We start from the raw sequence: 80,880 nt of genomic DNA, 5'->3' as shown, positions 1-80,880 counted from the left end.
CGCCCCACCCCCCCCCCCCCCCCGTGGGGGGGGGGGGGGGGCGGGGGTGGGGCCCCCCCCACCCCCCCCCCCCCCCCCACCCCCGCTCCCACAGTCCCTCGACCCTGGCGCAGGCGAAAAAAAAGCCGGCTTGCGCCGGCTTTTTCTTAGTGGTGTCCCGAGAACGGGATGGCCTTGCGCCAGATCGACGGGTGGTGCGGCCAGTTCGGGTCCGTGAGGTACGGGTGGTCCGGGTAATTCAGGGCCAGCACCGAGCGGGACTGGTCGGCCAGCGGCTTGCGGTCCAGGGCCAGGTAGCTGCGGGTCAGGATCGCCAGGGCGTCGGCCGTTTCCGGCGACTGCTGGTAGTGCTCGACCACGTACTGGGCGCGGTCGGCCGAGGCGATGTACGACTTGGTCCGCAGGTAGTACTCGGCGACGTTGATTTCGAAGCGGGCCAGCTGGTTACGTAGGTAAATCATGCGCTGGCGGGCATCCGTGGCGTAGGCGCTGTTCGGGTAACGACGGGTCAGCTGGCTGAAATCGTCGAACGCCGTCAGGTTGAAGCCCTGGTCGCGGCGGGTGGCCCCGGTGTTGTCGCCCTTCTGGAAATAACGCTCCAGGAAGCCGCCGGTGCGATCAAAATTGATCAGACCGCGCAGGTAATAGGCATAATCTGCATGCTTGTGGGTCGGAAACGTCTTGATGAAGCGGTTGATCGTCGAGTACGCGTCATCCGGCTTGTTGTCCTTGTACTGCGCGTAGGCCAGCTCGATCTGGCTCTGTTCGTTGATATCGCCGGACGGGAAGCGCGCGATGAGGCGCTGGTAGGCCTTCTCCGCCGCGGCATAGTCGGCATGCTCCAGCGAGTCGTGTGCGTTCGCGTAGAGGCGGTCGATCGGCATGGTGTCGATCGTCTCCTTCTTGCTGCGGAACATCGAGCAGGCGCTCATCGACATGACGAGGACGAGCAGAATGGTGATCTTGGTTGCACGCATTGAGAGAGTTCGGATGCTTGAGCGAATGGGCATGATAGCTGAAACCGGCCCCGGGCCGGGCGGAGCGGTATGACGACGTTACGACACGAGGCCACTGTGCCGCTGACGGCCGCAGGACGGCGTTTCGACCAGTCTTTGGCCGAGATGTTCCCCGATTACTCCCGATCCCGCCTCACGGCGTGGGTCAAGGAGGGCAAGGTGTTGCTGGACGGGGCCCCCGCGGCGCCGCGCACCCTGCTGAAGGGCGGCGAGACGGTGGTCCTGGAGGCCGAGCTGGCTGTCGAGGTGGGCGATGCCCAGCCCGAGGACATCGCCCTGAACGTCGTCTATGAAGACGACGACCTCATGGTGATCGACAAGCCGGTGGGCCTGGTGGTGCACCCTGGCGCCGGCAATCCGGCTGGGACGATGCTCAACGCGCTGCTGCACAGGCTGCCCGCGCTGGCCCAGCTGCCCCGCGCCGGTATCGTCCACCGCCTGGACAAGGACACCTCGGGCCTGATGGTCGTGGCCAAGACCATCGCCGCCCAGACGGCGCTGGTGGCCATGCTTTCCCGGCACGACGTGCACCGCCAGTACGAGGCCGTGGTGCTGGGCACCATGGTGGCGGGCGGCACGGTGGACGAGGCCATTGGCCGCCACCAGCATGACCGGCTGAAGCAGGGCATCCGCGACGAGGAACAGGGTGGCAAGGCCGCGATCACGCATTACCGCGTCCGCGAGCGTTTCCGCGCCCATAGCGTGCTGCAGTGCCAGCTCGAGACGGGGCGCACCCACCAGATCCGCGTGCACATGGCCCATATCGGCCATCCGCTGGTCGGCGACCAGCTTTATGGCAACGGCCTGCGCCTGCCGCGCGGCGCCAGCCAGGAGCTGATCGATGCGCTGCGCGGCTTCCGCCGCCAGGCCCTGCACGCCGAGAAGCTGGCGTTCGAGCACCCGATCACGGGTGAATACCTCGCCTTCGAATCGCCGCGCCCACCCGATCAGGATGCACTGATCGAGGCCCTGCGCGCCGATACGGCGATCAACCCGATCGAGGACTGAGCGGGATGGATGACGCCTGGATCCGCCCGGACTGGGCCGCGCCGGACGGCATCGGGGCCGCGGTATCGACCCGGCAGGGCCCCGGCGTGTCTGCCGGGCCCTATGGCCGGTTGAACCTGGGCCTGCGCTCGGGGGATGACCTCGGCGCCGTGGCCGCCAACCGCGCCTCGCTGGTGACGGCCCTGGGCCTGCCGGCGGCGCCGCTGTGGCTACGCCAGGTGCACGGCACCGACGTGGCGGAAGGGGACGCGGCCGAAGGTGAGGAGCCGGTGGCGGATGCCGCCGTGGCCCGCGGTCCGGGCCAGGTGCTGGCCATCCTCACCGCCGATTGCCTGCCGGTGCTGTTCGTCTCGGCCGATGGGCAGACCATTGGAGCAGCCCATGCCGGCTGGCGTGGGCTGGCGGCCGGCGTGCTCGAGAACACCGTGAAAGCCATGGGTGCCGAAGGCGTCCAGGCCTGGCTGGGGCCCGCCATCGGTGGCGGGTCGTATGAAGTGGGCGATGAGGTCCGCGAGGCGTTTGTCAGCCATGACGCAGGAGCGGCTGAAGCCTTCACCGCTACGCGGCCTGGCCATTGGCTCTGCGACCTGTACGTCCTGGCCCGGCGCCGCCTGGCGGCCGCCGGGGTCACCCGGGTCAGTGGCGGCGGCTTCGACACCTTCACCGACCACCGGCTGTATTCCTACCGGCGGGATGGGGCGCAGAGCGGGCGGTTTGCCAGTCTGATCTGGACCAGGTAGCTGCGCCCGCGCTTCGCAGGCATCGCGCGCAAGCGCGCTCCCACAAGCTCGCGGAATACGACGCTAAGGGCTGATGCCCTTGTGGGAGCGAGCTTGCGAGCGATCGCTCCGCGAAAGGGCGGGGCCCTGTATCAGGGAGCCGTCATCGGCGAGGGCACGTAAATCTCCGGCTTCACCCTTGGCGGCTCCATCAGCGCGTGGAGGAACAGGTTCCGCCAGTGGGTGATGTCGTTGCGTTCGAGCACGTCCATCATCGATTGCCAGCGCATCCGCCGTTCCTTCAGCGGCATCTCCAGCGCCCGCTTCAGCGCCTCGGAGACCTCGTCCAGGTCCGACGGGTTCACCAGCAGCGCCGCATCCAGCTCCTGCGCGGCGCCGGCAAAGCGCGACAGCACCAGCACACCCGGGTCCTGCGGGTCCTGGCAGGCCACGTATTCCTTGGCCACCAGGTTCATGCCATCGCGGAGTGGCGTCACCAGGCCCACCTTCGCCACGCGGAAATAGCCCGCCAGCACCTTGTGGCCGAAGGATTTGTTCACGTAGCGGATCGGCGCCCAGTCCGGCTCGGCGTACTGGCCGTTGATATGGCCCGCACTGCGCTCGAGCTCGCGTCGGAGTGAGCGATATTCCGGCACGTCCGAACGCGAGGGCGGGGCGATCTGCAGCAGCGAAACCCGCCCGCGCATGTCCTTGTGATCGCGGAGCAGGCGCGCGAAGCCCTCGAAGCGCTCCGGCAGGCCCTTGGAATAGTCGAGACGGTCCACGCCGATGATCAGTGCGCGGTCGTCGATGGATGCCTTCAGCTTGGATACCGCGCCGCTGTCTTCGGCGCGGTGGGCGAGCTCTACCGCCTCGGCCGTATCGATGCTGATCGGGAACACGCCGGCGCGGAAGATCCGGCCGTTGGCCGCGCGGATGCGACCACCGGTGCGCATGGCGGCGCCCAGCTCATGGAGGAAATAGTCCTCCAGCGCACGCAGGTCGCGCTGCGTATGCAGGCCGACCAGGTCGTAGGACGCCAGCGATTCCAGCAGCTCCCGGTGGCGGGGCAGGGTAATGAGCAGGCCCGCGGCCGGCAGTGGGGTGTGCAGGAAGAAGCCGATGCGATTTTCCACGCCCAGCTCGCGCAGCATCGCCGCCAGCGGGATCAGGTGGTAATCGTGCACCCAGACGATATCGTCCTTCTTCAGCAGCTTCGCCACGCGCTTCGCGAAGATGCGGTTCACCCGGAGGTAGCCGTCCAGGTGGTCGCGGCGGTAATCCACGAGGTCGCCGCGGTAATGGAACAGCGGCCAGAGCGCGCGGTTGGCGAATCCACTGTAGTAATCGTCGTGGTCGGCCTTGGACATATCGATGGTGGCGTAGGCGATGTTGCCTTCTTCCACCTCGTGCAGCTCCTTGCCGGTCTCGGCCGCGATATTTCCGCTCCAGCCGAACCACAACCCTCCCATCTCCTGCAGCGCCGCGTTCATGGCTGACGCGAGGCCGCCGGTTTGCGTCTGCTTGGGCAGCGCCACGCGGTTCGAAATGACGACCAGTCGGCTCATCGTCTGCTTGCGGCTCCGTTTGTCAAAGTGGATTTCACTTTATCCAGCCAAGCATGGACATCCGCCGGGCTAGACAATGTGAACGCCGCTTGTGACGGTGTTCTTGCACCAACGCGTACCGACATGCCGCCCCGTGCGTTCACGACCGCGAAGGCGTGCTCATCCGTGAGGTCGTCGCCGAGGTATACGGGCGACCGGCCCTGGAACGGGGCTTCGCCAAGGAAGGCTTCGACCGCCACGCCCTTATCCATGCCGCGCGGCTTGAACTCGCAGACATGGTTGCCCGGCTGCAGTTCGAACGAGGGGAAGGCGGCGGCGATGGCTGGGGCCAGCCGCTCCACCGCCGGCCCGTGCTCCGGCCGCTCGCGCCAGTGCAGCGCCACCGACCAGCTCTTGTCCTCGACCCGCAGCCCGGGCAGGGCCTTCGCCGCGGTGTGCACCGCCTCGCGAAGGTGCAGGAGCTCGCCGGCATCGACCGGGAGGATGACCAGCGTGCCGTCGGCGCGGCGCCGCTCCAGGCCGTGCTGGCCGGCGGCGGCCCAGCCGGGGCGCCCGAAAATCCGGTCCAGGCCGTCGATGGGCCGCCCGCTGACCAGCGCCAGCGCGCCGCCGAGGGCTTCGTGCAGCGCATCGAGCGTCTCAAGGAGGCCCGGGGCGAGCGCCACGGCCTCCGGGTCGTCGGCAAAGGCCAGCAGGGTGCCGTCGGCATCGAGGAACAGCGCCGAGCGGTCATCGACGCGCTCGGCCGGTGGCGGGGGCAGGGGGCTGTGGCGTTCGGTCACGGCGGCTCCATTCGGGCTGGGGTCGCCCGAGCATGCCCGCGATTAAGTAAAAAAACGGCGACGAACACGGCCAGTGAACTGTTGAAGGCGCATGATCTCACCCGCATCTGTGACACCAGAGGCGGCTGCGGGGAGGGCCCGGGGCACGCCAGAACCTTTGGGAGAAACCATCGATGCGAATGGACAAACTCACGTCGCGTTTCCAGCAGGCGCTGGCCGACGCGCAGTCGCTGGCCGTCGGCCGCGACAACAATATCCTTGAACCCGCCCACGTCATGCTGGCGCTGCTCGACCAGCAGGGTGGCTCGACCGGGCCGCTGCTCACGCAGGCGCAGGTGAACGTGCCCGCGCTGCGCCAGCGCGTGGCTGAAATGGTCGACCGCCTGCCGCGCGTCAGCGGCCAGGAAGGCAACATCAGCGCCGGCAACGACCTGACCCGCGTGCTGAACCTCACCGACAAGCTGGCCCAGCAGCGCGGCGACCAGTTCATCGCCAGCGAACTGTTCGTGCTGGCGGCGCTGGACGATCGCGGCGAACTGGGCGGCGCCCTGAAGGGCGCTGGCGCCACGAAGGAACGGCTCGAAGCCGCCATCGACAAGCTGCGCGGCGGCGAGAAAGTGCAGTCGGAAAACGCCGAGGAGCAGCGCCAGGCGCTGGAAAAGTACACGATCGACCTCACCGAGCGTGCCGAAAGCGGCAAGCTCGATCCGGTGATCGGCCGCGACGAGGAAATCCGCCGCACGATCCAGGTCCTGCAGCGTCGCACCAAGAACAACCCGGTGCTGATCGGCGAGCCTGGCGTGGGCAAGACCGCCATCGTCGAAGGCCTGGCCCAGCGCATCGTGAACGGCGAAGTGCCCGAGGGTCTGCGCGACAAGCGCGTGCTGTCGCTCGACATGGGCGCGCTGATCGCGGGCGCCAAGTTCCGTGGCGAATTCGAAGAGCGCCTGAAGGGCGTGCTCAACGACCTTTCCAAGCAGGAAGGCCGGGTCATCCTGTTCATCGACGAGCTGCACACGATGGTCGGTGCCGGCAAGGCCGATGGCGCGATGGATGCAGGCAACATGCTCAAGCCCGCGCTCGCACGCGGCGAGCTGCACTGCATCGGTGCCACCACGCTCGATGAGTACCGCAAGTACGTCGAGAAGGATGCCGCGCTCGAGCGCCGCTTCCAGAAGGTGTTCGTGGGTGAGCCGAGTGTCGAAGACACGATCGCGATCCTGCGTGGCCTGAAGGAGCGCTATGCCGTGCACCACGGCGTGGAGATCACCGACCCGGCGATCGTCGCCGCGGCCACGCTGTCGTCGCGCTACATCCCGGATCGCCAGTTGCCCGACAAGGCCATCGACCTTATGGACGAGGCGGCATCGCGCATCCGCATGGAGATCGATTCCAAGCCGGAAGAACTCGACCGCCTGGAGCGTCGCCTCATCCAGCTCAAGATCCAGCGCGAGATGCTGAAGAAAGAGCAGGACGACGAATCGAAGCAGCGCCTGGCCACGCTCGAGGCCGATATCGAGAAGCTCGACCGTGAGTTCTCCGACCTCAACGAAGTGTGGAAGTCGGAGAAGGCCACCCTGCAGGGCGCCACGAAGATCAAGGAACAGATCGAGGCTGCGCGCCTGGAACTGGAAGCCGCACAGCGCCGCCAGGATTTCGCGAAGATGAGCGAGATCCAGTACGGACGCCTGCCCGCGCTGGAGACGCAGCTGGCCGATGCGCAGAAGGCCGAGCGGCAGGATTTCACGCTGTTGCAGGATCGCGTCACCGCCGAGGAGATCGCCGAAGTCGTCGCGCGCTGGACCGGCATCCCGGTGTCGAAAATGCTGGAAGGCGAGCGCGAGAAGCTGCTGCACATGGAAGACGCGCTGCATGCGCGGGTGGTCGGCCAGGATGAGGCGGTGCGCGCCGTGTCGGATGCGATCCGCCGCGCGCGTGCGGGCCTGTCGGATCCGAACCGTCCGTATGGTTCGTTCCTGTTCCTCGGCCCGACGGGCGTGGGCAAGACGGAGCTGTGCAAGGCGCTGGCGGATTTCCTGTTCGATACGCAGGACGCCATGGTTCGCATCGACATGAGCGAGTTCATGGAGAAGCATTCCGTGAGCCGCCTGGTCGGCGCGCCCCCGGGTTATGTCGGTTACGAAGAGGGCGGTTACCTCACGGAAGCGGTCCGCCGCCGGCCGTACAGCGTGATCCTGCTCGATGAAGTGGAGAAGGCGCATCCGGATGTGTTCAACATCCTGCTGCAGGTGCTCGACGACGGCCGCCTGACCGATGGCCAGGGCCGCACCGTCGATTTCCGCAACACCGTCATCGTCATGACCTCGAACCTGGGCTCGAACCTCATCCAGGAACAAGCGGGCGATAGCGAAGCGGATTACCTGCAGATGAAGGCCTCGGTGCTGGGCGTGGTGCAGGCGCACTTCCGTCCGGAGTTCATCAACCGCCTCGACGACCTCGTGGTGTTCCGCCCGCTCGACAAGAAGCAGATCCGCTCCATCGCGCGTATCCAGCTGAACTACCTGTCGAAGCGCCTGGCCGAACGCCAGCTCGGCTTCGAACTGAGCGACGCGGCGCTGGACCTGCTCGGCAGCGCCGGTTTCGATCCGGTGTATGGCGCGCGGCCGCTGAAGCGGGCGATCCAGCAGCAGCTCGAGAACCCGCTGGCCCAGGCGATCCTGCGCGGCGAGTTCTCGCCTGGGCAGACCGTCCGGGTCGATTCGGACGGCAACCACCTGCGGTTCTCTGCTGGGTGAAAAAACATCGCGCGCAAGCGCGCTCCCACAGGGGGTGTGACATGCCCCTTGTGGGAGCGCGCTTGCGCGCGATAGCCCCAACTCCTTGATAATGACCGGCTAGAACACCCCGGACCCCGCTATGCCCATCTACGAATTCCAGTGCCAGGCCTGTGGCCACCGCTTCGACCGCCTGCAGAAGATGTCGGATCCCGATCCGGAGACCTGCCCGAACTGCGGCGAGCCGCGGGTGGGCCGCATGCTGAGCGCGCCGCAGTTCCGCCTGGCGGGCGGCGGCTGGTACGAGACCGACTTCAAGAAAGACGGTGACAAGAAGAAGAACCTGGTGGAGGGCTCGTCGGGTGGGCCTGCTGCCACGCCGGCGGCTGCTGCGCCTGCTCCAGCGCCTGCACCGGCAGCGGCGCCGGCTTCGAGTGGTAAGGCTGGCGACTGATTGACGGAGATCGCGCGGGGCGTCGCCCCAAGGCGTGCTTCAGCGGGTGAAATCGCGCGCAAGCGCGCTCCCACACGCGCCCTCCCATAAGGGCTTGGCGGGATGGCAACGATTTCCTGCGATCCGTTCAATCAGCGTTGCGGATCCTTCCGATAGTTTTTGCGACACCTCGATCGAAAGGACATACCGGCCGTGAAACGCCTGCTTGGAATGGTTGCGATGCTCGTGCTTGGCGCGGGCTTTTTCATGGCTCCGGCGCCCGCCCACGCTCAGCGTGGCGGCGATACGGTCAATTGCTACAGCGATAACGGCAAGCGCTCGTACTGCCGGGTGCCCTGGCGGGATGCACGGCTGATCCGCCAGGACTCGAAGACGGCCTGCATCCGCGGCCGTACCTGGGACATGGATCGCGGCGGCCTCTGGGTCGATGATGGATGCCGCGGCATCTTCCAGGAAGCCGGTGGCTGGGGTGGCGGTGGCCGCCCGGGCTGGGGTGATGGCCGGCCGGGTTATGGCGATGGCCGGCCGGGCTACGGCGGTGGTGGCCAGCTCTTCGACTGCGAGTCCAAGGACAATAAGCGGGTGTTCTGCCGCTTGCCGATCGGCCGGGGCGCGCGCCTGGTCGAACAGCTCTCGAAGACCGATTGCCGCGAGGGCTACAGCTACGGCTTTACCCGGGATGGCATCTGGGCCGACCGGGGTTGCCGCGGCAAGTTCGATATCGGGCGGTAAGGGTTGATAGGCCTAAAGAAGACCTCGGGTCGTGGTACGATCCGGGGTCTTTTCTTTTGCATTGCACCGCGGAGCCCCAAGCGCATGCGCACCCATTTTTGCGGCCTCATCGACGAGTCCCTGGTCGGCCAGGAAGTCACCCTGTGTGGCTGGGTCAACACCCTGCGCCTGCAGAGCCACGTGGCCTTCGTCGACCTGCGCGACCATGAGGGCATCGCCCAGGTCGTGATCGAGCGCGAAAACGCCGATGCCTTCGCCGTGGCCGGCGAGCTGGGCTACGAGTACGTGGTCAAAGTCACGGGCCAGGTCCGCAAGCGCCTGTCGGTGAACGACAAGCTGAAGACCGGCACGGTCGAACTGCTGGCCGACAAGGTCGTGATCCTCAATGCCGCGCGCGACCTGCCGTTCGCGCTGCACGAGAATCCGAACGAGGACATGCGGATGACCTACCGCTACCTCGACCTGCGCCGCCCCGAGATGCAGAAGATGATGCGTACGCGCACCGCGCTGGTCCGCGAGCTGCGCCGCTACCTGGATACCGCCGGTTTCCAGGACATCGAAACCCCGATCCTGACCAAGGCCACGCCGGAAGGCGCGCGTGACTACCTGGTGCCCAGCCGCGTGCACCCGGGCCAGTTCTACGCGCTGCCGCAGTCGCCGCAGCTGTTCAAGCAGATCCTGATGATGGCGGGCTTCGACCGCTACTACCAGATCGCCCGCTGCTTCCGCGATGAAGACCTGCGCGCGGACCGCCAGCCGGAATTCACCCAGCTCGACCTGGAGTTCGCGTTCGTCGAAGAGCGTGACGTGCAGGGCTTCGTCGAGAACATGATCCGCCACGTGTTCCGCCAGGTGCGCGGCGTCGAGCTCGATGCCACGTTCCCACGCATGACCTACGCCGAAGCCATGCGCCGCTTCGGTTCGGACAAGCCCGACCTGCGCATCGCCCTCGAACTCACCGACATCGCCGAGGCGGTGAAGCACGTCGAGTTCAAGGTGTTCGCCGACCCCGCCAACGACCCGAACGGCCGCGTGGCCGCGCTGCGTGTCCCGGGCGCCGCCGACCTGTCGCGCAAGGACATCGATGGCCTGACCGAGTACGCCAGCCGTTACGGCGCGAAGGGCCTGGCCTGGCTGAAGGTCGATGACCTGGCCAAGGGCCGCGAAGGCATCAACTCGCCGGTGGCCAAGTTCCTCGACGACGCCGCGCTCAACAAGGTGCTCGAGCTGACCGGTGCCGCCAACGGCGACATCGTGTTCTTCGGCGCCGGCGGCTGGAAGGTCGTGACCGATTTCATGGGCGCCCTGCGCCTGAAGCTGGGCCGCGACCGCGGCCTGGTCGAGGACAGCTGGAAGCCGCTGTGGGTCACCGACTTCCCGATGTTCGAGTACGACGAGGAAGAGAAGCGCTTCGTCGCGCTGCACCACCCGTTCACCGCGCCGAACATCGATGACATCGCCGACCTGCGTGCCAACGCGGCCGTGGCGCTGAGCCGTGGCTACGACATGGTCCTCAACGGCAGCGAGATCGGTGGCGGCTCCATCCGTATCCACCGCCCGGAAATGCAGAGCGCCGTGTTCGAGCTGCTCGGCATTGGCGCGGAAGAAGCCGAGGCCAAGTTCGGCTTCCTGCTCAAGGCGCTGCGCATGGGCGCGCCGCCCCACGGTGGCCTGGCCTTCGGCATCGACCGCATCGCGGCCATCATGGCCGGCACCGAGTCGATCCGCGACGTCATCGCGTTCCCCAAGACCACCAGCGCGCAGGACCTGATGACCGACGCCCCGTCGCTGGTCTCGGCCCCGCAGCTGAAGGAACTGCACGTCCGCGTCGATGCCGCGGAGCCGTTGAAGTCCTGACCCGAAGCCGTGGCTAGCCGATGAATGCCGTGCCCACCGACGTCATCCTGCTCCACGGCCTGTGGATGAAGGGATTCGCCATGGCCATGCTCAACCGGCGGCTGCGCGAGGAAGGCTTCCGGGTCCACCAGTTCGAGTACATGAGCGTGGTGGCCCCGCCGGAGCAGGCGATCGCCCGGTTGCGCAAGCGCATCCGCGGCCTCGCGCCGGGGCCGGTCCACGTGGTGGGACATAGCCTGGGCGGCATCCTTGCCCTGCTGGCCTGCCGTGACCTCGACGAGCCGGGCGGCCGCATCGTCTGCCTGGGCTCACCCCTCAATGGCAGCGGCGCCGCGCGCGGTCTCACCCACCACTGGGGCGGGGATGTCCTGCTCGGCCGCTCGCGCGAACTATTGGCGCACGGCCTCGACCACTGGGATGGCCAGCGTGAGGTCGGCATGATCGCCGGCCGCCAGCAGGTGGGCCTCGGCTCGCTGGTGGGCGACGTGGGCGACCAGCACGATGGATCCGTCGGCGTGGAGGAGACCCGACTTCCGGGCCTGACCGCCCACTGCATCCTCGAGACCAGCCACACGGGCATGCTCATTTCCGCCGATGTAGCCCGCCAGGCCGCCTTTTTCCTGCGCGAAGGCCGCTTCGATACACCGCTCGTGTAGAATCGCGCCCCTGTCCATCCGGTAGCGCCAGGAAATACACATGGGTAGAGGCCCGTCCATCGAAGGTCGCAAGAACGCCGAAGACGCCAAGCGCGCCAAGGTGTTCACCAAGCTGATCCGCGAAATCACCATCGCCACCCGTGGCGGCGTGCCTGACCCCAACGGCAACCCGCGCCTGCGCGCGGCTGTCGACAAGGCCCTGGCTGCCAACATGACCAAGGACACCATCGAGCGCGCGATCAAGCGCGGCTCGGGTGCCGATGGCGGCGCCGACATGCACGAGATCCGCTACGAAGGCTACGGCCCGGCGGGTACGGCACTGATCATCGACTGCGTCACCGACAACCAGACACGTACCGTGGCCGACGTGCGCGCGGCGCTGACCAAGCTCGGCGGCAACATGGGCACCAGCAACTCGGTGGCGTTCCAGTTCACCCGCGTGGGCCAGGTCGTCATCCACACCGGCGGCGACGCCGACGTGGAAGCGAAGCTGGAAGAGGCCGCGATCGAAAACAACGCCGAAGACATCGTGATCGCCGATGGCGTGGGCACCGTGCTGCTCGCCGCCGACCCGATCGCCGTGGAAGCCATGCGCAAGGCGCTCGCCGCCGCGGGCTTCGAGGTCGATGGTTCGGACGTGGTCATGCGCCCCAACGGCCCGCTGGTCACGCCGACCGGCGAGGCGCTGGAGCAGTTCCAGAAGCTGCTCGCGCGCCTGGATAGCCTTGACGACGTGGATGAGGTCTACCACAACGCGGTGCTGCCGCAGGAAGCGGACGACGAGTAAGGCCCACGGGCCTTGCGCGCACCGCACCGCATCGTTTCGTCGCCATGACACGCATCCTCGGCATCGACCCGGGCAGCCAGCGCACGGGCGTCGGGATCATCGACGTGGCCGACAATGGCGCGCTGGCCCACGTATGGCATGGCGCCCTGGTCATCGGCGGGGAGGCGACCTTCCCGCTGCGCCTGAAACGCATCTTTGACGAACTTTGCGTCATCATCGGCGCGCACGGTCCGGCGGAAGCCGCGATCGAGCGTGTCTTCATGGCGCGCAACGCCGATTCGGCCCTGAAGCTGGGCCAGGCGCGTGGCGCGGCCGTGTGTGCCGTGGTCAGCCAGGGAATCGTCGTGCACGAATATGCAGCGACCGAGGTCAAGCAGGCGGTGGTCGGCACCGGCCGCGCCGACAAGGCCCAGGTACAGCACATGATCGGGATGATCCTCGGCCTGAAAGGTCCGCTGCAGGCGGACGCGGCCGACGCGCTGGCGATCGCGATTGCCCATGCGCACACCCGTTCCAGTATTGAACGCGTGGGTATCCCGCGCACGGCTTGGAGACGTCGGCGATGATCGGCCGCCTTCGCGGAATCCTGGTGAGCAAGCAGCCGCCGTCGCTCCTCGTCGAGGTTGGCGGGGGCGTGGGCTATGACGTCGATGCACCCATGTCGACCATCTACGACCTGCCGGCGACCGGCAAGGAAGTGACCCTGCTCATCCACTACGCCGTGCGCGAGGATGGCGTGTCGCTCTACGGTTTCCTCCGCGAGACCGAGCGGGCCATGTTCCGCAACCTGCTGAAGGTCAGCGGCATCGGCGCGAAGATCGCGCTGGCCGTGCTCTCCGGCGTCTCGACGGAAGAACTTTCCCGCCTGGTCCATGCGGGCGACGTGGTCGCGCTTACCAAGATCCCGGGCATCGGCAAGAAGACCGCCGAGCGGATGGTGGTGGAGCTGCGCGACCGCGTTGACGCCACCGGCGTGCGCCTGCCCGCGGCCAACGGCGGCGTCGCCGCACCGGTCGATCCGGTGGGCGAGGCCACGGTGGCCCTGCAACAACTCGGCTACAAGCCGCCCGAGGCCACGCGCCTCGTCAGCAAGGTGGCCGCCGAAGGCGATACCGCCGAAGCCATCATCCGCAAGGCGCTGCGCGCCGCGCTGGGAAGCTGATCATGGGCCTGTCCCACGCAGAAGAATTACGCAACGCCCACGGCAAGAAGCTGGCGAAGCTGGCACTTGGCGCCATCGGCGTCGTGTTCGGCGACATCGGTACGAGCCCGCTGTACACCATGAAGGAAACCCTGGGCACGCACGGGATGACCCCGCAGCCCCTGGCGGTGCTGGGCGTGCTCTCGCTCATCTTCTGGTCGCTGCTGATGGTGATCTCGCTCAAGTACGTCACCTTCGTGATGCGTGCGGACAACAAGGGCGAGGGCGGCATCATGGCGCTCATGGCCCTGGCCCAGCGCAGTGTCGCGGGATCGCCGCGCGCCCGCTGGGTGCTCGCGGCGATCGGTATCTTCGGTGCATCGCTGTTTTACGGCGATGGCGTGATCACGCCGGCCATGTCCGTACTCTCGGCGGTCGAAGGCCTGGAAGTGGCCGCGCCCGAACTGGACACCTACGTCCTGCCGATCTGCCTGGTCATCCTGTTCGTGCTCTTCGCGATCCAGCGCCACGGTACCGACCTGGTCGGCAAGGCCTTCGCGCCGGTGATGGTGGCGTGGTTCATCGTGCTCGCGATCCTCGGCATGCACCAGATCCTGCAGCACCCGCAGGTGCTCTGGGCGCTGAACCCGAAGTACGCCGTGTCGTTCTTCATGGAGCACGGCAAGCAGGCCTTCATCGCATTGGGCGGCGTGGTGCTGGCGCTTACCGGTGGTGAGGCGCTGTACGCGGACATGGGCCACTTCGGCAAGAAGCCGATCCGTTTCGCCTGGTTCTTCTTCGTCCTGCCGGCGCTGCTCATCAACTACTTCGGCCAGGGCGCGCTGCTGCTGCACGACCAGACCGCGATCGAAAACCCGTTCTACAAGCTGGTGCCGGAGAACCTCCTGTACCCGATGGTCGCCCTGTCGACCGCGGCCGCGGTGATCGCCTCGCAGGCGGTGATCTCGGGTGCCTTCTCGATGACCCGCGAGGCGATGTCGCTGGGTTACTCGCCGCGCATGGCCGTGGTGCACACCTCGCGCGAGATGTCCGGGCAGATCTTCGTGCCCTGGATCAACCGCCTGCTGCTGGTGCTGGTGTTCCTGGCGGTGCTCGGCTTCCGCTCCTCGAACAACCTGGGCGCCGCCTACGGCATCGCCGTGACCGGCACCATGACGATGACCACGCTACTGGCGCTGGTCGTGGCCAAGCGCCGCTGGAACTGGCACTGGTCGGCGGTCATCACCGTCGGCGTCATCTTCCTGATCACCGATCTCTCCTTCTTCGGCGCCAACGCGCTGAAGATCGCCCACGGTGGCTGGTTCCCGCTGGTCCTCGGCGTCGTGATCTTCACCATGATGACGACCTGGCGGCGGGGCAGGGACCTGGTGGTGCGCGAGATCAAGCAAAGCGGCCTGGCGCTCGAGCCCTTCGTGGCCAATATCGCCGACCACCCGCCGCTGATCGTGCCGGGCACGGCCGTGTTCCTTACCGCCAACCAGAACAGCGTGCCGCACGCCATGCTGCATAACCTCAAGCACAACAAGGTGCTGCACGAACGCAACGTGCTGCTCACCGTGGAAATGCTTGAGACGCCGGTCGCGGATTACGAAGAGCGGATGGAGGTCATCGAGTACGGCAACGGCTTCTATGGCCTGCAGCTGCGCTATGGCTTCGCCGAGGATCCGAACATCCCGCAATCGCTATCCCGCGCCAGTACGCAGGGCCTCGATTTCGACATGATGGATACGACGTTCTTCCTGTCGCGCGAAACCATCGTCGCCGACGTGCGCCGGCCGGGCATGGCGTTGTGGCGCGACAAGTTGTTCGCGTTCCTCGCCAGGAATGCGCTCCCGGCCACGGCGTTCTTCCAGATCCCGGGCAACCGGCTCATCGAACTGGGTGCGCAGGTCGAGATCTAGCCGGCCCGCCGCCCATGCCATAATGCGGGCATGTCCGAGCACCGCATCATCTCTTCCGCCGCCGCCATGGATGACGAGGCGCTGGAGGCCAGCATCCGTCCCAAGCGCCTTGCCGAGTACCTCGGCCAGCAGACGGTGCGTGAGCAGATGGCCATCTATATCGAGGCGGCCCGCCGCCGCGGTGGTGCGCTCGACCACGTTCTGATCTTCGGGCCGCCCGGCCTGGGCAAGACCACGCTTTCGCACGTCATCGCCAACGAGCTGGGCGTGAATGTCCGCTCCACCTCGGGACCCGTGCTGGAACGCGCCGGCGACCTCGCCGCGCTGCTGACCAACCTCGAGGCGAACGATGTCCTGTTCGTCGACGAGATCCACCGCCTCTCGCCGGTGGTCGAGGAAGTGCTCTACCCGGCGATGGAAGACTTCCAGATCGACATCATGATCGGCGAAGGCCCCGCGGCCCGCTCGATCAAGCTCGACCTGCCACCCTTCACCCTGATCGGGGCGACCACGCGCGCCGGCCTGCTCACCGGCCCGCTGCGCGATCGTTTCGGCATCATCCAGCGCCTGGAGTTCTACAGCGTCGATGAGCTGACCGCGATCGTCCGCCGCGCGGCGAAGATCTTTGGCATCGATTGCGACGTGGAAGGCGCGACGGAGATCGCCCGGCGCTCGCGCGGCACCCCGCGTATCGCCAACCGCCTCCTGCGCCGCGTCCGCGATTTCGCCGAGGTGCGTGGCGACGGCCGGATCACCCACGCGCTTGCCCGCGCCGCGACCGACATGCTCAAGGTGGACGCCGAGGGCTTCGATGACCTCGATCGCCGCCTGCTGGGCACGATCATCGAGAGTTTCGATGGTGGCCCGGTCGGCGTCGAATCGCTCGCCGCCGCCCTCAGCGAGGACCGCGGCACGCTCGAGGACGTGGTCGAGCCCTACCTGATCCAGCAGGGCTACCTGATCCGCACGGCCCGCGGCCGCATGGCTTCGGCCAAGGCCTGGCGCCACCTGGGCCTGAACCCGCCGCCCCGGCAGTCCGGCACCCCGGACCTGTTCCAGGACGCCCCATGAGCCAGTTTTCGTGGCCTGTCCGCATCTACTGGGAGGACACGGACGCGGGCGGGGTGGTCTACCACGCCAACTACGTCCGCTTCATGGAGCGTTGCCGCTCCGAGTGGCTGCGGGCCCAGGGGATCGACCAGGTCGGCCTGCGCGAGGCGACCGGCCTGGGCTTCGTCGTCCGCGACATGACCCTGGATTTCCTGCGCCCGGCCCGTCTGGATGATGAACTCCTGGTGACCCTGGCCGTCAAAGAACGGCGTTCAGCAAGTATGCTGTTCGGTCAGGAGATCGTGCGGGGGGATACCACGCTGTTGCGCGCGCAGGTGCGCGTGGCCTGCGTGAACCTCGACGCGATGCGCCCGGCCCAGATCCCCGCGGATCTGTTCCGCCCAGAATTCCTTTAATACCAAGCCTATAGATACCCGGCGGAGAGCCTTCAAGCGATGAACGGTGGACTCAATATTTTCAAGCTGGTGACGGAAGCCAGCCTGCCCGTGCAGCTGGTCATGCTGCTGTTGCTGGTCTTCTCGTTCCTGTCGTGGGTGATCATCATCCGCAAGTACACGCAGCTGAAAGAAGCCCATACCAACGCCGAGACGTTCGAGGATCGCTTCTGGTCCGGCGCCGACCTGGCCGCCCTGTTCCGCGAAGTGGGTAACCGCGACGGCAAGCACGGCATCGAGAACATCTTCGAAGCGGGCTTCCGCGAGTTCGCCCGCCAGCGCCAGCGCCGGGTGAGCGATGCCGACCGCATCATGGAAGGCACCGAGCGCGCCATGCGCGTGGCCGGCACCCGCGAGATCGGCAAGCTCGAGCAGAACCTGGAATTCCTGGCCAACGTCGGTTCGATCAGCCCGTACATCGGCCTGTTCGGTACGGTGTGGGGCATCATGGGCGCCTTCCAGGGCCTGGGCGAAATGAAGGACGTGACCATTTCGGTGGTCGCGCCGCACATCTCCGAAGCCCTGATCGCCACGGCCATGGGCCTGTTCGCCGCGATCCCGGCCGTGTGGGCGTACAACCGCTTCGCCACCCGCGTCGAGCGCGTCGCATCGCGTTACGAGGTTTTCCAGGAGGAATTCTCCTCGGTGCTGCAGCGCCAGATCCACGCCGACGACGTCGCCTGAGCCCGCCGCCATGGCCACGCGCAACGTCTACCGCCGGCACAAGCGGAAGCTGAAATCCGAGATCAACGTCGTCCCGTACATCGACGTGATGCTCGTGCTGCTGATCATCTTCATGGTCACCACGCCCATGATGAACCTCGGCGTGGATATCCAGCTCCCGCAGACCAACGCCAAGTCGCTCCAGGACAAGAAAGACCCGATCGTCGTCTCCGTCGACGAGCAGGGCCAGATTTACCTGACCGCCAACGGCACCAAGCGCGAGCCGGTCAGCGTCGAGGAGTTCACGAAGAAGGTCACCGCCTTCCACGATGCCAATCCGGAGATCCAGGTGCTCCTGGCCGGTGACGAGCGCGTGGGCTACGGCAAGGTCTACCAGATCCTCCCGATCCTGCAGACCGCCGGTATTTCCAAGATCGGCCTGATGAGCCAGCCGCAGTCGGCCCAGAATGGAAAACCATAACGGTACGCCTCGCGCGGTCATCCTGGCCGCGCTCCTCCACCTGGGCATCGTGGCCTTCCTGGCCATCGCGGTGATCCCCTGCACGGACTACGAAAAGTGGGCCGATGCCATTGGCGTGCCCCGCGAATGGAACCCGATGAGCTGCCCGGCGCCGATCCAGCTGCCGGGCCAGATCATCGAGGCCACCATCATCGGGCCGACCGGCTCGCCGCCGCCGAAGGCCACCAAGGTCAAGCCGACCCCGGATACGACCCCGCCGCCGCCGGTGACGCCCGCGCCCACTCCTCCCCAGGAGAAGGTGCCGGTGCCGACGCTCCCGCCGCCGCCCAAGCAACCTGACATCAAGGATCAGCAGAAGATCGTCGACGACGCCCTGCAGAAGGCCGAGGACGAGAAGAAGCTGCAGGAAGAGAAGCAGCGGCAGCGCCAGGCCGAGCTCGATGCGCAGCAGGAAGAAAAGAAGAAAGAGCAGCAGAAGAAGATCGACGACATCTTCAAGCAGCTCGATGCGGCCAAGGCCCAGACGAAGAAGGCTGACTCCAGCAAGAAGCAGGCGGAGCAGCAGCTGAAGGACCTGGCGAACGCCAAGGACGACGGCCTGCCGGACCTGCCGCCGGCGGATCAGCGCCAGACCGGCCAGAACGGCAAGGACGACAGCAAGCAGGCGTTGTACATCGCGGCGATCCAGAACACGGTGACCCCGAACTGGCTGCGCCCGGACAACACGCCGGCCGCCCCCTGCACGGTGCACATCGTGCAGATTCCGGGTGGCCAGGTCCTGAGCGCGAAGGCGGATGCCAGCTGTCCGTACGACGCGGCGGGCAAGGCTTCGATCGAAAACGCCGTGCTGCGCTCGCAGCCGCTGCCCTACCAGGGCTTCGAAGACGTGTTCCAGCGAAACCTCACCTTCACGTTCAGGCCGCAATGATGTAGCGCGCCTCGCCCGGTCGCCGGGCGGGGCGGTTCAGAAACGGGTCACGCAACTTGCGACCCACGCGTTAAGATTCCGTCGACGTCCCCAGCCCAGGCCATGACCCCACCCATGCGCAGAATGCTTCCCCGCTTTGTCCTTCTCCTGGTGGCTCTTGCCGCCCTCGTGGCTGGCCCGGCCTCGGCCCAGTCCCTCAACGTCGATATCGTCGGCGGCCTGAAGACGGCCACCCCGATCGCGGTCGTGCCGTTCGCCCAGGCGGGCGGGGCACCCCTGCCTACCGACGTGGCCGACGTGATCCGCGCCGATTTCAACCGCTCGGGCAAGTTCCGCTCGCTCGACAAGGCCGATATCGTCGAGACCCCGTCGCAGGGCTCGGACATCAAGTTCGCCACCTGGCGCCTGCTCAAGCAGGATTTCATCACCGTGGGCCGCATCAGCGATGCGGGCGGCGGCATGGTCAAGGTGGATTACGAGTTGTGGGACGTGAACCGCCAGCAGAACCTGCTCTCGCAGTCGTTCACGGCGCCTACCGGCGACCTGCGCGGCGTGGCCCACCAGATCGCCGACCAGATCTATGAAAAGATCACCGGCGTGCGTGGCGCCTTCTGGACCCGCATCGCCTACGTGACGGCGGTGGGTACCGGCAACAACACCACGTATTCGCTGATCGTGGCCGATTCCGACGGTTTCAACCCGCAGACCGTGGCCCGCTCGCGCGAGTCGCTGCTCTCGCCGGCGTGGTCGCCGGACGGCAACAAGCTGGCCTACGTTTCGTTCGAAAGCGGCAATTCGGCCGTGTATGTGCAGAACATCTCCACCGGTTCGCGTAGCCTCATCGCTTCGCACCCCAAGGGCATCAACTCCGCCCCGGCCTGGTCGCCGGACGGCAGCAAGCTCGCGGTGAGCCTGTCCTACGTGGGTAACCCGGAGATCTTTATCATCGACGTCGCCAGCCACGCCGAAACGCGGGTCACCAACAACTTCGCGATCGATACCGAGCCGACCTTCACCCCGGACGGCCAGAGCCTGATCTTCACCTCCGATCGCTCGGGCAAGCCCCAGCTATACCAGACCTCGATCTCGGGCGGCAACGCCCAGCGCATCACTTTCCAGGGCGGCTTCAACGCCAGCGCCTCGGTCAGCTTCGATGGCAAGCAGATTGCGATGGTGCAGGGCAACGGGAACGTGTATCGTATCGCCATCATGGACCGCAGTCTGGGCGGGCAGGTGCGCTTCGTTTCCCCGGGTAACGTGGACGATTCGCCCAGCTTCGCACCCAACGCCAGCATGCTGCTCTATGCCGCATCGCAGGGTACGCGTGGCGTCCTGTATGCGGTTTCGGCGGACGGCCTTGTGCGCCAGCGTCTCGTCCTTGCGGATGGTGACGTGCGCGAGCCGTCCTGGGGACCGTACCGACAGCGTTGATGGCGCGCCCGTCAGGGCTGCGACATCGACAACGTCCCGGGAGGGCGCGGCTAGTTCCGCGCCTTTCCTGCGGGCGACAGAATGAAGGAACACCCGGCGATCGCCCATAAAGCGGCCGACGGAGCGAAGGCGTAGGGTGCGGGACAGCGCCCCGTCTACGTGGATGCAAGTAGAAAAACAGCCGGACAACCGGCGGTGTCTGTCCCGAAACCGTAAAAATACTGTCGGAACTCAACTGTTGAAGGAACGTCCCATGAATAAGACCGTTACCGTCACCCTGGCTGCCCTGCTCTGCGTGGGCGCTGCCGCGTGCTCGAAGAAGAACACCAAGCCCGTCCAGCAGCCGGCCGAAGCGCCGGTCGCCACCGCGCCGGCCCCGACCAACGATGGCAAGTACCAGCCGTCGGATCTCGATACCGATGCCTGCCTGCGTCAGCGCGTTGTGTACTTCGATTTCGACAAGAACGATGTGAAGCCGGAATTCCAGCAGATCATCGCTTGCCACGCCAAGTACCTGCAGGATCGTCCGCAGTCGGCCATGACCCTCGAGGGTAACACCGACGAGCGCGGCACCCGCGAGTACAACCTGGGCCTCGGCGAGCGCCGTGGCAATGCCGTCTCCAGCGCCCTCCAGGCTGCTGGTGGTTCGGCTGGCCAGGTCAACGTGACCTCGTACGGCAAGGAAAAGCCGGTGTGCAAGGAGCACAACGAAGATTGCTGGGCCAAGAACCGTCGCGTTGAGATCGTCTACACCGCGAAGTAATGAAGAAGTCTCTGGCTAAAAGTTTCACGGCCAGGCTTGGCGTGGCGGGCGCAATCGCGTCCGCCACGCTTTTTGCGTCTGTGGCCCCGGCTCAGGATCGCCTCAGCCTCGCCGACCGCGTCGCGCGGCTCGAGCAGCAGAACCAGGCCAATTCGGGCACGACGCAGCTGGTGAACCAGGTCAACGACCTGCAGCAACAGGTGGCCCAGCTCCAGGGGCAGATCGAAGAGCTGCAGCACCAGAACCAGCAACTCCAGGATTCCCAGAAGGCGCAGTACGCGGATGTCGATTCGCGGCTGGGTCGTCTCGAAAAGGGTGGGGCACCCGCCGGCCAGCCGGCCGCAGCTGCCGGCCCTGCACCGCAGCAGCCCGCGCCCGCCGCAGGCGCGCAGCCGCAGGCCGCCGCACCGGCGCCGGCTGCCAGCACCGGTGGCAACAACCCGGGCGCCGCATCGCCGGCCGAGCAGGCCGCCTACGATGCCGCGTTCAAATCCTTGCGTGGTGGCGACTACGTCACCGCCTCGCGCGGCTTCCGCGACTTCCTCGTGAAGTACCCGGAGAGCCCGCTTGCACCCAACGCCTATTACTGGCTGGGTGAGTCGTACTACGTGACCATGAACTACCAGGTCGCGATCGAGGCGTTCCAGCGCCTGGTGAAGAATTACCCGCAGAGCGACAAGGTCTCCGATGGCCTGCTCAAGGTGGGCTACTGCCAGATCGAACTGAAGCAGCAGGACGCGGCCATCGCGACCCTGAAGCAGGTCTCGGCGAAGTATCCCGGTACCAAGGCCGCAGGCCTCGCACAGGAACGACTGCGCCGCCTGCAGCGCCAGACGGCCAACTAATCCCATGAACGGCAGCACCGCAATTCCGGCGGATGTTTCGCCGGCCGCTCCCGTCCGGGAACGCCTGCGGATCACCGAGATATTCCACTCCGTGCAGGGCGAGGCCGATGCGATCGGCTGGCCCACGGTGTTCGTGCGCCTGACCGGCTGCCCGCTGCGCTGCGTTTGGTGCGATACCGAATACTCCTTCCACGGCGGCCAGTGGCACGACATCGACGCGATCGTCGCCGAGGTCGCCAGCCATGGCGCGAAGCACGTCTGTGTCACGGGCGGTGAGCCGCTCTCGCAGAAGCGCTGCCACATCCTGCTGCGCAAGCTGTGCGATGCCGGCCACGAGGTGTCCCTGGAAACCTCGGGCGCGCTCGATGTCTCCCAGGTCGACCCGCGGGTCCGCAAGGTCATGGACCTCAAGGCGCCGGATTCCGGCGAGAGCGCCCGCAACCTGTGGTCGAACCTCGAGCACCTGCTCCCGCACGACCAGGTCAAGTTCGTGATCGCAAGCCGTGGCGATTTCGAATGGTCGCGCGATGTCGTCCGCGAGCATGGCCTCGATAGCAAGGCCATGGTCCTGTTCTCTCCGGTGTGGGGCAAGGTCGAGCCGCGCGAGCTCGCCGAATGGATCCTCGCCGACCGCTTGCCCGTGCGCTTCCAGCTCCAGCTGCACAAGCTGCTGTGGAACGACGCCCAGGGCCACTGATTCCCGATCAAGGTACCCGCATGAACGCTTCGAACTCCCCCCGCAAGGCCGTCATCCTCGTTTCGGGCGGCATGGATTCCGCCGTCACGATCGCGATGGCCCGCGAACAGGGCTTCGACGTGTATGCGCTTAGCGTGGCTTATGGCCAGCGGCATAGCTCTGAACTGGAAGCGTCGGAGCGCGTCTCGAAGATGCTCGGTGCCGTGGCGCACAAGACCGTTCACGTCGACCTCCGCACCATCGGCGGCTCGGCCCTCACGGCTGATATCGAGGTGCCGGAAGAGGGTGGCGAAGGCATCCCGGTGACCTACGTGCCGGCGCGCAACACCATCATGCTTTCCATCGCGCTGGGCTGGGCCGAAGTGCTCGGTTCCAACGACATCTTCTGCGGCGTGAACGCCGTGGATTACTCCGGCTACCCCGATTGCCGCCCGGCGTTCATCGAAGCCTTCGAAACGCTCGCCAACGTGGCGACCAAGGCAGGCGTCGAAGGCGCCGGCATCCGCATCCACGCCCCGCTCATGCAGATGGGCAAGGGCGACATCGTGACCGAGGGCGTCCGCCTCGGCGTCGACTTCTCGGAAACGGTCAGCTGCTACCAGGCGGATGCCCAGGGCCGGGCGTGCGGCCATTGCGATGCCTGCCGCCTGCGCGCGGAAGGTTTTGCCAAGGCTGGCGTGCCGGATACGACAAAGTACGTCTGAATCGCGTTCGCCAGGTAAAGGTGCGAAACGAAAGGGCCCTCAAGGGCCCTTTCTCGCGTTGACGCCGCCCGATGTCACGCACCTGCGATCGGAGTCGTTTGCAGCAGGCGAGCCACATATGGTTGAACCGTTGACCACATCGTGGTGATCGTGCCGACCAGAAAAATAACTATCCCGTTGAGCACCCACGACCGCGGCGCACATTGCGAAACCCTTTCCTCAAGCCGTGCAAGCGATTCGACCACGGTGGTGAGCGTTGCATCGATGCGGACAAATCGTGCATCAATACGATCCGACATGGTGTCGACACGTTGCGATACGTCGTCTACGCGCTTCGAGACGTCATCAATCCGGTTTGATAGGTGCTCGACATCGGCGCGGGTCGCATAACCCAGGCCAGTGCACGCAGGATGGTGGGGTGAGCGGGACGAGTGGCGGCGTTTCATTCTGGTCTCCTTGACTCGGAAGTTCAGCCTAGCCGATCGCAAAGTGATGTTGTATGAGACATACGCGCGTCCGTCGTAAGCACACACCAATACCTCATGTAGGGTCGACCCTATGCACTGGCGCACACGGGCGCAGCGTGGCGAACTGCGCGGATAATTAGCACGATCCAGGCGAAGATCCCCGTCACCATGAGTGTTGTGATTACGACGATGGCGATGGCGCAGAGCATTTCGCCGATCAGGTTGAGGCAGGATTTAGCGGTCGAGCAGAACGTCATCTGTGAACTCCAGCATCGCGCGGGAGTTCACAGTAAGGCGTAGGCATGCAGGCGGTCCGTAAGCCACCGTCGCGACCGCCTGTGGGTATCTACCCTCGCGTCTGTAGGTCAATCGCCAGATTTTGTGTTCGGTCGGTTCGCTGAATACGAGACCGGCAAGAACACGTACGCGTTGCCGCTCTTTGCCTTCGCGATATGCCCCAGCGCGGGGAATGGCAGGTGCGATCCGCCGACAAGGTAACCCTGTTTCGCCGCATCGGCGAGCACCTTAGCGCGCATGCCCTCAGCGGCACGGTCATCGCTATCCCATGCGATACGCACGGTGGGGTCGGTGAACTGGACGTCAGCGGAATGCACCGTATCCCCCCAAAGCAGAAGCTTCTCGCCCTTGCTTTCGACGACATAGAAACTGTGGCCCGGCGTGTGTCCAGGCGCGGGCACGGCGCGCACGCCGGTAACGATGGAAGTCTCACCTGCGAACGGCTTGAGCTTCCCCGCCGAGATATACGGCGATATCGCCTTCTGCGCGACCATGAAACTCGCACGGACACCTTCCGGTGCCTTCGCCTCGTTGGCGGGATTCATCCAGTAATCGACGTCGGCCTTCGCGATACGTAGTTCCGCATTCGGAAACGTACGCGCGCCGTCGTGCACGAGCCCGCCAGTGTGGTCCGCGTGCATGTGTGTGATCACGACTTCATCGACCTGTTCCGGCGTGTAACCGGCGGCACGCAGATTCGCCAGTGTGTGGCCAAGCGTCGGCCCGAAGAACACGCCAGCACCTGTGTCGACGAGTACCAGCTTCTGGCCGGTGTTGATCAGGAACTGGTTCATTGAGGTTTCGGCGGGAAGCTTGTCGAACGAGCTTTTGTACGCAGCCCTGATCTGGCCCGGCGCTTCACCGACCAGTAGCGTATCCATGGGGAAATCGATCGTCCCGTCACTCAGCGCGGTGACTTCGATATCTCCTACCATGACGCGGTAGTAACCCGGCGCCTGGCCACCGATCATCGGGGCTGCAGCACGTGCTTCCGGCAGGGTGACGCAGAGCGCGGCACCGACGGCCAGGACGGCGAGGAGCATGGCGCGGGCGCGCAGCGGGTAGGATCGGTTCGAGGCGCAAAGGCTCCGTGTTACACGCGGTAGGGTCACGCGAGACGCAGCGGTGTTGCTTCGGATGGACATGGCAATCTCCTGACTCACATGGCGGATGCCAGTGGAGGAACAGAAGATTAGGTAGCAGCCCGCAGCGTCGGAAGCCGGGACACGCACATCACGGTGGTGCGCCCGCGGAACCAGTGAGAGCAAACGCCGCCAATCAAGACGGCATCAATGCGTGATCGCGGCGACGGGAACGAGGCGCGATGGTGGGTCGTGACGGATTCGAACCGTCGACCTACGGATTAAAAGTCCGCTGCTCTACCGACTGAGCTAACGACCCATGCGCAAGGAGCCGGCTAGTTTAGTGCCCGGGCCGGGGTGGCACAACCCAAGGGGCGTTCAGGTAGCCAGCACGATGGCTTCGACATCCCGCCCGGCGTCGCGCCAGGCGGTGATTCCACCCGTGAGCGGCCGGACATTGGCGAAACCCAGCTTGGTCAGGCGCTCGGCCACCTTGGCCGCGGAAACCTCGTTCGGGCATGAGCAATAAATGATCACGTTCGTGTCGCGGGGCAGGGTCGCCAGGTCGGCGCTGGCCGTGCCCAGGTCGAACAGGCGCGAGCCCGGGATCACGAAGGGGTCGTCGCGGCGGTTAGAGGTGCTGCGCACGTCGACGATCAGGGCACCCGGGTCGTTGGCGAGCAGCACGGCCAGTTCGTCCACCGAAATACGGCTCTTGCGCAGGCGTGCGATCAGCAGCGTGCGGCGGATGTAGCGGAAGGTGATCCACACCACCAGCCCGATCGCCGCGAGGGTGACCAGGCCCACCCCGAATTGCTTCAGCAAGGCGAGTACGGCATCGATCTGCCGGTAGAACAGCATGCCGGCGGAAAGGCCCACCGATATCCACAAGGCCGCGCCCGCCAGGTCATAGAGGGTGAACCGGCTGAACCGGGTGTCGCCCGCGCCCGCGATGGGGATGGCGACCAGCGACAGCCCGGGGATGAAACGCGACACGAGCAGCAGCTTCACCCCGCGCTTCTCGAAGAACCCGCTGGCACGCCGGACACAGGTGTCGGGCGACAGCGAGATGCGGCAGAGGCTATCCAGCACGCGGTAGCCGAAGCGGCGGCCCGTCAGGAACCACGCGGTGTCGCCGGCGAACGCCCCGGCGAGGGCGCCGAGGAAGGTGGCCAGGATAAGCATGGGGCTCTGCGCCAGCACCAGCGTGCTGCCGACCACGATGAGCGTGGGCATGGCCGGTACGGGCAGGCCGATCGCGCCGGCGAATACGCCAAGGAACGCCACTACCGGCGCGGTGTCCGACCAGTTGACGCTCGCCACGACCGTATCCCCGGATGCTCGGTTTCAGTGGCGCAAGGGTACGCCGGTCCGCGCTCCGCGCACAGGGGCGCAACCCGCGATTTTCACAATGCGGCGTGGTGGCTCAGCACGCTGGCGGGACGGGCTACGGTCCCGCTCGCCGCGCCCTCCAGCTGGACCCAGAACAAGGTGCCGCGACCGGGACTGGAACGCACGCCGATGCTGCCCCCGAGCAGCTCGGCGATCCGGCGCGCCACGGCCAGGCCGAGACCGTAGCCGGGGTGTCCCGGGAGCCGGGTGAAGTCGTCGAACAGCCGCTCCTGCTGGCGTGGCTCGAGGCCCATGCCGTTGTCGCGCACCTCCAGCCGTACGGCATCGCCTCGGCGGCGCATGGCGACCAGCACACGCCCATGCGGCGTGCTGATCACGGCGTTCGCCACCAGCCGGTGGATGAGCTCGGAAAGCAGGTTGGGGTCGCTGCGGACGGGAAGCCGACCGCCACGCCAGTGGATGTCCACGCTGAGCCGTCCCGCATCGTTGGCGATGGCATCGCGCTCGCGGACGAACAGGTCGGCCGCGATGACCTCATGGGGCGTGGGTTCGACCGCGCCGGCATCGAAGCGGGCGAGGTCCAGCAGGCCTTCCAGCAATTCGTTCAGGCGGGTCACATTGGTACGCATCTGGCCCTGCACGGCACGCTGGCGCAGGTCGTCGCCGGGCTGCATGCCGCCGACGAACAGCGACAGCGCCTGCAGCGGCTGGCGGAAGTGGTCGCCCAGCTGTTCAATGAAGCGCGTCTGCCGCGCCATCTCCTGCATCCGCTGGCGGAACGCATCGGCCAGCGCGGCATCATGCCGGGCCCGCAATTCGCGCATGTCGCCGATGAGCCTGCCGACGGCCAGGTCCAGCGATTCCGTATCGCCCAGGCCGCGGTCCTTGCGTGAGCGCAATTCGCCATCGATTCGCGCCATGACCACGTCGACTTCGTCGAGCGTATCGGCCAGTTCGCGCGCAACGAGGCGCCGGCTGGCGACGTACACCGCGCCGATGCCGACGGCGAGCAACAGCATCATCAGCATGGCGGCGAGCCGGCGTTCGCGGAGGGCGGAGGTATCGGTGACGGTTTCCAGTTCGCCCAGCGGCGTGGCGACGGAGACGCGCAACTGATGGTTCGCACTCAGCGGACGGCCGCTGTCCAGCGACAGGTCATAACCTTCATTGCGGTGGAGGATCACCCGCGCCGTTGGCGAGCTGCGCGATAGCGTGCGCGAAAGGGCGTCACGTGTCGCATCGTCTCCCATGTTGGCTGTCACCACGCCGGCGAGTCGCACGGCCTGGATGCGCGCCACGTTGCGTGCTTCCTGCGTAATCCCGCGCAGGTGCATCACGCCGAGCATCCCCGTCAGCGCGAGCGCGACCGCCACCATCGGCAGCAGGCCCTTGCGGGCTCGCCGCTCGCTGGTCGGCAACGACCGACCGGGCGATGGAATGGACGCGATCATGCTACGGCCTTGGGCTGGGTCTCATGACGAATCTATGAAACAGCCGCGCGTGGCGCGATAGACAAGGGGAGCTAAGCCTTGCGGCGTATGCCTTCCGGCCGATGGCCTATTTGCCACGTAGCCGCGCGACGAGGCCATCGTGGTCGGACTGGATCTTCCTGAACCGCGCCTCGCGCGCGTTTTCACTGACCCACTGCGCGGTGGTCGCGCGGCGCTTCTCCAGCGTGTATTCGATATCGGCGAAGGGTACGAGGCACGCGTTCGTGGCGGGCGCGAAGCCACTGATGTCGTGGATCAGCTTCAGGTTGGCTTCTTCACGCGCGCCGTCCTTGCCCTTGCCGTAGCCCGTAATGAATGCCGCCACTTTTTCCCGCAGCGAGGCGGGCAGGTCGTTGCGGATCACGATCACCGCATGGGGGATCAGCGACGACTTCCAGAGGACGCGAAGGCGCGCGTACTGGTCGGGAAAGTGCTGCTGGAACCGTTCCAGGTCGGCGGTGTTGTTGGTCGCGACATCGGCCTCGCCGTTGGCGACGGCCAGCGCATTGTTCTGGTGGTTGTCGACGTGGACCTTGGCGAAGAAGGTGTCGGAGTCCACCCCGCGGGCGGCGAACAGCTGCGTCTCCGGTACGAGGTAGCCCGAGACCGACAGTGCCTCGCCGCGCGCGAAGCGCCACGTGCCCGGTTTGGCGAACAGCTGGTCGAGGCTGGTGATGTGCGAATCGGTGGCCGTCAGCAGGACGGCGTAGTACCCCTTCGACCCATCGCCGCGGGTGAGCTGGCCGATCACCTGCATGTTCTGGCCCATCACGGCGTCCAGGGCGAGACGGCCGGAAAGGAAGGCGATATCGACCCGCTGCTCGCTGATCGCCTGCGCGATGCCTTCGTAGGTCGTGACCGACACGGCCCGCACGGGGCGGCCGAGCGCGGTATGGAGGTCATCCAGCATGGGGCGCCAGGCTTCGAGCGACTCCGCAGGCCCCCCGATGGGGAGGATGCCGAAGGTCAAAGGGGCGTTGGGATCGATGTCGGTACCGGCGGCGCTGGCCATGCCGGGCAGCAGCGTCGCGAAAGCCAGCGTAACGACGGCCAGCCAGCCATGGAGGAGCCGTTTCGTCGTGCTCACCCTGCCTGCCCGCATGCGCCTGCCTCGCGTCGTGTGACGTGCTGTCCCCCCCGGCGCTCCCTGCCCACCCGGGCGCCAGCTTACGCCGCGCCCGTGGCAAAAACGTGTCCTGTGTTTCAGTCCCCGAGATGCTGGGCGGCCACGAGGGCCTCGAGGCGGTTGCGCACGTGCAGGGCGCGGAAAATCGCGGCCAGGTGGATCTTCACCGTGCCCTCGCTGATGCCGAGCTCGCGGGCGATCAGCTTGTTCGGCCTGCCCTTGGCGAGCAGCTTGAGCACGTCGATCTGGCGATCGGTCAGGACCGTGGCCAGGCGCTCCTTGGTGGTCAGGCCATCGCCCCCCGCCGTCGCGAACGCCGGGACCATCGGGGTCGCCGATGCCGCCTTCATCGCCTCGGGCGGCACGTAGATGCCGCCGCCCACGACCAGGCGCACCGCGTTCAGGATGACATCGGGCGGTGAGGATTTCGGGATGTAGCCCTGGACGCCGAGGTCCAGCACGTGCCGGATGGCGGCGGGATCTTCGGTGCCGGAGAGGACAATGACCGGGCGCGCGCGATCGGTAGGATCCTCGCCGGGCTCCTTCAGCGCGGCCACGGCATCCTTGATGTGCTCGACGCCGTCGGCACCGGGCATGGCCATGTCGATCAACGCGATATCCGGCAGGGGAGCCCTGCCAAGGTGCGCCTTGAGCTGCGCCACCGTTTCAGCCTCGACGAACTCGACCGCATCACCCAGCTCGCGAAGCTTCAGCTTCACGCCCTCGATGATCAGCCGATGATCGTCCGCGATCAGAACTCGCATGCCACTCCTCCGCCCGCACTGCCACGAGCATCCCCGTTCGAAGGACCATAGCCCTCCCGGATGTCGGCGGCAAGCAGGCCATTCGCCTCAGACGGCCGCATGATGGACAGACCATGCGGAAACCATTACATCGTGGAGCCGTTCGGGGGAGACCGGCTTGTACAGGACCTGCGTGGTGGTTGTATCCACGTTTGCCAGGAAGTCGCTGCGGGTCTCCCCGGTGATCAGGACGCGGGCAAACGGCGGGGGATCCCCCGGCCGGCGGCGGTAGTAGCGGTCGAGCAGGGCCAGCACGTCCAGGCCCGTCCCCTCGCGCAGGCGCAGGTCGGAAATGACCAGGTCGGGCGGCTGCATCCACAGGTGCACCGCTTCCATGGCCTGCTGGGCATCCTCGGCGGTCATCACCTCGCAACCCCAGCTGCCGAGCAGGTAGCTGATGCCGGCCAGGATGCTCGGCTCATCGTCGATCACCAGCACGCGCATGCCAGCCACGTCGCGGGGCATGCCCGGCTCGGGTGCCGCGGCGGGCGGCGCCTCCGGGATCGGGTTGGCGGCCACCTCGGGCAGGGTGATCGAGAACACGCTGCCCTTGCCGGGCTTCGAGATCACCGTGGCCCGGGTGCCAAGCAGCCCGGCCAGGCGCTGCACGGTCGACAGGCCCAGGCCCAGGCCACGGCGCGTGCCTTCGGGCCTGCCCGCCTCGGGGCCACTTTCCACGCGGTAGAACTCATCGAAGATGTGCTCGACGTGCTCCCGGGGAATACCCAGGCCGGTATCCCAGACATCGATGCGGATCTTTCCGTCATCCCGCCGGCGGGCGCCGACCAGCACGCCGCCGCAGCGGGTATAACGCAGCGCGTTGCTCACCAGGTTGTTCAGGATCCGCGCGAGCATCGTGCGGTCGGTCCGCACCCATGCACCCGTGGTGCGCACCACGAGGCGCAGGTCGTGCTGCTCGGCCACCATGCGGAAGTTCACGCTGACTTCCTCGAACACCTCGTCCAGCGCGATATCCCGCGGTGCGGCCTTCATCGCGCCGGTGTCCAGCCGCGAGAGGTCCAGCAGTTCGCTGAACAGGTGGTCGAGCGACTCCACGCATTCCTGGATGTGCGCGATGCGATTCAGCCGGACCGGATCGAATTCATCCACGGCCAGGCCGGAGGAAAACAGGGTCAGCGCATACAGCGGCTGGCGAAGATCATGCGACGCGGCGGCAAGGAAACGCGCCTTCGCGACGCTGGCGGCTTCCAGCGCTGCGTTCTTGCGCGCAAGTTCGTCCGTGGCCGTGGCGATCTCGCGTTCCATGCCGATCTGCGCGTGCAGCAGCTTCGATGCCGCGCCGTTGAAGCCCCGTTGCAGGTCGCCGATCTCGGTGTCGTCGGTTACCGGCACCACGACCGTGCGGTCGCCCAGGCCGAGCTGGCGCACGGCAATGGCCAGGTTGCGCAACGGCGCGCTCATCCAGCGGGCCGCGGACCAGCCGATCATGATGGCGATCAGCAGGCTCAGCGAGAGCCAGATCAGCGCGTTGTGCACGCTGGCGCGCTGCGCCGCGACGGCATCTTCCACGCTGACATCCACGGTGACCGAGCCCACCACGCGGTGGCTGACCGGGTCGAGCACATCACGTGAAACGGTCAGGTTGTCATCATCCTCGACCGTACCGTTCACCCGGTCGGCGAGGATCTCGCCGTCGCGATCGGCGATGCGTACCCGCGACACCTGCGGCAGCTGCACGATGGATTGCGCGATGCGGCCGAGTTCGCGGCGCTGCTCGCTACGCAGCGCCTCGCCGGAAACGGTCGCGGCCTGCTGGGCGATGGCGTCCGCCGTCGAGCGGCCCATCTCGTGCAGCGTATCCATCTGGTGGCGGGTCAGCAGGGTGACGAGCAGTACCGCGCTGATCGCGGTCGGGGCGAGGGCGACGCAGGTCAGGCGCTGCACGAGGGACGTGCGCCGCCACACCTTTTCCAGCCAAGAAGCCGATCCATCCCGCATGCCTGTCCCCTGGCGCCGCCCGGGCCGGCGCGAGGCTTTAGCCTAGCGCAAGTTGCCGGGACGGGCCCTAGTCCCTATGGCGGTCTTGCCAGGCCTTCACGAGCGAGGGCAGGGTCGCGATGACGACGAACACCGCCAAGGGAACGAGCAGCCGCGCGTTGGCGAGGGTGGAGGCGGTGACCGGTCCCTGCCCAAGCGTATCGGCGAGTCCCGCGCCGATAGCGCTTTCGACCGCTATCGATACGGTGCCGCCAAGCCACGTGGCGGCGATGAACAGCAGGGGCGGGCAGCCCAGCCAGGCGAGGGCGAGGGTCATCGCGCCCAACGGCACGATCGGCACGAAGCGCAAGGCGAACGTATGCCGAACGGGATGCCGCCTGTACCGGTCGCGCAGGCGTTCGGCGAAGGCCGGTGGCTGGCGGGTGCCTGCCGAAAAGGCGTGCCGCCCCGCGCCATACAGCACGAGCGACCCGGCGACCAGCGCGACCGAGCCGAACAACGTGCCTTCGACTGTGCCGAACAACAGGCCGCCGGCCAGTACGAGGACGATGGTGCCCGGGACGCCGGTGGCGATGGCCACCGCGAGGGCCACGGTGAAAGCCAGGCGGGACAGGATGGGGTGGCTATCCACGAAGGCGAGCAACGAGCCCTCGCCCTTGACCAGGTGCGAGGCATCCACGTTCTCGAGGACACCGCTGGCGATCACCGCGATACCCAGCACGATCAGGAGTACGAGCGGCAGCATGGCGCGCCATGCGCGCCAGCCCTGGCGCGGTGGCTCAGTACGCGGCGCCGATCTCGCCATAGTGGCGCAGCACGTCACGCGCTTCATCACGGAGGATGTCGGTACGCACCGCGATCCCGCGGCGCGTGAGTTCGCCAACCCAGTCGGCGGGCAGCGGGCCTTCATCGAACGTGGTCAGCTCTTCGACATCGCTGGCGCGCGCGCCGATGAGCAGCGCATCGACGCCCGCCCACACGGTGGCGCCGTAGCACTGGCAGCACGGCTGTGAACTCGTGGCGAGCGTGACGTGGCTGCCATCCTCGTTGAGGCGGAAGCGCTGCGTGCGCTGCTGCGCGAGCATGTACGCCATCATCTCGGCGTGGGCCACGGAGCAACTCTGCGGCACGACGCGGTTCACGCCGACCGCGATGATGCGGTCGTTGCCATCGAACACCGCCGCGCCGAACGGGCCGCCGGAGGTGGCTTCGACATTGCGCGCGGAAAGCTCGATCGCGAGCTTCACCTTGGCGTCGTCGCCTTCATAGGCCTTCGAGGTATCGACGAAGTCGTGGACCCAGGCGGGCAGGGTGAGGTGGACCTGTGCGTACAGCATGCTCAGCCCTGCTTCGCCCACGAATCACGCAGCGTCACCACGCGGTTGAACACCGGCGCATCGTGCGTGTGGTCATGCATGTCGGCGACGAAGAAGCCCAGGCGCTCGAACTGCACGCGATCCTCGCGCTCTGCGCCGGCCGCGGCGGGTTCCACGTAGCCGTGCACGATGCGGCGCGATTCCGGGTTCAGGTGATCCTTGTAGGTCTTGCCGTCGGTGTCGTCATCCGGGTCGTTCACGTCGAACAGGCGATCGTAGAGACGCACCACGGCCGGCACGGCATCGCGTGCGCTCACCCAGTGGATCGTGCCCTTCACCTTGCGATCGGCGCCCGGCATGCCCGAGCGCGACTCGAGGTCGAGCGTGCAACGGAGCTCGACGACATCGCCGGCGTCGTTTTTCACGACCTCGTCGCAGCGGACGATGCCGACGCCGCGCAGGCGTACTTCACCTTCCGGCTTGAGGCGGTGGAAGCCCTTCGGCGGCACTTCGGCGAAATCCTCGCGCTCGATCCACAGCGAGGGCGAGAACGGCACGCTACGCGTACCGAAGCTCTCATTCTTCGGGTGGTTGGAGAAGGTGAGTGTTTCGGCGTGGTCGGCCGGGAGGTTGGTGATGGTGAGCTTGACCGGATCGATGACCGCGAGGCGGCGGGGCGCCTTCGCGTCCAGGTCTTCGCGGATGCAGCCCTCGAGCACGCTCATGTCGATCGTGCTGTTCTGCTTGCTCACGCCGATGCGCTCCCAGAACAGGCGGATGCCGGCCGGGGTGAAGCCGCGTCGGCGCACGCCGGCGACCGTCGGCATGCGCGGATCATCCCAGCCATCGACCAGGTTTTCCGACACCAACGTGATCAGCTTGCGCTTGCTCATCACCGTGTAGTTGAGGTTGCCACGCGAGAATTCGATCTGGCGCGGCTTGCTCGGCACGGTGGGCAGGCCGGCGGCGACCAGGGTTTCCCACAGCGACGGGTCGTTGGCGAGATCGACCTTGTCGACGCACCAGTCGTACAGCGGGCGGTGGTCTTCGAACTCCAGCGTGCACAGCGAATGGGTGATGCCTTCCACCGCATCGGAGAGCGAATGCGCGAAGTCATACATCGGGTAGATCGGCCACGCATCGCCGGTGTTCTGGTGGTGCACCTTGCGCACGCGGTACAGCGCGGGGTCGCGCAGGTTGATGTTGCCCGAGGCCATGTCGAGCTTCGCGCGCAGGGTCTTGCTGCCGTCGGCGAACTCGCCGGCGCGCATGCGCTGGAACAGGTCGAGGTTCTCCTCGACCGAGCGGTCGCGGTACGGCGAGTTGCGGCCCGGCTCGGTCAGGGTGCCGCGGTATTCGCGCACTTCATCGGCCGAGAGGTCGTCCACGTAGGCCAGGCCCAGGCGGATCAGCTTAAGCGCCGAGCGGTAGAACACCTCGAAATAGTCCGACGCGTGGCGCAGTTCGGCCCACTCGAAGCCGAGCCACTTCACGTCGCGCTGGATCGCCTCGACGTACTCCACGTCCTCCTTCGAGGGGTTGGTGTCGTCGAAACGCAGGTTGCAGGTGCCCGCGAACTCGCCGGCCAGGCCGAAGTTCAGGCAGATGGACTTGGCGTGGCCCAGGTGCAGGTAGCCGTTCGGCTCCGGCGGGAAGCGGGTGTGGATCACCTGGTGCTTGCCGGAGGCCAGGTCGTCGCGGACGATCTGGCGGATGAAATGCTGCTGCAGGACGGGCGTTTCGGTCGACATCGGGGAGTGGCTCTGCGGTGGGTGCGGCACAAACGTCCGAGTTTACCTTTCCTGCGCGCCCGATGCTTGCCGTGGCGCCGTGGGCCGGGTAGCTTGCCCAGCATGCGGATCGTCTACCACGCCCAGAGCCTCATCGATGCCCATCTCGTCCGGGATGCGCTGGCGCAGGCGGAGATCCCCGCGTTCATTTCCGGCGAATACCTCACCGGCGCCATTGGCGAACTGCCCGCCCTGGGCCTGGTCGCCGTCATGGTGCCCGACGCCGCCGCCGAAGCCGCCGACGGCATCGTCCGCGCGGTCGACGCCCGGCTGGCCGAAGCCCGTGCGGCGGCGGCCGAGGGCGATTTCGACGCCGGCATCCTGCCCGCCTGAAAGCCGGCAACCCCATAGGAAAACCCCATGCAGGCCATCTTCGACCTTGTCCGTGACGTGCCGGATTTCCCGCGCCCGGGCATCATGTTCAAGGACATCACGCCCTTGCTCGCCGACGCCGCCGCCTTCGCCCAGTGCATCGATGCGCTTTGCGCCCCGTGGCGCGGGCAGGGCATCGGTGCGGTCTGCGGCATTGAATCGCGCGGTTTCATCTTTGGCGCCGCCATGGCGCAGGCGCTGAATGCGGGTTTCGTGCCGCTGCGCAAGGCCGGCAAGCTGCCGCCGCCGGTCGTGGGCATGGATTACGGCCTGGAGTACGGGCTGGATCGCCTGGAGATCGGTACCGAGGCGATCGCACCGGGCGAGCGGGTCATCATCGTGGATGACGTCCTGGCCACGGGCGGCACGCTCGACGCCGGCCGTCGCCTGGTGGAAAGGCTGGGTGCCGAAGTGATGGGCGCAAGCGTGGCGATCGAACTGGGCGGCCTGAACGGCCGCGCGCGCTGGGGCGGCACGGCCCCGCTGCACGCGCTGGTTACTTACTGACGCCGGCGGCCGGTTCTTCGCGGATACTTTCCACCAGCACGATCTCGCAGCCGCCCGCGCCGGTGTCCTCGCGGGTGAGCGAGGTATCCCAGTGCCAGCCGTCGTCGCGCTTCACGTCGACGAGAAAGCCTTCGAAGTGGATCACCTCGCCGGGGCGCACGTCGCGCAGCTCGCGGGCCGCGGTGTCGTTCGCCGGGATCATGTGCATGTTGGCGCTCGAATCCTCGATCTCGTGCCGCGGGATCGGGAACGAATCCGTGTACCAGAAGTAGAAACGGTTCGACTGCGAAATGCGGATCTTGTCCAGTACGGATGAGTCCGACATCCGCCCCCAGCCCATGGCCAGGTCGGTCGGCGCGATCGGGGCAAGGTCGTCCAGCTGGTAATCCTCACGCGAAAGCACGCGCCCGGACATGGCGAACTTCGCCCGCGGCTCGAGCTTGAAACGGCCGTGGGAGAGTTCGGTGCCGCGCCGGATGTCTTCCTGGTCCGGGACGTCGCCCGCGACGATGCCTGGCGCGTCGTGCACCGGCCGGTGGCGCCACCAGTTGTAGCCGCCCCAGCCGCAAAGCACGACCAGCAGGACGACGAGCCAAGAACGCATCAGCAAAAACCGTCAGGGATTCGGATGGGCAACGTCCGAAGGCTTCGCCGGTTGACCGGTGGCGCAGCCCCGCGCGTTGAACAGGTCGGCAGGGACGTCGCGCACGACCTCCGCAAGCGACTCGAAGAAGGGGGTCATGGCCGAGCTCTTCCGCCACAGCATCGCGATGCGGCGGCTGGGCGCCGGCTCCTCGAACTCGATGAGCTGGACGTTGGTCGACTGGGCCACGGGCGGCTTCACGGCCAGGGTGGGCAGCAGGGTGATGCCGACGTTGGCCGAGACCATCTGGCGCAGCGTTTCCAGGCTGGTCGCGCGAAAGCCGGATTTCTCGCCGGCGCCCGCCATGTGGCAGACCTCGAGGGCCTGGTCACGCAGGCAGTGGCCGTCTTCCAGCAGGAGCAGGTTCTGCTCGGCCAGGTCATCCATGCGCAGGCGGCCATGCCCGGCCAGCTCGTGACCACTGGGGACCGCCAGCACGAAGGGTTCCTCGAACAGGAACTCGGTATGCAGGGAATCGTCGTGCACGGGCAGGGCGAGGATGCCCGCATCCAGGGTGCCTTCGCGCAGCATGTGCAGCACCTGCTCGGTCTTTTCCTCGCGCAGCAGCAGTTCCAGGCGCGGGAACCGCTCGCGCAGGCGCGGGATCACGTGCGGCAGCAGGTAGGGGCCGAGGGTAGGGAAGATGCCCAGGCGGATCGTGCCGGATTCCGGATCGCGCGTGCGCTGGGCGATCGCCTTGATCTCGTCGACCTGGGAAAGCACGCCACGCGCCCGGCGGGCGATTTCGCGGCCGGTTTCCGTCAAAAGGACTTTGCGTGGCGTTCGCTCGACAAGGGCGACGCCCAGCTCATCCTCAAGCTTGCGGATCTGGGTTGAAAGCGTGGGCTGGCTCACGAAGCTGGCTTCCGCCGCGCGGCCAAAATGGCGGTGCTCGGCGAGCGCCACCAGATAAGACAGATCTCGAAGGTTCATGGGACGATCTCGAGAGGCATTGCGATAGTCATAGGCTATCACATTCATGCCTACAATCGATTTGAGATATGTGTCCCCCTTCGCTAACCTAGCTCCATCGCTCGCTTCCCCAGGCGGGCAAGCCTTGTACACCAACCCTCACTCTGGAGAGTCGATCCATGCTGACCATTGGCGATAAGTTCCCCGAATTCAATCTGCTGGCCGTCGACGGCGGCCCGCTGGCCAACAAGATCGAAGACGCCTTCACCACCATTTCCGACAAGTCCTACGAGGGCAAGTGGAAGCTGGTGTTCTTCTACCCGAAGGACTTCACCTTCGTGTGCCCGACGGAAATCAAGGGCTTCAGCGACCTGAACGAGCAGTTCGCCGACCGTGACTGCCAGATCCTGGCCGCCTCGACCGACAGCGAATTCGTCCACCGCGCCTGGCGCATGGACCACGCCGACCTGAAGGACCTCAAGTTCCCGATGCTGGCGGACATCAAGAAGGAGCTGACCTCGGCTCTCGGCATCCTGACCAACGATGGCGTCGCCCAGCGCGCGACCTTCCTGGTCGATCCGAACGGCGAGATCCAGTTCGCCTACGTCACCGCTGGTTCGGTCGGCCGTAACCCGGACGAAGTGCTGCGCGTCCTCGACGCCCTGCAGACCGACGAGCTGTGCGCCTGCAACTGGAAGGCCGGCGAAGAGACCCTCAAGGTCGCCTAAGCCTTCAACGCTCGAAGTCCCGCGCCGCATCCCTCCCTCCCCCGCGCGGCGCGGGCACCCTGTGGGAGCGCGCTTGCGCGCGATGCCCGGTGCGGCAAGCGCCCATCGCGTGCAAGCACGCTCCCACGACCCTTTGCGACACCCCTGAATTCCTTCCCGGCTTGCCTCTTAGGCGGCCGCCGCGTGAACCGGTGCCCTCGCTCCGAGCCATTCCGCGATCCATTCCTTCAGTCCTTAAATAAACGATCAGGAGCACACCGATGAGCATCGCCGACCTGCGCAGCCAGCTGCCCGAATACGCCAAGGACCTCAAGCTCAACCTCGATTCCGTGCTGAGCGAAGCCGGTGCCCCGGGCCTCAACAAGGCGCAGATCGCCATGATCGCGCTGGGCTCGGCCTACGCCGCCCGCTTCAAGCCGCTCACCGAAGCCGTCGCCGCGTTCGCCGCCGAGCACGCTTCGGCCGAACAGCTGACCGCCGCCAAGGGTTCGGCCGCGATCATGGGCATGAACAACATCTATTACCGCTTCCAGCACCTGGTCTCGCACCCCGAGTACGAAACCATGCCGGCCAAGCTGCGCATGAACGTGATCGGCGCCTACAAGGGCGAAGCCAAGAATGACTTCGAGCTCGTCTCGCTCGCCGTCTCGGCCGTCAACGGCTGCGGCATGTGCATCGACTCGCACGACAAGGTGCTGCGCGATGGCGGCGTGAGCGTGCAGGGCATTCAGAGCGCGGTGCGCATCGCTTCGGTGATCCACGCCGTGGCCGTGGTGCTCGAGCAGGCTGAAGCTGCTGGCTGAGTAATTTCGTAGCGATACGGCTGCACCCATCGCGCGCAAGCGCGCTCCCACAAAAGCACGGTAGCTCCCAGGAGCTCGGCAGCTGTCGTGGGAGCGCGCTTGCGCGCGATGCCCTTTAACGCAGCCTTTCCATTAGCAGGCACATCCTCCGCCCACCAACAGCGGAGGGTGTGCCATGAGCTACGTCGATGGTTTCGTTCTGCCGGTTCCCGAGGCCAACTTGGCCGAATACAAGAAGATGGCCAGGCTCGGTGCCAAGGTCTGGATGGACCATGGGGCACTCTCGTACACCGAATGCGTCGCCGATGACGTCCAGGCCGGCAAGGTCACGTCCTTCCCGCAGGCGGTGAAGCTCAAGCCCGGGGAAACCGTGGTGTTCGCCTGGGTGGTCTATAAAAGCCGCCGCGACCGCGACAAGATCATGAAGAAAGTCATGGAAGATCCGCGACTTGCGAAGTACATGGATCCCAAGGCCATGCCCTTCGACGGCAAGCGGATGTTCTGGGGCGGGTTCAAGCCCATCGTTGAGATGTGACGCAATGCGGTAGGAAGGGGGTGCCTTCCGGCACTGTGTCGAAGGTCACCCCTCTACGCACGATGGGCGGGATTATCCACAGGGAGTCCCACCCACCATGCGTCGTATCGTCCGTCCCCTCCTTCTCACCGCGCTGGCCGCCTGCTGTGGCGCCGCGTTCGCCGCCGGCACGGACGCCGCCCCGCCGCTTGGCCACCTTCCCGAGTGGGCCCAGCCGGAGAGCTACAAGCTCGCCTTCAAGGTGGACCCGAAGCAGGAGGATTACTCCGGCTCGACCATCATCAAGCTCAAGCTCACCCAGCCGTCCGACTTCGTCTGGATCCACGGCAAGGAGCTGAAGGTTTCCAAGGTCGTCGTCACCGACGCCGCCGGCAAGAAGCACACCGGCAAGTACACCGTCGCGGCTGAGAAGGAAGGCGTCGCACGCCTCGACCTCGGCGGCAAGCTCGAAGGCGAGATCACCGTCGCCATCGATTTCACCGCGCCGCTGAACAAGCAGCTGCAGGGCCTGTACAAGGTCTCGCACGAGGGCGTGCCGTATGCCATGACGCAGATGGAGCCGGTATCGGCCCGTTACGCGTTCCCGGGCTTCGACGAGCCGCGCTTCAAGACCCCGTACGACATCAGCCTGACCATCCCGGCCGATGACCAGGGCGTGGCGAACACCGCGCAGGTCAAGGAAGAGAAGGCCGGCGCCGGCTGGAAGACCCTGACCTTCTCGACCACCAAGCCGCTGCCGACCTACCTGGTCGCGTTCGCCGTCGGTCCGTGGGATGTGGTCAAGGGTCCGGACATCACCCCGACCCAGTACCGCAGCACCGCCACGCCGCTGCGCGGCATCGCCGCCAAGGGCGAAGGCCACCGCATGCAGCACGTGCTGGGGGAGACCAACTCGATCATCCACACGCTCGAGGATTACTACGGCTTCGGTTATCCGTTCGACAAGCTCGACCTGCTCGCCGCGCCGGACTTCAGCGCGGGCGCGATGGAGAACGCGGGCCTCGTCACCTTCCGCGACTGGCTGCTGCTGATCGATCCGGATTCGGCCGCCAACTACGTGCGCGGCTCGTTCAACGTCAATGCGCATGAGCTGGCCCACCAGTGGACCGGCGATACCGTGACCATGGCGTGGTGGAACGACCTCTGGCTCAACGAAGCCTTCGCCACCTGGATGCAGCAGAAGGTGACGCAGAAGGTGCACCCGGAATACCGCGCCGACCTGGACCGCGTCCGCGGCGCCCAGGGCGCGATGAACAACGACAGCCTGGTCAGCGCACGCAAGATCCGCCAGGAAATCACCGGCAACGGCGACATCGAAACCGCGTTCGACGGCATCACCTACCAGAAGGGTGCGGCCGTGCTGGGCATGTTCGAAGGCTACGTGTCCGAGCCGACCTTCCAGAAGGGCATGCGCGCGTACATCCAGAAGCACAAGTTCGCCAACGCCACGGCCGATGACCTCGTCGATTCGATCGCCGAAGCCGCGGGCCAGGGCGAGCAGTTCAAGAAGGCGTTCAACAGCTTCCTCGACCAGTCCGGCGTGCCGTACGTGGCGACCGAGGTGAAGACCGAGGGCGGCAAGACCGTGCTGCACGTGAAGCAGAGCCGTTACCTGCCGCTCGGCAGCACGGGTGATGCGAACCGCGTGTGGGGCGTGCCGATGTGCGTGCGCTATGCCGTCGCCGGTGGCGACAAGGTCAAGTGCGAAATCTTCGACACGGCCGAAGGCAGCATCGTGCTCGACGGCGCCGCGAAGAACGCGTGGGTCATGCCGAACGCCGAAGGCCGCGGTTACTACCGCTTCGCCGAGAGCAAGGCCGACCTCGCCAACCTGGCCAAGGTCGTCAGCAAGCTGAGCGACGCCGAGCAGCTGGCTTACGCCGATGCGGTCCGCGCTGGTTTCCAGCATGGCGACCTCAATGCGGGTGATGTCCTTGCCGCGCTGAAGCCGATCACGGCCTCGAAGACCCGCGAAGTGTTCACCGCGCCGATCCCGACCTTCAGCTGGATCATGGACCACGAAGCCACCACGGATGCCCAGCGCGCCGTGCTGCGCCAGTGGGCCATCGATGCCTACAAGCCGAAGCTGGCTTCGCTGGGCTACCGCAAGAAGGCAGGCGAGCAGGACAACGACACGCTGACCCGTAACGCCCTTGTTGGCTTCCTCGCCGACAAGGACATCGCCGACAAGGACGTGCGCGCCGAAATGCTGAAGCAGGGCGATGCCGCGCTGAAGCTGAAGGATGGCCGCCTCGATCTCGATGCCGCGGATCCGGATCTGCTCGCCACCGCCCTCGGCGTGTCGGTGCAGGAGCACGGCGCACCGGCGGTCGACGCGATCATCGCCGAAGTCCCGAAGACCTCCGACCCGGCCAAGCGCAACGCCATGCTCGTGGCGCTGGGCGATGCCAGCGACGCCGCGGTGGCCAACAAGGCCCGTGACTTCGCCCTCAGCAAGGACGTGAAGGTCGGCGAGATGGCGATGGTGCTGGCCGGCGGCCGCGACAGCGAGAAGTCGCGCGACGAACTGTGGCAGTGGTTCACCACGAACTACGACAAGATCGTGGCCCGCACCGGCAGCTTCGCCGGCGGCAAGCTCCCGGCGCTCGCCGCGAAGGGTGGCTGCTCCAAGGCCGAAGCCGACCGTCTCAGCGCGTTCTTCAAGCCGCGCATGGGCCAGGTCAGCGGCGCCGAACGCGGCCTCGCGCAGACCAGCGAGGAAATCCTCCTGTGCTCCGCACTGAAGGACAAGCAGGACCCCAAGTCCATCAAGTAAGCCAAAGCAACAGGTAATAAAAAGGGCCGGGAATTCCCCGGCCCTTTTTATTTGCAAGCTCTTGTGGGAGCGCGCTTGCGCGCGATTGCCGTCACAAAACCTGAAACACCACCCGCTGCGCACTCCCACTCCCCGCCGGGTAAACAACAAATTCAAAGTTACCGCCCTGGTGCCCGCTGGCATCCCAGGTACGGCGGTAGCCGACGATGGTGTCGCCGCGGCGGCATTTGCCGAGCCCGGCTCCCGTCCTGCACAGGGGCTCCTTGCCGATCTCACGAAGCGAGTTGCTGAGGAGTCGCGCCTGGGCATTACTACCGTAGCCAATCTCGTCGGTAAGAATGCGCATCCACGCGCCGCCGTGGTCTTTCATCGTGCTGCTTCGTCCGGCGACTTGCTCATTTCCAGCGGTAGCGGAGCTCACCTCGTACACGTAGGCGCGTGTTAGCGCGTTTGATTGAGCGAGTGCCGGCGTCGATGCGGTCACTACGGCCGCGATAAGAGCGATGGGAAAAATGTGCATGGGTGTGTCCTGTCAGCGACCTCATGGCCGCGACACATCGTTATCCACGCGCAACACGGGGCACAGGCGATGGTGCCCGCGCGATTATGTAGGCGTTCGCCGCATTGCGACGATCTGCGAGAACACGCAGCGGCAGCGCGTAGGATTTTTGCGCGAATTCGTGACAGCGAATGCCGACAGATGATGTCCCGCGTCTTCCTTGCCTTGAGGTGACATGCTCATATCTCCTCACGCCACCGAGGAGAGTTCCCGTGCACGTATCCATCTCATCAGCCGTACCTACATCCCTAGCGCAGAAGTTCGACAAGCCCACCCAGGGTGTCACCCGCGCGAGCGAGCCGGAAAGTCCACTGCTCGATAAGCGCGTCGACTTTTCGCATATCACTCCTCGGCAGCTCCAGAATTACATCAACGAGCGCATCTTCTCGAACACCATCGATCCCGATGAAGCAACGTCGATCATGTCTCAGTTGTCAACGTATCAGATGCAAGATGCGCCGGACGTCCCCTTCGACCTTCGTGCCCAGATGACCGGCACGATGGAGTTCCACCAGGACCGTGGCGACCCCCTGGCTGCGTGGTATGCCCACCTGATCAAGCGCCTCGACGAAATGGAAGCCCAGTCGCTCCGCGTGGACGCTTTCGCCTAGCCAGGGTGCCCCGGCCTTGGGTTACGCTTAGCCCATGCACAGCCGGACCACTACCGCCCGTGATGTCGCCGAACTTGCCGGGGTTTCGATCTCGGCGGTTTCGCGCACGTTTACGCCCGGGGCCAGCGTGTCGGCGAAGACGAAGGACAAGGTGCTGGCGGCGGCGGAGTCGCTGGGTTACCGGCCCAACCAGCTCGCCCGGAGCCTGATGACCGGGCGTACGGCGCTCATCGGCCTGGTCTCCAACCACTTCGCGAACCCGACCTTCATGGAGGTGTTCGACCTGTTCACCCGGGAGCTGCAGGCGCGCGGGCTGCGTCCGCTGCTGGCTAACCTGGGTGAGGACGAGGATGGCAGCCAGGCGCTGGACATGATGCGTCAGTACAGCGTGGATGCCGTGCTCATCGCGACCTCGGCACCGCCGGCCGGCTTCGCCGCCTCGTGCCGCGCGGCCGGCATGCCGGTGATCCATGTGTTCGGCCGGGCAGGGCGCGGCTCGCCCGTGCCGGTAGCGACGGTCGATAACGTGGCCGGCGGGCGGTTGGTCGGGGAGGCTATGCGCCAGCGCGGTCTCAAGAAACTCGTCTTCCTCGGCGGCTCGCCCCACGATGCGTCGTCGATCGACCGTGCCAACGGCTTCGCCGAAGCGGCGGGCAAGTGCCTGCGCCGGACGGTGTTCGCCGGCAACTACACGCACGACCACGGGCGCGATGCCATGCTGGCGCTGCTGGAAGACGATGCCTCGATCGACGGGGTTTTCTGCGGCGACGACGTGCTGGCGATGGGCGCCATCGATGCCTGCCGCGAACGCGGGGTGGATGTGCCCGGCCAGGTCAGCATCGTCGGCTTCGATGACATGCCGCTCGCCGCATGGGCCGCGTACTCGCTGACCACGGTTCGCCAGCCGATCCGCGCCATGATCCTGCACGCCATCGAGCGCATCGCGAACTGGGTCGAAGACGCCAACGCGGTACCACGCAGCAAGCTATTCCCCTGCGAGTTGATCGAGCGCACGAGCCTGCGGTAACGCAAAGGGCACCCCGTGGGAGCGCGCTTGCGCGCGATGGGTGCTTGCGGCAAGCCCCCTCGCGCGCAAGCGCGCTCCCACAAAAAAGGGCGAACAACTACAGGCTGACCCAGCGGCGCTCCTTCGCCGATACCAGCGCCGCCTCGACCAACCGGTCCACCTCATACCCATCGCGAAACGTCGGCCACACGGCTTCACCCGTCTCCACCGCACGAAGGAAATCCCGCATCTCGATGACGATCTGGTCGTTGTAGCCGGTGCCATGGCCGAAGCCCATGTTGAAGGCGAGGTAGTCCGGGTGGGGTGGCCCCATCAGCAGCTTCTGGAAGCCGCGGCGGGCTGGCTCGCGTGATGCGTCGTACAGCCACAGCGCGTTCTGGTCTTCCTGGTCGAAATACAAAGCGCCCTTCGTGCCGGTGATGCGGTACGTGTAGCCCATCTTCCGCCCGGCGGCCACGCGGCTGAAGCTGAGGCTGCCGCTGGCGCCGTTGGCAAAGCGCAGCAGCATCTGGCCCTGGTCGTCGTTCTCGACCGCCTCTGGCCCGCTCCTGCCAGGCCGCGTGCCGTGCACGATCTGCGTATCCGCTACCAGGCTGCTGATCGGCCCCACCAGACGCAGGCACGCGTTGAGGATGTGCGGCGCCACATCGGCCAGTGCTCCCGCCGCGGTCCCCGTGCTGACGCGCGTACGCCATGAAGCGGCCAGGGTAGGGTCATGCAGGTAGTCCTCGACATGTTCCGCGGTGACCTGGATCACGTCGCCGATCTCACCCGAGGCGATGATCTGCTTCGCCAGCTGGCTCGCTGGGGTACGGATGTAGTTGAACCCCACCATGTTGGCGAGTCCGGCATGTTCAACGGCCTCGACCATGCGCAACGATTCAGCCGCGTCGCAACCAAGCGGCTTCTCGCAAAGCACGGGCTTCCCTGCGGCCACGCACGCCAGCACCATCTCCAGGTGCGTCCGCGGAGGCGTGGCGATGATCACTGCGTCCACCGCCGGATCGTCCACGAGTGCGCGCCAATCGCCCGTCGAACGTTTCCAGCCCCAGCGCGCGGCGTTCTCAGCGGCGCCCTCCGCCGTGGAGGTGGCGATCATCTCGCAGGAGGGCCGTAGCCCCGTCTCGAAGATGGCCCCCACGGACTGCAAGGCAATGGAATGCGCCTTGCCCATATACCCCGCGCCGATCAATCCAATCCGAAATCCGGTCATCAAAGCAGCCTTCTCGTAGGAGCGCCCCCATCCTGCCGATGTTGCACCGCAGGTTGCAAGCGCTTGCAAAACGGCCTAACTTAGATCCTGCCAACACCGCACTGCCGACCCGTGCCGCCGGAGACCCCGCCCATGAACGCCGTCCGCCAGCCCGCCATCGTCCCGCCGGTCTTCACCGAGGCGGACCTCGATACCGACGCCATCGTGCGCGAACTACTGGAGGGGACTGGCGCGGTCACCTTGCGCGGCCTGTTCACGAAGGAAGAAATCGCCGAGGCGCGCGAGATCGTCATGCGCGAATCCAACGGCGACGACCGCGGTGCCAAGGTCACGCACTTTCAGGGCGATGCGGAAAAAGCGGGGCGGATCAACCTGCAGCGCCGCGTGTGGAACCTGCTCGCCAAGGGCGACATCTTTTCGCGCATGGCCGCGCACCCGGCGATCATGCAAGTGATGCGCGCTTTCCTGGGCAGCGAATTCATCATGGGCTCGATCGCAGCCAACCGCATCCTGCCGGGCGGGCCGGGCCAGGAGCCACATATCGATTACCCCTACTGGGATTTCCATTCACCGGAAACACACCCGGTGCGGATCAACTCGTCATTCCCGTTGAACGGCCAGGTCACGATCATGCTGGATCCCTTCACCGAGGAAACCGGCGCTACGGCTTACGTGCCCGGCAGCCAGCGTGAGCTGCGCTATCCCGATGAAGACGATCGCTTCTTCGACCGCTGCGAACGCATGCTGGGTGAAGCGGGCGATACGGTCGTGTTCTTCGGCGCGGTGTGGCATTGCGCCATGCCCAACCGCAGCAGCATCGACCGCTCTGCGATCATCACCCAGTACCTGCCGAAGTTCATCAAGCCGATGGAGGACCTGCCGGCGGCGTTGCCCGAGGCGTTCGTGAAAAGCGCGAGCCCCGACATCAGGCAGCTGCTCGGCCTGAATTATCCGTACCCGGAAGTGCTGGACGCCGCGCGTGGCGGCAATGCTGAAGGCCGCAAGCGCTATTAGCACTGCGCTGTGGGAGCGCGCTTGCGCGCGATTGGGTGCTCGCGGCAAGACCCATCGCGTGCAAGCACGCTCCCACAGCACGCTCCCCACAGCATGCTCCTACAAGGGCTTTGCATTGACGAAGTGAGCGATGTCTTCGAGCACTGGCGCCTTGTCTTTCGATGGCCCCAGCGCAAACAGGATGCTCATGTGGGTGACGCCCGGGTAGAGCTTGAGGGTCACCTTCTCGCCCTGCGCCTCGTAACGCTTCGCCAGCGATTCCGCATTGGCCGGCTTCACGGTGCTATCGGCTTCGCCCTGCAACAGCAACGCGGGTGGCTCGTCGCCGTCCACGAAATTCACCGGCTGTGACCGCGCCTGCGCTTCCGGCGTGCTGCCGAACATGTCGATGAACTTCGCCCGTTTCAGCGGCAGGAAATCATACGGACCGGCCAGGCCGATAAATCCGGCCAGGTCCCGCGGCTGCATGCCCACCGGTTTCAGCCAGCGGCTGTCGGTGGCGAGCAGCGAAGCGATATGCGCGCCGGCGGAGTGGCCCATGACGAAAAGCCGGGATGGGTCGCCGCCATAGCGGGCCACGTTGGCCTTCGTCCAGCCGACGGCGTGTGCGGCATCGTCCATGAAGCCATCGAGCTTCGCTTTCGGCCAGGTCCGGTAGTCGGGGATCACGACGACCATGCCGCGAGCGGCCAGCGATTCACCCACCCAGCGGTACCACCCGCGCTTGCCGCTGCTCCAGCTACCGCCGTAGAAGAACACGACGACAGGAGCGTTCGTCGCGCTCTTCGGTGTGTAGACATCGAGCGAAAGCCCGCCGTCGAAGGGTATGCCGTTGTGGACGACGGCATCACCGGCAGGCTGGCGGGCATTGACGGCCCCGAACAGGACGGACTGGCAGCCGGCCAGGAGCAGGGCGGCAAGGGCGGCGAGCAGGAGTCGGGTCATGCCCAACGGTTACCTATCCGGCGTGAAGACGAATGCAGCGTTCAGTGCCCGGGATGGCGGCGAATGAAATCCAGCGTGTCGGCCAGCTCAGGCGCGCGGTGTTTCATCGGGCCGAAGGCCAGCAACAGGCCTTCGTGGCCTACGCCGGGGTAGAGGCGCAACTCGGCCGGCTCGCCGGCGTCTTCATAACGGGCCGTCATCGATAGCGCTTCGGAGGGATACACCTCGGTGTCCTTCTCACCCTGGAGGAGCAGGGCGGGTGGCTCGTCGCCATCCACGAAGTTCACCGGCTGGGACGCCGCTTGCTCCGCGGCCGATGTGCCGAACATGCCCAGGTAATCCGCGTCGTCGTCGATGGGCAGGAAGTCGTATGCGCCGGCCACGCCGATCCAGCCGGCGAGGTCGCGCGGCTTCATGCCGACCTTGGCTAGCCACTGGGCATCGGTGGCCAGCATCGCGGCGACGTGCCCCCCGGAGGAGTGGCCCATGAGGAACAGATCGCCAGGGGAACCCCCGAACTCCCCGATGTGTTCGTGCACCCAGCCCACCACATTGGCGGCGTCGGTCAGGAACCCGGCCATGGGTACGGCCGGCCACAACCGGTAGTCCGGGATGACGGCGACGACACCGTTCTTCGCCAGCGCCTCGCCCATCCAGCGATCCCACTGGCGCTTGCCTTGCTGCCAGTCGCCACCGAAGAAGTAGATGACCACTGGGGCGTGGTCGGCCTTCGGCGGGGCGTACACGTCCAGGGCCAGGCGATGCGCAGGGTCGTACACCAGCCCCTCGTGCGCCACGACGCCCGCGCCGGACTCGGTGGCATTGATGCCCGCGAAGAACGTGGCATGGCAGGCCGTCAGGCAGAGCAGGGCGGTGGCGAGGAGGAAGGCGCGCATCGCGGCATTGTAGGTGCGCCCGCCCGCTAGAATGCGCCCATGACCGATATCCGCACGATCCTGCGCTCCGCCAGCCACGCCCTGGGCGATCGCCTCGAGGCAGAGCTGCTCCTGGCGCATACCCTTGGCGTGAACCGGGCCTGGTTCTTCGCCCACGCGGATGACGCTCTCCCGGCTGGTGAGGAAACGCGCTTCGCGGAATTCGTCGCGCGCCGGGTGAAAGGGGAGCCGGTCGCCTACATCACCGGCCGCCGCGACTTCTGGTCGCTTCCGCTGGAAGTGACGCCCGCGACGCTTATTCCGCGGCCGGAAACCGAACTGCTGGTCGAACTGGCCCTGGCGCGGCTACCTGAAGGTGGGCGCCTGCTCGACCTTGGCACGGGCAGCGGCGCCATCGCCCTCGCCATCGCGAAGGAACGCCCGGATGCCACGGTGCATGCGCTGGACGCCAGCGAAGCGGCACTCGTGGTGGCGCAGCGCAACGCACGCTCGCTTGGCCTGCGCGTCAGCTTCTTCCATGGTGACTGGTACGCGCCCGTGGCCGGCGAGCGCTACGACATCGTCGTGAGCAATCCGCCGTACATCGAAGAGGCCGACGAACACCTGGAAAAAGGCGACCTGCGTTTCGAGCCACGCTCGGCCTTGTCATCGGGTACTGACGGCCTCGACGACATCCGTCGCATCGTCACGGGCGCGCCAGCACATCTCACGAACGCAGGCTGGCTGCTTTTCGAGCACGGATACAACCAGGGCGCGGTTTCCCGCGCCCTGTTCGATGCTTCGCCATGGAAGGAGTCTTTCACCGCGCGCGATCTCGAAGATCGCGATCGCGTGACCGGCGCGCAGCTCAGCCCGCGCTAGCCACCGGCGTCGCCACATACTGCGGGAACCGCCCACGAATCGCCGCGCGGATCTGCGGCAGGTCCAGACCTGCCATCGTCAGCACTTCCTCGCGGCTGCCGTGCTCCAGGTACTCGTCGGGCAGGCCGAGGTGGAAGATGGGCACGGTGACGCCCTTCGATGCGAGGAACTCGGCGACACCCGCGCCCGCGCCACCGGCGACCGCGTTGTCTTCGATCGTCACCAGCGCTTCGTGCGTGCGTGCCATCTCGAGGATGAGTTCTTCATCCAGCGGCTTCACGAAACGCATGTTCACCAGCGTCGCGTCGACTTCCGCGGCGATAACCGCGGCCGGTGCGAGCATCGTGCCGAACGAAAGGATCGCGAGGCCATGGTGGCCGCGGCGGCGCACTTCACCCTTGCCGATCGGCAGGGTTTCCAGGCCTTCGGAGATCTTCGCGCCCGGGCCAGTGCCACGCGGATAGCGGATGGCAGCCGGGCCGTTGTAGGCGTAGCCCGTGCTGAGCATCATCCGGCATTCGTTTTCATCGGCCGGCGCCATCACCACCATGTTCGGCAGGATGCGCAGGAACGACATGTCGAAGCTGCCGCAATGCGTGGCGCCATCCGGGCCGACGACACCCGCGCGATCGATCGCGTAGGTGACGTCGAGGTTCTGCAGGGCCACGTCGTGGATGGCCTGGTCGTAGGCTCGTTGCAGGAAGGTCGAGTAAATCGCGACGACCGGCTTTGCCCCTTCGACCGCCATGCCGGCGGCAAGCGTCACCGCGTGCTGCTCGGCGATCGCCACGTCGAAATAGCGCTGCGGGTATTCCTTCGAGAAGCGCACCAGGCCCGAGCCCTCGCGCATGGCGGGGGTGATGCCGAGCAGGCGCTCGTCGGCGGCGGCCTGGTCGCAGAGCCAGTCGCTGAAGATGTCGGTATAGGTCGGCTTGGCCGGCGCACCCTTCTTCACGAGGCCGGCGACCGGATCGAACGGACCCACCGCGTGGTATTCGATCTGCGCCTTTTCGGCAGGTTCGTAGCCCTTGCCCTTCGTCGTCATGACATGGAGCAGCTGCGGACCTGGCAGGTCCTTCACCAGTTCCAGGGCCTGCACGAGCTGGCCGATGTTGTGGCCATCGATCGGGCCGGTGTAGTGGAAGCCCAGTTCCTCGAACAGGGTGGACGGCACGAACATGCCCTTGGCGTGTTCCTCCCAGCGCTTGAAGAAGCGGCCGAAGAAGGATTCGCGCGGCATGGCCTTCTTGGCCCGCTCGCGCCACGCGTTGAGCGTGCGGCTGGACATGGCGCGGGCCGCCATCTTGGTCATGGCGCCCACGTTCTCGCTGATCGACATGCCGTTGTCGTTGAGGATCACCAGCATGTTCGGCTCGACGTCGCCGCCGTGGTTCATGGCCTCGAAGGCCATGCCGGCGGTGAAGGCGCCATCGCCGATCACGGCGACGACCTTGCGGTTATCGCCACGGCGCTGCAGGGCAATAGCCATGCCGAGCGCAGCCGAGATCGAGGTGGAGGAGTGGCCGACGCCGAAGGTGTCGTACTCGCTCTCATCGCGGCGCGGGAAGGGGGCCAGGCCGTCCTTCTTCTTGATCGTGGTGATCCGGTCGCGGCGGCCGGTGAGAATCTTGTGCGGGTAGCACTGGTGGCCGACATCCCAGACCAGGCGGTCCTTCGGGGTCTCGAACACGTGGTGCAGGGCCACGGTGAGCTCCAGTACGCCCAGGCCCGAGCTGAAATGGCCGCCCGACGAGGCCACGGCCTCGATCAGGTAACGGCGCAGCTCGTCGGCGATGGCCGGCAGCTCCTCCGCCGGGAAGCGGCGAAGATCCTCCGGCGATTCGATCTGCGCCAGATAGGGGTAACGGGAGAGGTCGTTCATACCCCGTATTGTTCGCCCAAGGCGGGGCTGGGGCAAGGGACGGGGTGTGAATCCTTGCGGGCAAAAGCCGGGCAGGGTTCAGCCCGGCCGGCGATCCCGCGGCAGGTGGCTCACCAGGAACTCCATCTGGTCGGCCAGGATATTGCGGTTGGAGAGGATCAGGTGCTCGACCCAGCTGGGCCGGTAGGGCACCGCGAGCAGCGGCATGTTGGCCTGCTGGGGCGTCCGGTTGCTCTTGCGCAGGTTGCAGGCCAGGCAGGCGCTGACCACGTTCTCCCATTCATCCGCACCCCGCTTGGAGAGGGGGACGACGTGGTCACGGGTGAGTTCGTGGCGGGTGTACTGGTGGCCGCAATACAGGCAGATGTGCCGGTCGCGGGCGAACAGGGCGGTGTTGGTCAGGGCCGGGGCCGGGTCGATCGCGTGGTCCCGGCAGTGCCCGGTACTGGCCACGATGGGGTGCAGTTCCAGGCTGCTGCGCAGGCCGGAGGCCCGGCTGATGCCGCCGCGGACGGTGACGCAGGGATCACCAAGGGTCCAGGCGACCACGCCGCGGACATAGAGGCAGACCGCGTCCTGCCAGCTGATCCAGTCCAGGATGCGCCCTGAAGCGTCGAGCGAAAGGACCCGGGTGGCGTGCAATGCCGCCACCTTCGGGAGGTCCTCTTGGAGCACTTCCATCGTCATCTAGTCTCGTCCTTCACGTGCGCGAAAGAGCGTTCCAGCAAGCCGAACTCCGTGCGGGCCGGTCTCCGGCCCCGCCCCACAAGGGGCGTTGGCCCGAGCATACCCCACAATTACGACAGAAAAGCATCGCCCCGGTACGCTTCTTGCGGGGGTTTTCCTGCCACGCGCCGCTGATATAGTGGGCGTTCGATACGAGCCCGCGGGGTTTGGAAGGGGGGCCGGGGTGGCTTCCCAGGCCAGGCGGGTCCTAGAGGGAATGAAAGTGGCAGAAGTGCTTTTCTACGAGCGTCCGGTTGCGCTCAACCGTACCGCCCACCGCGACCTTCGCCTGAAGGCCGTGAACAACATCAACTTCGCCGCCAAGGCCCACTCCGTGCCGCTCACCGGCGTCGAGTTCGCCCCGGCCGCGCGCGATTTCCCGATCCTCTTCGCTGGCAACAGCATCGAAGACGCGGGCCCGATGGCGCTGCTCGGCCTGCGCCAGGGTGAAAACCTGCTGGTCGGCGAGAACGGCTTCTGGGAAACCGGCATCTACATCCCGGCTTTCGTGCGCCGCTACCCGTTCGTGCTGGCCGAGAAGCCGGCCGGCACCGAGGGCGACGACTTCACCGTGTTCCTCGATGAGGCCTACGAAGGCTTCAACCAGACCGAAGGCGAGCGCCTCTTCAACGAAGACGGCACCGACGCCCCGGCCCTGACCAACGCCGTGAACTTCCTCGGCGAGTTCCAGGACCACGTCGCCCGTACCCAGTGGTTCATGGGCAAGCTGCGCGAGCACGACCTGCTCGAGCCGCGCACCATCACCCTGCAGAAGGAAGGCCGCGGCATCAACCTCAACGGCCTGTTCGTGATCAACGAAGAGAAGCTGCGCAACCTCAGCGCCGAAGTGGCGCACGAGTTCCTGCGCGAAGGCGCCTTCGGCTGGATCTACGCGCACCTGGTGTCGCTGTCGAACATCGACCGCATGGCCGCACGCCTCGACAAGCGCGAGACCGTGGAAGACGGCGCGAAGGCCAACGCCTGATACGTCGCGTTCTTCAGTGCGAAACAAAAAGGCCGCCCCATGGGCGGCCTTTTTTTTACGCCAACCGTTGTGGGAGCGCGCTTGCGCGCGATGGGTCTTGCGGCAGACCCATCTCGCGCAAGCGCGCTCCCACAGGTCCTATCAGCGGACGGGACGGGCCATGCGCACGAGGTCCGTATCGAACCCGTGCTTCACGTACAGGTCGCGGGCGCGCTCGTTGCCGGGGAACACCGCCAGGGTGACGAACTGGCAGCGGTGCTCCTTCGCCCAGCGATACGCATGGTCGAGCAGCTCCTTGCCGACGCCGGAGCCTTCGTATCGCTCATCGACCGCGATATCCGAGATATGGCAGTTGTCGCGGTGGGTGAAGAAATCCTTCGTCTTCTGCAGGTGGATGAAGCCCACCTGGTCGCCCTCGTCGTTCTCGGCGATGAAGATGTAGCTGTTCGAGGGCTGCTCATCCAGGTGCCTCACCAGGTCGGTCTCGATGCCCTTGAGGCAATCGGACTTGGTGCGGCCGTTGGGCAGCGGGAAGTGGATGAACCGGTGGACCAAACCGAGGATGAAATCATCATCGTCGCTCTCGGCGAGACGAATCAGGAACGCTGGGTCGCTCATCGTTTCGGGAACCGTGGTTGGCTTGGGAGGTCCGGGCCCAGCCAGTTCTACACCTGAACCGGGGCCGGGAAAAGCCCCGGCCCCGGGTTTTCTTACAGGACCTCTGGCAGGGTCGCCACGCCTGCGTCGATCGCCGCCTTGTGCAGGTGGATGCGCGGCAGGATGCGGGCGAAGTAGAAGTTCGCCGTATCGCGCTTGGCCTGCTTGCCGTCGGCGTTGAGCAGGCTCGACCCTTCGGCCGCCAGTACGCTGCGGGCCAGGAAGTACGCCAGGGTGATGTAACCGGAGTAGTAGAGGTAATCGACCGCGGCGGCACCCAGCTCCTCGGGGTTCGCCTGGGCCTTGCCCGCGATCTCGAGGGTCAGGTCGCCCCAGGCCTTCGCGGCGGTGGCGAGCGGCGCGATGTACGCCTTCACCACATCGTTGCCGGCGTTGGCGTGGCAGAACGCGGAGATCTCGCCCAGGAAATGCTTCAGGCCGGCGCCCTGCAGCTGCACGATCTTGCGGCCGAGCAGGTCCAGCGCCTGGATCTGCGTAGTGCCCTCGTACAGCGTGATGATGCGCGCATCGCGGACGAACTGCTCCATGCCGTGCTCGGCGATGAAGCCGTGGCCGCCGAAGATCTGCAGCGCTTCCTTGGTGCACTCCTGCGCCGCCTCGGTGAGCAGGCCCTTGGCGATCGGGATGAGGAAGGACAGCAGTTCACCGGCCTTCTTGCGTTCCGCTTCGTCGCTGGCGCGGGATTCGATATCGCTCTGCAGGGCGGAGTAGGCGGCGAGCACGCGGCCGCCTTCGACAAAGGCGCGCTGGGTGAGCAGCATGCGCCGCACATCCGGATGCACGGTAAGCGGGTCGGCCGGCTTTTCCGGCAGCTTCGGGCCCGAGAGCGCGCGCATCTGCAGGCGTTCGCGCGCGTAGTTCAGGCTGTTCTGCAAAGCGCGCTCGGACACCGCGAGACCCTGGATGCCCACCGCGAGGCGCGCGGCGTTCATCATGGTGAACATCGCCATGAGGCCCTTGTGCGCGGGGCCGATCAGCCAGCCCTGCGCCGCGTCGAAGTTCATCACGCAGGTGGCGGAACCCTTGATGCCCATCTTGTGTTCGATGGCGCCGGCCGCCGCGTGATTGCGCTCGCCCAGCGAGCCATCGGCATTCACCTTGAACTTCGGCACCACCAGCATCGAGATGCCGCGGCTGCCGGCCGGTGCATCGGGCAGGCGGGCCAGCACGAGGTGCACGATGTTCTCGGCGAAGTCATGCTCGCCCGCGCTGATGAAGATCTTGGTGCCGGTGACGCTGTAGCTGCCGTCGCCATTGGGTTCGGCGCGGGTCTTCAGCAGGCCGAGATCGGAACCGGCCTGCGGTTCGGTCAGGCACATCGTGCCGGTCCAGCGGCCTTCCACCAGCGGCTTGAGGAAGGTGTCCTGCTGCCAGGCATCGCCGTGGTGCTCGAGCGCATCGGTCGCGCCGTGCGAGAGCAGCGGATAGATGCCCCAGGCCAGGTTCGCCGAATCGATCATTTCCTTGGTGAGCGCGCCGAGCACCGCGGGCAGCGCCTGGCCGCCCCACTTTTCATCGGCGGTCAGGCCGGCCCAGCCGCCCTCGGCGTACTGCTTGTACGCCTCCTTGAAGCCCTTCGGCGTCGTCACCGCGCCGGTGGCCTTGTCGAAGTGGCAGCCTTCCGCGTCGCCGGAGGCGTTGAGCGGGGCGAGCACCTGTTCGTTGAAGCGGGCGGCTTCGTCGAGCACGGCATCGAGCAGCTCGCGGTTATGCGCTTCGCCGCCCTGCAGGCGGGCGAGGACGGCTTCGGCGCCGAGCACGTCGTAAAGCGCGAAGCGCATGTCATTGAGCGGGGCTTTGTAGATCGTCATGGAGATCCTGGCGGAATGGCTAGGGAAAGGGGTCAGGGCGAGCGGTAGGTATCGGGGATGCCAGGCACCGGCGACAGCCAGCTCTTGCCATGCACCGGGAAGGTGCGTGGCTTGTCTTCTTTTTCAGGCGTGGCGGTCACGCTGCCTTCGATCGCATAGGGCAGGGCGCCGGAGCTGCCCTTGCCGGCGAGCTCGGCGAGCGCCTTCGCCATTTCGGGCGTGGGCAGGATGTCGACGCGGGTCACGTCCGCGGCGAACGAGGGGATGTCCTGGTCGATCTTCGCATCGAGCAGCACGCCGCCGAGCTGGCCTACCTGCAAGGTGCCCTGGAAGCGGTCGAAGGACATGCCCGCATAGCTGTTGTTGCGCACGCGCAGCGTCAGGTGCCAGGGGCTGCCGGGCTTCGCGGCCACCTCCTGCAGCGTGACGGCGGGCGGAAACACGCTCTTCTTCTCCGGCCCGCAGCCGGCGAGGAGGGCAAGGCTGGCAACCGCGGCTACGCGCAGGATCGGAAAGCGTCGCATCAAGGTCATTCCATGGATTCCGGGCGTCGAACACTCGTTTGATGGTAGCGCCGTGCGGGCGTCCAGCGCGAGGACGCGTTTGAAACGCGGTTCCCAAGCGCGGGCCGAGCAGGCATCATCCGGGTTTGCCTTCCATGACGACTATTCCGCTATGACCCGACGCATCGTCGCGCGCCGCTCCCCCATCCATGGCAACGGTGTGTTCGCCGTCGCCCCCATCAAGGCTGGCGAGGACGTCGTCGAGTACAAGGGCGATCGCATCACCCACGCCCAGGCCGACAAGAAGTACGGTGATGGCGGCGAGACCGGCCACACCTTCCTGTTCACGCTCAATGACAGCTGGATCGTCGACGGCAACAGCCACGGCAACACGGCCCGCTGGATCAACCACGGCTGCGACCCGAACTGCCAGGCGGTGATCGTCGAGGACGTGCCGGGCAAGGACTCGAAGACCGACAAGGTGATGATCGAGGCGATCCGCGATATCGCCCCGGGCGAGGAGCTGGTCTACGACTACGGCATCACGCTGGACATGCCGCACACCGCCCGCCTGAAGAAGATCTGGGCCTGCCGCTGCGGCTCGCCCAACTGCATCGGCACCATGCTGAAGCCGAAGCGCAAGGCCGCCTGACCGCGCCCTTGTGTTGGCTGAGCGCGCTCCCACAGTCTCACTGCGAGCCCTTCACGTTTGCACACGGGGCGCCGACACCTGCGCGACGCCCCGCAGATCCCCCACCGCCGATCCTGCATGGACTTTCCCCCGCAGGAGAACCGCATGGCCGCCAAACGACTGGATGGACGCCGCATCGCCGTCCTCGCCACCGATGGCTTCGAGCAATCCGAACTGACCGAACCGAAGCGCCTGCTGGAAGAAGCCGGTGCGAAGGTCGACGTGATCGCGCCCGGTGACGCGAAGCAGATCAAGGGCTGGGACAAGAAGGACTGGGGCGCATCGGTGCCCGTTGACGTGGCACTGGACAAGGCCGATGCCGGCCAGTATGACGCGCTGGTCCTGCCGGGAGGGGTGATCAACCCCGATCACCTGCGCATGGACGAGAAGGCCGTCGGCCTCGTGAAGGCGTTCGGTGAGGCAGGCAAGCCGCTGGCGGCGATCTGCCACGGCCCATGGACGTTGATCAACGCCGGCTTGGTGAAGGGAAAGAAGGTCACCTCGTGGCCGTCGCTGAAAACCGACCTTGGGAACGCCGGCGCGAACTGGGAAGACAGCCAGGTGGTGCAGGACGGCAACCTCATCACCAGCCGCAAGCCCGACGACATCCCTGCATTCACCGAAACGCTGATCAAGGCCCTCGCCGCATAACACCGACGAGCCCGTCGTTGTGGGAGCGCGCTTGCGCGCGATGGGAGTTATCGCAAGCACCCATCGCGCGCGAGCACGCTCCCACAGTCAGTCTTCTCCACAGTCAGTCTTCTCCACCGTCAGTCTTCGTCGGCCTTCGGCTTCCAGGCCTCCACCAACTTCTTCTGCACCCCTGGCGGCACCGTGTCGTAGTGGCTGAAGTCCATGGCGTAGCGGCCTTGCCCACCGGTCATCGCCTTCAGCTGCGTCGGGAAGTCCGCGAGTTCCGCCAGCGGCACGCGTGCCTTGATCAGGGTCTCGCCGCCACGCAGCGAGTCGGTGCCCATGATCTGCGCACGCCGCGAGGCGAGGCCGCCCGTGACATCGCCGACGGCGGGATCGGGAATCGAAACCTCCAGGTCCACCACGGGCTCCAGCACGACGGGCCGCGCGCGTGACACGGCATCCAGGAACGCCTTGCGTCCCGCACTGATGAACGCGACTTCCTTGGAATCCACCGGGTGGTGCTTCCCGTCGTACACGCTGACCCGCACATCCTGCATCGGATAGCCGGCCACCGCGCCTGCCTGCATCGCCTGGCGGATGCCTTTCTCGATCGCCGGCATGAACTGGTTCGGGATCACGCCACCCTTGGTTTCATCGACGAAGGTGAAACCCGCGCCACGATCCAGCGGTTCGACGCGCAGGAACACCTCACCGAATTGCCCGGCGCCACCTGTCTGCTTCTTGTGCCGGTGGTGCCCCTCGGATGAACCACCGATGGTTTCGCGGTACGCGATCCTCGGTGGGTGGGTCACGACGTCCACGTCGTAACGGTTCTTCATCCGTTCGAGCATCAGCTTCAGGTGCAGGTCGGACAGGCCGCGGACCACGGTCTGGTTCACCTCCGCGTGGTGTTCGACGACAAAGCACGGATCTTCCTCGGCGAGCCTGGCCAGCGCCTGCGCCAGCTTCTGCTCCTGGCCCTTGTGCGCCGGCTCGACGGCCAGGCCGAACATGGGCGACGGGAACGGGCACGGTTGCAGGTGGATCCGGCCTTCATCAGCCGCGTCATGCAGCACGGCGTCGAAATGGATGTCATCCACTTTCGCCACCGCGACGATATCGCCCGGCAGCGCTTCATCGATCTCCACGTGTTCCTTGCCCTTCAGGCGGAACAGGTGCGCCACCTTGAACGGCTTGCGCCCGTCATCCACGAGCAACTGCGAGTCCTTGCGCACCGTGCCCTGCCAGACGCGGAATACGCCCAGCTTGCCTACGAACGGGTCGTTGACGATCTTGAAGACATCGGCGACCACGTGCTTGCCCGCATCGGCGGCCACGTCGAAGTGGATGCCCTTGTCGTCATGGAACGGCGGCGGGTTGGTTTCGCTGGGGCAGGGCAGGATGCGTTCGATCAACTCGAGCAACTCGTTGACACCCACGCCGTCGCGGGCGCTGGTGAAGACGATGGGGACGAGGTGTCCATCGCGCAGGCAGTGCTCCAGCGCATCGTGCAGTTCGGCCGGGGTAAGCGCGTCTTCGCCCTTGTCGAGGTAGTGCTCCATGACCCCGTCATCGATCTCCACGACCTGGTCGATGAGCTGCTGGTGCGCTTCACCGGGCGACGAGAAGTCACTGTCGCCAGCCTTCTTGAAGAACGCGTCGCTCACGGCGTGGCCGTGCGCGGCGGGCAGGTTCACCGGCAGGCATTCGCTGCCGAACTCCGCACGGAGGTCCTCGATCAGTGCGGGGAGATCCACGCCTTCCGCATCGATGCGGTTCACGATGATCAGCCGCGCGAGGCCGCGTTCCTTTGCGTGCGCCATCATGCTGCGCGTGCCGTGTTCGATGCCGTTGGCGGCATTCACGACGATGGCCACGGTATCGGCCGCGGCAAGTGCCGCCAGCGCGGGACCACGGAAATCCGCGTATCCCGGTGTGTCGATCAGGTGTATTCGGTAGCCGTTGCGCTCGATCGAGGCGATCGACGCATCGATGGAATGGCCCCGGGCGCGTTCCATGGGGTCGTTATCTGAGACGGTACTGCCCTTTTCCACGCTGCCCATGCTGTTGAGCGCGCCGCCGGCGTGGAGCATGGCTTCGAACAAGGTGGTCTTGCCGGCCCCGGCATGGCCGGCAAGTGACAGGCTGCGGATGCGTTCCGTGGATGGCGACACGATGCGACCCTCCGTAAGGATGGCGGTCCCCCTGTCCTTCCAAGCCTTCTCCGATCGGGGCGCGGAATCAAGTGCGCCGGGAATCTTCTTTCGAAGGCGGTGTCTGTAGGCGCAGGCTTAAGGCGCGGTCAGGCTGCCGCGTTAAGCTGTATGGCTCCCCCTCGTCCCGGCCGGATCCCCCGTTAGCGTGCAATACCCAGGCAAGGCGCCCCCGCCATTCGTCGACCCGCACCGGCTCCCGCCGGAGGCGACGCGCCGCCATGGGCTGCACCCGATCGATCCGGCCACGATCACCGCCCTGCGCGCCATCCGTTACCGCAAGGCGCCGCGCGACCACGTGCGCGCCACGCTGGCGATCGCCGGCACCCTGGTCCTGCACATCCTCATCATCCTGCTGGTGCGCTACGAGCTGCAGCCACGCCCCCTGCTGGGCTACGCGCCGCCCAACGACAGGGATGAGGTGCTCGAGGTGCGCTTCATCGAACCCACCGCCGCGCCGCCACCGCAGGCCAACGTGCCACCCCCTCCGCCTGTGAGCGAGCCGCCGCCGAAGGTGCGCTCGCCCGAGGCGACCCGACCGGAGCCGCCGAAGCCCAAGGAACCGCCGAAGGAGACGGCGCCTGCCGAAAACGAGGCACCGCCACCGCCGGCTCCGGCGCCATCGCAGCTGTTCGGCCGCGATGGCCAGGTGCATCTCGCGCCGCCGACGGGCCAGGCTCCGGCGACCCAGGCCGACTTCGTGTCGCGCAAGCCCACGGACGATGCGGGCGTCATGACGCACAAGGGCCCGGTCACGTACAAGGAAACCCGCTTCGCGAAGGATTGGACGCCGGAGAACGAAAACGTCCTCAACGGCGGCATCCGCAAGGCGATGGAAGCCACCACGCTGAAGAAGCAGGTAAACGTGGGTGGCACCCGGATCAACTGCGCCACGGTGTTCTTCGTGCTGCCCGTCGGCTGCCGTGGCGAGGACCCGCCCAAGCCGCCACCGAAGTCCGCGGACGGCCGCCTGAGCATGGCGCCGGCCCATGCACTCGCCGATGGACCGGACGTGGTGAAGCCGCCGACCGAGGCCGAATGCATCGCCGCGTTCCGCGCCGACAAGCCCCTGCCGCAAGGTTGCCCGACCGACGTCCCGCAAAAAGCGATCGACCTGGACAAGGCCGAACAGGAACGCCGCACGGGAAAGTAGGAGCCCACCCTGTGGGCGACATCTTTCGCGACGGCCCCCATCCATCGGCCTTCTTCACACCCGCGATTGTGCAGCGCACGCGCAGCATGGACACTAGCGCCCGATGCCTACCCATTACACACCGGACAGCGAGCGCGAGACCGGAGAGCCCGCCTTGCCCATGTCGCCGCGCGACGCGGCCATGCAGGCGCTCGTCTATCGCCGCCAGCTGCGCCAGAAGCCGAGCCCGAGCCTGCGGCGGATCGTCGGCTGGGTGGGTACGCTCATCATCCACATGGTGTTCCTCTTCGGGATGATCCTGGGGCCGGCTTACAACACCCTGCCGCCCCCGCCGGAACCGGAAAACCCGGACGCACTCCAGGTGCGCCTGATCGACAAGCCACCGCCGCCGGTCCCGCCGGTGCGCGGTACGCCGTCGAAAGCGCCCGTCGCGAAGGCGAAGAAGGCCAGCAGCAAGGCCGTCGCCAGCCGTGCTTCGCGCGGATCGCACGCGGCCGCCGTCGCGTCCGCGAACAAGGCGTTGCCCGCCATCGCCGTGCCCGCCGCGCCGCCCCCGCAGGTGAAGCCCGATGTGAAACTCACCGCGCCGCCGCCCAGCATCCAGGCTGTCGCGGAGAAGCCGCTGGTGCAGCCGACCGCACCGCCGCCGCAGCCGGACCTGGAAAAGGTGCCGCTGCCGACGCCGGCCCCGCCGGACCTCGCGATAGAGACGCCCAAGCCTGAGGTCGTGCCGCCACGCTTCCAGCCCGAACCCGTGCGCAAGGCGCAGGCCGAGGGCACGACGGCGATGCCGCCACCGGCGTCGTTGTCGTTGCCGCCGGTCCCGACGTCGCAGCCGGCGGTGACGCCGACGCCCCCGCAGATCACCGCGGAAAAGACGACGCCGGTGCCGACCACCGCGCTGACCCTTGCCACGGTCCCGCGTCCCGAGGTGCAGGAGTCGTCCGCGCCGCCGACGCCACAGGACACGCCGTTGCCGGCGATCGCCCAGGAGCCGACGGCACCGCCCGCACCCCAGGTCACCGCCGACGTGCCGCGCCCGGTACCGCCGAAGGTCGCGGTCGAAGCCGTGCGCGCACCCGCGGTCGAAGCGGAGGCGGAACTCGAAGCGATACCGCTGCCGGACGCTACCGCGCGGCCGAATGTCTCGGCACCGGTGGCCGATGTGTCGCGCCCGGCGTTGCAGGCACCCGCCGTGACGCCCGGGGCGATCCAGGTGCCGGTCGCCGGCATCGACACCGAGCCCGCACCGCCCGGCCAGGCACCTGGTGACATCGCTTCGGGCGAAGCCTCGGCGCAGGCGCAGAACGAACAGGGCAAGGCGAACAACGATACGAGCGCATCGGCGAACGAAGGCGCGCCGGGTGCACCTTCCGCCGCCGGTGACGCGACGGCGGCGAACGCGGGCACCAACACGCCGGGCGCCAGTGCGGAAACGGGCAAGCCGGGCGCCGCGAAGGGCACCGACGAAGGCGAGCGGCTCACCGGCGCGAACGGTACCTCGCAGCGCTCCGACGGTGTCGAAGGCGGGCAGGGCGACAAGACGGGCCAGGTTGGCGCGTATGTCGAGCTGAAGCCGCGCGGCAATGTCGTGCCGCAGAACGGCGCGCGCGTGCATATCGATTACAAGGCGACGCGCTTCGACGACGCATGGACACCGAAGGGCGAGAGCTCGGTCGATACGGCGTTGCGCCACGGTGTGGAGGCGACGACGGTGAAGTTTGCCGTGCCGCTTCCCCGCGGCGTACGCCTGAACTGCACCGCCGGTCCCGGCGTATCGGGCGGCGCCATGAAGCAGGCGATTTCCCTGTTCACGTTTGGCTGCGGCGGCGATCCGCCGCCGAAGCCGTCCGAGCCAGACAAGCTGGTGAAGAACCAGACGCTGACATCGAAGCCGCTGGCGGAGAACCTGCCGCCCGCGAACGCGTCCACGGTCGCGGCCGTCGGCCAGCCCATCGACAACACGGCCTTCTGCACCACCGCGCGCGTCGCGGGCGGCCCGCTCCCGCCGGGTTGCGAGGCGTCGATCAAGATCAACGTGCAGGCCGCGCCGCAAGCCAGCGGCTCATGGGTCCCCGCAAGCGACCAGTTCAAGTAAGAGCATCGTTCGCAAGCTCACTCCCACAAAGCTTGCCGCAGCCTTGTGGGAGCGCGCTTGCGCGCGATAGCCCCAGCAAGCCTCAGGGTATCGTTCGCAAGCTCACTCCCACAAAGCTTGCCGCAGCGTTGTGGGAGCGCGCTTGCGCGCGATAGCCCTACCGAACCTCAGTCCCCGCAGCCATGTCATGCAACCCACGCCGACGCGCATCAAACAGCGCCGGCAAGAGGATCACGGCCCAACCCACCAACGGTGCAAGCAACGCCACCTGCAGCGACGTCACGCGATAAAGCATCAACAGCAGCACCGGCAGCCCCGCGACCACGACGCGCACTAGCCCACGCTTCACATCCACGGCGCCGCCCTCACGCGACACCACGCGAATCTTCCACGGCCGCATGCCCAGCGTCTGCCCGCCGCGCGTCCACGAGAAAAAGAAATACGCGCCGACCACGAGACCCTGCAGCGGCTGGTACCACCACGCCACGATATGGCCCTTGCCGTCGGCCACCTGGCCGCCCGTGGCGATCTGCGCGATAAGCCCGACGACCATGACGATGGCCACCACGGCAAGCACGTCGTAAACGATCGCCGCAAAGCGGCGCCAGGCTGGGGCGGGCAGGGGCATCGTGTTCATGCGGTCTCGCAGTGGTGTCCTCCGGCCATTATGGGTTTTCCCGGTGCGCTCGTGCGACCATCGGCGCATGACGGAACCGAGCACCGAACCCTCCGCCGCCGATGCGCGCCTCATCGATCGCTTCATCGAGCGGGTGTGGTCGGAAGACGGCCTCGCCGATCGCACGCTCGAGGCCTATCGCCGTGATCTCGCGCAACTGTCGCGCTGGCTGGAGACGCGCGGCCATGGCCTGGCCAACGCGACCCGCGAAGACCTTTCCGCCTACCACGGCAGCCAGCCGGTATCGGTGCGCAGCATGGCGCGGCGGCAATCGGCGTTCCGGCGCTTCTACGCCCAGCTCGCCCGCGATGAAGGCAAGAAGGAAGACCCGACCCTGCTGATGCAGCGGCCGAAGATGCCGCGCGGTTTGCCCAAGGCCCTGGCCGAGCGCGAGATCGAGGCGCTCATCGTCGCGCCGGACCTCGCGACGCCACTCGGCCTGCGCGATCGCGCGATGCTCGAATTGATGTACTCCTCCGGGCTGCGCGTATCGGAACTGGTCGACCTGCCGCTCTCGGGCCTCAACACCCGCCAGGGCGTGCTGCGCGTGACCGGCAAGGGCGGCAAGGACCGGCTGGTGCCGGTGGGTGAGGAAGCCCTGAACCATGTGGAGCGCTACATGGCGGAAGCGCGGCCCGGGCTGGCGAAAGGCCACGGCCAGCCGCTGGCGCTGTTCCTCACGAACCGCGGTGCCGCCATGACCCGCCAGCAGTTCTGGACCCTCGTCAAACGCTACGCCATGCAGGTGGGCATCCCGGCCAAACGTGTCTCACCGCACGTTTTGCGTCATTCGTTCGCTACGCATCTTCTCAACCATGGCGCCGACCTGCGCGCCCTGCAGATGCTGCTGGGCCACAGCGCGCTTAGCACCACGCAGATCTATACGCTGGTGGCGAAGGAAGGCCTGAAGCGTCTTCACGCCCAGCATCACCCCCGCGGCTAACCTGCCCGTGCCACAATCGGGGGAACCGATCGCGCGCCACGCGTTCCAAGCTGGGCTCGCGGAATCCCCCGGTACCCCATGGAGCCGTACCCGATGTTGAAGAAAATTTTCCCGGCGATCCTGGCTGGCGCGTTTGCCATGAGCGCGGCCGCCGCCGATGACACCAAGGCCGTGCGCGCCGCCATCGAGGGCCTCGGCCCCGGTATCAAGGTCGATAGCATCCAGCCCTCGCCGATGCCCGGTTTCTACCAGGTGGTCGCCTCGGGGCGCATGGTCTACGTCACCGCCGATGGCCGCTACATGCTCAACGGCAACCTGATCGACCTGAAGAACCAGACCGACCTGTCCGCCGCCAGCTGGGCCGCGACGCGCAAGGCCGAGCTGGCCAAGGTGCCCGCTTCGCAGCGCCTGATCTACGCGGCGACGAATCCCAAGCACACGGTTACCGTGTTCACCGACGTCGATTGCGGCTTCTGCCGCCAGCTGCACTCGCAGATCGACGAGTTCAACAAGAAGGGCATCACGGTCGAATACGTGTTCTGGCCGCGCGAAGGCGTCAAGACCACGGGCGGCAACGACACCCCGTCGTACACCAAGGCCGTGTCGGTCTGGTGCGCATCCGACCGCAAGAACGCCTTCAACGAGGCGATGAAGGGCGGCTCGGTGAAGGCGGCCTCGTGCGCCAACCCGGTCAAGGATGAGTTCGAGCTGGGCGAGCGCCTGGGCGTGAACGGCACCCCCACCGTCGTGACCGAGAATGGCGACGTGGTGGGCGGCTACCTGAGCCCGGCCCAGCTGCTGAAAGCCGTGGAAGCCCCGGCCGGCACCGCTGGCAAGGGCGGCTGAGGCCCACGCTAGACCGATCGCGCGCAAGCGCGCTCCCACAACCGCCGCATCGGCCGGTCGTCCCGGGGCGCGGCAGCTCTTGTGGGAGCGCGCTTGCGCGCGATAGCGCCGCCCTCGGCGCCAGCCCGGATGCTGTCCCGCAACATCATGTAGAATAGGCGTTTTCCTCCAGCGCCTTTTCCCCCCGCATGATCGCACTCGACGGGCAGAGCGCCCTCTCGCCGTTTCGCCTCGAACGCCTGAACGCCCACCTGGAGTCCCTGTACCACGGGGCCCGCGTGCAGGCGGCCTGGTTCGTGTATTTCGTGGATGCCGCCACGCCGCCGGAAGGTGACGCGCGCAACCGCCTGCTGGCCGTGCTGGAAGCAAAGCCGGGTAACCCCGAGCCGGCCACCTTCTGGGTCGTGCCGCGCTTGGGCACCATCTCGCCCTGGTCGAGCAAGGCCACCGATATCCTGCATGGCGCCGGCTTCGCGGTGAACCGCGTGGAGCGTGGCGTGGCCTGGCAGGTCACTGGCCTGCCGCCGGCCACCGACCCCGCCTACGCCCAGGTCATGACGGCCTTCTGCGACCCCATGGTGCAGTCGCCGCTGGCACACCTGGCCGATGCGTCGGGCCTGTTCCTGGCCGGCACCCCGGGCGACCTGGGCCGCGTGGAACTCGGCGCCGATGCGCAGGCGGCCCTGGCCGACGCGAACAAGGCGCTGGGCCTGGCCCTGGCGGACGACGAGATCGACTACCTTGCCGATCGCTACGGCGAGATGGGCCGCGCGCCCACCGACGCCGAGCTGATGATGTTCGCCCAGGCGAACTCCGAGCACTGCCGGCACAAGGTGTTCAACGCCACGTGGACCCTGGACGGCAAGGAGCAGGAAGCTTCGCTGTTCGGCATGATCAAGAACACGCACAAGCACTCGCCGAAGTTCACCCTGTCCGCCTACAAGGACAACGCGGCGGTGGTCGAGGGTTACGAAGGCAGCCGCCTGTTCGTGAACCCCGACGACGGCGTGTTCCGCACGGTGAAGGAAAGCGCGCCGTACGCGATCAAGGTGGAGACGCATAACCACCCCACGGCCATCGCGCCGTGGCCGGGTGCCGCCACCGGCTCCGGTGGTGAAATCCGCGATGAAGGCGCCACGGGCCGCGGCGGCAAGCCGAAGGCCGGCCTCACCGGTTTCTCGGTGTCGCACCTGCGCATCCCGGGCACGCCGCGGCCGTGGGAAACCCCGCGCCCGCTCCCGCCGCGCATGGCCAGCGCCTTTGAAATCATGCGCGATGGCCCGCTCGGCGCCGCCGCGTTCAACAACGAATTCGGCCGCCCGGCCCTCGGCGGTTACTTCCGCACCTTCGAACAGGAAACCGGCGAGAAGGGCATTCGCCGCGGCTACGACAAGCCGATCATGATTGCTGGCGGCCTGGCTGCCATCCGCGAGCAGCACGTGCAGAAGCGCGACGTGCGCCCGGGCGACAAGGTCATCGTGCTCGGTGGCCCGGCCATGCTCATCGGCCTCGGCGGTGGTGCCGCCTCCTCGGTGTCGTCCGGCACCTCGAGCGCGGAACTCGATTTCGCCTCCGTGCAGCGCGACAACCCGGAAATGGAACGCCGCTGCCAGCAGGTGATCGACGCGTGCTGGGCGCGTGGCGAGAAGAACCCGATCGTCAGCATCCACGACGTGGGCGCGGGCGGTCTTTCCAACGCCATTCCCGAGATCCTCAACGACGCCGGCGTCGGCGGCATCATCGACCTGTCGAAGGTGCCCTCCGACGATCCCACGCTCTCGCCCATGCAGGTGTGGAGCAACGAATCGCAGGAGCGCTACGTCCTCGCGATCGGCCCGGAAGACATCGCCGAATTCGAAGCATACTGCGCGCGCGAGCGCTGCCCGTTCGCCGTGGTCGGCGAAGCGACGGCGGATGCCCGCCTCATCGTCAGGGATCCGCGCCGCGACCTCACCGTGATCGACCTCGGCATGGATGTGCTGTTCGGCAAGCCGCCGCGCATGCACCGCGATGCGCAGCGCGTGAAGCCGCGCGTCGACCTGGTCGCCGACCTCACCGGCATGGGCATGGATGAAGCGCTGATGCGCGTCCTGCGCCTGCCGGCGGTGGGCAGCAAGAACTTCCTGATCACCATCGGCGATCGCACCGTCGGCGGCCTCAACGCACGCGACCAGATGATCGGCCCGTGGCAGGTGCCCGTCGCGGACGTCGCCGTGACCATGACCGACTTCGACGGCTACACCGGTGAAGCGATGGCCATGGCCGAGCGTGCGCCGGTCGCGCTGCTCTCCAGCGCCGACGCCGCGCGCATGGCGGTGGGCGAAGCGATCCTCAACATGGCCGCGGCGCCGATCAAGCTGGAGGAGATCCGTCTCTCCGCCAACTGGATGGCCGCCGTGAACCATCCGGGTGAGGACGCCGCGCTGTTCGATGCGGTGCGCACCGTCGGCATGGAGCTCTGCCCCGAGCTGGATATCGCTATCCCGGTGGGCAAGGACTCGCTGCACATGCAGACCGTGTGGCAGGACGAGAACGGCAAGAAGCAGAAGACCGTTTCGCCGGTATCGCTCGTCATCACCGGGTTCGCCCGCGTCGATGACGTCCGCCGCGTACTCACCCCGCAGCTCAAGCTGGATCGCGGTGACACCGACCTGTGGCTGATCGACCTCGGTGCGGGCCGTGATCGCCTTGGTGGCTCGGCGCTCACCCAGGTGTTCAACCGCGCGGGCGGCGTGCCGCCGGACCTCGATGACGCGAAGCGCCTGCGCTCGATGTTCGACCTGATCCAGGAAGCGAACCGCGCCGGCCTGCTGCTCGCCTACCACGACCGTTCCGACGGCGGCGCGATCGTCACGCTGCTGGAAATGGCCTTCGCGGGACGCTGTGGCCTCGAGATCAAGCTCGATGGCTGGGCCGACGCCACGCTGCGCGCGCTCTTCAACGAAGAGCTCGGCGGCGTCGTGCAGGTGGCCAGCGCGAACCGCGAGGCCTTCGAACAGCTGCTGGTGAAGCACAACCTCGCCGGCATGACCCACAACGTGGGCCGCCCGAAGGAAAAGCTCGGCATCAAGCTGCACCTGAACGGCGAAACTCCGTTCAAGTGGAACTGGACGGAGCTGTTCCGCGCGTGGAACGAAACCAGCCACGCCATGCAGCGCCTGCGTGACAACCCGCTCAGCGCGGACCAGGAAAGCGAGTGGCGCCTCGACGACGCCGATCCGGGCCTGTCGCCGAAGCTGACCTTCGACCCCGCCGAAGACATCGCCGCACCGTACATCGCGACCGGCGTGCGCCCGCGCGTCGCGATCCTGCGCGAGCAGGGCGTCAATGGCCAGGTCGAAATGGCGGCCGCGTTCACGCGCGCCGGCTTCGACGCCGTCGACGTGCACATGACCGACCTCGCCACCGGCCGCTACCACCTGAAGGACTTCCGCGGCCTCGCCGCCTGCGGTGGCTTCTCGTACGGCGACGTGCTCGGCGCGGGTCGTGGCTGGGCCACCTCGATCCTCTACAACGATGCGCTGCGCGAGCAGTTCGCCCGCTTCTTCGAAGACGGCTCGAAGTTCGCGCTGGGCGTGTGTAACGGCTGCCAGATGATGTCGCAGCTGAAGGACATCATCCCGGACGCGAAGCACTGGCCGCAGTTCCTGCGCAACCAGTCGGAGCAGTACGAAGCGCGCCTTGCCACGGTCGAGATCCTCGACTCCGGCAGCCTGTTCTTCCGCGGCATGGTGGGCTCGCGCCTGCCGGTGGCGGTGGCGCACGGCGAAGGCCGCGTCAGCTTCCCGAATGTGTGCAGCCCGTCGAAGAGCCACGGCGCCGCACGTTTCGTGGACAACCGTGGCAAGCCGACCGAGCACTACCCGCTGAACCCGAACGGTTCGCCGGGTGGCCTCACGGCGTTTACCGCCGCGGATGGCCGCGTGCTGATCATGATGCCGCACCCCGAGCGCGTGTTCCGCAGTGCCCAGCTCAGCTGGCACCCGGAGCAGTGGGGTGAGGATTCGCCCTGGATGCGCATGTTCCGCAATGCGCGTGCCTGGGTGGGTTGAACAGGGCGGGATGGGAAACCGTGGCATCGGCTGACCTCACCAGCATCGTCATCGTCCTGGCCGATAGCGGCCCGTTGACTCGCGATTGCGTCGAACACGCGCTCGCGAGCGACCGGCCCGTCGAGGTCATCCTGGTCGACAACGGCTCGGATGACGGCGTGCCGGAGGCGCTGGACCGCGCGTATGCCGCGGACGATCGCGTGCGCGTGATCTACAACCGGGCGAACCTCGGTTTCGGCCCGGCGGTGAATCGCGGCGCCGCCGCCGCGCACGGCAAGTTGCTGCTCGTGCTCAACCCCGATTGCCTGATCGATTCCGACACGATCTCGCGGATGGCCGCGCACGTCGGGCCGCACACCGGCATCGTGGGTGCGCTGGTCCAGGATGCCGCGGGCCACATCGACCCGGCCTCGCGGCGGCGCGATCCGCTGCTCGGCCGCGCCCTTGCCACGAAGCTTGGGCGCGCAGGCATCGACATCGGCGGGCCGTTGCCCACTGGCGCGGAGCCGGTGGAAGTCGTCTCGGGAGCCATCCTTCTGATGCCTCGGAGCGCCTTCGAAACCCTGGGTGGCTTCGACGAGTCGTTCTTCCTGCATTGCGAGGACATGGACCTGTGCCGCCGCGCGCGTGACATGGGCTACCAGGTGCTGCTCGCCGGCGACGTCCGGGTCATGCACGGCAAGGGCGGTTCCAGCCGCCACCGCCCGGTGTTCGTGAGCCGGCACAAGCACCGCAGCATGTTCCTCTGGTTCCGCCGGCATGATCCCGCGGCGAAGAACCCGCTGGTGCGCGCGGTCGTCTGGCTCGGCATCTGGGCTCATTTCCTGCTGAAGATTCCCGGCCAGCTTCTCCGGAAACGCCGATGAGCGCGGCGTCGAAGGGGAGCGGCCTGGCCACGCTGGGCCTGCTGGCGGTGACCGCCATCTGGGGCTCGACCTTCGTGATGATCAAGGACGTCGTCGGGCGCATGTTGCCGATCGATTTCCTCGCCGTGCGCTTCGCGATCGCCGCCGTAGCGATGCTGCTGCTGTTCGCGGTGCCCGTGCGCCGGCTCGGCCGCGAGCAGACGCTGCGCGGTCTTGCGCTGGGCGTGCTCTACGGCGTAGCGCAGTGGCTGCAGACCGAGGGTCTGGCGCTGACCTCGCCGAGCGTCAGCGGCTTCGTCACGGGCATGTACGTGGTGTTTACCCCGTTCCTGGCCCTGGCGATCTTTCGCCAGCGTTTTCCCGCGAGTACGTGGGTCGCGGTCGTGCTGGCCATGGTCGGGCTCGGGATCCTCGCGCTCAACGGATTTGCCGTCGACCTGGGCGTGCTGCTGACACTCGCCTCCGCCGCGCTGTATGCGCTGCATATCGTGGGCCTCGGCCACTGGTCCCGCCCGGGCGATGCCTTCGGCATGTCGGCTATCCAGATGCTGGGCATCGCCGCGGTCTGCGTGCTGGCGACGCTGCCGCACCACGGCCCCTCGCTCCCGCCGGACGGGAAGGCGTGGGTCTCGATCATTTACATGGCGCTGGTCGCCGGCGCCCTGGCGATGCTTGTGCAGACATGGGCGCAGGCACACATGCCCGCGACGCGCGCGGCGATCGTCATGACCACCGAACCCGTCTTCGCGGCCGGCTTTGCCGTGGCATTGGGCGTGGATACGCTGACGACGCGCATGGTGCTCGGCGGCGCGCTGGTGCTGGCCGCGATGTACATGGTGGAACTGGCGCCGCGCTTCCGCCGCAAGAAACCCGCCGAAGCCCTGCACCACGAAGCCGGCTGACAGCCACTTCTTCTACTTCTGTGGGAGCGCGCTTGCGCGCGATGGGTGCTTGCCGCCAGCCCTATCGCGCGCAAGCGTGCTCCCACAACCCCCAGGAAAGTTACTTCGCGCCCTTGTCAGTCGTGAACTTGTACGTCATCACGTTCTTGTACGTCTGCCCGGGCTCGAGCCGTGCCGAGCCGAAGTCCGGCTGGTTCGGCGTATCGGGGAAGATCTGCGGTTCCAGCGCGAACGCATCGCCCTCGCGGTAGATGCCGCCTGCCTTGCCCGAGGTGGTGCCGTCGAGGAAGTTGCCGGAGTAAAACTGCAGGCCCGGTTGTGCGGACCACAGCGACATCACGCGACCGCTCTTCGGATCGGTGACACGCGCGACTTCGCGCGGGGCAGGGGCTTCCTTACGCGAGATCACCCAGTTGTGGTCGAACCCGCGGCCGTAGACCAACTGCTGCTCGCTCGCCTTGCGCACGTCGCGGCCGATCGGCTTGGCCTTGCGGAAGTCGAAGTAGGTGCCGGCCACGCTGCGGACTTCGCCGGTGGGAATCGCGGTCGCGTCCGTCGGCAGGTACGCATCGCCGGCGATCATCAGCTTCTGGTCCTCGACGCTGCCGGAGCCCTCGCCCGCGAGGTTCCAGTAGGTATGGTTGGTGATGTTGACGATGGTCGGCTTGTCGGTCGTCGCGGTGTATTCGATGGTCAGCTCGTTCTTGTCGTTGATCGAATACTTCGCCGTGGCGGTGAGCTGGCCGGGATAGCCCTGGTCGCCATCGGGGCTGACATAGGTCATCGTCACGCTCGGGTTCGCCCCGGACTCGACCTTGTCGACGGTCCATACCACCTTATCGAAGCCAAGCTTGCCGCCGTGCAGGGAGTTCGGGCCGTCGTTGACCGGGACGGTGTACTCCTTCCCATCCAGCTTGAACTTGCCCTTGGCGATACGGTTCGCGTAGCGGCCCACGGTGTCACCGAAGTACTGCGGCTTCTCGAACGTGCCCTTCAGGTCCGGGTAGCCGAGCACGATATCGCCCGGCTTGCCGTTGCGGTCCGGGACATCCAGCGCATAGAGCGCGGCACCCAGCGAGATGACCTTCGCGGTCATGCCCTTGCCGTTGGTCAGCGTGATAACCGTGACGTCCTTGCCGTCGGGCGTCGTCCCGAACGAGGCCTTGGTCGCGTCGCCGGCCGAGGCCGCCGATGCGGCGCCCAGCAGGATTGCCGTGGTCGTCACGGCCAGAAGCTTGCCCATCATCCACTCCCATTGTGGTCACCCCCGGGACGAGAGCATATTTGTCCGACAATTGACAAGCTGCGCTGCGTCAACGTCGCATGCGCAAACGTCGTTAGGATGGGCTAGCTGTTCAGGCGGGAAGGGGGCGCAATGGCACCGAAGATGGCGAATTCACGAAGCCTGCACGGGCAGGTTGTCGAGGAGATCGGCGAATCGATCGTCAGTGGCGCGCTGCGCCCGGGCGATCCGCTCCCCGGCGAAGCGCAGCTGGCCGCGCAGATGCAGGTCAGTCGCACCATCCTCCGCGAGGCGCTGAAAGTACTGGCGGCGAAAGGCCTGATCGAGACGCGCCAGAAGACCGGCATGCGGGTGCGTGATGCGCGGTTCTGGAACCACCTGGATCCGCAGGTGCTCTCGTGGCGCTGCGCCTCCATGCCGACCGAGGATTTCGTCTCGAAGCTGGTGGAGATGCGCGCGATCATCGAGCCCGCCGCGTGCATGGCCGCCGCGCGCCGCCGTGAACCCGGGCAGCTCGAAGCGATCGGCGAGGCACTCGATGCGATGGAGGCCGCCCCCGACCTGGACGCCTGGGCCGAGGCTGACCTGCGTTTCCATGAAGCCGTGCTCGCCGCGACGAACAACGAGTTGCTGAGTTCGCTGTTCGCGGTAATCGAAACGGCACTTGCCACGTTCTTCGTGATGTCCGCCCGTACGGCGAAGAACTTCAAGTACTCACTGCCGCAACACCGCGCCGTCTACGAAGCGATCCGTCGCCGCCGGCCGAACGAAGCGGCCACCGCGATGCGCTCGATGATCGACGACTCCCGCGCGAACATGCGCAAGGGCAAGCGAGCCTGACCAAGCTGTTGTGGGAGCGCGCTTGCGCGCGATGGGTGCTCGCGGCGAAGCCATCGCGCGCAAGCGCGGTCCCACAGTTCTTCAGGTCAGCAACACCGCCCACCCGTGCCTCTGTACCTCGCCTCCTGCCTCTCCCGGAAAAACTCCCCGTAGCTCGGTACCGGGCGTTCCGGGTGGTGTTCGCGCAGGTGCTTCACGTAGACATCGTAATCAGGCACGCCGCAGCAGAGGCGGGCGGTTTGCACCGCCCACTTCCACAACGAGCGCGGCGATGCCGGGGTGTACGTTTCCATCGGCTCGCTCCTTACTGGGACACGCTGGAGAGGGCGACGTAGGGTTCTTCGTGCGCCGTCGCGTGGTTGGCCTGCCACGCCCGGACGATCGAGCGCAGCGAGAAGAACAGCATGGTCAGCACCAGCAGCATGAACAGGCCGGTGAGCGCCATGTCCACGCGGTTGTTGGTGATGATCCGCTGCATCTCTTCCACCGATTTCGCCGGCGGCAGCAGCTTGCCGGAGGCGGCTGCATCGGCATACTTCTGCGCGGCGGCCGTGAAGCTGATCTTGGCGTCGAACAGCTTCTGCCAACCCGCGGTCAGCGTGCACACCACCAGCCACACCGCGGGGATCGCCGGGACGAGCACGTAGCGTTCGCGCTTGAGCTTCACCGTGACCACGGTGGCCAGCATCAGCGCGATCGCGGCGAGCATCTGGTTGGCGATGCCGAACAGTGGCCACAGGGTGTTGATGCCACCCAGCGGATCGACGGCACCCTGGTACAGGAAGTAGCCCCACAGCCCGACGCAGATTACGGTCGCGAGCACGTTGCTCACCCACGATTCGGTCTGCTTCAGCGGGGCGTACGCCATGCCGGCGAGCTCCTGGATCATGAAGCGGCCTACGCGGGTGCCCGCATCGACGGTGGTCAGGATGAACAGTGCTTCGAACAGGATGGCGTAGTGGTACCAGAGCGCCATCATGTCCTCGCCCGGCATGAGCCCGTGCAGCAGCTGGGCCATGCCGACGGCCAGGGTCGGCGCACCACCGGCGCGGCCCAGGATCGTGCTTTCACCAATGTTCTTCGCCGTGTCGCTCAGTTCGGCGGGCGTGACGACGAAGCCCCAGCTGCTGATCGCGGCCGCGGCATCCTGCACGGTGGTGCCGACCAGGGCGCCCGGCGAGTTCATGGCGAAGTACACGCCCGGGTGCAGCGATGCGGCGGCGATGAGCGCCATGATGGCGACGAAGGCCTCCATCAGCATGCCGCCGTAGCCGACCATGCGGGCTTCGCGCTCGTTGGCCAGTAGCTTCGGCGTGGTGCCCGAGGCGATGATCGAGTGCCAGCCGGAGACGGCACCGCAGGCGATGGTGATGAACAGGAACGGGAACAGGTTGCCCTGGAACACCGGGCCGGTACCGTCGATGAACTTGGTGACGGCGGGCATCTGCAGGGTGGGTGCGGACAGGAAGATCGCCAGCGCGAGCAGGGCGATGGTGCCGATCTTCAGGAACGTGGACAGGTAATCACGCGGCGCCAGCAGCAGCCACACCGGAAGCACGGAAGCGAAGAAGCCGTAGCCGATCAGCCACCAGGCAAGGGCCTTGGCGTCGAAATCGAACAGCACGGCCAGGTTCGGCGTGTCGTTCACCGTCTTGCCGTACCAGATGGAGGCCAGCAGGAGGATGAGGCCGATGATCGACACCTCGAGGATGCGGCCGGGCCGGATGTAGCGCAGGTACAGGCCCATGAGCAGGGCGATGGGGATCGTCGCGGCGACAGTGAACGTGCCCCAGGGGCTGTGGGTCAGCGCCTTGACCACGACCAGCGCGAGCACGGCCAGCACGATCATCATGAGGACGAGCACGCCCACCATGGCGATGACGCCGGGGACCTCGCCCAGTTCCTCACGCAGCATGTGGCCGAGCGAGCGCCCGTCGCGGCGCAGTGACAGGCCCAGGATCATGAAATCCTGGACGGCCCCGGCGAACACCACGCCCACCAGGATCCACAGCATGCCGGGCAGGTAGCCCATCTGCGCGGCGAGCACGGGGCCCACCAGCGGGCCGGCACCGGCGATCGCGGCGAAGTGGTGGCCGAAGACCACCCATTTGTCCGTGGGGACGTAGTCCAGTCCATCGTTGCGCAGCACGGCAGGCGTCGCCCGGCTCGGGTCCAGCTGGAGCACGTCCCGGGCGATCATCCGGCTGTAGAAGCGGTAGCCGATGAGGAAAACCGCGATGGAGGCGGTGACCAGCCAGATGGCATTGATGGGTTCGCCGCGGCGCAGGGCGATGACGCCGAGGCACCAGGCGCCGACGATGGCGATGGCGGCCCACAGGATTTTCCCGGCGGGACTGGGTTTCGGAATGGCGCTATGCATGGTTTCTCGGCTCCCCTTGCGGTTAGCGACAAGGGTCACCCCCGCGCCCGTGGGGGTCAATGATTCGCGGGCCCCGCGCGTATTAGCCATTGGTCGAATGGAAACGACTTGAGCCGGGGCGCCGCACAGGCCATGCTGGCCCTAACCCCACACCCCTGCGGCCTGCCGATGATTCGCGAGATCCTGAAAATGGGCGACGAGCGCCTGTTGCGCATCGCCCCTCCCGTGCCACGCGAGATGGTGGGTTCGGCTGAGCTGGATGCCCTGATCACCGACATGTTCGACACCATGCACCACGCCGGTGGCGTGGGCCTGGCCGCGCCGCAGATCGGCGTGGACCTTCAGTTGGTGATCTTCGGCTTTGACAGTAGCGAGCGTTACCCCGACGCACCGCCGGTGCCGCAGACGATCCTGCTCAACCCGATGATCACCCCGCTGTCGCAGGACATGGAGGAGGGCTGGGAAGGCTGCCTTTCCGTGCCGGGGTTGCGCGGCGCGGTGAACCGTTACTCGCTCATCCGCTACCAGGGCATCGACCCGCAGGGCCAGCCCATCGACCGCACGGCGGAAGGTTTCCACGCCCGCGTGGTCCAGCACGAATGCGATCACCTGATCGGGCGGCTATACCCGTCGCGGATTACGGACTTCACGAAGTTCGGGTTTACCGAAGTGCTGTTCCCGGGGATGGATATCGGGGACGATTGAAGCGCTATTCGGCCTCGGCGAGGGCCTCGACGATAACGAGGAGGGCCTTGCGGCGTTCCTTCGGCAGGCGGCTGACCAGCCCGACCAGGCGCAGTTGCTCACGCGAGTCGGCGCGGTAGAGCGCGGGGCTTTCCTTGACGCCGGTGGCGCCGCTGGGCGAGCCGCGACCCGTGGCGAGCCATTCGAAGTTCACGCCGAAACGGACGGCCATGTCGATCTGGCGCTCGAGCTCGGGCAGGCCGAGGTCGCTGAGCCACTTGCGTGCCGTTTCCCGGCTGACATCGAAGAGATCGGCCAACTGGGTAATGCGGCCGCGGCCTTTCTTGACGCCGGCCATGTCCAGCGCGACATGCAGGCGTTGAGAAAAACCTCGGTTAGAGAGTGGCATAACAACTCCGGTGAAACGCTTTTACGGCGCAAAAGACCCGGTATTGTTGATAGCCCGGGCCGGGAGCGTAAGCCCTTGACAGTTGCCAAGTCGTGCAATTTACGACTGCTTTTCGTTTTTAACGCCCAAAACGAAACGAGTTGACCGATTTTCTCATTTCGTCCGCCGCTCGATAAGCCGCCTCGGCGAAGTCGGACTCACTGCTGGCATAGATGATGGCGCGGGACGAGGAAATCATCAGGCCGCTGCCGTCGCTCGTTTGCCCGTGCTTCATGACGGCGGCGAGGTCACCGCCCTGGGCGCCGATGCCGGGGACCAGCAATGGCATGTTACCCACAATTGCACGCACGCGACCTAGTTCTTCTGGCCAGGTGGCGCCGGTCACGAGCGCGCAGTTGCCGTTTCCGTTCCAGTCCCGCGCGATCGCCTCGGCCACCCGCAGGTAAAGCGGCTGGCCACCGCAGTCGAGCGCCTGGAAATCGGCGCCGCCCGGGTTGGAGGTGCGGCAGAGCAGGATGACGCCCTTGTCCGCATGCGCCAGGAAGGGCTCGGCCGTGTCCTTGCCCATATAGGGGTTGAGCGTTACGGCATCCGCTTCGTAACGATCGAACGCTTCGGCGCGGTAGTGCTTCGCGGTCGAACCGATATCGCCACGCTTGGCATCCAGGATCACCGGGATGCCGGGGTGCTTGTCATGGATATGCCGGATCAGGCGTTCGAGTGCACCTTCGGCGCGCTGCGCGGCGAAATGCGCGATCTGCGGCTTGAAGGCGCAGACCTGGCTGGCCGTGGCATCGACGATATCGCGGCAGAAGGTATAGATCCCTTCCTCGCCCGAGAGCCCCGCCGGCAGGCGGCCGGGTTCGGGATCCAGGCCGACGCAGACCAGGGAGTCGTTGCGACGCCAGGCGTCCTTCAGCGAGTTCATGAAGTGCACGGGCAGCGCTCCTGTGGATATGTGGGAGCGCGCTTGCGCGCGATCGCGCGCAAGCGCGCTCCCACAAGTTTGGTGTTTACCGCGGTGAAGCTGGTCAGACCAGCTTCTTGTACTTCACGCGCTTCGGGCCGGCGTCGTCGCCGAGGCGGCGCTTCTTGTCGGCTTCGTACTCGTTGTAGTTGCCCGGGAAGAACTCGACGTGCGAGTCGCCTTCGAACGCGATGATGTGCGTGGCGATGCGGTCGAGGAACCAGCGGTCATGCGAGATGACCACGGCGCAGCCCGGGAACTCGAGCAGGGCGTCTTCGAGCGCGCGCAGCGTTTCGACGTCAAGGTCGTTCGACGGTTCGTCGAGCAGCAGCACGTTGCCACCCTGCAGCAGGGTCTTGGCCATGTGCAGGCGGCCGCGCTCACCACCGGAAAGCTGGCCGACGATCTTCTGCTGGTCGGTGCCCTTGAAGTTGAAGCGGCCGATGTACTGGCGCGACTGGATTTCAAAGTTGCCGATCGTAAGGATGTCCGAACCGCCCGAGACTTCCTGCCACACGTTGTTGGCCGGATCAAGCGCGTCGCGCGACTGGTCGACGTAGGCGAGCTTGACCGTGTGGCCCAGCTTCACTTCGCCGGAATCCGGGGTTTCCTTGCCCATGATCATCTTCATGAGCGTGGACTTACCGGCACCGTTCGGGCCGATCACGCCGACGATGGCGCCGCCGGGGATCTTGAACGAGAGGTCTTCGATCAGCACGCGGTCGCCGAACGACTTGGTGACGTTCTTGAACTCGATGACTTCCTGGCCCAGGCGCTCGCCCGGCGGGATGAAGATCTCGTTGGTTTCGTTGCGGCGCTGGTACTCGACCGAGTTCAGCTCCTCGAAGCGGTTAAGGCGAGCCTTGCCCTTCGACTGGCGGCCCTTGGCGGCCGAACGAACCCACTCGAGTTCCTTCTGGATGGCCTTCTGGCGCGACTTCTCCTGGTTGGCTTCCTGTTTCAGGCGCTCGTCCTTCTGCTCCAGCCACTCGGTGTAGTTGCCCTTCCAGGGAATGCCGCGGCCGCGGTCGAGCTCGAGGATCCACTCGGCGGCGTTGTCGAGGAAGTAGCGATCATGGGTGACCGCGACGACCGTGCCCGGGTAGTCGTGCAGGAAGGTTTCCAGCCAGTCGACCGATTCGGCGTCGAGATGGTTGGTGGGCTCGTCGAGCAGGAGCATGTCGGGCTTGGAGAGCAGCAGGCGGCACAGGGCCACGCGGCGCTTTTCACCACCGGACAGCGGGCCGATCATCGCGTCCCACGGCGGCAGGCGGAGGGCGTCGGCGGCCACTTCGAGCTGGCGCTCCAGCGCGTGCGCGTCGTTGGCGGCGAGGATGCCCTCGAGGCGCTCCTGGCGCTTGGCCAGCGCGTCGAAGTCCGCGCCTTCCTCGGCGTAGGCGGCGTAAACCTCCTCGAGTTCCTTCTGTGCATCGAGCACTTCGGAGACGCCTTCCTCGACGGCTTCACGCACGGTCTTGTTCGGGTCGAGGTCCGGCTCCTGAGCGAGGTAGCCGATCTTGGTGCCCGGGTTGGCGCGTGCTTCGCCCTGGTAGTCCTTGTCGACGCCCGCCATGATCCGCAGGACCGTGGACTTGCCCGCGCCGTTGATACCCAGCAGGCCGATCTTGGCGCCGGGGAAGAACGAGAGGGAGATGTCCTTGATGATCTGGCGCTTCGGGGGGACGATCTTGCTGACCCCGTTCATGGTGTAGATGTATTGCATGGACGCTCCGTAAGGAAAGCCGGCCCCCGGCAGCGGAAGCTCCCGGCGGGCAAACCCTCATTATAGCGGGGTTCGATGACGAAGATCGCCGCCCGGAGAGGGCGCCGGCTGAACGGGCGGGGCCGGCGCCCAGGCCCTTAAAGCAGCCCCGTGACGACGTAGCGGCGTATGCGCGCCTGGTTCCTTTCCGAGTAGACCTCGCACGGCCACACGCCGAACTCGAAATCGGCCATGTTGGTGCTGCAGGCGGTCCAGCGCTCGGCATCCTCGTGGACGGCCCCGAACGTATGGCCCAGTTCGTGGGCGACGTTGGACGACGTGCGCACGCTGGCCATCGCGAACGGGGTGCCCTCGTAGGCTATCCCCAGCGACTTCCCGTTCGGCGAACCCTGGACCACGAGGACCATGCGGGTCGCCCGGGTATCCGGCTCACCAATCCGCTCGAGGACCGCCTGGGCGGCCTTCCGCCATGCCCCTAGGGCACCTTCATAGCCGTACGGCAGCCTCTCCAGCCCATCCAGCTCGCGATGGACGTGGATCCGGATGTCCTGCCCGGGCAGCACATCGGCGCGCATGTGGCCCAGCCAGGCGCTCACATGCTCTGAGACGAAGTCCTGCTCGTTCATCTGGACATCCTCGTGGAGCACGAAGTGAACATCGATGGCCGGCGGAGCCTCGGCGAAGGCGGGTGACGGGGCGGACAGGGCCAGGCCGAGAGCCAGGAGCTTGGTTTTCATAGGATTCCTTTCGTGGTTTGGCAAATGGACGTTCCACGTCCGCCGGCAACGTTAGGAGACTTTGGGCTGCCCGGGCGTAGGGATGATCCCTGGCGCGCTGTAGGTCGATGCCGACAGGGCGGCCCGCTGGACGCCTGCGGGCTTGCCTCGCTGGCCGCAAACCCCCACCTCAGCTACACTTTTCGCCTTCCCCTACGTACTTCCCACGAGGTTGAGATGTTCCCGAAGGATGCAACGATCGCCGGCTATGACGACGAACTCGCCCAGGCCATCGCCAACGAGTCCCGCCGCCAGGAAGATCACGTCGAACTGATCGCCTCGGAGAACTACGCCAGCCCGCGCGTCATGGAGGCCCAGGGCTCCACCCTGACCAACAAGTACGCCGAGGGTTACCCGGGCAAGCGTTACTACGGTGGCTGCGAGTACGTGGACGTGGCCGAAAAGCTCGCCATCGAGCGCCTCAAGAAGCTGTTCGGCGCCGACTACGCCAACGTGCAGCCGCATTCCGGCTCGCAGGCCAACCAGGCCGTGTACTTCGCGCTGCTGAACCCGGGCGACACCATCCTGGGCATGAGCCTGGCCCACGGCGGCCACCTGACCCACGGCGCCAAGGTCAACCTCTCGGGCAAGATCTTCAACGCCGTGCAGTACGGCATCGATCCGGATACCGGCCTGGTCAACTACGACGAGATCGAAAAGCTCGCCGTCGAGCACAAGCCGAAGATGATCGTCGCCGGCTTCTCGGCTTACTCGCAGG

General features: G+C 66.5%; 78 protein-coding genes and 1 tRNA gene (1 of these 79 running past the window's edge). 44 read left to right on the top strand and 35 right to left on the bottom strand.

Translation table 11 applies throughout. The features are described from left to right. Positions 1 to 146: 146 nt before the first annotated feature. Positions 147 to 977, bottom strand: coding sequence for an outer membrane protein assembly factor BamD (locus tag ACZ6YI_RS02620; protein ID WP_440327647.1), 831 nt, complete (start codon positions 975 to 977; stop codon positions 147 to 149). A gap of 69 nt (positions 978 to 1,046) precedes the next feature. Between ACZ6YI_RS02620 and rluD the strand changes: the two genes are divergently transcribed. Both rluD and pgeF read left to right on the top strand, forming a co-directional pair. Next, positions 1,047 to 2,024 carry a 23S rRNA pseudouridine(1911/1915/1917) synthase RluD gene (gene rluD / locus ACZ6YI_RS02615; RefSeq protein WP_465777288.1) on the top strand — a complete coding sequence of 326 codons (978 nt, stop codon included), beginning with the start codon at positions 1,047 to 1,049 and terminating at the stop codon, positions 2,022 to 2,024. A gap of 5 nt (positions 2,025 to 2,029) precedes the next feature. Next, complete coding sequence (gene pgeF / locus ACZ6YI_RS02610) at positions 2,030 to 2,764, top strand: peptidoglycan editing factor PgeF (protein WP_465777287.1); 735 nt, start codon at positions 2,030 to 2,032, stop codon at positions 2,762 to 2,764. A gap of 131 nt (positions 2,765 to 2,895) precedes the next feature. Here pgeF and otsA read toward each other — a convergent pair whose 3' ends face one another. Then, entirely contained in the window at positions 2,896 to 4,311 is a 1,416-nt protein-coding gene (gene otsA / locus ACZ6YI_RS02605; protein WP_440327644.1) for an alpha,alpha-trehalose-phosphate synthase (UDP-forming), read from the bottom strand. Further along, positions 4,308 to 5,093 (bottom strand): trehalose-phosphatase, encoded by a 786-nt coding sequence (gene otsB, locus ACZ6YI_RS02600; protein ID WP_465777286.1) that lies wholly within the window; start codon positions 5,091 to 5,093, stop codon positions 4,308 to 4,310. Before otsB ends, otsA begins: the two co-directional genes overlap by 4 nt. A gap of 173 nt (positions 5,094 to 5,266) precedes the next feature. Between otsB and clpB the strand changes: the two genes are divergently transcribed. The 19 genes from clpB (at position 5,267) to queC (ending at position 23,394) form a co-directional block, all read left to right on the top strand. After that, positions 5,267 to 7,849, top strand: a complete 2,583-nt coding sequence (clpB, locus tag ACZ6YI_RS02595) for an ATP-dependent chaperone ClpB (protein WP_465777285.1) — start codon at positions 5,267 to 5,269, stop codon at positions 7,847 to 7,849. Positions 7,850 to 7,970: 121 nt separating this feature from the next. Then, on the top strand, positions 7,971 to 8,282 hold the full coding sequence (locus tag ACZ6YI_RS02590; RefSeq protein ID WP_465777284.1) for an FmdB family zinc ribbon protein: 312 nt from the start codon (positions 7,971 to 7,973) through the stop codon (positions 8,280 to 8,282). 192 nt (positions 8,283 to 8,474) lie between these two features. After that, positions 8,475 to 9,014, top strand: a complete 540-nt coding sequence (locus tag ACZ6YI_RS02585; RefSeq protein ID WP_465777283.1) for a DUF3011 domain-containing protein — start codon at positions 8,475 to 8,477, stop codon at positions 9,012 to 9,014. A gap of 84 nt (positions 9,015 to 9,098) precedes the next feature. Next, positions 9,099 to 10,871: an aspartate--tRNA ligase gene (aspS, locus tag ACZ6YI_RS02580; protein ID WP_465777282.1), complete on the top strand. Its 1,773-nt coding sequence runs from the start codon at positions 9,099 to 9,101 to the stop codon at positions 10,869 to 10,871. Positions 10,872 to 10,891: 20 nt separating this feature from the next. Further along, positions 10,892 to 11,527 (top strand): esterase/lipase family protein, encoded by a 636-nt coding sequence (locus ACZ6YI_RS02575; protein WP_465777281.1) that lies wholly within the window; start codon positions 10,892 to 10,894, stop codon positions 11,525 to 11,527. Between the two features lie 40 nt (positions 11,528 to 11,567). Next, positions 11,568 to 12,314 (top strand): YebC/PmpR family DNA-binding transcriptional regulator, encoded by a 747-nt coding sequence (locus ACZ6YI_RS02570; RefSeq protein ID WP_440327637.1) that lies wholly within the window; start codon positions 11,568 to 11,570, stop codon positions 12,312 to 12,314. A gap of 44 nt (positions 12,315 to 12,358) precedes the next feature. Then, positions 12,359 to 12,880 carry a crossover junction endodeoxyribonuclease RuvC gene (gene ruvC, locus ACZ6YI_RS02565; RefSeq protein WP_465777280.1) on the top strand — a complete coding sequence of 174 codons (522 nt, stop codon included), beginning with the start codon at positions 12,359 to 12,361 and terminating at the stop codon, positions 12,878 to 12,880. Beyond that, entirely contained in the window at positions 12,877 to 13,476 is a 600-nt protein-coding gene (gene ruvA / locus ACZ6YI_RS02560) for a Holliday junction branch migration protein RuvA (RefSeq protein WP_440327635.1), read from the top strand. The genes ruvC and ruvA overlap by 4 nt, the downstream gene beginning before the upstream one ends. Positions 13,477 to 13,484: 8 nt before the next feature. Further along, a complete protein-coding gene (locus tag ACZ6YI_RS02555; RefSeq protein WP_465777376.1) occupies positions 13,485 to 15,377 on the top strand; it encodes a potassium transporter Kup in 1,893 nt (630 codons plus the stop codon). Positions 15,378 to 15,407: 30 nt separating this feature from the next. Continuing rightward, positions 15,408 to 16,448, top strand: a complete 1,041-nt coding sequence (gene ruvB / locus ACZ6YI_RS02550) for a Holliday junction branch migration DNA helicase RuvB (RefSeq protein WP_465777279.1) — start codon at positions 15,408 to 15,410, stop codon at positions 16,446 to 16,448. After that, positions 16,445 to 16,843: a tol-pal system-associated acyl-CoA thioesterase gene (gene ybgC, locus ACZ6YI_RS02545; RefSeq protein ID WP_440327633.1), complete on the top strand. Its 399-nt coding sequence runs from the start codon at positions 16,445 to 16,447 to the stop codon at positions 16,841 to 16,843. Before ruvB ends, ybgC begins: the two co-directional genes overlap by 4 nt. A gap of 39 nt (positions 16,844 to 16,882) precedes the next feature. After that, positions 16,883 to 17,566, top strand: a complete 684-nt coding sequence (gene tolQ, locus ACZ6YI_RS02540; protein WP_440327632.1) for a protein TolQ — start codon at positions 16,883 to 16,885, stop codon at positions 17,564 to 17,566. Between the two features lie 10 nt (positions 17,567 to 17,576). Continuing rightward, complete coding sequence (gene tolR / locus ACZ6YI_RS02535) at positions 17,577 to 18,026, top strand: protein TolR (protein WP_440327631.1); 450 nt, start codon at positions 17,577 to 17,579, stop codon at positions 18,024 to 18,026. After that, positions 18,013 to 18,954 (top strand): cell envelope integrity TolA family protein, encoded by a 942-nt coding sequence (locus ACZ6YI_RS02530; protein ID WP_465777278.1) that lies wholly within the window; start codon positions 18,013 to 18,015, stop codon positions 18,952 to 18,954. The genes tolR and ACZ6YI_RS02530 overlap by 14 nt, the downstream gene beginning before the upstream one ends. Before the next feature lie 114 nt (positions 18,955 to 19,068). Continuing rightward, positions 19,069 to 20,385 (top strand): Tol-Pal system beta propeller repeat protein TolB, encoded by a 1,317-nt coding sequence (gene tolB, locus ACZ6YI_RS02525; protein ID WP_465777277.1) that lies wholly within the window; start codon positions 19,069 to 19,071, stop codon positions 20,383 to 20,385. A gap of 253 nt (positions 20,386 to 20,638) precedes the next feature. Further along, entirely contained in the window at positions 20,639 to 21,148 is a 510-nt protein-coding gene (gene pal / locus ACZ6YI_RS02520) for a peptidoglycan-associated lipoprotein Pal (protein WP_440327628.1), read from the top strand. Beyond that, on the top strand, positions 21,148 to 21,993 hold the full coding sequence (gene ybgF, locus ACZ6YI_RS02515; protein WP_465777276.1) for a tol-pal system protein YbgF: 846 nt from the start codon (positions 21,148 to 21,150) through the stop codon (positions 21,991 to 21,993). The genes pal and ybgF overlap by 1 nt, the downstream gene beginning before the upstream one ends. 4 nt (positions 21,994 to 21,997) lie before the next feature. Next, positions 21,998 to 22,690, top strand: a complete 693-nt coding sequence (gene queE, locus ACZ6YI_RS02510) for a 7-carboxy-7-deazaguanine synthase QueE (RefSeq protein WP_465777275.1) — start codon at positions 21,998 to 22,000, stop codon at positions 22,688 to 22,690. A 20-nt stretch (positions 22,691 to 22,710) separates the two neighbouring features. Then, entirely contained in the window at positions 22,711 to 23,394 is a 684-nt protein-coding gene (gene queC, locus ACZ6YI_RS02505; protein ID WP_465777274.1) for a 7-cyano-7-deazaguanine synthase QueC, read from the top strand. A gap of 74 nt (positions 23,395 to 23,468) precedes the next feature. On the opposite strand, the gene ACZ6YI_RS02500 is transcribed toward queC, so the two are convergent. The 12 genes from ACZ6YI_RS02500 to ACZ6YI_RS02445 all read right to left on the bottom strand — a co-directional run bounded on the left by ACZ6YI_RS02500 (position 23,469) and on the right by ACZ6YI_RS02445 (position 35,038). Further along, the gene (locus tag ACZ6YI_RS02500; protein WP_465777273.1) at positions 23,469 to 23,840 is read right to left on the bottom strand and encodes a hypothetical protein; all 372 of its coding nucleotides are present in this window, start codon (positions 23,838 to 23,840) and stop codon (positions 23,469 to 23,471) included. Between the two features lie 110 nt (positions 23,841 to 23,950). Further along, positions 23,951 to 24,118, bottom strand: a complete 168-nt coding sequence (locus ACZ6YI_RS02495) for a hypothetical protein (protein ID WP_465777272.1) — start codon at positions 24,116 to 24,118, stop codon at positions 23,951 to 23,953. A 108-nt stretch (positions 24,119 to 24,226) separates the two neighbouring features. Continuing rightward, complete coding sequence (locus ACZ6YI_RS02490) at positions 24,227 to 25,201, bottom strand: MBL fold metallo-hydrolase (RefSeq protein WP_465777271.1); 975 nt, start codon at positions 25,199 to 25,201, stop codon at positions 24,227 to 24,229. Between the two features lie 282 nt (positions 25,202 to 25,483). After that, positions 25,484 to 25,559, bottom strand: a tRNA-Lys gene (locus ACZ6YI_RS02485). Between the two features lie 59 nt (positions 25,560 to 25,618). Continuing rightward, positions 25,619 to 26,563 carry a VTT domain-containing protein gene (locus ACZ6YI_RS02480; protein ID WP_465777270.1) on the bottom strand — a complete coding sequence of 315 codons (945 nt, stop codon included), beginning with the start codon at positions 26,561 to 26,563 and terminating at the stop codon, positions 25,619 to 25,621. An 83-nt stretch (positions 26,564 to 26,646) separates the two neighbouring features. Then, positions 26,647 to 28,044 carry a sensor histidine kinase gene (locus tag ACZ6YI_RS02475; RefSeq protein ID WP_465777269.1) on the bottom strand — a complete coding sequence of 466 codons (1,398 nt, stop codon included), beginning with the start codon at positions 28,042 to 28,044 and terminating at the stop codon, positions 26,647 to 26,649. 106 nt (positions 28,045 to 28,150) lie between these two features. Further along, a complete protein-coding gene (gene phnD, locus ACZ6YI_RS02470) occupies positions 28,151 to 29,170 on the bottom strand; it encodes a phosphate/phosphite/phosphonate ABC transporter substrate-binding protein (RefSeq protein WP_465777268.1) in 1,020 nt (339 codons plus the stop codon). A gap of 116 nt (positions 29,171 to 29,286) precedes the next feature. Beyond that, positions 29,287 to 29,973, bottom strand: coding sequence for a LuxR C-terminal-related transcriptional regulator (locus tag ACZ6YI_RS02465; protein ID WP_440325948.1), 687 nt, complete (start codon positions 29,971 to 29,973; stop codon positions 29,287 to 29,289). 87 nt (positions 29,974 to 30,060) lie between these two features. Further along, a complete protein-coding gene (locus tag ACZ6YI_RS02460; RefSeq protein WP_465777267.1) occupies positions 30,061 to 31,971 on the bottom strand; it encodes an ATP-binding response regulator in 1,911 nt (636 codons plus the stop codon). 67 nt (positions 31,972 to 32,038) lie between these two features. After that, entirely contained in the window at positions 32,039 to 32,716 is a 678-nt protein-coding gene (locus tag ACZ6YI_RS02455; protein WP_440327508.1) for a TVP38/TMEM64 family protein, read from the bottom strand. A gap of 34 nt (positions 32,717 to 32,750) precedes the next feature. Beyond that, on the bottom strand, positions 32,751 to 33,308 hold the full coding sequence (locus ACZ6YI_RS02450) for a nucleoside deaminase (protein ID WP_465777266.1): 558 nt from the start codon (positions 33,306 to 33,308) through the stop codon (positions 32,751 to 32,753). A gap of 2 nt (positions 33,309 to 33,310) precedes the next feature. Next, positions 33,311 to 35,038 (bottom strand): glutamine--tRNA ligase/YqeY domain fusion protein, encoded by a 1,728-nt coding sequence (locus ACZ6YI_RS02445; protein ID WP_465777265.1) that lies wholly within the window; start codon positions 35,036 to 35,038, stop codon positions 33,311 to 33,313. A 102-nt stretch (positions 35,039 to 35,140) separates the two neighbouring features. Between ACZ6YI_RS02445 and ACZ6YI_RS02440 the strand changes: the two genes are divergently transcribed. Together ACZ6YI_RS02440 and ACZ6YI_RS02435 are read left to right on the top strand one after the other, a co-directional pair. Further along, positions 35,141 to 35,410 carry a putative signal transducing protein gene (locus tag ACZ6YI_RS02440; protein WP_465777264.1) on the top strand — a complete coding sequence of 90 codons (270 nt, stop codon included), beginning with the start codon at positions 35,141 to 35,143 and terminating at the stop codon, positions 35,408 to 35,410. Positions 35,411 to 35,437: 27 nt separating this feature from the next. Then, complete coding sequence (locus ACZ6YI_RS02435; RefSeq protein WP_465777263.1) at positions 35,438 to 35,956, top strand: adenine phosphoribosyltransferase; 519 nt, start codon at positions 35,438 to 35,440, stop codon at positions 35,954 to 35,956. Here the strand turns inward: ACZ6YI_RS02435 and ACZ6YI_RS02430 are convergent. Together ACZ6YI_RS02430 and oxyR are read right to left on the bottom strand one after the other, a co-directional pair. Beyond that, positions 35,946 to 36,560 (bottom strand): hypothetical protein, encoded by a 615-nt coding sequence (locus tag ACZ6YI_RS02430; protein ID WP_465777262.1) that lies wholly within the window; start codon positions 36,558 to 36,560, stop codon positions 35,946 to 35,948. The two genes, ACZ6YI_RS02435 and ACZ6YI_RS02430, sit on opposite strands and share 11 nt — an antisense overlap. A gap of 12 nt (positions 36,561 to 36,572) precedes the next feature. Then, positions 36,573 to 37,532, bottom strand: a complete 960-nt coding sequence (oxyR, locus tag ACZ6YI_RS02425; protein ID WP_465777261.1) for a DNA-binding transcriptional regulator OxyR — start codon at positions 37,530 to 37,532, stop codon at positions 36,573 to 36,575. A 158-nt stretch (positions 37,533 to 37,690) separates the two neighbouring features. Here oxyR and ACZ6YI_RS02420 point away from each other — a divergent pair, with 158 nt between their 5' ends. The 4 genes from ACZ6YI_RS02420 (at position 37,691) to ACZ6YI_RS02405 (ending at position 42,353) form a co-directional block, all read left to right on the top strand. Next, positions 37,691 to 38,239 carry a peroxiredoxin gene (locus tag ACZ6YI_RS02420; protein WP_045830364.1) on the top strand — a complete coding sequence of 183 codons (549 nt, stop codon included), beginning with the start codon at positions 37,691 to 37,693 and terminating at the stop codon, positions 38,237 to 38,239. Positions 38,240 to 38,499: 260 nt separating this feature from the next. Next, positions 38,500 to 39,042: a carboxymuconolactone decarboxylase family protein gene (locus tag ACZ6YI_RS02415; protein WP_440329131.1), complete on the top strand. Its 543-nt coding sequence runs from the start codon at positions 38,500 to 38,502 to the stop codon at positions 39,040 to 39,042. A 175-nt stretch (positions 39,043 to 39,217) separates the two neighbouring features. Further along, a complete protein-coding gene (locus tag ACZ6YI_RS02410; protein ID WP_465777260.1) occupies positions 39,218 to 39,577 on the top strand; it encodes a DUF1428 domain-containing protein in 360 nt (119 codons plus the stop codon). A gap of 97 nt (positions 39,578 to 39,674) precedes the next feature. Next, positions 39,675 to 42,353, top strand: a complete 2,679-nt coding sequence (locus ACZ6YI_RS02405) for a M1 family metallopeptidase (protein ID WP_465777259.1) — start codon at positions 39,675 to 39,677, stop codon at positions 42,351 to 42,353. A 91-nt stretch (positions 42,354 to 42,444) separates the two neighbouring features. Here the strand turns inward: ACZ6YI_RS02405 and ACZ6YI_RS02400 are convergent, their stop codons facing one another. Further along, complete coding sequence (locus ACZ6YI_RS02400) at positions 42,445 to 42,873, bottom strand: DUF4879 domain-containing protein (RefSeq protein ID WP_465777258.1); 429 nt, start codon at positions 42,871 to 42,873, stop codon at positions 42,445 to 42,447. A gap of 251 nt (positions 42,874 to 43,124) precedes the next feature. On the opposite strand from ACZ6YI_RS02400, the gene ACZ6YI_RS02395 reads away from it, so the two are divergent. Both ACZ6YI_RS02395 and ACZ6YI_RS02390 read left to right on the top strand, forming a co-directional pair. Then, on the top strand, positions 43,125 to 43,523 hold the full coding sequence (locus tag ACZ6YI_RS02395; RefSeq protein WP_465777257.1) for a hypothetical protein: 399 nt from the start codon (positions 43,125 to 43,127) through the stop codon (positions 43,521 to 43,523). Positions 43,524 to 43,557: 34 nt separating this feature from the next. Next, positions 43,558 to 44,550: a LacI family DNA-binding transcriptional regulator gene (locus tag ACZ6YI_RS02390; RefSeq protein ID WP_440329121.1), complete on the top strand. Its 993-nt coding sequence runs from the start codon at positions 43,558 to 43,560 to the stop codon at positions 44,548 to 44,550. A 97-nt stretch (positions 44,551 to 44,647) separates the two neighbouring features. Here the strand turns inward: ACZ6YI_RS02390 and ACZ6YI_RS02385 are convergent, their stop codons facing one another. Beyond that, positions 44,648 to 45,763: a Gfo/Idh/MocA family protein gene (locus ACZ6YI_RS02385; protein ID WP_465777256.1), complete on the bottom strand. Its 1,116-nt coding sequence runs from the start codon at positions 45,761 to 45,763 to the stop codon at positions 44,648 to 44,650. A gap of 132 nt (positions 45,764 to 45,895) precedes the next feature. Here ACZ6YI_RS02385 and ACZ6YI_RS02380 point away from each other — a divergent pair, with 132 nt between their 5' ends. After that, positions 45,896 to 46,777, top strand: a complete 882-nt coding sequence (locus ACZ6YI_RS02380) for a phytanoyl-CoA dioxygenase family protein (RefSeq protein ID WP_465777255.1) — start codon at positions 45,896 to 45,898, stop codon at positions 46,775 to 46,777. A 99-nt stretch (positions 46,778 to 46,876) separates the two neighbouring features. Here ACZ6YI_RS02380 and ACZ6YI_RS02375 read toward each other — a convergent pair whose 3' ends face one another. Together ACZ6YI_RS02375 and ACZ6YI_RS02370 are read right to left on the bottom strand one after the other, a co-directional pair. Beyond that, positions 46,877 to 47,722: an alpha/beta hydrolase gene (locus ACZ6YI_RS02375; RefSeq protein ID WP_465777254.1), complete on the bottom strand. Its 846-nt coding sequence runs from the start codon at positions 47,720 to 47,722 to the stop codon at positions 46,877 to 46,879. A 41-nt stretch (positions 47,723 to 47,763) separates the two neighbouring features. Next, positions 47,764 to 48,618 carry an alpha/beta hydrolase gene (locus tag ACZ6YI_RS02370; protein ID WP_465777253.1) on the bottom strand — a complete coding sequence of 285 codons (855 nt, stop codon included), beginning with the start codon at positions 48,616 to 48,618 and terminating at the stop codon, positions 47,764 to 47,766. A 39-nt stretch (positions 48,619 to 48,657) separates the two neighbouring features. Here ACZ6YI_RS02370 and prmC point away from each other — a divergent pair, with 39 nt between their 5' ends. After that, the gene (prmC, locus tag ACZ6YI_RS02365; protein WP_465777252.1) at positions 48,658 to 49,479 is read left to right on the top strand and encodes a peptide chain release factor N(5)-glutamine methyltransferase; all 822 of its coding nucleotides are present in this window, start codon (positions 48,658 to 48,660) and stop codon (positions 49,477 to 49,479) included. Here prmC and dxs read toward each other — a convergent pair. Continuing rightward, positions 49,466 to 51,361 (bottom strand): 1-deoxy-D-xylulose-5-phosphate synthase, encoded by a 1,896-nt coding sequence (gene dxs, locus ACZ6YI_RS02360; RefSeq protein ID WP_465777251.1) that lies wholly within the window; start codon positions 51,359 to 51,361, stop codon positions 49,466 to 49,468. The two genes, prmC and dxs, sit on opposite strands and share 14 nt — an antisense overlap. 78 nt (positions 51,362 to 51,439) lie before the next feature. Beyond that, positions 51,440 to 52,042 carry an HNH endonuclease gene (locus ACZ6YI_RS02355; RefSeq protein WP_247429317.1) on the bottom strand — a complete coding sequence of 201 codons (603 nt, stop codon included), beginning with the start codon at positions 52,040 to 52,042 and terminating at the stop codon, positions 51,440 to 51,442. Positions 52,043 to 52,310: 268 nt separating this feature from the next. Here ACZ6YI_RS02355 and ACZ6YI_RS02350 point away from each other — a divergent pair, with 268 nt between their 5' ends. Next, positions 52,311 to 53,072, top strand: a complete 762-nt coding sequence (locus ACZ6YI_RS02350; RefSeq protein ID WP_440325338.1) for a SapC family protein — start codon at positions 52,311 to 52,313, stop codon at positions 53,070 to 53,072. A 141-nt stretch (positions 53,073 to 53,213) separates the two neighbouring features. On the opposite strand, the gene ACZ6YI_RS02345 is transcribed toward ACZ6YI_RS02350, so the two are convergent. The 3 genes from ACZ6YI_RS02345 to ACZ6YI_RS02335 form a co-directional block, all read right to left on the bottom strand. Beyond that, a complete protein-coding gene (locus ACZ6YI_RS02345; protein WP_440327580.1) occupies positions 53,214 to 53,690 on the bottom strand; it encodes a GNAT family N-acetyltransferase in 477 nt (158 codons plus the stop codon). A 92-nt stretch (positions 53,691 to 53,782) separates the two neighbouring features. After that, positions 53,783 to 55,561, bottom strand: a complete 1,779-nt coding sequence (locus tag ACZ6YI_RS02340; protein WP_465777250.1) for an acyl-CoA dehydrogenase C-terminal domain-containing protein — start codon at positions 55,559 to 55,561, stop codon at positions 53,783 to 53,785. A gap of 32 nt (positions 55,562 to 55,593) precedes the next feature. Then, positions 55,594 to 56,085 carry a hypothetical protein gene (locus tag ACZ6YI_RS02335; RefSeq protein ID WP_465777249.1) on the bottom strand — a complete coding sequence of 164 codons (492 nt, stop codon included), beginning with the start codon at positions 56,083 to 56,085 and terminating at the stop codon, positions 55,594 to 55,596. A 151-nt stretch (positions 56,086 to 56,236) separates the two neighbouring features. Between ACZ6YI_RS02335 and ACZ6YI_RS02330 the strand changes: the two genes are divergently transcribed. Beyond that, on the top strand, positions 56,237 to 56,716 hold the full coding sequence (locus ACZ6YI_RS02330) for an SET domain-containing protein (RefSeq protein WP_465777248.1): 480 nt from the start codon (positions 56,237 to 56,239) through the stop codon (positions 56,714 to 56,716). Positions 56,717 to 56,860: 144 nt separating this feature from the next. Then, a complete protein-coding gene (locus tag ACZ6YI_RS02325) occupies positions 56,861 to 57,406 on the top strand; it encodes a type 1 glutamine amidotransferase domain-containing protein (RefSeq protein ID WP_465777247.1) in 546 nt (181 codons plus the stop codon). Positions 57,407 to 57,525: 119 nt separating this feature from the next. Here ACZ6YI_RS02325 and fusA read toward each other — a convergent pair whose 3' ends face one another. Next, positions 57,526 to 59,565 carry an elongation factor G gene (gene fusA / locus ACZ6YI_RS02320; protein WP_465777246.1) on the bottom strand — a complete coding sequence of 680 codons (2,040 nt, stop codon included), beginning with the start codon at positions 59,563 to 59,565 and terminating at the stop codon, positions 57,526 to 57,528. A gap of 187 nt (positions 59,566 to 59,752) precedes the next feature. On the opposite strand from fusA, the gene ACZ6YI_RS02315 reads away from it, so the two are divergent. Together ACZ6YI_RS02315 and ACZ6YI_RS02310 are read left to right on the top strand one after the other, a co-directional pair. Next, entirely contained in the window at positions 59,753 to 60,757 is a 1,005-nt protein-coding gene (locus tag ACZ6YI_RS02315; RefSeq protein WP_465777245.1) for a hypothetical protein, read from the top strand. Between the two features lie 103 nt (positions 60,758 to 60,860). Next, positions 60,861 to 62,855, top strand: a complete 1,995-nt coding sequence (locus ACZ6YI_RS02310; protein ID WP_465777244.1) for a hypothetical protein — start codon at positions 60,861 to 60,863, stop codon at positions 62,853 to 62,855. A gap of 157 nt (positions 62,856 to 63,012) precedes the next feature. Here ACZ6YI_RS02310 and ACZ6YI_RS02305 read toward each other — a convergent pair whose 3' ends face one another. Continuing rightward, complete coding sequence (locus tag ACZ6YI_RS02305; protein WP_465777243.1) at positions 63,013 to 63,492, bottom strand: RDD family protein; 480 nt, start codon at positions 63,490 to 63,492, stop codon at positions 63,013 to 63,015. 67 nt (positions 63,493 to 63,559) lie between these two features. On the opposite strand from ACZ6YI_RS02305, the gene xerD reads away from it, so the two are divergent. The 5 genes from xerD (at position 63,560) to ACZ6YI_RS02280 (ending at position 71,140) form a co-directional block, all read left to right on the top strand. Continuing rightward, positions 63,560 to 64,474 (top strand): site-specific tyrosine recombinase XerD, encoded by a 915-nt coding sequence (xerD, locus tag ACZ6YI_RS02300; protein WP_465777242.1) that lies wholly within the window; start codon positions 63,560 to 63,562, stop codon positions 64,472 to 64,474. 93 nt (positions 64,475 to 64,567) lie between these two features. Further along, complete coding sequence (locus ACZ6YI_RS02295) at positions 64,568 to 65,320, top strand: DsbC family protein (RefSeq protein ID WP_465777241.1); 753 nt, start codon at positions 64,568 to 64,570, stop codon at positions 65,318 to 65,320. A 188-nt stretch (positions 65,321 to 65,508) separates the two neighbouring features. Beyond that, on the top strand, positions 65,509 to 69,372 hold the full coding sequence (gene purL / locus ACZ6YI_RS02290; RefSeq protein ID WP_465777240.1) for a phosphoribosylformylglycinamidine synthase: 3,864 nt from the start codon (positions 65,509 to 65,511) through the stop codon (positions 69,370 to 69,372). Positions 69,373 to 69,392: 20 nt separating this feature from the next. Beyond that, positions 69,393 to 70,238 (top strand): glycosyltransferase family 2 protein, encoded by an 846-nt coding sequence (locus ACZ6YI_RS02285; protein ID WP_465777239.1) that lies wholly within the window; start codon positions 69,393 to 69,395, stop codon positions 70,236 to 70,238. Beyond that, a complete protein-coding gene (locus ACZ6YI_RS02280; RefSeq protein WP_465777238.1) occupies positions 70,235 to 71,140 on the top strand; it encodes a DMT family transporter in 906 nt (301 codons plus the stop codon). Before ACZ6YI_RS02285 ends, ACZ6YI_RS02280 begins: the two co-directional genes overlap by 4 nt. A gap of 100 nt (positions 71,141 to 71,240) precedes the next feature. Here the strand turns inward: ACZ6YI_RS02280 and ACZ6YI_RS02275 are convergent, their stop codons facing one another. Further along, positions 71,241 to 72,383 carry an aldose epimerase family protein gene (locus tag ACZ6YI_RS02275; RefSeq protein WP_465777237.1) on the bottom strand — a complete coding sequence of 381 codons (1,143 nt, stop codon included), beginning with the start codon at positions 72,381 to 72,383 and terminating at the stop codon, positions 71,241 to 71,243. A gap of 132 nt (positions 72,384 to 72,515) precedes the next feature. Here ACZ6YI_RS02275 and ACZ6YI_RS02270 point away from each other — a divergent pair, with 132 nt between their 5' ends. Next, entirely contained in the window at positions 72,516 to 73,223 is a 708-nt protein-coding gene (locus ACZ6YI_RS02270; RefSeq protein WP_465777236.1) for a FadR/GntR family transcriptional regulator, read from the top strand. Positions 73,224 to 73,309: 86 nt separating this feature from the next. Here ACZ6YI_RS02270 and ACZ6YI_RS02265 read toward each other — a convergent pair whose 3' ends face one another. Both ACZ6YI_RS02265 and ACZ6YI_RS02260 read right to left on the bottom strand, forming a co-directional pair. After that, on the bottom strand, positions 73,310 to 73,516 hold the full coding sequence (locus tag ACZ6YI_RS02265) for a YbdD/YjiX family protein (RefSeq protein ID WP_440325577.1): 207 nt from the start codon (positions 73,514 to 73,516) through the stop codon (positions 73,310 to 73,312). Between the two features lie 11 nt (positions 73,517 to 73,527). Next, positions 73,528 to 75,603 (bottom strand): carbon starvation CstA family protein, encoded by a 2,076-nt coding sequence (locus tag ACZ6YI_RS02260; protein WP_465777235.1) that lies wholly within the window; start codon positions 75,601 to 75,603, stop codon positions 73,528 to 73,530. 168 nt (positions 75,604 to 75,771) lie between these two features. On the opposite strand from ACZ6YI_RS02260, the gene def reads away from it, so the two are divergent. Then, positions 75,772 to 76,308, top strand: coding sequence for a peptide deformylase (gene def, locus ACZ6YI_RS02255; RefSeq protein WP_465777375.1), 537 nt, complete (start codon positions 75,772 to 75,774; stop codon positions 76,306 to 76,308). A 4-nt stretch (positions 76,309 to 76,312) separates the two neighbouring features. Here the strand turns inward: def and ACZ6YI_RS02250 are convergent, their stop codons facing one another. The 4 genes from ACZ6YI_RS02250 to ACZ6YI_RS02235 form a co-directional block, all read right to left on the bottom strand. Then, the gene (locus ACZ6YI_RS02250; RefSeq protein WP_440325580.1) at positions 76,313 to 76,696 is read right to left on the bottom strand and encodes a helix-turn-helix domain-containing protein; all 384 of its coding nucleotides are present in this window, start codon (positions 76,694 to 76,696) and stop codon (positions 76,313 to 76,315) included. 118 nt (positions 76,697 to 76,814) lie between these two features. Further along, positions 76,815 to 77,633, bottom strand: coding sequence for an orotidine-5'-phosphate decarboxylase (gene pyrF / locus ACZ6YI_RS02245; protein WP_465777234.1), 819 nt, complete (start codon positions 77,631 to 77,633; stop codon positions 76,815 to 76,817). Positions 77,634 to 77,727: 94 nt separating this feature from the next. Continuing rightward, entirely contained in the window at positions 77,728 to 79,386 is a 1,659-nt protein-coding gene (gene ettA / locus ACZ6YI_RS02240; RefSeq protein ID WP_440325584.1) for an energy-dependent translational throttle protein EttA, read from the bottom strand. Between the two features lie 137 nt (positions 79,387 to 79,523). Next, positions 79,524 to 80,123, bottom strand: coding sequence for a hypothetical protein (locus tag ACZ6YI_RS02235; protein ID WP_465777233.1), 600 nt, complete (start codon positions 80,121 to 80,123; stop codon positions 79,524 to 79,526). A gap of 216 nt (positions 80,124 to 80,339) precedes the next feature. Here ACZ6YI_RS02235 and glyA point away from each other — a divergent pair, with 216 nt between their 5' ends. Beyond that, positions 80,340 to 80,880, top strand: partial view of a serine hydroxymethyltransferase gene (gene glyA, locus ACZ6YI_RS02230; protein ID WP_465777232.1) — the 5' end (the start) only. 716 nt of this gene lie beyond the right edge of the window; the window shows 541 of its 1,257 coding nt (coding positions 1-541); the start codon lies at positions 80,340 to 80,342; the stop codon falls past the right edge of the window.

Source organism: Luteibacter sp. NPDC104163 (assembly GCF_055584245.1).
The sequence above is the reverse complement of the archived record's forward strand: the minus strand, read 5'-3'. Positions and strand labels throughout refer to the sequence as shown.

What these genes read in the sequence shown, in the direction of transcription:
- xerD (WP_465777242.1), top strand. Translation starts at nt 63,560, where the DNA reads ATGACGGAACCGAGCACCGAACCCTCCGCCGCCGATGCGCGCCTCATC.
- ACZ6YI_RS02415 (WP_440329131.1), top strand. Translation starts at nt 38,500, where the DNA reads ATGAGCATCGCCGACCTGCGCAGCCAGCTGCCCGAATACGCCAAGGAC.
- ACZ6YI_RS02490 (WP_465777271.1), bottom strand. Translation starts at nt 25,201, where the DNA reads ATGCTCCTCGCCGTCCTGGCCGTCGGTGCCGCGCTCTGCGTCACCCTG.
- ACZ6YI_RS02235 (WP_465777233.1), bottom strand. Translation starts at nt 80,123, where the DNA reads ATGAAAACCAAGCTCCTGGCTCTCGGCCTGGCCCTGTCCGCCCCGTCA.
- ACZ6YI_RS02345 (WP_440327580.1), bottom strand. Translation starts at nt 53,690, where the DNA reads ATGAGCGACCCAGCGTTCCTGATTCGTCTCGCCGAGAGCGACGATGAT.
- ACZ6YI_RS02440 (WP_465777264.1), top strand. Translation starts at nt 35,141, where the DNA reads ATGCGGATCGTCTACCACGCCCAGAGCCTCATCGATGCCCATCTCGTC.
- ACZ6YI_RS02275 (WP_465777237.1), bottom strand. Translation starts at nt 72,383, where the DNA reads ATGGGCAAGCTTCTGGCCGTGACGACCACGGCAATCCTGCTGGGCGCC.
- ACZ6YI_RS02475 (WP_465777269.1), bottom strand. Translation starts at nt 28,044, where the DNA reads ATGATCGCGTCCATTCCATCGCCCGGTCGGTCGTTGCCGACCAGCGAG.
- tolQ (WP_440327632.1), top strand. Translation starts at nt 16,883, where the DNA reads ATGAACGGTGGACTCAATATTTTCAAGCTGGTGACGGAAGCCAGCCTG.
- ACZ6YI_RS02495 (WP_465777272.1), bottom strand. Translation starts at nt 24,118, where the DNA reads ATGACGTTCTGCTCGACCGCTAAATCCTGCCTCAACCTGATCGGCGAA.
- ACZ6YI_RS02375 (WP_465777254.1), bottom strand. Translation starts at nt 47,722, where the DNA reads ATGACCCGACTCCTGCTCGCCGCCCTTGCCGCCCTGCTCCTGGCCGGC.
- queC (WP_465777274.1), top strand. Translation starts at nt 22,711, where the DNA reads ATGAACGCTTCGAACTCCCCCCGCAAGGCCGTCATCCTCGTTTCGGGC.
- ACZ6YI_RS02270 (WP_465777236.1), top strand. Translation starts at nt 72,516, where the DNA reads ATGGCACCGAAGATGGCGAATTCACGAAGCCTGCACGGGCAGGTTGTC.
- ACZ6YI_RS02430 (WP_465777262.1), bottom strand. Translation starts at nt 36,560, where the DNA reads ATGCGTTCTTGGCTCGTCGTCCTGCTGGTCGTGCTTTGCGGCTGGGGC.
- ettA (WP_440325584.1), bottom strand. Translation starts at nt 79,386, where the DNA reads ATGCAATACATCTACACCATGAACGGGGTCAGCAAGATCGTCCCCCCG.
- ACZ6YI_RS02280 (WP_465777238.1), top strand. Translation starts at nt 70,235, where the DNA reads ATGAGCGCGGCGTCGAAGGGGAGCGGCCTGGCCACGCTGGGCCTGCTG.
- ACZ6YI_RS02330 (WP_465777248.1), top strand. Translation starts at nt 56,237, where the DNA reads ATGACCCGACGCATCGTCGCGCGCCGCTCCCCCATCCATGGCAACGGT.
- pal (WP_440327628.1), top strand. Translation starts at nt 20,639, where the DNA reads ATGAATAAGACCGTTACCGTCACCCTGGCTGCCCTGCTCTGCGTGGGC.
- purL (WP_465777240.1), top strand. Translation starts at nt 65,509, where the DNA reads ATGATCGCACTCGACGGGCAGAGCGCCCTCTCGCCGTTTCGCCTCGAA.
- ACZ6YI_RS02385 (WP_465777256.1), bottom strand. Translation starts at nt 45,763, where the DNA reads ATGACCGGATTTCGGATTGGATTGATCGGCGCGGGGTATATGGGCAAG.
- prmC (WP_465777252.1), top strand. Translation starts at nt 48,658, where the DNA reads ATGACCGATATCCGCACGATCCTGCGCTCCGCCAGCCACGCCCTGGGC.
- aspS (WP_465777282.1), top strand. Translation starts at nt 9,099, where the DNA reads ATGCGCACCCATTTTTGCGGCCTCATCGACGAGTCCCTGGTCGGCCAG.
- ACZ6YI_RS02380 (WP_465777255.1), top strand. Translation starts at nt 45,896, where the DNA reads ATGAACGCCGTCCGCCAGCCCGCCATCGTCCCGCCGGTCTTCACCGAG.
- def (WP_465777375.1), top strand. Translation starts at nt 75,772, where the DNA reads ATGATTCGCGAGATCCTGAAAATGGGCGACGAGCGCCTGTTGCGCATC.
- queE (WP_465777275.1), top strand. Translation starts at nt 21,998, where the DNA reads ATGAACGGCAGCACCGCAATTCCGGCGGATGTTTCGCCGGCCGCTCCC.
- ACZ6YI_RS02445 (WP_465777265.1), bottom strand. Translation starts at nt 35,038, where the DNA reads ATGTCGACCGAAACGCCCGTCCTGCAGCAGCATTTCATCCGCCAGATC.
- ruvC (WP_465777280.1), top strand. Translation starts at nt 12,359, where the DNA reads ATGACACGCATCCTCGGCATCGACCCGGGCAGCCAGCGCACGGGCGTC.
- ACZ6YI_RS02410 (WP_465777260.1), top strand. Translation starts at nt 39,218, where the DNA reads ATGAGCTACGTCGATGGTTTCGTTCTGCCGGTTCCCGAGGCCAACTTG.
- ACZ6YI_RS02310 (WP_465777244.1), top strand. Translation starts at nt 60,861, where the DNA reads ATGCCTACCCATTACACACCGGACAGCGAGCGCGAGACCGGAGAGCCC.
- otsA (WP_440327644.1), bottom strand. Translation starts at nt 4,311, where the DNA reads ATGAGCCGACTGGTCGTCATTTCGAACCGCGTGGCGCTGCCCAAGCAG.
- tolR (WP_440327631.1), top strand. Translation starts at nt 17,577, where the DNA reads ATGGCCACGCGCAACGTCTACCGCCGGCACAAGCGGAAGCTGAAATCC.
- ACZ6YI_RS02500 (WP_465777273.1), bottom strand. Translation starts at nt 23,840, where the DNA reads ATGAAACGCCGCCACTCGTCCCGCTCACCCCACCATCCTGCGTGCACT.
- ACZ6YI_RS02370 (WP_465777253.1), bottom strand. Translation starts at nt 48,618, where the DNA reads ATGCGCGCCTTCCTCCTCGCCACCGCCCTGCTCTGCCTGACGGCCTGC.
- ACZ6YI_RS02305 (WP_465777243.1), bottom strand. Translation starts at nt 63,492, where the DNA reads ATGAACACGATGCCCCTGCCCGCCCCAGCCTGGCGCCGCTTTGCGGCG.
- ACZ6YI_RS02420 (WP_045830364.1), top strand. Translation starts at nt 37,691, where the DNA reads ATGCTGACCATTGGCGATAAGTTCCCCGAATTCAATCTGCTGGCCGTC.
- ACZ6YI_RS02570 (WP_440327637.1), top strand. Translation starts at nt 11,568, where the DNA reads ATGGGTAGAGGCCCGTCCATCGAAGGTCGCAAGAACGCCGAAGACGCC.
- ybgC (WP_440327633.1), top strand. Translation starts at nt 16,445, where the DNA reads ATGAGCCAGTTTTCGTGGCCTGTCCGCATCTACTGGGAGGACACGGAC.
- ybgF (WP_465777276.1), top strand. Translation starts at nt 21,148, where the DNA reads ATGAAGAAGTCTCTGGCTAAAAGTTTCACGGCCAGGCTTGGCGTGGCG.
- ACZ6YI_RS02250 (WP_440325580.1), bottom strand. Translation starts at nt 76,696, where the DNA reads ATGCCACTCTCTAACCGAGGTTTTTCTCAACGCCTGCATGTCGCGCTG.
- ACZ6YI_RS02620 (WP_440327647.1), bottom strand. Translation starts at nt 977, where the DNA reads ATGCGTGCAACCAAGATCACCATTCTGCTCGTCCTCGTCATGTCGATG.
- ACZ6YI_RS02260 (WP_465777235.1), bottom strand. Translation starts at nt 75,603, where the DNA reads ATGCATAGCGCCATTCCGAAACCCAGTCCCGCCGGGAAAATCCTGTGG.
- ACZ6YI_RS02400 (WP_465777258.1), bottom strand. Translation starts at nt 42,873, where the DNA reads ATGCACATTTTTCCCATCGCTCTTATCGCGGCCGTAGTGACCGCATCG.
- ACZ6YI_RS02575 (WP_465777281.1), top strand. Translation starts at nt 10,892, where the DNA reads ATGAATGCCGTGCCCACCGACGTCATCCTGCTCCACGGCCTGTGGATG.
- pgeF (WP_465777287.1), top strand. Translation starts at nt 2,030, where the DNA reads ATGGATGACGCCTGGATCCGCCCGGACTGGGCCGCGCCGGACGGCATC.
- ACZ6YI_RS02460 (WP_465777267.1), bottom strand. Translation starts at nt 31,971, where the DNA reads ATGCGGGATGGATCGGCTTCTTGGCTGGAAAAGGTGTGGCGGCGCACG.
- ACZ6YI_RS02335 (WP_465777249.1), bottom strand. Translation starts at nt 56,085, where the DNA reads ATGCGACGCTTTCCGATCCTGCGCGTAGCCGCGGTTGCCAGCCTTGCC.
- ACZ6YI_RS02465 (WP_440325948.1), bottom strand. Translation starts at nt 29,973, where the DNA reads ATGCGAGTTCTGATCGCGGACGATCATCGGCTGATCATCGAGGGCGTG.
- ruvB (WP_465777279.1), top strand. Translation starts at nt 15,408, where the DNA reads ATGTCCGAGCACCGCATCATCTCTTCCGCCGCCGCCATGGATGACGAG.
- ACZ6YI_RS02295 (WP_465777241.1), top strand. Translation starts at nt 64,568, where the DNA reads ATGTTGAAGAAAATTTTCCCGGCGATCCTGGCTGGCGCGTTTGCCATG.
- ACZ6YI_RS02450 (WP_465777266.1), bottom strand. Translation starts at nt 33,308, where the DNA reads ATGCTGTACGCACAGGTCCACCTCACCCTGCCCGCCTGGGTCCACGAC.
- dxs (WP_465777251.1), bottom strand. Translation starts at nt 51,361, where the DNA reads ATGAACGACCTCTCCCGTTACCCCTATCTGGCGCAGATCGAATCGCCG.
- ACZ6YI_RS02390 (WP_440329121.1), top strand. Translation starts at nt 43,558, where the DNA reads ATGCACAGCCGGACCACTACCGCCCGTGATGTCGCCGAACTTGCCGGG.
- ACZ6YI_RS02405 (WP_465777259.1), top strand. Translation starts at nt 39,675, where the DNA reads ATGCGTCGTATCGTCCGTCCCCTCCTTCTCACCGCGCTGGCCGCCTGC.
- ACZ6YI_RS02325 (WP_465777247.1), top strand. Translation starts at nt 56,861, where the DNA reads ATGGCCGCCAAACGACTGGATGGACGCCGCATCGCCGTCCTCGCCACC.
- ACZ6YI_RS02530 (WP_465777278.1), top strand. Translation starts at nt 18,013, where the DNA reads ATGGAAAACCATAACGGTACGCCTCGCGCGGTCATCCTGGCCGCGCTC.
- ACZ6YI_RS02590 (WP_465777284.1), top strand. Translation starts at nt 7,971, where the DNA reads ATGCCCATCTACGAATTCCAGTGCCAGGCCTGTGGCCACCGCTTCGAC.
- ACZ6YI_RS02455 (WP_440327508.1), bottom strand. Translation starts at nt 32,716, where the DNA reads ATGCTGCCGCTCGTACTCCTGATCGTGCTGGGTATCGCGGTGATCGCC.
- oxyR (WP_465777261.1), bottom strand. Translation starts at nt 37,532, where the DNA reads ATGAACCTTCGAGATCTGTCTTATCTGGTGGCGCTCGCCGAGCACCGC.
- ACZ6YI_RS02265 (WP_440325577.1), bottom strand. Translation starts at nt 73,516, where the DNA reads ATGGAAACGTACACCCCGGCATCGCCGCGCTCGTTGTGGAAGTGGGCG.
- tolB (WP_465777277.1), top strand. Translation starts at nt 19,069, where the DNA reads ATGCGCAGAATGCTTCCCCGCTTTGTCCTTCTCCTGGTGGCTCTTGCC.
- ruvA (WP_440327635.1), top strand. Translation starts at nt 12,877, where the DNA reads ATGATCGGCCGCCTTCGCGGAATCCTGGTGAGCAAGCAGCCGCCGTCG.
- ACZ6YI_RS02340 (WP_465777250.1), bottom strand. Translation starts at nt 55,561, where the DNA reads ATGACGATCTACAAAGCCCCGCTCAATGACATGCGCTTCGCGCTTTAC.
- ACZ6YI_RS02435 (WP_465777263.1), top strand. Translation starts at nt 35,438, where the DNA reads ATGCAGGCCATCTTCGACCTTGTCCGTGACGTGCCGGATTTCCCGCGC.
- clpB (WP_465777285.1), top strand. Translation starts at nt 5,267, where the DNA reads ATGCGAATGGACAAACTCACGTCGCGTTTCCAGCAGGCGCTGGCCGAC.
- rluD (WP_465777288.1), top strand. Translation starts at nt 1,047, where the DNA reads ATGACGACGTTACGACACGAGGCCACTGTGCCGCTGACGGCCGCAGGA.
- ACZ6YI_RS02355 (WP_247429317.1), bottom strand. Translation starts at nt 52,042, where the DNA reads ATGGAAGTGCTCCAAGAGGACCTCCCGAAGGTGGCGGCATTGCACGCC.